The organism is Chloroflexota bacterium (assembly GCA_026713825.1).
Lineage (GTDB): Bacteria > Chloroflexota > Dehalococcoidia > Lucifugimonadales > UBA1127 > UBA1127.
The window spans coordinates 1-90,618 of the sequence record JAPONS010000069.1 but is presented as its reverse complement, the minus strand read 5'-3'; the positions used below and the strand labels follow the sequence as shown (position 1 = coordinate 90,618).

96 protein-coding genes, 1 tRNA gene, 1 other RNA gene, 1 pseudogene and 1 riboswitch are annotated in these 90,618 nt (G+C 67.1%); of the genes and pseudogenes, 57 read left to right on the top strand and 42 right to left on the bottom strand.

The genetic code is table 11. The annotated features are described in order from the left end of the window. From OXC99_08820 to OXC99_08790, 7 genes are all read left to right on the top strand, one after another. Positions 1 to 399: methionine synthase (locus tag OXC99_08820; protein MCY4625085.1), on the top strand; the 399-nt coding region annotated here is incomplete at its 5' end. 84 nt (positions 400 to 483) lie between these two features. Continuing rightward, positions 484 to 897 (top strand): hypothetical protein, encoded by a 414-nt coding sequence (locus OXC99_08815; GenBank protein MCY4625084.1) that lies wholly within the window; start codon positions 484 to 486, stop codon positions 895 to 897. Positions 898 to 959: 62 nt separating this feature from the next. Beyond that, on the top strand, positions 960 to 1,502 hold the full coding sequence (locus OXC99_08810) for a hypothetical protein (protein MCY4625083.1): 543 nt from the start codon (positions 960 to 962) through the stop codon (positions 1,500 to 1,502). Positions 1,503 to 1,670: 168 nt separating this feature from the next. Then, the gene (locus tag OXC99_08805; protein MCY4625082.1) at positions 1,671 to 3,083 is read left to right on the top strand and encodes a hypothetical protein; all 1,413 of its coding nucleotides are present in this window, start codon (positions 1,671 to 1,673) and stop codon (positions 3,081 to 3,083) included. Further along, on the top strand, positions 3,076 to 4,038 hold the full coding sequence (locus OXC99_08800) for an XcyI family restriction endonuclease (GenBank protein MCY4625081.1): 963 nt from the start codon (positions 3,076 to 3,078) through the stop codon (positions 4,036 to 4,038). The genes OXC99_08805 and OXC99_08800 overlap by 8 nt, the downstream gene beginning before the upstream one ends. A gap of 59 nt (positions 4,039 to 4,097) precedes the next feature. Continuing rightward, the gene (locus tag OXC99_08795) at positions 4,098 to 4,751 is read left to right on the top strand and encodes a DUF488 domain-containing protein (protein ID MCY4625080.1); all 654 of its coding nucleotides are present in this window, start codon (positions 4,098 to 4,100) and stop codon (positions 4,749 to 4,751) included. Then, on the top strand, positions 4,748 to 5,185 hold the full coding sequence (locus OXC99_08790) for a DUF488 domain-containing protein (protein MCY4625079.1): 438 nt from the start codon (positions 4,748 to 4,750) through the stop codon (positions 5,183 to 5,185). Before OXC99_08795 ends, OXC99_08790 begins: the two co-directional genes overlap by 4 nt. A gap of 9 nt (positions 5,186 to 5,194) precedes the next feature. Here the strand turns inward: OXC99_08790 and OXC99_08785 are convergent, their stop codons facing one another. The 7 genes from OXC99_08785 to OXC99_08755 all read right to left on the bottom strand — a co-directional run bounded on the left by OXC99_08785 (position 5,195) and on the right by OXC99_08755 (position 11,408). Beyond that, positions 5,195 to 6,319: an ABC transporter ATP-binding protein gene (locus OXC99_08785; GenBank protein MCY4625078.1), complete on the bottom strand. Its 1,125-nt coding sequence runs from the start codon at positions 6,317 to 6,319 to the stop codon at positions 5,195 to 5,197. Then, positions 6,319 to 7,968: an iron ABC transporter permease gene (locus OXC99_08780; protein ID MCY4625077.1), complete on the bottom strand. Its 1,650-nt coding sequence runs from the start codon at positions 7,966 to 7,968 to the stop codon at positions 6,319 to 6,321. Before OXC99_08780 ends, OXC99_08785 begins: the two co-directional genes overlap by 1 nt. Before the next feature lie 25 nt (positions 7,969 to 7,993). Continuing rightward, positions 7,994 to 9,145, bottom strand: coding sequence for a thiamine ABC transporter substrate-binding protein (locus tag OXC99_08775; protein MCY4625076.1), 1,152 nt, complete (start codon positions 9,143 to 9,145; stop codon positions 7,994 to 7,996). Between the two features lie 82 nt (positions 9,146 to 9,227). Further along, positions 9,228 to 9,340, bottom strand: a riboswitch (TPP riboswitch). Positions 9,341 to 9,407: 67 nt separating this feature from the next. Beyond that, positions 9,408 to 9,836: a hypothetical protein gene (locus OXC99_08770; protein ID MCY4625075.1), complete on the bottom strand. Its 429-nt coding sequence runs from the start codon at positions 9,834 to 9,836 to the stop codon at positions 9,408 to 9,410. 4 nt (positions 9,837 to 9,840) lie between these two features. Further along, a complete protein-coding gene (locus OXC99_08765) occupies positions 9,841 to 10,185 on the bottom strand; it encodes a hypothetical protein (GenBank protein ID MCY4625074.1) in 345 nt (114 codons plus the stop codon). A gap of 388 nt (positions 10,186 to 10,573) precedes the next feature. Next, complete coding sequence (locus tag OXC99_08760; protein ID MCY4625073.1) at positions 10,574 to 10,996, bottom strand: PIN domain-containing protein; 423 nt, start codon at positions 10,994 to 10,996, stop codon at positions 10,574 to 10,576. A 7-nt stretch (positions 10,997 to 11,003) separates the two neighbouring features. Continuing rightward, positions 11,004 to 11,408 (bottom strand): hypothetical protein, encoded by a 405-nt coding sequence (locus OXC99_08755; GenBank protein ID MCY4625072.1) that lies wholly within the window; start codon positions 11,406 to 11,408, stop codon positions 11,004 to 11,006. 275 nt (positions 11,409 to 11,683) lie between these two features. On the opposite strand from OXC99_08755, the gene OXC99_08750 reads away from it, so the two are divergent. From OXC99_08750 to OXC99_08740, 3 genes are all read left to right on the top strand, one after another. Further along, the gene (locus OXC99_08750) at positions 11,684 to 12,844 is read left to right on the top strand and encodes an AI-2E family transporter (protein MCY4625071.1); all 1,161 of its coding nucleotides are present in this window, start codon (positions 11,684 to 11,686) and stop codon (positions 12,842 to 12,844) included. A 47-nt stretch (positions 12,845 to 12,891) separates the two neighbouring features. Further along, positions 12,892 to 14,694 (top strand): DNA mismatch repair endonuclease MutL, encoded by a 1,803-nt coding sequence (gene mutL / locus OXC99_08745; protein ID MCY4625070.1) that lies wholly within the window; start codon positions 12,892 to 12,894, stop codon positions 14,692 to 14,694. Between the two features lie 79 nt (positions 14,695 to 14,773). Then, on the top strand, positions 14,774 to 15,565 hold the full coding sequence (locus tag OXC99_08740) for a PEP-CTERM sorting domain-containing protein (GenBank protein ID MCY4625069.1): 792 nt from the start codon (positions 14,774 to 14,776) through the stop codon (positions 15,563 to 15,565). A gap of 3 nt (positions 15,566 to 15,568) precedes the next feature. On the opposite strand, the gene raiA is transcribed toward OXC99_08740, so the two are convergent. The 9 genes from raiA to OXC99_08695 all read right to left on the bottom strand — a co-directional run bounded on the left by raiA (position 15,569) and on the right by OXC99_08695 (position 22,352). Beyond that, positions 15,569 to 16,150 carry a ribosome-associated translation inhibitor RaiA gene (gene raiA / locus OXC99_08735; protein ID MCY4625068.1) on the bottom strand — a complete coding sequence of 194 codons (582 nt, stop codon included), beginning with the start codon at positions 16,148 to 16,150 and terminating at the stop codon, positions 15,569 to 15,571. Between the two features lie 152 nt (positions 16,151 to 16,302). Next, positions 16,303 to 16,947 carry a ComF family protein gene (locus OXC99_08730; GenBank protein ID MCY4625067.1) on the bottom strand — a complete coding sequence of 215 codons (645 nt, stop codon included), beginning with the start codon at positions 16,945 to 16,947 and terminating at the stop codon, positions 16,303 to 16,305. A 91-nt stretch (positions 16,948 to 17,038) separates the two neighbouring features. Continuing rightward, a complete protein-coding gene (locus OXC99_08725; protein MCY4625066.1) occupies positions 17,039 to 17,410 on the bottom strand; it encodes a hypothetical protein in 372 nt (123 codons plus the stop codon). Between the two features lie 116 nt (positions 17,411 to 17,526). Then, positions 17,527 to 17,772 carry a hypothetical protein gene (locus tag OXC99_08720; protein ID MCY4625065.1) on the bottom strand — a complete coding sequence of 82 codons (246 nt, stop codon included), beginning with the start codon at positions 17,770 to 17,772 and terminating at the stop codon, positions 17,527 to 17,529. A gap of 138 nt (positions 17,773 to 17,910) precedes the next feature. Next, a complete protein-coding gene (locus OXC99_08715) occupies positions 17,911 to 18,504 on the bottom strand; it encodes a GNAT family N-acetyltransferase (protein ID MCY4625064.1) in 594 nt (197 codons plus the stop codon). Positions 18,505 to 18,530: 26 nt separating this feature from the next. Continuing rightward, positions 18,531 to 19,607, bottom strand: a complete 1,077-nt coding sequence (locus OXC99_08710; protein ID MCY4625063.1) for an alpha-hydroxy acid oxidase — start codon at positions 19,605 to 19,607, stop codon at positions 18,531 to 18,533. A 29-nt stretch (positions 19,608 to 19,636) separates the two neighbouring features. After that, a complete protein-coding gene (locus tag OXC99_08705; protein MCY4625062.1) occupies positions 19,637 to 20,539 on the bottom strand; it encodes an NAD(P)-dependent oxidoreductase in 903 nt (300 codons plus the stop codon). A gap of 28 nt (positions 20,540 to 20,567) precedes the next feature. Further along, positions 20,568 to 21,470, bottom strand: a complete 903-nt coding sequence (locus OXC99_08700; protein ID MCY4625061.1) for an NAD(P)-dependent oxidoreductase — start codon at positions 21,468 to 21,470, stop codon at positions 20,568 to 20,570. Positions 21,471 to 21,479: 9 nt separating this feature from the next. After that, positions 21,480 to 22,352, bottom strand: a complete 873-nt coding sequence (locus tag OXC99_08695) for a UTP--glucose-1-phosphate uridylyltransferase (GenBank protein ID MCY4625060.1) — start codon at positions 22,350 to 22,352, stop codon at positions 21,480 to 21,482. 173 nt (positions 22,353 to 22,525) lie between these two features. Here OXC99_08695 and OXC99_08690 point away from each other — a divergent pair, with 173 nt between their 5' ends. The 11 genes from OXC99_08690 to OXC99_08640 all read left to right on the top strand — a co-directional run bounded on the left by OXC99_08690 (position 22,526) and on the right by OXC99_08640 (position 32,555). Next, positions 22,526 to 22,747, top strand: coding sequence for a ribbon-helix-helix protein, CopG family (locus OXC99_08690; protein MCY4625059.1), 222 nt, complete (start codon positions 22,526 to 22,528; stop codon positions 22,745 to 22,747). After that, positions 22,725 to 22,979 (top strand): type II toxin-antitoxin system RelE/ParE family toxin, encoded by a 255-nt coding sequence (locus OXC99_08685; GenBank protein ID MCY4625058.1) that lies wholly within the window; start codon positions 22,725 to 22,727, stop codon positions 22,977 to 22,979. The genes OXC99_08690 and OXC99_08685 overlap by 23 nt, the downstream gene beginning before the upstream one ends. Before the next feature lie 208 nt (positions 22,980 to 23,187). After that, entirely contained in the window at positions 23,188 to 24,969 is a 1,782-nt protein-coding gene (locus OXC99_08680) for an ABC transporter substrate-binding protein (protein ID MCY4625057.1), read from the top strand. Positions 24,970 to 25,019: 50 nt separating this feature from the next. Further along, an RNA gene (gene ffs, locus OXC99_08675) (signal recognition particle sRNA large type) lies at positions 25,020 to 25,282 on the top strand. Between the two features lie 49 nt (positions 25,283 to 25,331). Then, a complete protein-coding gene (gene rsmA, locus OXC99_08670) occupies positions 25,332 to 26,219 on the top strand; it encodes a 16S rRNA (adenine(1518)-N(6)/adenine(1519)-N(6))-dimethyltransferase RsmA (GenBank protein MCY4625056.1) in 888 nt (295 codons plus the stop codon). Beyond that, entirely contained in the window at positions 26,207 to 27,073 is an 867-nt protein-coding gene (gene ispE / locus OXC99_08665; GenBank protein ID MCY4625055.1) for a 4-(cytidine 5'-diphospho)-2-C-methyl-D-erythritol kinase, read from the top strand. Before rsmA ends, ispE begins: the two co-directional genes overlap by 13 nt. Further along, positions 27,073 to 27,489, top strand: coding sequence for a hypothetical protein (locus OXC99_08660; GenBank protein ID MCY4625054.1), 417 nt, complete (start codon positions 27,073 to 27,075; stop codon positions 27,487 to 27,489). The genes ispE and OXC99_08660 overlap by 1 nt, the downstream gene beginning before the upstream one ends. 126 nt (positions 27,490 to 27,615) lie before the next feature. Continuing rightward, the gene (locus tag OXC99_08655; protein ID MCY4625053.1) at positions 27,616 to 28,119 is read left to right on the top strand and encodes a GyrI-like domain-containing protein; all 504 of its coding nucleotides are present in this window, start codon (positions 27,616 to 27,618) and stop codon (positions 28,117 to 28,119) included. A gap of 72 nt (positions 28,120 to 28,191) precedes the next feature. After that, positions 28,192 to 29,982, top strand: a complete 1,791-nt coding sequence (aspS, locus tag OXC99_08650) for an aspartate--tRNA ligase (protein MCY4625052.1) — start codon at positions 28,192 to 28,194, stop codon at positions 29,980 to 29,982. 95 nt (positions 29,983 to 30,077) lie between these two features. Further along, positions 30,078 to 31,652 (top strand): excalibur calcium-binding domain-containing protein, encoded by a 1,575-nt coding sequence (locus OXC99_08645; protein MCY4625051.1) that lies wholly within the window; start codon positions 30,078 to 30,080, stop codon positions 31,650 to 31,652. A gap of 6 nt (positions 31,653 to 31,658) precedes the next feature. Then, the gene (locus OXC99_08640; GenBank protein MCY4625050.1) at positions 31,659 to 32,555 is read left to right on the top strand and encodes an alpha/beta hydrolase; all 897 of its coding nucleotides are present in this window, start codon (positions 31,659 to 31,661) and stop codon (positions 32,553 to 32,555) included. Here OXC99_08640 and OXC99_08635 read toward each other — a convergent pair. After that, positions 32,552 to 34,699, bottom strand: a complete 2,148-nt coding sequence (locus tag OXC99_08635; GenBank protein MCY4625049.1) for a hypothetical protein — start codon at positions 34,697 to 34,699, stop codon at positions 32,552 to 32,554. The genes OXC99_08640 and OXC99_08635 overlap by 4 nt on opposite strands. A gap of 110 nt (positions 34,700 to 34,809) precedes the next feature. On the opposite strand from OXC99_08635, the gene OXC99_08630 reads away from it, so the two are divergent. Continuing rightward, a complete protein-coding gene (locus tag OXC99_08630; protein ID MCY4625048.1) occupies positions 34,810 to 37,302 on the top strand; it encodes a Smr/MutS family protein in 2,493 nt (830 codons plus the stop codon). Positions 37,303 to 37,305: 3 nt separating this feature from the next. On the opposite strand, the gene OXC99_08625 is transcribed toward OXC99_08630, so the two are convergent. After that, complete coding sequence (locus OXC99_08625; protein MCY4625047.1) at positions 37,306 to 38,466, bottom strand: Fic family protein; 1,161 nt, start codon at positions 38,464 to 38,466, stop codon at positions 37,306 to 37,308. Between the two features lie 212 nt (positions 38,467 to 38,678). Next, complete coding sequence (locus OXC99_08620; GenBank protein ID MCY4625046.1) at positions 38,679 to 39,062, bottom strand: RidA family protein; 384 nt, start codon at positions 39,060 to 39,062, stop codon at positions 38,679 to 38,681. A gap of 86 nt (positions 39,063 to 39,148) precedes the next feature. Between OXC99_08620 and OXC99_08615 the strand changes: the two genes are divergently transcribed. The 3 genes from OXC99_08615 (at position 39,149) to OXC99_08605 (ending at position 41,191) form a co-directional block, all read left to right on the top strand. Further along, complete coding sequence (locus OXC99_08615) at positions 39,149 to 40,156, top strand: AIR synthase-related protein (protein ID MCY4625045.1); 1,008 nt, start codon at positions 39,149 to 39,151, stop codon at positions 40,154 to 40,156. Further along, the gene (locus tag OXC99_08610) at positions 40,156 to 41,070 is read left to right on the top strand and encodes a DMT family transporter (protein ID MCY4625044.1); all 915 of its coding nucleotides are present in this window, start codon (positions 40,156 to 40,158) and stop codon (positions 41,068 to 41,070) included. Before OXC99_08615 ends, OXC99_08610 begins: the two co-directional genes overlap by 1 nt. A 46-nt stretch (positions 41,071 to 41,116) precedes the next feature. Continuing rightward, a tRNA-Asn gene (locus OXC99_08605) sits at positions 41,117 to 41,191 on the top strand. Positions 41,192 to 41,332: 141 nt separating this feature from the next. Here the strand turns inward: OXC99_08605 and OXC99_08600 are convergent. Further along, entirely contained in the window at positions 41,333 to 41,971 is a 639-nt protein-coding gene (locus OXC99_08600; GenBank protein ID MCY4625043.1) for a VTT domain-containing protein, read from the bottom strand. 130 nt (positions 41,972 to 42,101) lie between these two features. Here OXC99_08600 and OXC99_08595 point away from each other — a divergent pair, with 130 nt between their 5' ends. From OXC99_08595 to OXC99_08560, 8 genes and pseudogenes are all read left to right on the top strand, one after another. Further along, complete coding sequence (locus OXC99_08595; GenBank protein MCY4625042.1) at positions 42,102 to 42,269, top strand: hypothetical protein; 168 nt, start codon at positions 42,102 to 42,104, stop codon at positions 42,267 to 42,269. 112 nt (positions 42,270 to 42,381) lie between these two features. Beyond that, entirely contained in the window at positions 42,382 to 43,284 is a 903-nt protein-coding gene (locus OXC99_08590) for an SDR family NAD(P)-dependent oxidoreductase (GenBank protein ID MCY4625041.1), read from the top strand. Positions 43,285 to 43,334: 50 nt separating this feature from the next. Continuing rightward, a complete protein-coding gene (locus tag OXC99_08585; GenBank protein MCY4625040.1) occupies positions 43,335 to 44,186 on the top strand; it encodes an SDR family NAD(P)-dependent oxidoreductase in 852 nt (283 codons plus the stop codon). Positions 44,187 to 44,799: 613 nt separating this feature from the next. Further along, a complete protein-coding gene (locus OXC99_08580; protein MCY4625039.1) occupies positions 44,800 to 45,177 on the top strand; it encodes a hypothetical protein in 378 nt (125 codons plus the stop codon). Then, positions 45,177 to 45,449, top strand: a complete 273-nt coding sequence (locus OXC99_08575; protein ID MCY4625038.1) for a hypothetical protein — start codon at positions 45,177 to 45,179, stop codon at positions 45,447 to 45,449. The genes OXC99_08580 and OXC99_08575 overlap by 1 nt, the downstream gene beginning before the upstream one ends. Before the next feature lie 418 nt (positions 45,450 to 45,867). After that, entirely contained in the window at positions 45,868 to 46,296 is a 429-nt protein-coding gene (locus tag OXC99_08570; protein ID MCY4625037.1) for a hypothetical protein, read from the top strand. 58 nt (positions 46,297 to 46,354) lie between these two features. Next, positions 46,355 to 47,575, top strand: a complete 1,221-nt coding sequence (locus OXC99_08565) for an NYN domain-containing protein (GenBank protein ID MCY4625036.1) — start codon at positions 46,355 to 46,357, stop codon at positions 47,573 to 47,575. A 132-nt stretch (positions 47,576 to 47,707) separates the two neighbouring features. Then, positions 47,708 to 47,890, top strand: a pseudogene (locus tag OXC99_08560) (type II toxin-antitoxin system HicB family antitoxin). Between the two features lie 147 nt (positions 47,891 to 48,037). On the opposite strand, the gene ileS reads toward OXC99_08560, so the two are convergent. The 19 genes from ileS to OXC99_08465 all read right to left on the bottom strand — a co-directional run bounded on the left by ileS (position 48,038) and on the right by OXC99_08465 (position 65,265). Then, complete coding sequence (gene ileS, locus OXC99_08555; protein ID MCY4625035.1) at positions 48,038 to 51,277, bottom strand: isoleucine--tRNA ligase; 3,240 nt, start codon at positions 51,275 to 51,277, stop codon at positions 48,038 to 48,040. Positions 51,278 to 51,619: 342 nt separating this feature from the next. Continuing rightward, entirely contained in the window at positions 51,620 to 52,522 is a 903-nt protein-coding gene (locus OXC99_08550; protein MCY4625034.1) for a class F sortase, read from the bottom strand. 947 nt (positions 52,523 to 53,469) lie between these two features. Further along, positions 53,470 to 54,078, bottom strand: coding sequence for an RNA 2',3'-cyclic phosphodiesterase (gene thpR / locus OXC99_08545; protein MCY4625033.1), 609 nt, complete (start codon positions 54,076 to 54,078; stop codon positions 53,470 to 53,472). Beyond that, complete coding sequence (locus OXC99_08540; protein ID MCY4625032.1) at positions 54,056 to 54,589, bottom strand: mismatch-specific DNA-glycosylase; 534 nt, start codon at positions 54,587 to 54,589, stop codon at positions 54,056 to 54,058. The genes thpR and OXC99_08540 overlap by 23 nt, the downstream gene beginning before the upstream one ends. A 5-nt stretch (positions 54,590 to 54,594) precedes the next feature. Beyond that, positions 54,595 to 55,440 carry an amidohydrolase family protein gene (locus OXC99_08535; protein MCY4625031.1) on the bottom strand — a complete coding sequence of 282 codons (846 nt, stop codon included), beginning with the start codon at positions 55,438 to 55,440 and terminating at the stop codon, positions 54,595 to 54,597. Positions 55,441 to 55,449: 9 nt separating this feature from the next. After that, positions 55,450 to 55,827 carry a hypothetical protein gene (locus OXC99_08530; protein ID MCY4625030.1) on the bottom strand — a complete coding sequence of 126 codons (378 nt, stop codon included), beginning with the start codon at positions 55,825 to 55,827 and terminating at the stop codon, positions 55,450 to 55,452. A 13-nt stretch (positions 55,828 to 55,840) separates the two neighbouring features. Continuing rightward, entirely contained in the window at positions 55,841 to 56,125 is a 285-nt protein-coding gene (locus OXC99_08525; protein MCY4625029.1) for a type II toxin-antitoxin system prevent-host-death family antitoxin, read from the bottom strand. Positions 56,126 to 56,190: 65 nt separating this feature from the next. Beyond that, positions 56,191 to 56,379: an SEC-C metal-binding domain-containing protein gene (locus OXC99_08520; protein ID MCY4625028.1), complete on the bottom strand. Its 189-nt coding sequence runs from the start codon at positions 56,377 to 56,379 to the stop codon at positions 56,191 to 56,193. After that, positions 56,379 to 57,599 carry a tryptophan synthase subunit beta gene (trpB, locus tag OXC99_08515; protein MCY4625027.1) on the bottom strand — a complete coding sequence of 407 codons (1,221 nt, stop codon included), beginning with the start codon at positions 57,597 to 57,599 and terminating at the stop codon, positions 56,379 to 56,381. The genes OXC99_08520 and trpB overlap by 1 nt, the downstream gene beginning before the upstream one ends. Continuing rightward, on the bottom strand, positions 57,596 to 58,276 hold the full coding sequence (locus tag OXC99_08510) for a phosphoribosylanthranilate isomerase (protein ID MCY4625026.1): 681 nt from the start codon (positions 58,274 to 58,276) through the stop codon (positions 57,596 to 57,598). The genes trpB and OXC99_08510 overlap by 4 nt, the downstream gene beginning before the upstream one ends. Next, positions 58,273 to 59,082 carry an indole-3-glycerol phosphate synthase TrpC gene (trpC, locus tag OXC99_08505; protein MCY4625025.1) on the bottom strand — a complete coding sequence of 270 codons (810 nt, stop codon included), beginning with the start codon at positions 59,080 to 59,082 and terminating at the stop codon, positions 58,273 to 58,275. Before trpC ends, OXC99_08510 begins: the two co-directional genes overlap by 4 nt. Positions 59,083 to 59,102: 20 nt before the next feature. Then, positions 59,103 to 60,113: an anthranilate phosphoribosyltransferase gene (trpD, locus tag OXC99_08500; protein MCY4625024.1), complete on the bottom strand. Its 1,011-nt coding sequence runs from the start codon at positions 60,111 to 60,113 to the stop codon at positions 59,103 to 59,105. Positions 60,114 to 60,154: 41 nt separating this feature from the next. Then, positions 60,155 to 60,529 (bottom strand): PaREP1 family protein, encoded by a 375-nt coding sequence (locus OXC99_08495; GenBank protein ID MCY4625023.1) that lies wholly within the window; start codon positions 60,527 to 60,529, stop codon positions 60,155 to 60,157. A 152-nt stretch (positions 60,530 to 60,681) separates the two neighbouring features. Beyond that, positions 60,682 to 61,245 carry an aminodeoxychorismate/anthranilate synthase component II gene (locus tag OXC99_08490; GenBank protein ID MCY4625022.1) on the bottom strand — a complete coding sequence of 188 codons (564 nt, stop codon included), beginning with the start codon at positions 61,243 to 61,245 and terminating at the stop codon, positions 60,682 to 60,684. Beyond that, on the bottom strand, positions 61,242 to 62,705 hold the full coding sequence (gene trpE, locus OXC99_08485) for an anthranilate synthase component I (protein ID MCY4625021.1): 1,464 nt from the start codon (positions 62,703 to 62,705) through the stop codon (positions 61,242 to 61,244). Before trpE ends, OXC99_08490 begins: the two co-directional genes overlap by 4 nt. Before the next feature lie 39 nt (positions 62,706 to 62,744). Continuing rightward, on the bottom strand, positions 62,745 to 63,800 hold the full coding sequence (gene trpS, locus OXC99_08480) for a tryptophan--tRNA ligase (protein MCY4625020.1): 1,056 nt from the start codon (positions 63,798 to 63,800) through the stop codon (positions 62,745 to 62,747). Between the two features lie 403 nt (positions 63,801 to 64,203). Further along, positions 64,204 to 64,629: a GNAT family N-acetyltransferase gene (locus OXC99_08475; protein ID MCY4625019.1), complete on the bottom strand. Its 426-nt coding sequence runs from the start codon at positions 64,627 to 64,629 to the stop codon at positions 64,204 to 64,206. A 97-nt stretch (positions 64,630 to 64,726) separates the two neighbouring features. After that, on the bottom strand, positions 64,727 to 65,068 hold the full coding sequence (locus OXC99_08470; protein ID MCY4625018.1) for a type II toxin-antitoxin system HicB family antitoxin: 342 nt from the start codon (positions 65,066 to 65,068) through the stop codon (positions 64,727 to 64,729). After that, on the bottom strand, positions 65,065 to 65,265 hold the full coding sequence (locus tag OXC99_08465) for a type II toxin-antitoxin system HicA family toxin (GenBank protein ID MCY4625017.1): 201 nt from the start codon (positions 65,263 to 65,265) through the stop codon (positions 65,065 to 65,067). Before OXC99_08465 ends, OXC99_08470 begins: the two co-directional genes overlap by 4 nt. 242 nt (positions 65,266 to 65,507) lie before the next feature. Here OXC99_08465 and OXC99_08460 point away from each other — a divergent pair, with 242 nt between their 5' ends. The 4 genes from OXC99_08460 to OXC99_08445 all read left to right on the top strand — a co-directional run bounded on the left by OXC99_08460 (position 65,508) and on the right by OXC99_08445 (position 69,196). Next, entirely contained in the window at positions 65,508 to 66,179 is a 672-nt protein-coding gene (locus OXC99_08460; protein MCY4625016.1) for a response regulator transcription factor, read from the top strand. Between the two features lie 175 nt (positions 66,180 to 66,354). After that, positions 66,355 to 67,002 carry an LON peptidase substrate-binding domain-containing protein gene (locus tag OXC99_08455; GenBank protein ID MCY4625015.1) on the top strand — a complete coding sequence of 216 codons (648 nt, stop codon included), beginning with the start codon at positions 66,355 to 66,357 and terminating at the stop codon, positions 67,000 to 67,002. Between the two features lie 311 nt (positions 67,003 to 67,313). Then, positions 67,314 to 68,219: a HindIII family type II restriction endonuclease gene (locus OXC99_08450; GenBank protein ID MCY4625014.1), complete on the top strand. Its 906-nt coding sequence runs from the start codon at positions 67,314 to 67,316 to the stop codon at positions 68,217 to 68,219. 5 nt (positions 68,220 to 68,224) lie between these two features. Further along, on the top strand, positions 68,225 to 69,196 hold the full coding sequence (locus tag OXC99_08445; protein ID MCY4625013.1) for a site-specific DNA-methyltransferase: 972 nt from the start codon (positions 68,225 to 68,227) through the stop codon (positions 69,194 to 69,196). 394 nt (positions 69,197 to 69,590) lie between these two features. Here the strand turns inward: OXC99_08445 and OXC99_08440 are convergent, their stop codons facing one another. Both OXC99_08440 and OXC99_08435 read right to left on the bottom strand, forming a co-directional pair. Next, a complete protein-coding gene (locus tag OXC99_08440) occupies positions 69,591 to 69,923 on the bottom strand; it encodes a TipAS antibiotic-recognition domain-containing protein (protein ID MCY4625012.1) in 333 nt (110 codons plus the stop codon). Positions 69,924 to 69,933: 10 nt separating this feature from the next. Then, positions 69,934 to 71,301, bottom strand: coding sequence for an amidase (locus OXC99_08435; GenBank protein MCY4625011.1), 1,368 nt, complete (start codon positions 71,299 to 71,301; stop codon positions 69,934 to 69,936). Positions 71,302 to 71,408: 107 nt separating this feature from the next. On the opposite strand from OXC99_08435, the gene OXC99_08430 reads away from it, so the two are divergent. Continuing rightward, the gene (locus OXC99_08430) at positions 71,409 to 71,834 is read left to right on the top strand and encodes a PPOX class F420-dependent oxidoreductase (GenBank protein ID MCY4625010.1); all 426 of its coding nucleotides are present in this window, start codon (positions 71,409 to 71,411) and stop codon (positions 71,832 to 71,834) included. Positions 71,835 to 71,891: 57 nt separating this feature from the next. Then, on the top strand, positions 71,892 to 73,151 hold the full coding sequence (locus OXC99_08425) for an MFS transporter (protein MCY4625009.1): 1,260 nt from the start codon (positions 71,892 to 71,894) through the stop codon (positions 73,149 to 73,151). Between the two features lie 86 nt (positions 73,152 to 73,237). Here OXC99_08425 and OXC99_08420 read toward each other — a convergent pair whose 3' ends face one another. Beyond that, a complete protein-coding gene (locus OXC99_08420) occupies positions 73,238 to 73,594 on the bottom strand; it encodes a hypothetical protein (GenBank protein MCY4625008.1) in 357 nt (118 codons plus the stop codon). A gap of 130 nt (positions 73,595 to 73,724) precedes the next feature. Between OXC99_08420 and OXC99_08415 the strand changes: the two genes are divergently transcribed. The 18 genes from OXC99_08415 to lgt all read left to right on the top strand — a co-directional run. Then, positions 73,725 to 74,108 carry an NADH-quinone oxidoreductase subunit A gene (locus OXC99_08415; protein MCY4625007.1) on the top strand — a complete coding sequence of 128 codons (384 nt, stop codon included), beginning with the start codon at positions 73,725 to 73,727 and terminating at the stop codon, positions 74,106 to 74,108. Positions 74,109 to 74,182: 74 nt separating this feature from the next. Next, the gene (locus OXC99_08410) at positions 74,183 to 74,713 is read left to right on the top strand and encodes an NADH-quinone oxidoreductase subunit B (GenBank protein MCY4625006.1); all 531 of its coding nucleotides are present in this window, start codon (positions 74,183 to 74,185) and stop codon (positions 74,711 to 74,713) included. After that, the gene (locus OXC99_08405; GenBank protein ID MCY4625005.1) at positions 74,713 to 75,159 is read left to right on the top strand and encodes an NADH-quinone oxidoreductase subunit C; all 447 of its coding nucleotides are present in this window, start codon (positions 74,713 to 74,715) and stop codon (positions 75,157 to 75,159) included. Before OXC99_08410 ends, OXC99_08405 begins: the two co-directional genes overlap by 1 nt. A gap of 33 nt (positions 75,160 to 75,192) precedes the next feature. Continuing rightward, on the top strand, positions 75,193 to 76,296 hold the full coding sequence (locus OXC99_08400; GenBank protein ID MCY4625004.1) for an NADH-quinone oxidoreductase subunit D: 1,104 nt from the start codon (positions 75,193 to 75,195) through the stop codon (positions 76,294 to 76,296). 18 nt (positions 76,297 to 76,314) lie between these two features. Further along, positions 76,315 to 77,523 (top strand): NADH-quinone oxidoreductase subunit NuoH, encoded by a 1,209-nt coding sequence (gene nuoH / locus OXC99_08395; protein ID MCY4625003.1) that lies wholly within the window; start codon positions 76,315 to 76,317, stop codon positions 77,521 to 77,523. After that, positions 77,523 to 78,086, top strand: a complete 564-nt coding sequence (locus OXC99_08390; GenBank protein MCY4625002.1) for an NADH-quinone oxidoreductase subunit I — start codon at positions 77,523 to 77,525, stop codon at positions 78,084 to 78,086. Before nuoH ends, OXC99_08390 begins: the two co-directional genes overlap by 1 nt. Beyond that, on the top strand, positions 78,083 to 78,628 hold the full coding sequence (locus tag OXC99_08385) for an NADH-quinone oxidoreductase subunit J (protein ID MCY4625001.1): 546 nt from the start codon (positions 78,083 to 78,085) through the stop codon (positions 78,626 to 78,628). The genes OXC99_08390 and OXC99_08385 overlap by 4 nt, the downstream gene beginning before the upstream one ends. Further along, positions 78,625 to 78,960, top strand: coding sequence for an NADH-quinone oxidoreductase subunit NuoK (gene nuoK, locus OXC99_08380; GenBank protein MCY4625000.1), 336 nt, complete (start codon positions 78,625 to 78,627; stop codon positions 78,958 to 78,960). The genes OXC99_08385 and nuoK overlap by 4 nt, the downstream gene beginning before the upstream one ends. Before the next feature lie 34 nt (positions 78,961 to 78,994). Further along, the gene (locus OXC99_08375; protein ID MCY4624999.1) at positions 78,995 to 79,189 is read left to right on the top strand and encodes a hypothetical protein; all 195 of its coding nucleotides are present in this window, start codon (positions 78,995 to 78,997) and stop codon (positions 79,187 to 79,189) included. 1 nt (position 79,190) lies between these two features. Continuing rightward, positions 79,191 to 81,197: an NADH-quinone oxidoreductase subunit L gene (nuoL, locus tag OXC99_08370; protein MCY4624998.1), complete on the top strand. Its 2,007-nt coding sequence runs from the start codon at positions 79,191 to 79,193 to the stop codon at positions 81,195 to 81,197. A gap of 46 nt (positions 81,198 to 81,243) precedes the next feature. Further along, positions 81,244 to 82,722 (top strand): NuoM family protein, encoded by a 1,479-nt coding sequence (locus OXC99_08365; GenBank protein MCY4624997.1) that lies wholly within the window; start codon positions 81,244 to 81,246, stop codon positions 82,720 to 82,722. Then, the gene (locus OXC99_08360) at positions 82,719 to 84,239 is read left to right on the top strand and encodes an NADH-quinone oxidoreductase subunit N (protein ID MCY4624996.1); all 1,521 of its coding nucleotides are present in this window, start codon (positions 82,719 to 82,721) and stop codon (positions 84,237 to 84,239) included. The genes OXC99_08365 and OXC99_08360 overlap by 4 nt, the downstream gene beginning before the upstream one ends. A gap of 98 nt (positions 84,240 to 84,337) precedes the next feature. Beyond that, a complete protein-coding gene (locus OXC99_08355; GenBank protein ID MCY4624995.1) occupies positions 84,338 to 85,198 on the top strand; it encodes an NAD(+)/NADH kinase in 861 nt (286 codons plus the stop codon). A 31-nt stretch (positions 85,199 to 85,229) separates the two neighbouring features. After that, on the top strand, positions 85,230 to 85,775 hold the full coding sequence (locus OXC99_08350) for an NUDIX hydrolase (GenBank protein ID MCY4624994.1): 546 nt from the start codon (positions 85,230 to 85,232) through the stop codon (positions 85,773 to 85,775). Positions 85,776 to 86,267: 492 nt separating this feature from the next. Further along, entirely contained in the window at positions 86,268 to 87,971 is a 1,704-nt protein-coding gene (locus tag OXC99_08345; protein MCY4624993.1) for an FAD-binding protein, read from the top strand. Further along, a complete protein-coding gene (gene sdhB, locus OXC99_08340; GenBank protein ID MCY4624992.1) occupies positions 87,971 to 88,957 on the top strand; it encodes a succinate dehydrogenase iron-sulfur subunit in 987 nt (328 codons plus the stop codon). Before OXC99_08345 ends, sdhB begins: the two co-directional genes overlap by 1 nt. 29 nt (positions 88,958 to 88,986) lie before the next feature. Further along, complete coding sequence (locus OXC99_08335; GenBank protein ID MCY4624991.1) at positions 88,987 to 89,868, top strand: CoB--CoM heterodisulfide reductase iron-sulfur subunit B family protein; 882 nt, start codon at positions 88,987 to 88,989, stop codon at positions 89,866 to 89,868. A 15-nt stretch (positions 89,869 to 89,883) separates the two neighbouring features. Continuing rightward, a partial coding sequence (gene lgt, locus OXC99_08330; protein ID MCY4624990.1) for a prolipoprotein diacylglyceryl transferase occupies positions 89,884 to 90,618 on the top strand: 735 nt, incomplete at its 3' end.

The following is a 90,618-nucleotide window of genomic DNA, read 5'->3' as shown; positions in this document are numbered from 1 at the left end:
TTCGGCTCCCCCCGGGGCAGGGGCAATCAGGGCAGCCGGGGGCTGGCGGAGGGCGGGTACGCCTCGATGGTGGACACGGTGCTGCGGCGGGTGAGCGCCCAGCGGCTGCTGCTGGAGTACGACGGCGCCCGCTCCGGCGGCTTCGAGCCGCTGCGCGGCGTGCCGGACGACAAGGTCGTTGTGCTCGGACTGGTGACGACGAAGTCGGGCGTGTTGGAGCGGCAGGAGGACCTGCTCGCCCGCATCGACGAGGCGGCGCGGCACTTCCCACGCGAGCTGCTCGCGCTGAGCCCGCAGTGCGGCTTCGGCACGTCGTTTGTCGGCAACAACCTCACCATCGACGAGCAGAACGCCAAGCTGCGGCTGGTGGCGGAGACGGCAAAGCGGGCGTGGGGATAGCCAGAAAGACCTGTATTCGCGCACCTGCCTGTGATACAACAAAAGCGATGTTGAAATGTGCGGGATGATAGAGGTGGGATTGCTATGGCAATACTGAACAAGGCGGTGGCGGTCTACCTCATGCTTACGGCGCTGGCCGTCGCCGTGCTCCTGATCATCACGCCGCTCATCCATGACGGGTCCGATAGCTATCCGCTCTGGGAGGTCCTGAACTACTTCATGGTTCCCGGCGTGCTGGCGGTCCTTGTGGCGAACTACCTGTGCAAGCGCCGGCAGGACGCCAGCGACCGGAGCGACCTGGCCGGCAGCCTCGTCTTCTACGGCGCCATCGCGCTGACCATGCTCTTTTTCTGGGAGTGGTTCTGGACCCTGAACCCGAACAGCGAGACGGGCAACGCCGCCATCTCCCACACGGTCTACTTCCCGCTGGTGGACGCGTTGTACACAGTCCTCGCGCTGACGACGGGCCGCGAGCTGTGGCGGGAGTCGGAGGGGTAGGGGGCGAAGACGTCGGGCTCCAACGTTGTCATTGACCAAACTCAATAGGAGGAACCTTCATCATGCTCATGCCCAGACGGGCAGCAGGGCTTGTACTGGCCCTGCTGTTGTTGACCACGGGTGCCTGCGAGATCGAGATCGGCGGATTTGGCGCCAGCGTAGGGCCTGACGCGCCCAGCTACCCCATCACGATGTACCAGGGCGGCGGCGTGTTTGACAGTGGGCAGGTGGAGTTCGACGATGCGAAGGCCGAGGCGCCCTTGGTTGTCTACTACTTCAACGGGCAATGCGAGCAGTGCTTGGGCGAGTTGCGGCTGCTGCAGGCCACGGCTGCGGAGCACGAGGGCAAGCTCACTGTGTTGGCCGTCGACATGGGCCCCGCCACCCGCGAGGGCGACTCCGAGGATGCCCAAAGCCTGCTTGCCGAGTCTGGCGCAACCTTCCCCGCGGGCTACACAGCAGACGCGTCGGTGGCGTCCACCCACGAGATCGATGCAATACCTACCATCGCCTTCTACGAGGACGACGGGCACTACCGCAAGAAGATCGTTGGCGTCCTCACGAGAGACAACCTGCAGGAAAGCGTGGCGGACATTCTCAAGTGAGCGTGAGCCGTGGCGGGCGTCGGGGGGGGTAGGGGTGGTTGACAGCGAGCAACAAGAAATAGAATATATATTCTATTATTGGGCTATCGATAGGCTGAAAGGCGCCTGCAACCGATCATCGCCATCGGCAATAGCGCAGCGCCCGACTATGCAGAATGTAGGTAAGGTATGACCTCGGTTCTAGAAGCGGTTTCGATAGAGTCTCCCAACGGCGGCAGTGCGAATGAGCGCCGTGCGCTGCACCGCCGCTTTCAGGACCGGCTCACCGTTGACCCTTCCCTCGCGCGCAAGGTGGTCTCGTATCAGGGGAACCGGCAGACGCCCGGCTTCCGGTGGTTGAAGTATAAGGAAGGCTTCTCCAGGAAGCTGGTGGGTGACCTCATTGGAGAGTTCCGGCCGGAGGCCGTGCTGGACCCCTTCGCGGGCATAGGCACCGCCCCCTTGGTCGCGGCGGGGCAAGGGCGGGCGGGCACCGGCATAGAGATCCTCCCGCTGGGAATAGAGGTCGCGCGGGGTATCGCCTACGCCGCCAATGGGCTGGACCCCGATGCGTTCGCGCGCATGGCCAAGGCGCTCATTGCACACGTGGAACACGGTGACGATGCGCCGGGTGAATACGGCTTTCGTCACGTCCCCATCACCGAGTCAGCGTTCCCCAAGGAGACGGAGCCGCTGCTGGCCAAAGCACGCCGGTTCGTGGGTTCGGTGGACGATTGGGGTATGCGAACTCTCTTGAACCTCGCGTGCATGAGCGTTTTGGAGGATGTCAGCTACACCCGCAAGGACGGGCAGTATCTGCGTTGGGACTTCCGGTCCGGGCGCGCATTGCGCGCCCACGTGAACAAGGGAGCGATCTTGCCATTCCAATCGGCCCTGGAATCCCGATTGGGCCAAATGCTGGACGACCTTCAAAGCTTGAAGGCGGAATACGGCAAGGGAACGCCGCGATTGCTTTCCGGCTCCTGCCTTGAGTTTCTTCCCACACTGCCGGAAGGTTCCTTCGACATGGTCATCACGTCGCCGCCGTACGCCAACCGCTATGACTACACCCGGACCTATGCCCTAGAACTAGCGTGGCTTGGATTTACACATGAGGACTTCAGCGCACTGCGGCAGAGGATGTTGTCTGCCACGGTGGAGAATAAATCCAAGAGGTCTTGGCTAGAGAGTGCTTATGGTCCCTCTGACTTACTCGGACATGCCATCAATATGTTTGAGAATGAAGGAGCGTTGCAGGAAGTGCTCGCGACACTCAGGGGTTGCGTCCGAGAGCTAAGCAACGCACACGTCATCCGACTGCTGGAAGGATACTTCTTGGAGATGGCCCTTGTTGTGGCGGAATTGGGGCGGGTCGTCAAGCCGGGCGGCACCGTGGTCATGGTCAATGACAATGTCCAGTACCACGGGGAAGAGGTGCCGGTCGACCTTATCTTGTCGGACTACGCTGAACAATGCGGCTTTACTTGCAAGCAGATTTGGGTGTTGCCCCGCGGCAAAGGGAACTCGAGTCAACAGATGGGCCGTTTCGGAAGACGAGAGTTGCGGAAGTGTGTGTACTGGTGGGTGAGGGACAATGACTAACCTGGATGATGCGGTGCGGCGCTCTGCCGTCATGGCTGAGAGAATCAAACAGCGGAGTGATATACAACTGAGAGAGTTGATAGGCACGTTCGCCGCTCCGCTGGACTTTTCCCGCTTGGATGACCTGATGATCAGTCGGGCCGCTTGGGCTCACGTTGCGGCGTCCAGCTTTGATCCTAAGTCCGTGTTCGCCCACCCAGATTTGCTCATTGAACACCCGCGCTTGTCTGAGTATTACCGTGGCATCGCGCTCTTGTCGCAAAAACGGGTCGCGCCATTAGCCGCAAACGTGACGACCTGGGAAGACCCCAACCGAAAAATCAAGGCAAAGGTCAACGCTGAAAGGGCAATGAAGGTTGCCCGCCTGTACAACGCTGTGATCTCTTCCATTATTGAAGGCTCGACCGGCTGGACGCTTGAGAATGGGTACCGGAACATCCTCGCGAACATGGGGATTGGACTCGACGGCACTATCCGCAACCTCATCGGGCAAGACGCCGAGCAGTTGGTCAAGCGGCGCATCAAGGAGTGGTTGGAGACGGAGAAACTCATATTGGGCAGTAACGCTGAGGGAACCCAGTTTCAACTGCCGGATAACTATGCAATGCGCTATGGCTCAGAGCCGGACATTGAGTTTCGGCAGTTGGTCAACGGGCAACCCGTGGTGGTAGCTACCATCGAGATCAAGGGCGGCAAGGATCCTGCCGGGGCCTTGGAACGGCTCGGCGCGGTGCAAAAGAGCTTTGAGGCTACTCCCACCAACTGCGTCAATATGTTGGTTGCGGGGATAGTCACAGCGGAGATGGAGAGACGCTTGGCCGAATTGAAGGTCAACAAGACCTTCATGCTTGATGACCTGTCCGGGAACGGACCCAAGTGGGAAGAGTTTTTGAACGAAGTGTTTCATTACACTATCAGGATTACCTCTTCAAGGATTAGTGTTTCGAGTACGTAAGCCGTAATGGGCCTTTCTCCTCTCATCGCCGCCGTCATTACTCCCGGAGGAGGACCGCCATGGAAGGCGCAACTGAGTTTCCCGTGTTGACCATCGGTCACTCCAATCACGCTTTGGCCGATTTCACGGCTTTGCTGCAAACGCATGGCGTCACCACGGTTGCGGACGTCCGCACCGCGCCGTACAGCCGCTACACCCCCCACTTCAACCACGACGCCCTCCGCGACGCTTTGGAAACCAACAGCATTGACTACGTGTTCCTCGGCGGCGAGCTGGGCGGACGCCCCGCCAACCGCTCTTGCTATGACGAGGCCGGGCGCGTGTTGTATGACCGGGTTGCGGAGACAGACGCCTTTGATGACGGCATTCGCGCCGTCATGCACCTGTCGGAGCAGGGCTGCGTGGCGCTCATGTGCTCGGAGAAGGAGCCCTTGGACTGCCACCGGACACTTCTTTTGGCGCGCGCTCTTGCCGAACGTGGCGTAGCTGTCCGGCACATCCTTGCCGACGGCGGTATCGAAGACCATGAAGCTGCAATGGACCGCCTTGTTGAAGAGGACCGGCGAGAGGGCAGCTTGGGTCTCTATCCTTCCGGTGACATGTTCCGTTCAAGGGCGGACATCGTGGCAGATGCGCTGTCCCGCCGGGTAAGGAAGGTTGCCTACAAGGACAGTGGGGCTGCCTCCTCGCTTGCGATCAGGGAGACCCCGTGAACCTCTACACCATCGGCTTCACCAAGAAGCCCGCCAGCGCGTTCTTTGCGCTGCTGCGGGAGTCCGGCGCTCGGCGGCTCGTCGACGTGCGCCTCAACCCCGGCGGCCAGCTTTCCGGCTTCGCCAAGCAGGACGATCTCGCCTTCTTCCTCCGTGAGCTCTGCGGCATGGACTATGTCCACATGCCCCAGCTCGCCCCAACGCGGCCCATCCTCGACGGGCTCCGTAAAGTCCATCGCCACTGGCCGACGTATGAGCGGGAGTTCCTCGCCCTCATGAGGGAGCGCCGCGTCGCCGAGACGGTCGACCGGGAGGCGCTCGCCAACGCGGTGCTGCTGTGCAGCGAGCACTCGCCGGAGCGCTGCCACCGCCGCCTGGTGGCCGAGCACCTGCAGAGGGCGTGGGGCGACATAGAGGTGGTGCACCTGGAGTAGGGGGACCCCCTACTCCAGCGCGTCTGTCGCCGACACGATGCTCCGCGGCTCCTGTGCGACGATGCGGACGGCGTCATGGGGGAAGGCGACGGCGACGTTGTCGCCCGCCGCGGGGACGCCGTCGCCCGGCTTCAGCAGACAGACGAGGACGCCGCCGCCCACAGTGACGACCAACTCCAGCTCGCCCGCATGGAAGCGGCGGCTCTCCACCTTCCCCTCGAGCAGGTTGCGGCCCGGCGTGTCGCCTGTGTCCGCCGACGCCTGCGCGCCAACCGTGATGCGCCGCTCGTCGATGAAGGCGAGGACGTCGGCCGCGGGGCGGAGCTCGCCGCCGCCCTGCACGCCGCCCGACAGCAGTCCCATGCTGGTCTGCACGTGCGTCACGCCCTCGGTCTGGCCCGCCCGCTGCCCGTAGATCACGTTGCGGATGCCCATGGAACGCGCGACCAGCTCGCTCTGCGGCGCCGTGTAGAGCTCCTCCGGCGTGCCCGCCTGCACCACCTCGCCCTGCTCCATGATGACCATGGTGTCGGCCATGGCGAATGCCTCGTCGCGGTCGTGGGTCACGTAGATGGCCGTCTGCCCCAGCGCCTTCAGGATGCCGCGCACCTGCACCTGCAACGACTCCCGCAGCGCGCGGTCCAGCGCGCCGAGGGGCTCGTCCAGCATGAGCAGCTGCGGCTCCGCCGCCAGCGAGCGGACCAGCGCGACCCGCTGCCGCTCGCCGCCCGAGAGCTCGTGCACCTTGCGCTTCTGGAAGTCGTCCAGCCCAACGAGCCGCAGCAGCGCATTCACCCGCGCTGACACCTGGTCCTGCGCCTGCCCCTGCATCCGCAGGCCGAAGCTGACGTTGCCGGCGACGTCCATGTGCGGGAACAGCGCGAGGTCCTGGAACATGAGGCCGAAGCCACGGTTGCGCGGCGGCACCCGGTTGAGCACGCGCCCATCGAAGGTGATGTCGCCCTCGTCCGGCGACTCCAGCCCGGCGATGAGCCGCAGCATCGTCGTCTTGCCGCACCCGCTCGGGCCCAGCAGGCAGACGATGTCGCCGCGCTCCGCCGTCAGCGAGACGCGCTTCACGGTGAAGCCCTCGCCGTACTGCTTGGAGACGTTGGTGACCTCCAGCAACGCCATCAGAAGCCCCCCGCGCTTCGGTATCGGAACCGCTCAATCGCCGCGAAGACGGCCGCCACCACCAGCATGAGCACCGTGCTCATTGCCAGCGCGCGCCCAAGGTTCTCGGCGCCCGGCTGCGCAATCATCCGGAAGATGGCCACCGGCATCGTCGTCGACTCCGGGCGCACCAGCAACAGCGACGCCCCGAATTCGCCCATCGACACCGCGAATGCGAAGGTCGCTCCCACGATGAGCGCCGGCGTCAGGATGGGCAGCTCGACGTGGAAGAATCCTTGCGCCGGCGACGCCCCCATGACCGACGCCGCCTCCCGCAGGTTCTGCGGCATCCCCCGCATGGCGGGCAGGACGCTGCGTATCACGAAGGGGTAGGCCACCAGCGTGTGCGCGATGATCAGGATGATGGACGTGGCCCGCAGGTCGATGGGGTCACGGTTGAAGGCGACGAGGAAGCCAAAGCCCATGATGACCGCCGACACGCCCAGCGGCATCATCAGCAGGGCGTCGGCGGCGCTCGCCCCGCGGCGGCCCGGTCGGCTGATGTAATACGCAGCCGCCGCGCCTATCGTAAGGGCGATGGCCGTCGCGGCGACGCCAAAGCGCAGCGAGTTGCCGACGATGTTCTGCAGCGGCAGGTAGAAGATGTCGCCCCGGACGTCCTCCAGCAGGCTCCCGAAGTACCGGAGCGAGTAGCCGTCGGCGGTGCTCAGCGCGCGCTCCACCAGCGCCCACAGCGGCGAGAGCACCACCAGCAGCAGCGCCACCAGCGCGACGACGAAGACCACGTCGATGGCGCGCTTGGGCCTGCGGGCTGTCGCCTCCTGCGGGGCAAGGTTCAGCGGCACGGCAGAGCTCGCCTGCAACCGCGTGTACGCCAGCAGGAACAGGTAGGTGAACACCATCTGGATGATGGCCAGCGCCGCCGCCAGTTCGAGCCGCAGCAGCTTGGCCGTCAGCTCGTACACGGCGACCTCCAGCGTGGCGAACTGCGGCCCGCCCAGCACCAGCACGACGCCGAAGGAGGTGAAGCAGAAGGCGAAGGCCAGCGCCGCCGAGGAGGCGATCGCCGGCAGCAGCACCGGCAGGGTGACGTGCCGGAAGGTGCGCACGCGCCCCGCGCCCAGCATCGCCGCGCTCTCCTCAAGCTGCGGCGCGACGTTGCTCCAGAACGCCGAGACGATGCGCACGAAGATGGCGTAGTTGTAGAAGGCGTGGGCCAGCAGGATGATCCAGATGGAGTTGGCCAGCCGGATGGGCGGGTCGTCAAAGGGGAAGACGGCCATCAGCAGCGTGTTCGCCAGCCCCTCGCGGCCCAGCAGCGCGACGAACCCCATCGCGACGACGATGGTCGGCATGATGAAGGGGAGCGTCGACACGGCCTTCAGCAGCGACTTGCCGGGGAAGTCGTGCCGCGCGAAGAGGTAGGCCATCGGCAGCCCCACCGCCAGCGTCAGGGCGGTCGAGGCCGCCGCCTGCCACGTCGTGAACCAGATGCGCCCCAAGTAGTAGGAGTCGCCCAGCAGCGTGCCGAAGCCCGCGAAGCCCCCCTCGCCCTGGATGAAGGCGCGCTCGAATATGGCCCCGAGCGGGTAGATGAAGAAGATCGCCAAGTAGGCGAGCGGGGCAAGCAGCGCAAGCCGTGCGGTCATGGCCGCCCGCCCCGTTCAGCCCCGGCTACCGCAGCATGACTTGCGTCCACGCCTCTATCCACGCTTCCCGCTTCTCGCCGATCTCGGCCGGGCCGATGTCCGCGGGCACCGCCGGCTCCTCCGCGAAGCGCCAGAAGTCCGGCAGCGTCGCGTTCCGGTTCACAGGGTACACGAACATCTTGTCCGGGAAATCCTCCTGGAACTGCAAGTCCAGCGCAAAGTCGATGAACTTGCGGGCAAGGTTGGGGCTGTCGGCGCCCAGCAGCACGCCCATGCCCTCGATCTGGAGGAACACGGAGCGGTCGAGCAGGATGTTCCCCGTGGGCGCGTCATCCAGCGGCGTCTCTGAGAAGAAGAACTCCGCCGCCGGGCTGGTGGCGTAGCTCACCACCAGCGGCTGGTCCCCGCCGTACTTGGTGAAGTTGGTGTAGTAGGCGTCGCTCCAGCCGTCGGTAATCGCCACATCGTTGGCGCGCAGGTCCGCCCAGTAGTCGAGGTAGTCGTAGTCGTCGTCCTCGCCGAAGTACGACACCGTCGCGATGAGGAAGGCGAGCCCGGGCGACGAGGTCGCGGGGTTCTCGACGACCAGACTGCCCTTCCACTGCGACTCGGTCAGCTCCTCCAGGCTTGAGGGCGGCTGCAGTCCCTCGGCCTCGAGGAACGCCTTGTCGTAGTTCAGGTTGACGTAGCCGTAGTCGATGGGCGTGACGTGGAAGGATGGGTCCATGATGAACTGCTCCGGCACGTTGGCGAGGCCGGGCGACTCGTAGGGCACGAAGATGCCCTCGGCGAGCGCGCGGCCGAGGTAGGTGTTGTCGACGCCGTAGAAGAGGTCCGCCGAGGGGTTGCCCTTCTCCAGGATGGCGCGGTTCAGCGCGAGGCCCGTGTCGCCGGCGGGCAGCAGCACGACGGTGGCGTCGTTCGCCGCCTCGAAGGCCGCGATGACGTCCTCGCCGATGTTGAAGCTGTCATGGCTCATGATGACGAGCTCGTTGTTCGCGTCCGGCGGGATGGGCGTCGGCGCGGGCGCCGCGGTGGGTGCGGGCGCAGCCGTCGGCGCGGGCTGGGACACCGGCCTGGTGGGTTCCGTCGGCGTGCCGGCGTCGTCATCGCCGCACGCCGCCATCGCGAGGACCAGCAGCAGCGCCAGGGTCAGGAGCGCCAGATTCCTTGCCATTGCCATCTCCCTCCGCCCCGGCGTCCTCCGGGCGAAGAGCCCGGAAAACAAAAAGAACCGCCCTGTCCGGGCGGTTAAAACGTAAGCAGAAGGGCCACGTCCCTACGCTGGCATTACCCAGATCAGGTTCTCGGGGTCGTCCCAAGCAAACGGGACCTCTCAGCCTGGCCTATCCAAGCTCCCCCCGGGGCGTATGCAGTTGTTAGGGGTCAAGCGTACCGCGAGGGGAGGGGTGTGTCAACGGGGGTGGGGGATGTGGCGACTAGACGTGGACCAACTCTCGCTGTACTCCCTCGGCGATTTCCCGAGGAAATGTCACCTCGTCGTTGTGTGCTGCGGGCGGAATGTGCACGACTGGCTGCCATTCGATGAAGGGCAAGATGCGCGCCCACTCCTTGAGGGCATCGGTCTCGACTGCCTTCTTGAAGTCGGGGATCTCAAAGCCGATGAACTCCAACGTCTCCGGGTCAGCAAGGACAACCAGATGGCCCACGGTGAGCGCCATTCCCTCACGCGGCTCGCCCAGTGTCATGTAGAGGTGGTCACGCTCGCGCTCATACTCGATGAGGATGCCCGCGCGCTCGATCATGCCCGTCATGTCCGCATTCACTTGCAGGAAGCGGGCGGCCAATGCCTCCGCGTCGTCCTTTGCAGACTTCTTCAGCCTGTCAAACGCATGCTCCATGCTCATGTCGTCACCCAATCGCCGGTATCCTTCTAATGCAGAGGGCCTCGTAGTCCCTTATGTCGGACGTGAAGTAGGCGCTCTTGACGTAGTGGGCTCCTCGCTGGTCCGCTTCCTCAATGACGAGAAGCCAGAGCCTTGCCAGCTTGCCTTGTCCGAAGCCCATTCGGTACTTGAATACTACTCCCTGCTCGTCACGGAGCGCAAAATCCGGGTCCTTTACGGTTTCTTGGACCTCCCGCAAACGACCTCTGATCTCCGGCCTCTTCCGTGTGTGGGAACCCCAGTTTGTGTCGTGCAAATAACTCTGTGTGCCTGTGCAAGGGTTGTCAGTGCGCCAGAGTTCTTCTGCCAAAGACCATCTCCTTCCCCTGAAACGCCCCAATGAAGGGGCGTCGGACTGGGATGCCCAGCGGCATTCAGTCTCTCTAGTTGCCTGTGCCAGTCCGATAGTGCTGACTGCCTGAGCGTTACGTGACTTAGGCAGGTGCAGCCTGCTGTGGCGTTACGCACACGCAGACAACGGGTGTGTCACAAAAGGGGCATGTGGTAGCGTCTTTGCCTTCTCCGCCTGTGTCAAGCGCCCGTTATCGGCTTCAATCCTGCCAGAAAGTAGCCAGACCACAGATCGTTGTCAAGCGCTCAGGCCCCCCACCACAATGCCCCCGCAAACGGGTACTCTGTCCCCTGCCCGAACGGCAACCATGCGAGGATAGGGAGCGATGCCATTCAACCTGTGCTCGCTAGCCTCCCACCAACTCTATGCGGTCTCCGTAACGCCGAAAGTCTGCTGTGTTGAACGTGAGGAGCCTGCGCTCTCCACGCGCGAGCATGGTCGCAACGATGTTGGCGTCGTGAATCTGCTGCCCCCCTGCGGGAACCTCTCGGCACAGGGCCACCAGCAGCTCGGTCACCACGGGGCCGTCTTCAAGTATCTCGAAGCTGCCAATCAGCCTGCTCACGTCGTCGAGAGCTTCCTCGCGAGTGATAGCCACCGGCCACGTCTGCGGGCGCGTGACCACCGACAGGTACTCGCGTATCACCTGGCGACTGATCCTGAGCGGTTCAGGGTCTCGAAAAGCGCGTTCCAGGCTCGCCCTGGCCGCGTTGTGGTCCGGCGCGCCGGGGACACGAGACTTTACCAGCACGTTGGTGTCTATGAACATGGCTGGCCTAACCCCTCCCCTCGTAGAGGTCCTCTCTCCTGAGACTCAAGCTTTCCGGCCACACCGCGGTGGGATGGACGGGCCATGCTTCGTCAAGGGGAAGCCTGGGTACCGGCTTGGGATCCGTTCGCCGGAACAGCAGCGTCTCGGCTTCCATATCCACCTCCGCCGCCTCCCATCCGGCGACGCTCCAGGCGAGGGCGTGGCTGTGGCCGCTGCCGCCCCTCTGATTTCCCCACCAGGGCCGGTGCAGCCGTGCGGACGGAGGCAGCTCGAATCCGATGACCGCCTCGACCTCGTTGAAGGAGGTCCTCCACTCCTGGGCCTGAAGACTGCTCAGGTACGTGTACAGCCTCTGGTACTTGCCCCGGACCACCATTGCTCGATACTTGTCCTGGCGGTCTACGACCATGTCGCGTCTCCTTCGTCTCGGGTTGCTCTGGAAAGGGGGCGTCAGGAATATTGTAGTGAGTTAGTGATTATAACGCAAGAAACCTCGGCGGTCTCCGATTGCATTGAGAGCAGGTCCGCGTGACAACCGCAAAACCCCTCGTGAGAGTCTCTGGACCTGTCGCGCCCTCGGCGTACAATGCAACGCGACTCCAGCCTACCCTCACCACAACGCCCCTGCAATCGGGTACCCTGTGCCTGCCCGAACCCCAACGATGCGAGGATAGGGAGCCAGCCATGCCATTTCACCTGTCACGGGAACGCGCGCACCTGGCGGCGTTTGCCGCCGTGCTGCTGCTGGCGCTGGCGTTGGTGTACGTGCTGGGGTCGGTGCTGCTGCCGCTGGGCATCAGCATCGTCATCGCCTACGTGCTGCTGCCGGTGGCCCGGTTCATCGAGCGGCGGCTGCCCTGGCGGCACGGCCGCCCGGGCCTCGCGCGGACCTCCGCCGTCGGGATCATCTTCCTCGCGGCCCTGGCGGTCCTCGTGAGTGTCTTCCTCGCCGTCATCCCCCCGACAGTCGACCAGGGGCGGCAGTTCGCCGAGGGCTTCCCCGAGTTCCTCCAGGGCGCCCGCGTGACGATCGAGGGATGGGTCGAAGAATACGTTGACGTCATCTCCCAGGATGCGCGGGACCAGATCGAGGAGGCGCTGGCGAATGTGGGGGACATCGTCGGCAGCGCTGCCTGGAGCGTGGTCGAGCAGACCCTGGGCATCATCACCGGCTCCTTTGCCTTCATCCTTGCACTGGCGACCGCCCCCGTGCTGGTCTTCTACCTGATGAAGGACGGCGGGGTCATTGTGCAGTCCTTGCGCGCCCCCTTTCCCGCCTCCATGCACCCCTACCTGCGCGACCTGATCGACATGGCGGACCGCACGCTGGGCGGCTACATCCGGGGGCAGCTCACCCTCGGCGTGGTGGTTGGGGCCATCGTGACCATTGGGCTGCTGGCGCTGGACGTCCCGTTTGCCGTGGTGCTGGGCGTCGTCGCGGGCCTCACCGAGCTGGTGCCCATCATCGGCCCGTGGATTGGCGGCGGAGTCGGCGTCCTCGTGACCCTCGCGACGGAGCCGGACAAGGTCGTCTGGGTCATCCTGCTCTACTTGGCTGTCCAGCTCCTGGAAAACACCCTGCTGGTGCCGCGCATCCAGGCCGAGACGCTGAACCTGCACCCCATCGCCGTCATCCTTGTGATCACCATCGGCAGCCACTTCTTCGGGCTGTGGGGCGTCATCCTCGGCCCGCCGCTGACCGCCCTGGGCCGCGATCTCATCGTCTACTTCTGCCGCCAGTGGAATGCCGCGTCGCAGGCCGATGCGCCGCTGCTGGACGCGGCGGGGGCGCCCGTCCTGCATGAGGACGCGCCCGATGAAGGCGAAGCGTCCGGTCAGGACTAGCGCTTCGCGTAGGTAGCCTGCCCTCCCCCCAGTGGTACACTGACGCCATGCCCATCCGAGTGCTGCCCCACGAGGTTGCCGCGCGCATCGCCGCCGGTGAGGTGGTCGAGCGGCCCGCCTCCGCCGTGAAGGAGCTCGTCGAGAACGCCCTCGACGCCGGCGCAACCTCCGTGCGCGTCGAGGTGACGGCGGGCGGCCTCAACGGGGTGCGCGTCGCCGACAACGGCGGCGGCATCCCGGCCGCCGACGTGGCCAGCCTCTTCCAGCGCCACGCCACCAGCAAGCTCACCGACGTCGATGACCTGCAGAGCATCGAGACCCTCGGCTTCCGCGGCGAGGCGCTCTACTCGCTGGCCGCCGTCGCCGAGGTGTCCGTGCTGACGCGCACGCCCGACAGCGACGCCGCCACCTACGTCGAGGCCGCGAACGGGCGCATCCTGCGGCAGGAGCCGCGTGGCGGGCCCGTCGGCACGACGGTCTCCGTCGAAGAGCTCTTCGAGCAGGTGCCGGCCCGAAAGAAGTTCCTGCGGTCGCCCCGCTCGGAGCTGAGCCGCGGCAACGGCGTCATGACCAACTACGCCCTCGCCTACCCCGGCGTGCGCTTCACCCTCGTCGCCGATGGCCGGACGGCCTTCACGTCGCCGGGCAACGGCGAGCTGCGCGAGGCCGCGTCGGCCGTCTACGGCCGCGAGGCCGCGCAGGCGTTCATCGAGGTCGACGCGCCCGCGACGAACGACATCGGCGTGGCGGGCCTCGTCAGCCCGCCGGAGTCGACGCGCGCCAACCGCAGCGGCATCACGCTCTTCGTGAACCGGCGGCCCGTGCAGCACCGCTCGCTCACCTTCGCCGTCACCGAGGCCTACCGCGGGATCCTGCCCGCCGACCGCTTCCCCGTCGCCGTGCTGCTGCTCGACGTGCCGCCGCAGGACGTCGACGTGAACGTCCACCCGACGAAGGCAGAGGTGCGCTTCCGCCGCGAGGGCGACGTGTTCAGCGCGCTGCAGAAGGCCGTGCGCGAGACGGTCATCGCCGTCACGCCGGTGCCGGAGATCGTGTCCGGCACAGTGGGCGCGCCGACAGCGTTCGGGCGTCTAACTACCGCGCCCCGTGAACCCGAGGCGTCGCCGTGGGCGCCGGAAGCGCCCCCACAGGCGCAGTTCGGCCTGCCGAGCATGCCGGAGGCGGACGCGCCGTCGACCGTTACGCTCGCGCCGGACGCGGCGTCAGGCGTAGCCCAGCCGCCGCAACGGGAGCAGGCGCCGGTCTCGATGATGGCCGCGCTGCCCGCGCTGCGGGTGCTGGGCCAGACCCAGGAGACGTACATCGTCGCGGAGGGGCCCGACGGCCTCTACCTCATCGACCAGCACGCGGCGCACGAGTGCGTCGTCTACGAGCGGCTGCGGAACGCCGCGGTCCGCGCCGCGCCGGAGGTGCAGGGGCTGCTGGAGCCGGCGGCCGTCGCCCTCTCGCCGTCGCACGAGGAGACGGTGCACGACCACCCCGGCGAGCTGGCGCAGTACGGCTGGCTGCTGGAACCCTTCGGCGACCGGACATGCCTGCTGCGGGGCGTGCCCGCCGTGCTGGCAAGCCGCGACCCGGCCAAGGCGTTCCTGGACATGCTGGAGGCCGCGGCGGTCGCCGCCGAGTTCTCGACGTGGGAGGACCGCATCGCCGCGACGGTCGCCTGCCACGGTTCCGTCCGCGCAGGGCAGACGCTCAACCGCGAGGAGATGGTCGAGCTGGTGCGCCTGCTCGAGCGCACGCAGCAGCCGCACACCTGCCCCCACGGCCGCCCCACAATGCTCCACCTGAGCGCGGGCAATCTGGACCGGGAATTTGGGAGAAAGTAGAGACGACATGCGATCGATGCATCGAGTCCTCTTGTCAGCCATATTGGTCTCAGCCGCCATACTTCTGGCTGCGGCCATAATGCCGGGAGCCTCGACTGCGCTGGCGCAGGGCGCGAATGAGGCCGAGTTCACGTATCTGTTCGACAGCGATGCCGAGGGGTGGACGGCGGGCTTCGCCGACCTGCCCGTCGACCACGACCAGCAGACTTTCGAGCTCGATTCGGGTCACCGGGCGCTGCCGGACGGGCTCCACCAGAGCAGCGGCATGTTCATGCAGGGCCATAACCGCAGCGACGACCTCTTCATGTACCTGAAGCGGCAGGTGGACGGCCTGCAGCCGAACACCACCTATGACGTGTCGGTGACTATTGACCTGGCAACCAACGTTCAGGCCGGTGTCTTCGGCATCGGCGGGGCTCCCGGCGAGAGCGTCTTCGTGAAGGCGGGCGCGTCGACAGTCGAGCCGACGGCGGCGGAGGGCGACAACCGCCACCTGCGCATGAACATCGACAAGGGGAACCAGAGTCAGGGCGGCGCCGACATGGTGGTCATCGGCAACGTCGCTCACAGCGAGGTTACGGGCAGCGAGTACCGGCTCAAGACTTTGGACAACGCGGGACAGCCCCTCAGCGTCGAGACGGACGGCAACGGCCGCGTCTGGCTCATTGTGGGTACGGACTCCGGCTTCGAGGGACTTACCGCCATCTACTACGCGCGCATCGCCTACACGCTGACCGGTCCCGAGGCTGCTCCTGCCACCGGCGGCGCGTCGCTCCCCGGGTGGGCGATGGCTTACGTGGCGGCAATTGGCGGGCTTGTGGCCGCAATAGGCGTGGTCCTGCTGGTGCGCAGCCGGCGCAGGCGGGCGTAGCCCCTACGCCTCCACCGGCTCGATGAGGCCGTAGTCGCCGTCGTTGCGGCGGTAGAGGACGTTGTGGGCGCCCGTGGCCGCGTTGTGGAAGAGGTAGAAGGCGTGTTCCAGCAGCTCCATCTCCACTACCGCCTCCTCCACGGACATCGGCTTCATGGCGAAGCGCTTGGAGCGCACCACGCGGCCCAGCTCAAACTCCTCCGGCTCGTCCTCGTCGGGCTCGTCGACGGGCGGCGCCTCGAGCTCGCGGATGCTGTGGATGTCGCCGTGGCGATGGGCCGCCTCGCTGCGGTATGCGCGGCTCTTGAAGTGGGCCACCCGCCGGTCGAGGGTGTCGGCGAGGGCGTCGACTGCGGCGTGTACCGTCGCGGCGCGTCGTTGCCCGCGAAGCAGCGTGCCGTTGCACCGCAGCGTCACTTCCACCAGGATGCGGTCCTGCTGCGAGCGCGTTTGCTCCTCAGACACCACAACATGGGCGTCAATCGGCAGGTTGACTCGGCCCTCAATGCGCTCCAGCTTCCTGGTCAGGTAGTCGCGGGTCCCCTGGGAGAGCCGGTGGTTCCTTGCCTGGATCTGCATCTCCATCCGCGCGCCTCCTGTGTGGTGTGGGGTTGGCCGGCGCAACGGCGGGGAGCCGCGCCCGGTCGCCCGGAGCCGCCCTCTGAGAGGGATACCTATTCTATGGACAGATGGCCTCGGTAATCAAGGGAACGGGCAAACCGCGCTTGGGGATATTCCTAGATCTCGCGGGCGAAGGTCAGTCCCCACGTCCGACGAGCGCCGGCCTGCCGCAGCGTCGCCGCGCACGCCTGCAGCGTCGCGCCCGTGGTGGTGACGTCGTCCACGATGACGATCGACTTGCCGATGGCCTCGCGCTGCGCCTTGAACGCCCCCTCGACGTTCGCCTGCCGCTCCTCCCGCGATGCCGACCGCGCCTGCGGGCCCGCGCTCTCGGTGCGCGCCAGCAGCCCCGCGTTGACAGGCGCCTCAAGCCACCGCCCGACCTCGCGCGCCAGCAGCTCGGCCTGGTTGTAGCCGCGCTCGCGCTGTCGCGAGCGATGGAGCGGCACGGGCACGATGACGTCGGGCGAGACGCCGTGCCGCTGGAGGTGCTGCGCCATCGCGGCGCCCATCGGCGCGGCCAGCCCGCGAACGCCGTTGTACTTGAGCCGGTGGACGGCCTTCTGCGCCGCGCCCTTCATCTCGAACGGCGCCAGCACCAGCTGCAGCCCGACGCCGGTTGTGTCGGCGGCCCGCGGCGTCTCGGCGATGCACCGGTCGCACAGGAACGCGCCCTCGCGCCTGCACCCCACGCACTTGCGCGGCAGCAGCAGGTCAAGCGCGGCGTTGGCGACGCGGCGGATGGCGGTCAGGGTTGGCATGGTGGGAGGAATTGTAGCATTGGAGAGGCCGAATCCAGCGAGATAGAACTCATAGAATCCGACAGGCTCACAATGCTGGGTAACATCTTCTTTAGGTTGGCGTACCGCCTGTAGCTGCATCCTCTGTCACAAAGTCTATGTCGGCTTGCGAGGGCACGCGAAAGGAAAACTTAGTCCTTCCGTTCCGATTGGTGATGACAAAGTCACCCTCGTTTATGACATTCATGCCAATGACCATATGCAGGTCCTCCGGCAAGATGCCCTTGATGGCCCGGACCTCATCGATCACGGCGCCACTGGGCAAACGAAGGCTGATGTAGTAGAGCGCAACTTGCTGGGATGTGCCCATTGCATGGCTGACGTCTGTAGCCCCAACCTCCACCAATCCGCAGGCGTCGACGATCGCTTGAGACACCATGCAGATGGTGGCTCCGGTATCCCAGAGGGCGGTGAAGTCGGGCATTGCAGACGGGGTCGTGTACAAGCTAGGAGTGTACGCAGAGACGCCGCATTGCGTCGTCAAGACGTTAAGAAGGTCATCGCCTTCCACGGTGAAGCTGAGGGGACCCTGTCGCGTTGCTATGGGGCCACCACAGGAGAATAGATTGAAACTTTCGTGTCCTTGTCGCCCGGGGACACTCTCTGGATGAGGTATGTGCCAATTGGGTGGGTGTCACGTAGGTCAAGCATCGCCTCGCCCGCGCTATCGTAGTCGCCAAGCACCACGCCATCTTTCAGCGCGATGAAGCGTCCGTCGTACTTAGCCACGAAATCAGCCTGGTAGGCGAGGTAGTTCTGGAATTCCTCTTGGAGCGCCTCACTCACAAATTCCCTCCGGTTGGGTGAGCCATCAAGGGCCAATTCACAGCTTGTTTACGGCAAGTATATCATACCGTCGAACTGTAATTCATCGGCCAATCAAGCGCACAGCACCTTCACGGCGGATGACGGTCAGGGTTGGCATCACCCCAGCTCCTTCTCCATGTGCCACACCTCCGCCGACCTGGCCACCATGCGCACCAGCGTGCCTCCGATTGCCTGCGTCCGCACGTACCCCATGCGCTCGTACAGGCGGATGGCGCCCTCGTTCTCCGAGATTACGCTGAGGGCCATCTTTGGCATCCCCATCGCGCGCCCCCTCGTCTCCGCCGCCTCCAGCAGCAGCGTGCCGATGCCCCTGCCGCGTGCTGACGGCGCAACGGCAAGCTGGTCAACGACCAGCGCGTCCTTCCGCGGCGGCGAGTACAGGACGAGCATGTTGGCGAGGATGAGGACGGCTCGCCACGGCGAGAAGCGCAGGAACAGGGACTTGGGCCGGAAATCGTAGAGCTCCCCGCCGGGCGATTGGAGCCCCAGGATGCCGAGCAACTCGCCGGACGCGGTGGCCGAGAGGCAGGCCGCCGGGTTGACGCCGTCGCGGAACAGCCGGACGAAGTCGTCGGCGTCGCGGAACCCGATGTGCAGCTTCTTCGCGAAGGCCCCGAACAGTATCCGCAGCGCGTCCTCGACGTGCTCGGCCGCGAGACCCTCCGTGATGGTGACGTCTTCCGCGCCCACTAGAACGACACGTCGCCCGGTGGGCTCTACCCTATCCGATCAGACGGCATGTTCACCCACGCGCTCATCTCGTGAGGCGAGGTGACGACGGCGTCCGTCTTGGTGACGAACTCCGGCCCGAGCTCGTCCATCGACGTGACGCCCAGCAGACCCATCGCGCTTCGCATCTCGTCCTCGAGGATCTGCAGCATGTTCACCACGCCGTCGCTGCCCGCCGCCGAGAGCCCCCACGCCTGCAGCTTGCCGATGGCGACGGCCTTCGCGCCCAGCGCAACCGCCTTCAGCACGTCGCTGCCCCGCAGAACGCCGCCGTCGACGATGACCTCGGCGCGGCCGTCCACGGCCTCGACGATCTCCTGCAGCACCTCCATGGAGCCGAGCCCGTGGTCGAGCTGCCGGCCGCCGTGGTTCGACACCCAGATGACGTCCACGCCGTGGTCGACGGCGATCAGTGCGTCCTCCACCGTCGCGATGCCCTTGATCATGAAGGGCAGCCCCGCCAGGTCGCGGATGCGGTCCATCAGGTCCCACGTCAGCGCCGCGCCGTAGTACGGGTCGCGCGGCGCGCGCCGCGTCGGCTGCACCCACCGCTCGACCATCACGCGCTCGCGGCGGCTGTAGTGCTGCACGTCCACCGTGACGCAGAGCGCCTTGTAGTCGGCCTCCACCACGCGCCCGATGATGTCCTCGATCCATGCCCAGTCGCCGTGAACGTAGAGCTGGAACATCTTGGGGTAGTCGACGCAGTTGGCCGTCTCCTCCAGCGTGGGCGCCGTGACTGAGCTCAGCACGTGCATGATGCCGTACTCCGCCGCGGCCCGCGTCGCCGCCACGCCGCCCTCCGGGTCGAAGACCTGCAGCGACCCGACGGGCGCCAGCACCACGGGAATGCGCAGCTTGTGCCCCAGGAACGTCGTCGAGGTGTCGATGCTCGACACGTCGCGCAGCACTCGCGGCCGGAAGGCAAGCCGGTCGAAGGCCAGCCGGTTGCGCCGCAGCGTCGTCTCGGACTCGGACCCGCCGACGAGGTAGTCCCAGACGCCCTGGTGCACGCGCCGCCGCGCGAGTTGGATGATCTCTTCCGTGCTCACAAAATCGGCCATTGCGGTCCTCCTCCGGGGTGTCGTTCGTGTTAGTGGGGCTCCACGTCGGCGCGGATCTCGACGCCGGCGCGCTCCTCCTGCAGCAGCGCAACGGAGCTCGTGTCGAGATTCCCGCGGCCGCTCTTCGACATGTCGTCGTACTCCTTGTACGCCAGCGGGCCGAGCTGCAGCGGCACGCCGAACTGCTCCGCCAGCTCGATCGCCAGACCCAGGTCCTTGCGGACAAGGTCAACCGTGAACGTGGGTGCGAAGTTGCCCTTGAGCAGGGCGGGTGGATACCTCCACTGCATGGACCGGGTGTTGCCCGTGCTGCGGCTCACGGCCTCGAAAAGCGTGCCCGCGTCCACGCCGGCCTTCACGCCGATGGAGAAGGCCTCGGCCAGCAGCGGCTGCAGCGAGAGCGTGATGTAGTTGTTGACCAGCTTGCACACCTGCCCGGCGCCCGCGGGCCCGCAGTAGAAGGGCTTGTCGCCGATGCACCGCAGCACCGGCAGCAGATCCTTGTACAGCGCATTGTCGCCGCCGACCAGCAGCGCGAGCGTGGCTTCCTCGGCGCCGATGGTGCCGCCGCTGACCGGGCAGTCGAGCATGCGGATGCCCTTGGCCGCCAGATCGGCGTGAAGCCGCCGCGTCAGGACGGGCGAGTTCGTCGAGAGGTCGACGTACACCTGCCCGTTCGACGCCCCGGCCGCGATGCCCTCCGGCCCCAGCGCCACCGCCTCGACCTCCACCGGCCCCGGCAGCGAGGTGAACACCACCTCCGACGCCTGCGCCACCTGCTGCGGCGTGTCGCCCCAGTTCGCCCCGGCCTCCAGGAAGGGCGTGGCCGCCTCCCGGCGAATGTCGTGCACGGTCATATTGTGCCCCGCCGCCTGCAGGTGCCGGGTCATGTGCCGTCCCATCGCGCCAAGGCCGATGAATCCTACGTCCACGTTGTTCTCCCTATGGTTTTCTCGGGGGCTACCGCGGCTTGATGTCCGCGCGGATCTCGACGCCCGCGCGCTCCTCCTGCATCAGCGCGACGGAGCCGGTGTCCAGCAGCCCGCGGTCGCGCTCCGCCGACGCCGCGTACTCGCCGAGCGCTATCGGCCCAAACTGCACCGGAACCCCAAAATCCTCGGCGAGCTGCAGCCCCAGCGTCAGGTCCTTGCGGCCCAGGTTCACCGTGAACCCGGGCGCAAAATTGCCCTTGAGGAGCCCGGTCGGGTAGCGGCGCTGCATCGTCTGCGTGTTGCCCGTGCTCCGGACGATGGCCTCGTACAGCGTGCCCGCGTCCACGCCCGCCTTCACGCCGATGGAAAAGGCCTCGGCCAGCAGCGGTTGCACCGAGAGCGAGATGTAGTTGTTGACGAGCTTGCACACCTGCCCCGCGCCGGCGGGCCCGCAGTAGAAGGGCTTGTCGCCGATGCACTGCAGCACCGGCAGCAGCTCCTCGTACAGGTCCTTGTCGCCGCCGACGAGGAGCGCGAGCGTCGCCGCCTCCGCGCCCACCGTGCCGCCGCTCACCGGGCAGTCCAGCATCCGGACGCCCTTCTCGGCGAACTCGGCGTGCAGCCGCCGCGTCAGGACGGGCGAGTTGGTGGAGAGGTCGACGTACACCTGCCCGCTCGACGACCCCGCGATGATGCCGTCCGTTCCCACGGCCACGGACTCGACGTCCGCCGGCCCCGGCAGCGACGTGAACACCACCTCTGCCGCCTGCGCCACCTCTCTTGGTGTTTCGCCCCAGTTCGCGCCGGCTTCCAGGTAGGGCGTCGCCGCCTCGCGCCGGATGTCGTGCACGATCATGGTGTGGCCTGCCGTCTGCAGGTGCCGCGCCATGTGCCGCCCCATCGCTCCAAGGCCGATGAATCCCACGTCCATGCCGTCCCCCTAGGTGTTGTTCAGTTCGTTTTCCAGCCACGCCCGGAAGGCGGGGCCGAGGTCGGGCCGCCGCAGCGCCAGCGACACCGACGCCCGCAGCATTCCCATCGGGTTGCCCGCGTCGTAGCGCGTGCCGGTGAACCGCCGCGCGTACACCGGCTGCTCCTCCAGCAGCAGCGCGATGCCGTCGGTAAGCTGCAGTTCGCCGCCCGCGCCGGGGGTGACCCGCTCCATCGCGCCGAACACCTCCGGCGTAAGCACGTACCGCCCGACGATGCCCAGGTCCGAGGGCGCCTCTGCGGCCGGCGGCTTCTCCACCATGCCGAGCACCCGGATGGCGTCGCCGTCGGCCTCGCCGGGCGCGACGACGCCGTAGCTGCTGATCCGCTCCGGCGGCACCTGCTCGACGGCGATGACCGACGCGTCGTGCGTCGTCGCCGTGTCGAGCAGCTCGCCGATGGCGGGGGCCTCGCCGCCGCCGATGACGTCGTCCGGCAGCATGACGGCGAAGGGTTCGTCGCCGACGGCGTTGCGCGCCGTGTAGACGGCGTGCCCCAGCCCGAGCTGCTGGTGCTGCCGCACAAAGATGAACTCGGCCTCCTCCCGCACCCGCCGCATGGCCGCCGCCAGAGACGTCTCCCCCCTGCGCCCCAGCAGCTCCTCTAGCTGCGGCGCCGGGTCGAAGTAGTTGGCCATCGCGTCCTTGCCCTGTGACGTCACGATGACCATCTGCGACAGCCCGGCGTCCAGCGCCTCCTCCACGATGTAGTGGAGCATCGGCCGGTCGATGAGGGGCAGCAGCTCCTTGGGCACGGCCTTGGACGTCGGCAGCTGCCGGGTCCCAAGCCCCGCCGCCGGAATCACCGCCTTGCGCACGTCCATGGCACGTCCTCTCGATTGCAGCGCATCGCACGTTGAGGGCCGCAGGGATTGTACCACGCCCACATTCGCGGCAACCGAGGGTTGACGGTCAGCCTTTCGCGCATCATGCTAATGCAAGTTGATGTTAGTTAATGTTTATTGATGCACATGACTACACCCTTGGAGGCGACGTTATGACGCAGATCACAGCCCGCGTGCCCGAGGAACTGGCACAGGCTCTGGACGCGGCCGCCGCGCAGCTTCGACGGAGCCGTGCAGAGGTGGTCCGCCAGGCGCTTGAACGCTACTTGGAAGACTTTGACGACCTTGCTGTCGCACTGGAACGCCTCAGCGACCCTGCAGACCCTGTATTGGACTGGGATGAGGTAAAGCGTGGGCTTTTCGGTACAGATTAAGGGAAGCGCGGCCAGGGAACTGGCAGCGCTCCCCAAAGTTGCGCGGACTCGAATAGCTGACGCAATCGACGGCCTCAGTGAGCGCCCATACGCGGGCAGACGGCTCAAAGGCGACCTGCGGGGTCTTCGCCGCATTCGCGTCGGCGGCTACCGCGTCATCTACGAGGTCCAGGATGAAGTGCTTGTTGTCCTCGTCATCCGGGTCGCCCACCGCCGGGAGGCTTACCGCTAAGCCACTCCCCCGCCCACCCCGTCCCGTCGTTCCCGCAACAATGGGAACCTCACCCAACGCGCCCCGGTCAGTCTCAATTCGCCCGGGCTGGTCTCTCTATATTGAAATCCAGTGCGTGACTACTGGTACACTGACTGTTGCGGGTCGAATTGAACGCGTGAAGGGGGACGGCGGAGTGAGGAGAGGCGTAGCGAGCAGATTCCTACTTGTGGCTGCATTGTGCGGCGTGTTGTTGTTCGGTGGTTGCGAGAGCGAGACCCCCGCGCCCGGGACCGAGACGCAGGAGGAGATCGTCGAGCGGTTGCGCCGCAATGCCGACCGGTTCGAGTACGACATCGGCACGTATGGCGGTACGATCACCTACGCCACAATCTCGGAGCCGCTGACCTTCAACCTCGTGCTCGCGAACGACGCGGGCTCGTCAGGCTACCTCGGCTACGTGTTCGAGGGCCTGACCGAGACCTCCTGGCTGAACGACGCCATCGAACCGGCCCTCGCCGAGTCGTGGGAGCGCTCCGATGACGGCCTGGAATGGACGTTCCATCTGCGCCGGGATGTGACCTGGCACGACGGCGAGCCGTTCACGGCCCGCGATGTGGATTTCACCTTCAACCGCATCATCTACAACGACGACATCCCCACGACGGCCCGCGAGGCCTTCACCTTCAACTACATCGACGATGCGACGGGCGAGTGGACGGAGGGGCGGATGACCGTCGCCGCGCTGGACGACTACACCGTGCGGTTCGTGCTGCCCGTCCCATTTGCGCCGTACCTCCGCTCGATGGGCTACGCTATCTACCCGGAGCACGTGCTCGGCCCGCACGTCGATGCAGGCACGTTCGAGGAGGTCTGGGACATCGACACGGACCCGTCGGAAGTAATCGGCACCGGTCCCTTCACCATCGCCAGCTACACACCCAAGGAACGGCTTACGCTCAACCGAAACCCGGCCTACTGGATGCAGGACAGGGACGGCAACAGCCTCCCCTACCTGGACGAGATCGTCTACCTCATCGTCGAGGAGCTTGAGCAGGAACTGGCGCTCTTCCAGGAGGGCATTGCGGATGCACACGGGGTGCTGGGCGAGGAGTATCCCACGATCGAGCCCCTCCAGGAGGACGGCAACTTCACCGTCTACGCGCGCGGCCCCGGCTTCGGCACCACGTTCCTCACGTTCAACGTGCATCCGGGCATGAATCCGGACGGCGAGGCCTACGTGCGTTCCGAGGCGCGGGCTTGGTTTGAGAATCAGGAGTTCCGGCAGGCCGTCGCGCACAGCGTGGACAAGGACGCCATCATTGAGGAAGCCCTCGGCGGCCTCGGCTACCCGCAGTGGTCGTCCATCAGCCCCGCGACGGGGGACTTCCACAACCCCGAGACTCGGCGGTACGCGTACGACCTCGACGCGGCGAACGACCTGCTCGACGGCCTCGGCTGGGTCGACTCGGACGGAGACGGCGTCCGCGAGGACGGCGCGGGGGTGCCAATCTCCTTCACGATGGTGACCAACGAGGGCAACACCGTTCGTGAGCACGCTTCAAGCATTATCCAGCAGGGAATGCAGGCCATCGGTCTTGGCGTCGACCTGCAGCTTATCGACTTCGGTGAACTGGTCGGGCAGCTGACGGCGACCTATGACTGGGAGGCGGTCGTCATCGGCTTCACCGGCGGCTCGGACCCGTACGGCGGCATCACCTTTTGGCACAGCGACGCCGACTTCCACCTCTGGTACCCCAACCAGCCCGAACCCGCGACATCGTGGGAGGCGGAGATCGATGACCTGTACACCTCGGCCAGCCAGGAACTCGACCACGACGAGCGGGTGCGGCTGTACCACCGGGCGCAGGAGATCGCGGCGGAGCAGGTCCCGGTCATTTACACCGCGCTCTCGGAGCGGCTGAGTGCGGTGCGAAACGTCTTCGGCAACGTCACGCCCACGCTCTACGGGCTGTGGGACGACCGCTACGTCTACCGTACGGACAGCTAGCGCCGCTCCCCATTTGACACCCCTACCCTGCCGCCATACGATTGAATTGGCCGTGCTAGATGGGGAGCTGGCGGTGCCTTGTACCCGCAATCCGCCACAGCGGGGTCGAATTCCTCCCCAAGGTCTGGCCTTGCGGCCTCTGCCCGTTCAGAGCGGCGTTGAGGGCCGGGACCCGCGCGACGGACGCCCGTGAACTCCGCCAGGCCCGGAAGGGAGCAACGGTAAGCGGAAACGCCGGGCGCCGCGGGCCAACCTGGCCTGAGCCGCGAAGGCTGGTACGCCGAGGGGTCCACGATCGACGGGAGGTGCACGGTCTTCCACCGATATTCCTTGCCCGCCGCCATGTGGCCGTGGGAGCAGCCATGAGCTTTCTCGCACAGGCACGCGCCGAGACCCGCGCCGCCGCCGCATCGCAGACCGCCGCCGGGCGACTGCTCGGCGGCATGGGCCTGCAGCCCCGCAAGGGCCTCGGCCAGCACTTCCTCGTCTCGCCCAGCGTCCTCGAGCGCATCGCCGGCGCCGCCGGCATCGCCCCGGGCGACACCGTCGCCGAGGCCGGGCCCGACCTCGGCGCGCTGACGGAGGCGCTCGCCCGGCGCGCCGGCCGCGTCATCGCCCTGGAGATCGACGCCGCCCTCTGCGAGGCCCTCCAGGCGCACTTCGCCGGCCACCCCCACGTGCAGGTCATCCACGCCGACGCCCTCGATGCCCCCCTCGACGCCCTCGTGCCCGCCGGCGAGCCCTACAAGATGGTCGCCAACCTCCCCTACTACGCCGCCACCGCCATCATCCGCCGCTTCCTGGAGGCCGCGCACAAGCCGAGCGTTGTCGTCGCGACGGTGCAGCGCGAGGTCGCGCAGGGCATGGCCGCGCCGGAGGGCAAGCGCGGCCTGCTAGGCGTCGCGACGCAGTTCTATGGCAGCCCGCGCATCGTGACCCTCGTGCGCCCCGGCTCGTTCCACCCGCCGCCCAAGGTCACGTCGGCCGTCGTCCGCATCGACGTCCACCCGTCACCGCCCGTCGCCGTGCCGTCGGAGGACGCCTTCTTCGCGCTGGTCCGCGCCGGGTTCGCCGCGCCGAGGAAGCAGCTCCGCGGCGGCCTCGCCCACGCACTGCGGCTGCCGTCGGCGGAGGTCGAGCGCGCGCTCACAGCATGCGGTGTCGACCCGACGCGGCGAGCTGAAACGCTGTCGATGCCCGAGTGGGCGGCTCTGTGCCGCGCCGGAGTGGAGGCCGGATGGAGCCTTTGAGCCGGCGGGCCTACGCCAAGCTCAACCTCGGCCTAGAGGTCGTGGGCCGCCGTGACGACGGCTACCACGACCTGGTCACCGTCTTTCAGACCGTCAGCCTCTACGACCAGATCACCGCCTCCCCCGCCGCCGGCCTGTCCATCCGCTGCAAGAACCCCGCGCTGACCGGCCGCCGCAACCTCGTCTGGCAGGCTGCTGAGCTCCTGCGCGAGGGGTCCGGTTCCGAGCAGGGCGCGACGATCGGTCTCGTGAAGGCGATCCCCGTCTCCGCGGGCCTCGGCGGCGGCAGCAGCGACGCCGCGTCCGCGCTGGCGCTGCTCGATCGGCTGTGGGAGTTGGACTGGCCGGAGGAACGGCTTGCCGAGGCCGCCGGCCTCCTCGGCTCCGACGTCCCCTTCTTCCTGCGCGGCGGCGCCGCCCTCGCCCGTGGCCGCGGCGAGCTGCTGCAGCCCTTGCCCACGCCCCCTGGCCAGTGGTTCCTGCTGCTGATGCCCAACATCCGCATGGCCGGCAAGACCCCTGCCCTCTACCGCCGTCTGCGGCCCGCCGACTTCTCCGACGGCTCGGCGACGGAGGCCCTCGCCGAGTCGCTGCGGGACGCCGCTCCGCTGGAAGAGGCAAGCATGGTCAACGCCTTCGAGCGCGCCGCCTCCGAGACGTTTCAGGGGTTGGGGCGCTTCCGCAACGCGCTTGAACACGCGGCAGGCCACCCCGCCCACCTCTCCGGCAGCGGCCCCAGCCTCTTCGCTCGCGTCAATAGCAACGCCGACGGCGTCGAGGGACTGAAGGAGCTGCGGACCCTGGGCTTCAACGCGGCCCTCGTCCGGGCCGTCGACGGCGGGGAGCAGCCGTGATGCACCCGATACTCGCGGGCGTCATCAGCGGCGCCATCATGGGCCTCGGCTTCGACGTGCTCACCATCATGGCGATGCGGCGCCTCCGCGGCGACGACGCCCCGCGGTGGCTGCAGGCCGCCCTCAACCAGCAGAGCTTCTTCAAGCTGGTCGCGCCCATGGCCCTCTTCACGCACTCGGCGTGGACGCTCGCGGGCCTCATCGCCGGCGCCGTCTACTGGCTCCTCCACGGCGAGGACACCACGGGAGGCCTCGGCAGCCCTTTCCTCTGGTACACCCTTTTCGTACTCGCCCTCGGAGCCGTCTACTTCCTCGCGACGGCGGCGGCCGGCGGCCGCATCCGCGGCTGGATGCTCCCCTCACCCGTGCTCTTCGCCGTCACCTTCGGCTGGCTGCTGCCGAACTTGGCGGGGTAGGCGGGTGTGGACACGAGAGGGTGCTCGCCTGACAATGGTAGTGAGCACTTCACCTATGGATTGTCCGTCTTCTGCGGTCTGATCCAACGTCGGGTGTATTCCCATTTCAGGCGCACGATGTGAGCTATGGAAACACCGGAAATCCGCCAATTGGACGCCTTCACCGTTGTTGGTCTGGATGCTGCATTCTTCGGAATTGAGTCAGCCAAGGCCAACAACTTTGAGGTCATACCACCGCTATGGGACCGTTTCCATACCCGCTGCGACGAGGTGCCGAACAGAGCGGATGCAAGCATGTATGGGGTTATCGTCCCGCCGGCAGGTGGTGGGAACGGCAAAACTGACGAGATTCGCTACGTCGCTGGGGTGGCGGTCTCAGAGGTTGGTTCGCTGCCGGACGGCATGGTGCGTTACGACCTCCCGGCGTGTGATTACGCAGTGTTCGAGCACAGGGGCCCAATCGGTAACCTGGGGATGACCCTCGACTATGCATTTCGAAATTGGTTGCCGAATTCAGGCTACCGTTGGAGCGGGATTGAACTCGAACGCTATGACCATCGTTATTCTTCAGACACCTCTGACTTATCGATAATGGAGTTCTGGGTCGGAATCGCGCTCAAAGAAGGGTAGACTCGGCTTCGAGCGAGGAACCGCGTTATCGCGTCGCCGCTTGCCGCCAATACCAACCAGAAGGGAGCCCTCATGCTCAAGGACAGGGACTGCGGGTCGTTGCGGGCCGCCGACGCCGGCAGCAGTGTCGCGCTGGCAGGCTGGGTCGATCGCCGCCGTGACCACGGCGGGCTGATCTTCCTCGACCTCCGCGACCGCAGCGGCGTCGTGCAGGTCGTCATCAACCCCGAGTCCATTGAGTCGCCCTACGAGGACGCCGAGCGCGTCCGCGGCGAGTGGGTCCTGCGCATCGAGGGCGAGGTCTCCCCGCGCCCGGCCGGCACCGTCAACACCAACCTCGCAACTGGCGAGGTCGAGGTTGCCGTCCGCACGTTGGCCGTGCTCAACGCCTCCTCGCCGCCGCCCTTCTACATCAACGAGGACAGCGACGTCGACGAGCAGCTCCGCATGCGCCACCGCCACCTGTACCTGCGCCGCCGCCGCATGCAGAACAACCTCATCCTGCGCCACCGCATCGTCAAGCACATCCGCGACTTCCTTGACGAGCGCGACTTCCTGGAGATTGAGACACCCATCCTCATCAAGAGCACCCCGGAGGGCGCCCGCGACTACCTCGTCCCCAGCCGCGTGCACCCGGGTAGCTTCTACGCCCTGCCGCAGTCGCCGCAGCAGCTCAAGCAGCTCCTCATGGTCGCCGGCTTCGAGCGCTACTTCCAGATCGCCCGCTGCTTCCGTGACGAGGACCTCCGCGCCGACCGCCAGCCGGAGTTCACCCAGCTCGACCTCGAGATGAGCTTCGTGGAGCGCGAGGACATCCTCGATCTCATCGAGGAGCTGTACGCGACCATGGCCGCCAAGCTGGTGCCGCGCAAGACCGTGCAGCGACCCTTCCCGCGCCTCTCCCACGCCGCCGCCATGGACCGCTACGGCAGCGACAAGCCCGACCTCCGCTTCGGCCTGGAGCTGCGTGACGTGGCTGAGACCGTCCTGAAGAGCGACTTCCAAGTCTTCCGCACCGCCCTCGCCGAGGGCGGCCTCGTCAAGGGCTTTGCCGCGCCGGGGCTGGCCTCGCTGCCGCGGCGGCAGGTCGACGAGCTGACGGAGCTCGCACGCAGCCGTGGCGCGAGGGGCCTCGTCACCATCGCCCTCGACGGCGACTGGACGGACCCCGGCGACCTGCAGCCCGAACAGGTGCGCTCGCAGGTGTCGCGCTTCTTCCCCGTCGAGCTCATGCGCGAGCTCGCCCGGACGCTCGGCGCAAAGGGTGGCGACATGATGCTGCTGGTCGGCGGCCCGAAGCAGGTAGTCTACAGCGCCCTCGGCGAGCTGCGCACGGAGGTGGCCCGCCGCTGCGAACTCGCCGACCCGGACGTGCTCGCCTACGCCTTCGTCGTCGACTTCCCCCTCTTCGGCTGGGACGACGAGGGCGAGCGGTGGGACTCGGTGCACCACCCGTTCACGTCGGCCAATCCGGAGGACGCGCCGCTGCTGGACACCGACCCCGGCGCCGCCAGCGCGCAGGCGTACGACCTGGTCTGCAACGGCTACGAGATGGGCGGCGGCAGCATCCGCATCCACACCCGCGAGATGCAGGAGAAGGTCTTCGGGCTGCTGGGGTTCTCAAAGGAGAGCATGACCGAGCGGTTCGGGCACCTGCTCTCCGCGCTGGAGTCGGGCGCGCCGCCCCACGGCGGCATCGCCATGGGCATCGACCGCGTCGCCATGCTCCTCGCCGGCGAGGACAACCTGCGAGAGGTCATCGCCTTCCCCAAGACCCAGACAGCCTCAGACCTCCTCTTCAACGCCCCCTCAGAGGTCGAGCAGTCCCAGCTCGACGACCTGCACCTGCGCGTGACGGAGTAGCGGCTGCGCCGTCACCCGGGTGAATGGCCAAAGGGCTCGCAATGCAGGGCCTTTGCGCTGCGTTTTCGCGCCTTTACGTCCGTATAATCGACTGCATGACCCTTGCACGTCGCGTCCTCCTCGTTGCCCTGCTGCTCTCTGCGGCAGCGTGCGGCGACCTCCTTGACAGCGTCGCGCCATCCCCCGCGACGCCCATCCCCGTCGACCTCTCCCTCACCATCGCGGAGCCGCCGGACGACCTGCCGCCCTACGACCGGGACGAGTGGCCCCATTGGGTTGACGACGATGGCGATTGCCAGGACACGCGGCAGGAGGTGCTCGTCGCGGAGAGCAGGGATCGGGTGACCTACCGCGATGACCGCCGGTGCAGCGTTGAGGCCGGCCGATGGCTGGACCCGTACACCGGCGCCACCTACACGGACCCCCGCGATCTGGACATCGACCACCTGGTGCCCCTTGCCAATGCGCACCGCTCCGGCGGCTGGGCGTGGTCAGCGGAGCGCAAGAGGCAGTTCGCCAACAGCCTCGGCGATGACGCGCACCTCATCGCCGTCACCGCCTTGGTCAACCGCGAGAAGGGCGCGAAAGGCCCGGAGGAGTGGCGGCCGCCGGACGAGGCGTACTGGTGTGAGTACGCCTCGTCTTGGGCGGGGGTAAAGCAGACGTGGGGCCTGACGGCAACCCATGCCGAGACCATCGCCCTGCAGGATATGCTGAAGACGTGCGATGGCGTCGTTGAATTCGAGGCCGCCGGCGAGGCGCTCGTAGCCCAGCCCGCCGCGCCCCAGCCTATTCGCGCGTACGCCTCCTGTGACGAGGCCGCCGCTGCCGGGGAGCCGCGCGTGAAGGGCGGGGTGGGCGAGGGATGGGGCTTCCCCGCGTCCCTGTTGCCCAACAACCGCGACGGCGACGGTGACGGCGTCGTGTGCGAGGTCGTGCTGGCCGCGAGCGCGCAACCCACGGCCATGCCGTTGCCCACCGCGACGTCCACGTTCGTGCCCTCCGCAACGCCTGCGCCGGTCAGGGTATACACGACCTGCGACCAGGCCGCCGCCGCGGGAGAGGAGCGCGTGCAGGGCTACATTGGCCCCGGGGTGGGCTTCTCCGCCGCAAGCGTACCCTCCGCCCGCGATGGCGACGGTGACGGCATCGTGTGCGAGGTGGACGCTCCAGCGACTGCCACCCCTCAGTCAGCCCCTGCGCCCGCCGACGCCACCGCCACCCCGACGCCCGCGGCGTCCACCCCGGCTCCCACCGCAACATCAACTGCGGCCACCAGCCCGTCGCCAACAGCCGCGGCCACCCCAGCGCCCTCCACCGCCCGCACATACGCCTCGTGCGATGAGGCCGAGGCCGCGGGGGAGGAGCGCGTGCAGGGCAGCATCGGCGAGGGATGGGGCTTCCCCGCGGAGATCGTGCCCGGCGCCCGTGACGGCGACGGTGACGGCGTCGTGTGCGAGGCGCGACGCCCCGCGTCGTCCTCCGGCTCGCCTGACCCAACGCCCACCGTTGCGCCCGGCAGCGATGGCACCTATGCTTCCTGCGACGACGCGGAGGCTGCCGGTGAGCCGCGCCTGCAGGGGTCGAGCGGCCCCGGCAGGGGGTTCCCGGCGGAGCTCGTGCCCGGCGCCCGCGACGGAGACGGCGATGGCGTCGTATGTGAGGAGTAGTGCGCTATGGTGAACATCCAGGACGGCAAGACGATAACCGTGCCCGTCGGCGACGGCAGCATCGAGTATTTCTACTATGAGCTCGGCGACCCGGCGGGAGAGCCCGTCGTCTTCATGCACACGGGCGGCGCGGGCGTCTCCGCCTACCAGTGCTGGCGCCTGAACCTGGACGCCGTCGCGGAGGCGGGCTACCGCGTCCTCGCGCCGGACTCGCCCGGCTTTGGGCGCACCTCGCCGGGCAACGCAGTGGAGGGCATGGCTGCGTTCCTCGACGCCCACGGCATTGACCGGGCGCACCTTGCCGGCAACTCCGGCGGCGGCATGGCGGCCACCAACTTCTCTGCCCGCTACCCGGACCGCGTGCGCAGCCTGACCCTCAGCGGCGGCGAGCCGCGGGTGGACACGGAGGCGACGAAGCCCATCGTCCCGCTGCTCGGCCAGACGGCCCGCATGAACTTCGCCCGCGCCATGCTCACAAAGCCGCAGCTGACCTACGAGGACATGCGCAACGCCACCGCAGACTTCTTCTACGACCGCGACCACTCTGAGATCGACGCCACGGCGCAGCTCCGCCTCGACTCCCTTTCAGACCCGGACCTGCTGCAGCGCGTGATCGACGAGGCCATCGGGCAGATCAGCCGGGGCCGGGCCGCCACGTCGGACGAGGTCTACGCCGCCATCACCGCGCCCACCTACCTCCTTCACGGCCGCGACGAGCCCTACTTCTACAGCGAAGAGGACCAGCCCATCCTCATCGACGCGGCCATCAAGGTGGTCTTCGCCATCAGGGATTGCCGCTGCACGCTGATTCCCTTCTGCGGCCACTGGCCCCAACTGGAGAAGGCGGAGGAGTACAACCGGCTGCTGCTGGGCTTCCTTGGCGAGGTGTCGCGGCGCGGCTAGACAGGCCGGTTCTCGTCAGGCGCTTGAGGCTCTTCAGGCTCGCTATCATCGGCCGGTGGAGCGTCGCCAGTAGAGGCATCGCCTTCCTGCGGCCCGCTCTCCTCGCCGGACGGTGCGCCATCAGGTGATGCTTCCGGCTCCTCAGGACTGTCTTCGCTGGCCGGTGGAGCATCGCCCTCCTGCGGCCCGCTGTCCTCTGTGGGTTCCTCGTCGACCGGCGGCGCTTTCTCCTGAGGCGCGGGGGGTGGCGGCCGCCCCGGAGCGCCGCCCTCTGGAGTCGGCGCTTGCCGCGGTTTCTGGCGGGCCCAGACGACGCCGCCCGCGACGGCCGCGGCGCCCAGCAGCGCCAGGAGCAGCGCCTGTAGCCGCATGCCGCCGATTACGCGGCCGATGCCCCGGTCCACAACCCCTAGCAGCTTGGCCGACAGCAGGGCTTCCACCCGTTCATCGCCCTGGGTCTGCGCCGCTTCAGCAGCAGCCTCCGCCTGGGCGTCGGACACCACGCCGCCCAGGCCGGCCGCGATAAAGGTGACCAGGAGTGCGCCCAGCGCCGCCGCCAGGAGGGCGCTGCCCCCCAAGCCGAGCTTCACCGGCCACCTTCGCCCGCCCAGGAGTCCCGCTCCGGCGACCAGTCCCAGCGACAGCGCCAGCAGCAGGGGCCCCACGATCCGCAGGCTGTTCACCCCGTCACGCGCCAGATCAAAGGCGTCCAGAGATTCCTCAGCATCGGCCGAGTCCGGGTCCGCAATGGCCTCCCGCAGGTCCTCCTCCGTCCACGTCCAGCCCTCACTGAACCCCTCGCGCACCGTGTCCAGGGCATCCACCAGGCCGGAGTCCTGCCCCGCCAGCGCATCCCGCAGGTCTTCCTCAGAGACGGTCCAGCCGTCGCGCATGGCTTCGCGCACCTCGGCAATGAGGTCCGAATCCTCCCCGCCCTGGGTTGCTTCAGTGAGGTCCTCATGCGTGAAGGTGACCTCGCCGGGTGCCATATCGTGGACGGCCGCGCTCAACAATGCGTCAACGTCAACGCCCGCGTCCCTGAGGAAGCCGTCGGCGGTGACGCCCGGTTGGCTGCACAGGCCCACGGGGTTGCCCCGGGCCAGCGCGAGCGCCTGGGCCGGGGTGCATGGCGGCGCGGCTTCCAGGCGGTCCGCGTAGGTCTTCTTCACCGCCTCAGTCAGCGCCAGAATGGAGGCCTCAGTGCGCTCCCGCAATGAAATCCGTAGCGCAAATCCGTCGCTCCTGCCGGAGATGTAGGGTACAGCGGCGTCCACAAGCCGCCGGGACTCGACGGCCAGCCACTCATCCGTAATTGCCGATTCGATGGCCGCCCGGATCTCCTCCCGGGAGACCACAACGTCAAAGGGCAGGGCCACGTCCTCGGTCACGTTCTCGTCCAGCGCGGGATCCAGCGCCTCCTGCCGCACGTAGCCCGAGAGGTCGGCCCGGTCCAGGATGGCGGTCATCTCCTCCTCCAGCGGCGCGGCGCGGTCGGAGAAATCGAAGGTGAAGCTGAAGGAGTCGCTGCGGCCCGTGAGGTAGGCCGCCAGGGCCTTGGCCGCTCCCGTCTGCTGCGACCGCACGTATTCAGGCGTCACCACCCGCTCCAAGGAGACGAGAGCCTCATCGGAGGTGAGCTGGATGCCCAAAGGCAGGTCTTGGCTGTCCAGGCGATTCTGGACAGTCTCCGGCGCCCTCTCCTCCAGGAGCCACTGGTGCAGGTCCACCCGGTCTATGAGGGCGATGATGGCGGCCTCGACTGCTTCTGCCCGTTCGTCGGGGCTGATGGTGAGGGTGAAGGAGTCGGACTGGCCCAGCAGGTACGGCCCGAGGCTGTCGATGGCCCCCTCCGTCTGTTGTTGCAGCCAATCGGGCGGCAGCGCGTCTCTGATGCTTGTCACTACAAAATCAGCGTCCAACTTGAACGCCGGCGCGACCCCATCGGCGTTGTGCAACCCCTCCTCTACGGCGACGGGAAGAAGCTCGTCGTAGAGGAAGTTGTAGATGTCGGCCTCGCGCAGCTGCTCTTTGTAGAAGTCAGAGGAAAGGACCGTGCCGCAGGCCTGTGACGTGAGTAAGGCCAGTATAAGCATGGGCGCCAGCGCCAGCGCCAGCGCCAAGGCAATGACCCGCCTGATGACCATACGCTCCCCTAAGCGAATGACTGACAGAACGCCGAATGATAGCTAAGGCCTCCGGGCTTGTCAAACAGGTCCGGCTTTGGCCTCGTGTACAATTGTCACTGGGAGGGACTGTGGAGACCGCACCTGCAGACGCTTTGGACGGCGGCACGGCGGACGCTTTGCGCTCACGCTCGCTGGAGCTGCTGGAGTTCCCGGCGGTGCTGGAGCAGCTCGCCTCGAATACCGGCTTCATGCTAGGCCGCCGCGAGGCCCTCGCCCTCACGCCCTCCTCCGACCCCGGCGCCGTCGCCGAGCGGCAGCGCGAGACCGCGGAGGCCCGCCTCTTCCTCGAGGTGGGCGGCAGCATGGAGTTCGGCGAGGCCGGCGACGTCTCCGTCGAGGCGCAGCGGGCCGCCAAGGGCGGCGTCCTCACCGGGCTGGAGCTGCGCGCCGTCGCCGAGACGCTGCGCGCCGGCCGCCTCGCGCGGAACGCCTTCCTCCGTCACGACCGGGACTGCCCCGCCCTCGCCTCGCTGGCGCGCAACATCCCAGACATGGACGCCCGCGAGACGGCCATCTTCCGCGCCATCGGCGTCGACGGGCAGGTCGAGGACGCGGCGTCGCCCGCGCTGCGGGAGATCCGCTCCCAGGCGCGCATCGCCTACGGGCGGCTGGAGGATACGCTGCAGCGCCTCGTCCGCTCCGACCGCACCCGGCGCGTCCTGCAGGAGCCGCTGGTGACCGAGCGCAACGGCCGCCTTGTCGTGCCCGTGCGCGTGGAGATGCGCAGCCGCATGCCCGGCCTCGTCCACGACGTCTCCGGCAGCGGCGAGACCATCTTCGTCGAGCCCCTCGCCGCCGTGTCCCTCGGCAACCAGTGGCGCGAGCTGAAGCTGGCCGAGACCCGAGAGGAGGAGCGCGTCCTCCGCGAGCTCTCCCTCTCCATCGGCGACTACGCCGACGAGGTCGAGCTGACGCAGTCGTTGCTGGCCCGCCTCGACGCCACGCTCGCGAGGGGGCGATACGCCCTCGCGCTCCGTGCCAACCCGGCGGCGACGGCGGACGAGGGCCTGCAGGACGTGCGCCTCGTCGGCGCGCGGCACCCGCTGCTCAAGGGCCGTGTCGTGCCCCTGTCGCTCGACCTCGGCCACGTCGCGCCCGAGGTCGGGGAGGACGCCCCGAGGCGCATCCTGCTCATCACCGGGCCCAACGGCGGCGGCAAGACCGTCGCGCTCAAGACCCTCGGCCTCATGGCGCTCATGCACCAGGCCGGGCTGCAGACGCCCGCCGAGCCCGGCACCGTGCTCCCCATCTTCGACGGCGTCTACGCGGACATCGGCGATCAGCAGAGCATCGCGCAGTCGCTCTCCACCTTCACCTCGCACATGACCAGCGTGCGGGGCATCCTCTCGCAGGCCACGTCGCGCTCGCTTGCCCTCATGGACGAGCTCGGTTCCAGCACCGACCCCGAGGAGGGCGCCGCCCTCGCCGAGGCTGTCTTGCAGAGCCTCTTGGAGATAGACGTCACCACCATCGCCACCACCCACCTCCGCCGCGTCGCCGCCTTCGTGCAGGAGACGCCCGGCATGGTGAACGCCAGCGTAGAGCTGGACCCGGAGACCTTCGCGCCGACCTACGGCCTGACCGTCGGGCTGCCGGGCCGCAGCTACGCGTTGACCATCGCGGAGCGCGTCGGCCTCCCCCACGGCGTCGTCGAGCGGGCGGAGGCGATGCTCTCGCCCGAGCACCGCCGCGTCGAGGAGCTGCTGGCCGAGGTCGTCGAGGAGCGCCAGGCCGCTGCCGACGTGCGCGCCGAGGGCGAGGCCGCCCTCGCCGAGGCGCAGGAGCTCCGGCGGCAAGCGGAGGCCGAGCTTGAGCGGCTGCGGGAGCTGCGCGTCGAGCAGATGGAGACCGCCCGCCACGACCTGCAGGCGCAGGCGGACGACCTCATGGGGCGGCTGAAGGCGGCGGAGCAGGCGCTCCTGAACACGCCCGCCGCGCCGCAGCAGGAGGCACTCGCCGAGGTGCAACAGGCCGTGGCGTCCGTGCAGAGCGTGCGTCGAGGGCTCCGCGCCCCGCGATGGCGCCCCAAGCGCGAGGACCGCGCCGAGTGGCTCCACAGCCTCGGCCCCGGCGACACCGTCCGCGTCCGCGGCTTCCCGGGCCCCGCGCAGGTCATGGCCGCCCCCGACGACCGCGGCATGCTGGAGGTCGCCGTCGGCGTGCTGCGCGCGCAGGTGCCCCTCGACCACGTCCTCCACCGCGACCCGGCCGCCGCGCAAGCCGCCGAATCGACGCGCAAGCGCTACACCCGAAAGTCGCAGCCCATGCCCTCGACTGAGCCCAACGGCGAGTCGCCCGCCGTCAGCGCCCTGCAGCAGCTCCCGGCGGCGCAGCTCGACCTGCGTGGCATGCGCGTCGACGAGGCCCTCGACCGCCTCCCGCCCTTCCTCGACCGCGCGCTGCAAGACGGCCACGCCCGCGTCCGCGTCGTGCACGGCATGGGCACCGGCGCCCTCCGCGCCGCCGTCCGGGAGTGGCTCCAGTCCTCGAGCATGGTAAGCCGCTGGTCCCCCACCGAGGGCCGTACCGCAGACGGCGCCACAGACGTGGACCTGGCGTAGGCGTTAGGCGGTCTCGAACAGGTCCATGTAACGCTTATAGGCGAAGACCCTGTTTCGAGCTTGCCCAGTTATCTCCTCTAGAATGCCGCATTCCACCATGCGCGACACGAGCTGGTTGGCGCCGGCGTAGGACGTACCCGTCAGTTCCTGGATCCGGGACACGTTCACATAGGGTTCTCCGTACAGCCGCTCAAGCACGCGGAGTCCGTTTGCGGCGGCCCTGCCGAATGCGTTTGACACCGCCGCCCTGTCGTCCTCGCGTAGAGATTGAATGCGCCGGACCGTGTCGGCGGCTTCTCCGGCAACTTCCACGATCCCCTGAAGAAAGAAGCGGAGCCACCCCTCCCAGTCGCCCGTGTCTCTCACTGCCTGCAGCAGGTCATAGTACCGCTGCCGGTTGCGGGCAAAGTAGTGCGAGAGGTAGAGGGTCGGCTTGTGGAGAATTCCCCGTTCTGTCAGGAGAAAGGTGATGAGCAGCCGGCCAAGCCGCCCGTTGCCGTCAAGGAAGGGGTGTATGGTTTCAAACTGCGCGTGGGCGAGGCCGATGCGGATGAGCAAGGGCAGGTCGTCCTCGGCGTGCAGGAAACGCTCCAGGTCGCCGAGGGCGTTCAGCACAAGGTCTGGCGGCGGCGGCACGAAGGCGGCGTTCCGAATGCTGGCCCCCTGCGGGCCGACCCAGTTCTGCGATGTCCGTAGCTCGCCGGGCGTGAGGTGCGACCCCCGGACGCCTTGGAGCAGCCGGCGGTGGATATTGCGCAAGAGGCGCACGGAAACCGGCAGCGTTTCGAGCTGCTGCAGCCCAAGCTCCATTGCGCCGATGTAGTTGACCACTTCGGCCGCGTCGACGGGCCTGGCCGGGGCAAAGAGCTGTCCCTGCACGGCGAGCACGTCCTGCAGCGAGCTCTGCGTTCCTTCGATTTGGCTGGAAAGCAGCGCTTCTTTGCGAATGTACATGAAGACAAAGACATCGGGGTCCGGCAGGGTGAGTGCTGCGCCGTCCAGCCGGCCCAGAGCCAGGTCGGCCTGCGAGAGCACGCCCTGAAGCGATACCGCGTCCAGCGGTAGGTCGGGCGGCAGCGTCCTGGGGATGAACGCCGCGTAGCCTGTCGGCTGCCGGACGTACGTTCCGGCGCGCCCGGTGGCATCCTGTGGCTGCTGAGTCATCACGCATCCGGTTGCGGCGAGTGGCGCCGCCAGTATTAAACTCTGCGTTTAGTATAGAGGCAAAACGCCCCCATACACAACGCTGCGTTTAATATAGACCCCGAACCCGCTCCATATTAAACGCTGCGTTTAACATGGAGGTGCCCCGCCGCCATACGCAACGCTGCGTTGCACATGGCGAGCCGCTCCCCGCGAAGCCGTTGACGCGCCCCCTACCCCACGTACGCGATCGCCTCTATCTCAATCAGAAACTCCGGCCGCGCCAGCCGCGAGATCACCAGCAGCGTCGACGCCGGCGGCTCCGTCTCGAAGTAGCGCAGCCGCGCCGCCCGCGTCGATGCGATGCAGTCCTCGTTCACCACGTACGTCGTCGTCTTCACGACGTCCCTGAACGTCGCGCCGGCGTGGGCGAGCGCCGTCTGCATGTTCTGGTACACCTGCTCCGCCTGCGCCTCCGCGTCGCCCTCGCCGACAACCGAGCCGTCGGGCGCGACGGAGACCTGCCCCGCGATGTAGACCGTGTCCCCGGCCTTCACCACGTGCGAGTAGCCGGTGGGCGTGTGCATGCCTTCCGGGTTGGCGTGTGTCTTGGGCATAGCGTTCCTCCAATATGCGATGTGCTTGACGCTGGTATTATAGCCGCAGACGACTCGGCCCACGCAGACACACTTTCGGAGGCAAGGTGGACGTAGGCAAACTCCCGGCGGACGTCCTCGCGAAGCTGTTGTCCGGCACGGCGCAGCCCGACCCGCGTGTGCTGCAGGGCCCCGGCGTCGGCGCTGACGCGGCCGTCATCGAGCTCGGCGACCGCCTCCTCATCGCCAAGGCCGACCCCGTCACCTTTGCGACCGACCGCATCGGCTGGTACGCCGTGCAGGTGAACGCCAACGACGTCGCCTGCATGGGCGGCACGCCGCGCTGGTTCCTTGCGACCGTCCTGCTCCCCGAGGGCGCGCCCGAGAGCCTTGCCATCGCCATCCACGAGCAGATCACGCAAGCCTGCGACGCCCTCGACGTGACGCTGGTGGGCGGGCACACGGAGATTACCTACGGCCTGACGCGCCCCATCGTGTCCGGCCAGATGCTGGGCGAGGCCACCCGCGACACCGTCGTCTGGCCCGGCGGCGCCCGCCCCGGCGACGCTCTCATCCTCACGCAGGGCATCGCCATAGAGGGCACCTCCGTCCTCGCGCACGAGGCCGCGGACGCCCTCCTCGCCGCTGGCCTCTCGCAGGCCGAGGTCTCGGCGGCCGCCGCCCTCCTTGACGCGCCGGGCATCAGCGTCGTCCGCGCCGCGCAGGCCGCCGCGCGGGCGGGTGGGACGGCCATGCACGACCCGACGGAGGGCGGCCTCGCGACGGGCCTCGCGGAGCTCGCGGCCGCCGCCAAGGCCGGGTTGGAGGTGGACGAATCAGCCGTCCGCGTCCTGCCGGAGACGAGCGCCGTGTGCCGCGCCCTTGGCCTCGACCCGCTGGCGCTGCTCGCCTCCGGCTCGCTGCTCGCCGCCGCCGCGCCCGAGCGCACCGACGCCGTCCTCGCCGCCCTCGCTGCCGAGGGCATCCCCGCGACGGTCATCGGCCGTGTGACCGAGGCGTCGGCCGGACTGCGGCTGCGCACGTCGAACGGCGTCCGCGAGCTGCCCGGCTTCCCCCGTGACGAGCTGGCCCGCTACATGGCTCAGGCCTCCTGATGCGCCGCCGGATCCGGCTCGGTGGCCAACCGCCGCCGTTTGTGGTCTACGGCGGCTTGGCGCTGGGGGTATCCGCCGTCTCCTCCGCGGCCGTCATCATCCGTCTCGCCGACGCGCCGTCGTTGACCATCGCCGCGTACCGGCTCGCGCTGGCGGCGATCGTCGTCGTCCCCCTCGGCCTGGCGTTCGAGTGGGGCGCGCTGTGGTCGCTGACGCGACGGCAGTGGGGCCTCGTCCTCGCGGCGGCGGTCTGCCTCGCCGCCCACTTCGCCTTCTGGATCGCCTCGCTGGAGCACACCTCCGTCGCGAGCTCCGTTGTCATCGTCACGTCGAACCCCGTCATGGTAGCCATTGGCGCCTCCCTCTTCCTCCGAGAGCGGAGCTCGCCGCGCGTGCTCGCGGGCATCGCCGTCGCGGTCGCCGGCGTCGTCGTCATCGCGGTGGGCGACTGGGATCTCGGCGACCGGCGGCTCTTCGGCGACTTCCTCGCCTTCCTTGGCGCCGTCGCCGTTGCCGGCTACTACATCGCGGGCCGCAGCCTCCGCGAGCGCCTCAGCATCCTGGGCTACATCGCGCCCGTCTACGGCGCGGCGGCCGTCATCCTCGTCGCGGCCGCCCTCGCGACGGGCTCGCGGCTCACAGGCTTCGACGTCGAGGTCTACGGCTGGCTCATGCTGCTGGCGCTGCTGCCGCAGCTCGTCGGCCACTCGTCGCTCAACTGGTCGCTCGGCTACCTCCCCGCGACCCTCGTCGCCACGGCCGTCATGGCCGAGCCCGTCGGCGCGAGCCTGCTGGCGTGGGCCGTCCTCGACGAGGCGCCCCCCGTCGCGAGCGTGGCCGGCGGAGCGCTGGTGCTCGTGGGCGTCTTCACCACCCTCACCGGAGGCCGTGCGCGGTTGAAGGCGGAGACGTAGGGGTGCTAGAATGACGATTGGGCCGCCCCTCGCGGTCCGTTGCAATTCCCCGGTAGCTCAGTGGTAGAGCGATCGGCTGTTAACCGATTGGTCGTAGGTTCGAGTCCTACCCGGGGAGCCACACGCAACCTTGCCTCTTCATCTTCCATCGCTTGGGCCTCAGGCGGGCTGGCAAGACGCCCCCATATGGTCAACACATGCAACTCTATTGAGACCTGAATGAGTCCAGCGAGACCTGCATGATTCGTCTCCGGCCCGGGCGTCACCCCAGCCCGACGAGCCAGTCGATCCCCGACCGGCACGCATACACCACGGCCACGTACTTCACCAGCTTCCCCGCCAGCACGTAGAAAAGGAACCGCCTGACAGAGTACCCCAGGGACCCCGCGGCTATCCCCGCCACGTCGAACACCGGGTTCGGCACCACCGACAGCACGAACAGCGGCAGCCCGCCGTACCGCCGCACCCATCCGTGGATCCGCGCGTAGTGCCGCGAGCGTTCCAGCAGCGACCTTCCCGTGTACCCCGCAAGGTACCCGCTCAGCTCGCCCACCGACGACCCAACGCCGCCCGCCATCCCGAGCAGGAACGGGTTCAGCGCCGCCTGCTCGGCGGACGCACCGCAGACCACCGCCAGCCCCGGCACCGGAATCAGCACCGTCGCCGAGCCGATCAGGTTGATCACCAGCGCGCCCGCGTACCCGGCGTTCTGCACGTCGAGCCGCCCCGTCGCCCACAGGAACGTGCCGATCGCCATCGTCGCCCCGGCGGCCACCAGGATGGCGACGCGCGTGGCTGCCTCGTTGGCGGCCAGCCAGTCCGCCAACGCCGACCGCCGCCCCCGCGGTGCGTCACCATCCGGCGTCGTCGCCTCGAGGTCCTGATTATGCTCGTCTGCCATGACGGGATTATTCAGTGCCGGCCCCAGTAACGCAAACGCGGGTTGCAGCTCTACTGGACTGGATGGTGCGTTGATTCTATGATGCTCAACCGTAACCATAGATGACGATGTGCTCGCGGTGGCCCGAGCGTTGGCTGAGCAGCAGGGAATCAGCCTCGGCAGAGCCCTCTCGGAGTTGGCCGGGAGTGGCTTTCGGAGCGGGCGGCAGTCCAGGCGCCCCGGAGTCTTCGACGTGGACCCGGACGCAGGGCCCATCACCAGTGAAGGCGTCTATCGCGCCATGCGAGACTTCCCCTAGCTCCCCCGTCCCTTGACGCGCCGCACCCCGTCATGTAGCTTCCCGGTGAGCCAAACCGCAACCCATGGCCGCGCCGTCTCAAAGGCGCGGCAATTTCGTGTGGAGGAACATCGTGGGCAAGTTGGACGGACAGTGCGTCATCGTCACCGGCGCCAGCCGAGGCATCGGTGAGGCCATCGCCAAGACCCTCGCCGCCGAGGGCGGCCGCATCCTCTGCGTGGCCCGCACCCTCAGCGAGGGCAGTCACGACATGACCACCTACATGCGTGACCAGGGCCGACCCGGCGAGGCGGAAACCCCATTTCCCGGCTCCCTCGAGGGCACCGTCGCCGCCATCCGCGAGGCCGGCGGCGAGGCCACTGCGTTGGCCGCCGACCTCGCCGACCCCGACGAGTGCCGCCGCGTCGTCGATGAGGCCCGCCGCATCTACGGCCCCGTCGACGTCCTCGTCAACAACGCCGCCCTCGCCGTCTTCCTTCCCGTTGCGGAGTTCCCCTATGACAGTTGGCTCCGCAGCTTCCAGATCATCGTCCACGCATCCTTCGTCCTGAGCCAGTGCGTGCTGGAGGACATGGTTCCCCGCAAGCGCGGCGCCATCGTCAACATTTCCTCCAGCGCCGCCAGGGGCCCGGGCAGCGCACCCTACGCGCCGCCTTCCCCCGACGCGCCCGCCGTCACCGGCTACGGCGCCGCCAAGGCCGCCCTCGAACGCTTCACCCAGGGCCTCGCCCTCGAAGTCCGCGACGACAACATCGCCGTATCGGCCCTCTCCCCCTCCATCATCGTCCCCACCGCCGGCGCGGTCTTCCACAAGGGCGTCCGCTACATCGGCGACGAGAACGGCGAGCCGCCGGAGTTGATGGCCCAATCCGTCCTCCTCCTCGCCACGAAGCCCGCCGGGAAGATGAACGGCATGGTCACCTACAGCCAGAAGATCCTCCTGGAGCACGGCGTCATAGAAAAGGGCGTAGGTATGGGCGTAGACCGCCCCGGCAGCGGCTACAGCCAGATCTAGCCCGCGCCGCTCGACACGCGACGGGCGGCGCTTCTGCGTGGAGGCACATCGTGGGCAAGTTGGACGGAAAGAGCGTCATCGTCACCGGCGCCAGCAGGGGCATCGGTGAAGCCATCGCCAAATGCGTCGCCGCCGAGGGCGGCCGCATCCTCTGCGTGGCCCGGACCCTGACCGAGGGCAGCCACCCGTTTCCGGGTTCGCTGGAGAGCACTGTCTCAGCCATCCGCCAGGCGGGCGGCGAGGCCACCGCGCTGCCCGCCGACCTCACGGACCCTGCCGAGTGCCGCCGCGTGGTGGACGAGGCCCGCCGCATTTACGGCCCCGTCGATGTCCTCGTAAACAATGCGGCCCTTGCGGTCCTCCAGCACGTCCACAAATTCCCATACAGCAGATGGCTCCGCAGCTTTCAGATCATGGTGCATGCGCCCTTCGTCCTCAGCCAGGCCGTGCTGGCGGACATGGTCCCGCGCAAGAGCGGCGCTATCGTCAATATTTCCTCAGGCTCGGCCGTCGGACCGGGAAGCGCTCCGTACCCTCAGCAGTCCGTAAACCTGCCTGGTTTCGCCGGCTACGGCGCCGCCAAGGCCGCCCTCGAGCGGTTCACCCAAGGGCTTGCGGAGGAGGTCAAAGATGACAACATCGCCGTGACCTCCCTTGCTCCCTCCATCTTCGTCTCCACGGCCGGCGCGGTCTTCCACCGCGGCGCACGCTACATTGGAGACGAGAACGGGGAGCCGCCGGAGTGGATGGCCCGGGCTACGCTGCTGCTGGCTACGGAACCGCCGGAGAAGGTCAACGGCACGGTCACCTACAGCCAGAAGCTCCTCCTGGAGTACGGGGTGATAGAGCAGGGCGCCGGCTGGGGTGCCGAGCGACCCGGCAGCGGCTTCAGCCGGATCTAACAGCCCCGTCGCCAGCCCAGCGCGAAGGCCTAACCCCTCATCGTCATTCCTGCGAAGCATGCCCCGTACCCCGATACGGGGGCAGGAATCCAGAGGGTGGGGCGGGTGAGGCGCCCCCGCCCGCTCGTAGGGGCGATTCGCGAATCGCCCGTCCCGCCGATAGGCGGGAACACCCCTTGCGGCGGAAACTCCCTCGTACCGTGCCCGGCTCACCGCCATTGCGGCCCCACTGCACATCAACGCCAGGTCAGAATCGCAGGAGCAGAGGAGACACCAGAGCCCTCGCTCCCTCCAGCCTTTGTCACTCACCTATACACGCCAAACGCGTTTGTGCATCATCAATGCTGTTCTGTGATCATCAACTTGTCTTGACCGCACCCGAAGCGACTCTGCAGCCAGACCTAGGGCAAGCAGCATGGCGGCATGCCCGTGCGCTACTAGTGAGTAACCCGGCGAGTCTGCGAAGATGCATGTGATCCACCCTCTCGGTCAGTCCATCTGCTCCAAAGACAACCTGATGAGGTCATCTCACAGGCTTGCTGTAGCCGACTCTTGGGAGAGGGACTGGACAAGTGCTATACTTTACATAGAGCACACATCAGGGGACCAAGCTATGGATTCTAGAGTTGTCGTGAGCCTTACGTGCCGGTTGTACTACCATGAAGATCGAGACTACTTCGCAGCTCGCTGCCACGAGCTGGGCATGTCCGCCTATGGTAAGACGCAGGACGAGGCCGTCGACAGCTTGAAGCGTCACTTCAACGTCGCCATCCGGGCTTACCGGGAGCACGGCAAGCTGGAGAGCATCCTTCGGAACTCAGGCGTTGCATGGTGGTGGGAAGACGACTACCCGGACAACTTCCCCGCTTATGAAGACACGGGAGTCACTTCGACAACGCCACTATCAGTTTTGGATGGCGGCGTTCACGGGCATGTATTGGCGGGCGGCAGGGAAGGGGACGACGAGCGAATCTTGGCGTTTGCCGCCTGATGCCCGAGTACGTCACCCGTACCATTCTCTTGACCGCCATGAGCCGGTTGGGTTTTCGCCCCAGTGCATTTGACCAATTGACGATAACGTTCCTGCGTCCCAATGACGGGGCCATAGTGGTGCTGTCCGCTACTCCGGGCGGTGACTTCCATGTAAATGACGTAGCCGAAGACCTCGACACGAGTCTTGCCCATCAGGACCGGCTGGACCCCATTGGTGATCAGTTCAAAGCCCTCCTCATTGCCATGTGGTCCGAAGGAAAAGACAGGTGAGTCTCTTGGGGTAACGAGATACTTGCCCACTTAAGCTGAGGTTCTCGAAGGAGTGAACGGTACTCCCAGCGCAAATGCGTGTTCCTCCCCCCTGCCACAACCCCCTTGCCCGAGCGCCCCGCCTCTCGCTACCCTTTGCGCATGGACAGTGCACTGCACAACATGAGTCTCGCGCATCCAACATGGACTTTGAGTTCTTAAAACAGCTATGAATTGTCTTGGAAAACAATCCGTATCCAAAACTGGCAATTCCAGATACACATTGATTCTCGGATAAGGCATTTCGTTGATTCGCTCCCGCCTCTGGCATTGGGTATGCACGGCTGGCCGGAAATGCGCCGCCTGAATAAACCCCCATTGGCGAGTGGAGTACAATACCCTTGAGCGGCCGCGTCAGGCCGCCGGAAGGGACCCGGCAATGGTCTACGCAGACCCCACAACGGCGGACATCCCCGCCCTGGCAGACTACGTCGCCCGGTGGCTGGACGGCCTGCGTGACTGGTGCCCCCGCTGCCAGGGCACCGGCCGCGAGGACTTCCGCGACCCCTACAGCCCCAACGGCTCCTGCCCCCGCTGCCTCGGCAAGCTCTGGGTTTCCGTCATCGACGTCGAGCGCCTCCTCGAGGCCATCGCCCTCGTCGGCCCCCTGCAGGTCGAGGTCACCTACCCCGGCCGCGGCGCCCGCGCCTGCCTCCTCCGACTGCACGGCGAACGCATGCACGGCGACCACCGCGGCGAGGACGACTCCACCGTCGGCGCCGTCTACCGGGCCGCGGCATCCCTCGTCACCACCCTGCTGAACGAGGGTATCATCAAGGAGCAGCCCTTCGACGATACCGGCCATTAGCCGCGGCTGATGGCCCCAGACACTAGCCGGGCAATATGAGAGAGAGTAACGTATTAGCATGAGTGAGTCGCAGATAGCGGTCCTGATCGATTACGAGAACGTGGGCCTCGGCGCCGTCCAGGGGTTGTTCGACCAGCTCTCGGACCTCGGGCGCATCATCGTCAAGCGCGCCTACGCCGACTGGTCCTCCGGCGCCCGCCAGCGCGACCAGCTCCTCGAGCTCGGCATCGAGGCCGTCCACCACTTCCACGCCGCACGCGTGGCCAAGAACTCCAGCGACATCTCCCTCGCCATCGACGCTGTCGACCTCCTCTACCGCTCCCCCGTCGACACTTTCGTCATCGTGTCCGCCGACAGCGACTTCGTCACCCTCGTCAGCAAGCTGCGCTCCGCCGGCAAGACCGTCATCGGCGCAGGCCGACGCGACGTCGTCTCCACGACGCTCGTCCGCGCCTGCGACCGCTACATCTACCTCGGCACCGAGCCCAAGACCGCCCCCGCCGACTCCCGCTCCCTCGACGCCCTCGTCCAGCGCGCCATCGACGCCTCCGCCGACGACGAGGGCAAGGTGGCGGGCTCGCGCTTGCACCAGACCATGACCCGCATTGACCCCAGCTTTGATTTCCGCTCCATGGGCTACCGTACCTTCACGCAGTTCCTGGATGCGTCCCCCGTCGTGAAGGTCACCCGCGCCCGCGGCTCCGACGACATCAGCATCAGCCTCAAGCCGACGGGCATGGCGCGATTGCCGGGCATCGGGAAGGTGCTCGCGGGCAAGTCGAGGAGTCAGCAATCGACCGCCACGGCGGCCCCGCCCGTCGAGCCCGTGCAGGCCGCGCCGCCTCCGCCCGTCCGGACGCCCGCCCCGTCGCGGCCAAGGCCCGCGCGCTCAACGCCGAGGCCGTCAGCCGCCGCCCCGCAGCCCGCCCCCGCAGTCCAGCGGCAGGCTCCTCCCGTCGTGACCGCGGCGCCGGAACCCCCGCCGACCCCGTCGGCAACGCCACCTGCACCGGTCGTCACGACCAACGGCGGCTGGGAGTCGGAGATCCACGAGCGGTGGTCGCAGCGCGTCGACAAGGACACCGGCGTGCTCAACGGAACCCGCGCCGCCGGCGAGGCTGCACGCATCCTCGGCGCGCCCAAGCTCAGCGCCTCGCGCTTCAAGACGCTGCAGAAGCTCCTCGCCTCCAGCCCCTACCTCGCGGCGAGGTGGGAGCGTGAGGGCAACTCGCTGCACGACAAGGCCAACGCCGCCGTCGTCGGCGCGGACTCCCGCTAGGCCTGCATGCCCAAGGTCAGGGAGGCCATTCGTGTTGTTGAACGCGATGGCTGGCATCATGTACGGACAACAGGCAGCCACCGGCACTTGGCGGCGCATACTGAAACAGGCGGGGCTTGAAGGGAGGGAACGATGAAGCGCAGCTATGCGGTAGTGTTCGAGCGTTCTCCCAACAACTATGCCGCCTATGCGCCCGACGTTCCCGGCTGCATCGCCACGGCCAGCACATGGGACGAGATGCAGGTGATGATCAGAGAGGCGCTGGCCTTTCACTTTCAGGGCTTGGCCGAGAAAGGGGAACCCATCCCGGAGCCAGGCATGTCGCTCTGTGAGGCGATGGCCTACCACAGCGCGGAGCTTTTGGCCGCCGGAGAGGGAGACCAGGCCGTGGAAACCACGTTCGGCATGGTGGATGTGGAATTTGAAGCTCCTGCTCCGACTCCCGCCTGACCCCGAAGAGTCTTAGGCCCGCCTGACGCCGACCGTCAGCTCCATCCCCTCGATCTTGAGCGTCTCCGAGTAGCCGCCGCCCGGCGTGCCGGACGCACCCGGCGCGCCCGCCGCCGCCTCGACGGCCAGCGTCTCGCCCCGGACGTAGTCGCCCAGCGGCCCCTCGCCCAGCAGCGCCTGCAGCTCGCTGGCGCCCTCGTGCGTGATGACGATGCGGTCCGAGATGTCCAGCCCCGCCGCCCGGCGCATGTTCTGGATGTTGTGCACCAGCTCCCGCGCCAGCCCCTCCTGCCGCAGCTCCGGCGTGATCACCGTGTTCACGCCCACGAAGTAGCCGCCCTCCAGCGACCCCGCCACGACCCCGTCGGTGGCGGGCGCAACCTCCAGGTCCTCGCTCGTCACCTCGAAGCCGCCGATGGCCGCCGTCTCGCCCGCCAGCATCCGGCCCGCGATCGCCGCCTTGTCGGCCTCCTCGAAGGCCCGCCGCAGCTCCGGCAGCCGGTCCGTGTACTTCGGCCCGACGACGGACCCGTTGAGCCGCACCGAGAGCAGCCTCGCCACCTCCGCCGCGTCGATGGTGCGCACGGCCTTCACGTTCAGCTCGTCCCGCACCTGGTCCGCCAGCCGCTCCAGCGCCTCGGCCTCGCCCTGCGACCGCGTCATCACCACCGCCTCCGAAAGCGGCTGCCGCACCTTGACGCGGCTCTTGCTCCGTGCGGCGCGGCCCATGCTGACGACGCGCATCACCACCTGCACGGCCTCCGCTAGCTCGTGGTCGATGAGCGCCTCGTCGGACTCAGGGAACGCGGCGAGGTGGACGCTGTCCGGCGCCTCCGGGTCCGCCGACGCCACCAGGTTCTGGTACATCTCCTCCGCCACAAACGGCGTCAGCGGCGCCAGCAGCTTGCTCAACGTCACCAGGCACGTGTACAGCGTCTGGTACGCCGAGCGCTTGTCGCCGTCATTCTCGCTCTTCCAGAACCGCCGCCGGCTGCGCCGCACGTACCACGTCGACAGCTCCTCGACGAACGCCTCGATCTTGCGCCCCGCGTCCGTCGGGTTGTAGCCGTCCATCTCGTCCGTCACGTCCGCCACGAGCTGGTTCAGCTCCGACAGCGCCCACCGGTCCAGTTCCGCCGTCGGTTGTACCGCCGCCGCCGCCATCGGGTCGAAGCCGTCCAGCCGCGCGTAGGTCACGAAGAAGCTGTACGTGTTCCACAGCGTCAGCAGGAACCGCCGCACCGACTCCTCCACGAGGTCTTGCGAGAACCGCCGCGAGTTCCCGGGCGGCGCCGCCGTCAGCAGGTACCACCGGACCGCGTCGGCCCCGTGCGCGTTGATGACCGCCCACGGCTCCACGATGTTCCCCTTGGTCTTGCTCATCTTCTCGCCCTCGCCGTCCAGGATGAGGCCGAGGCAGATGACGTTGCGGTAGCTCGGCTGGTTGCGCAGCAGCACCGACAGCGCGTGCAGGCTGTAGAACCAGCCCCGCGTCTGGTCGACGCCCTCGCAGATGTAGTCCGCCGGGAAGCGGCCGTCGCTGAACAGCTCCGGCGAGCCCTTGGGGAAGTGGAACTGCGCGTACGGCATCGCCCCCGAGTCGAACCAGCAGTCCAGCACCTCGGGCGTCCGCCGCGCCTCACTGCCGCACTCCGCGCACGTGACCACGACGCTGTCGATGTACGGCCGGTGCAGGTCGAGCCCGTCCGGATTGAGCACGCCCCGCGTCTCCGCCGTGGCCCGCTCCCTCAGCGTGTCCAGGTCGCCGAAGCACTCGTCGTGCCCGCACTGCTCGCACCGCCAGATGGGGATCGGCGTGCCCCAGTACCGCTCGCGGGAGATGGCCCAGTCCACGTTGTTGCGCAGCCACTCGCCGAAGCGCCCCTCCTGGAAGTGGCCCGGATACCAGTTGATCTCCCGGTTCATGGCCACCATCTCGTCCTTGTGCGCCGTCGTGCGGATGTACCAGGACGGCTTGGCGTAGTACAGCAGCGGCGTGTCGCACCGCCAGCAGAAGGGGTAGGTGTGCGTCATCGTGCCGCCGCGGTACAGCAGCCCGCGACGCTCCAGGTCCGCGATGATGGCGCTGTCCGCCTCCTTGACGAAGGTGCCGCCCCCCGGAAAGCCCTCCGCCAGCACGCCCAGCATGTCCACCGAGTGGTGCGTCGGCAGCCCGAACGTGCGCCCGAGTTCGTAGTCCTCCGCCCCGTAGGCGGGCGCCGTGTGCACGATGCCCGTGCCGTCGTCCACGCCGACGTAGTCCGCCGGCAGCACGCGGTGCGGGAACGGCGAGCCGTCGTCTTCCGTGGCGTTCGCGAAGGGCGGCGAGTACCGCAGCCCCTGCAGCTCGCTGCCCTTGAACGATGTCTCCTCCGTCCAGCCCTCGCCCAGCACGTCCTCGATGCGTGCGCGGACCAGCAGCGCCCGCTCCCCGCCGTTCGGCGACCGCAGCAGCGCGTAGTCCTCGTCCGGCGCGACCGCCAGCGCCATGTTCGCCGTCAGCGTCCACGGTGTCGTCGTCCACGCCAGCGCCGACGGCACAGGGCCGTCCCAGCCTGCCTCGCTCCACCCCATCCGCCGCGCGGCGTCGAGCGCCTCGTCCTGCTCGGCATCGAGCGGGAAGCGCACGTAGATGGACGGGTCCGGCGTGTCCTCCTTGTACCCCAGCGAGACCTCGTGCGAGCTGAGTGACGTCACGCAGCGGGGGCAGTGAGGCGTCACCCGGTAGCCCGAGTACACCAGCCCCCGGTCCCACAGCTCCTTGATGATCCACCATCCCGTCTGGATGTAGCCGTTGTGGAAGGTCACATACGGGTCGTCGAGGTCGATCCAGAACCCGACGCGCTCCGTCAGGTCCTCCCACTCGCCCTTGTAGCGCTGCACGCTCTCGCGGCACAGCGCGTTGAACTTGTCGATGCCGTAGTTCTCGATCTCCCACTTGGAGGTGAAGCCCAGCTCTTTCTCGACCTCCAGCTCCACCGGCAGCCCGTGCGTGTCCCACCCGCCCTTGCGGAAGGGCCGGTAGCCGCGCATCGTCTTGTACCGCGGGATGACGTCCTTGAACACCCGCGCCAGCACGTGGTGCATGCCCGGCGTGCCGTTGGTCGTCGGCGGCCCCTCGTAGAGCATGAAGAGCGGCTGCCCCTCCCTTTCCGACCACGTGCGGCGAAAGACGTCGCGGTCCCGCCAGAACTGGAGCGTTCGGTCCTCCAACTCCGGAAAGTTCACCTTGCTGGATACCGGCTGAAACATGCTTCACTCCCCGCCGGGCCTTCCCGGCCCACAAAAAAGCCCGTCCCTCAAAAGGGACGGGTCTCGTTGCCCGCGGTACCACCCTTATTCCAACACCGCAGCCCTGTGCGGCGCTGGCGCTTGTAGGGCGCCATCACGCCCCCGCCCGAGATAACGGTGGGCTTCCGGTGCGGCCTAGCAGGTGTGGATCTCTACACCCGTTCGGGGCACGGCTCGGGAGGGATTTTCGCTGGGCGCCCGCCTGTCCGCTTCCACCGTCCCGGACTCGCTGGAGGGGGTGACACCAGGTACTCGTCTCCGTCACTGCCTTTCAGTCATGCTAGCAGTGCCCCGCCGAGGGCGTCAAGAAAGTGGCCGCTTCAGCCGCGCCCCCACCAGCTCCGCCGTCACCACCACCCGCTCGTCGTAGATGAACCGCGGCCATGAGCAGACCAGCGTCGCGGTGCGGCCGTCGGAGCCCCAGAAGTTCACCTGCTCCTTGGGGAGGATGCGGAACTCCGTGGCCTGGTACAGGAAGCTGCCGTCGTCGCTGTCGACGATGACGTAGACCGGCTCGCCGGATCGAAGGTAGTCATGGAGCTTGGGAAGGTCGCGGAAGACGGCGCCCTCGTCCTTGAGCGGGCTCTCCAGGTGCCCGAACAGCCAGGTGTTGCCCAGCTCGCCGGGAGTGGTGTGCCCCGGGATGATGCCGACCTCGTAGATCGGCGATTCGTATTTGAGGTGCCCCTCGTCCGTCGTGAGGATGCCAAGCTCGATCGTCCTGGATTCGAGCCCGATGACGGGGATGCGGACGAGGGTGGCCGGCGCCAGCCCCGACTCCGGCAGGTCCAGCTCCGAGACCGGCAGAAATCCCGACGTGAACTCCGGCGCGCCCCGCTCCTTGGCCCAGAGGGGATTTGTCCAGTCCTGCGGGGCCGCGTCCCAGCCCCCATAGACCTCGCCGAGGGTTGCGGCGGAGGGTGCGGGGCCGGTGTCTTGCAGCGGCGTGGTGGTGACCGGCTGAGTCTGCGCGGGAACTGCGGGCACATCGGTCGGCGGCGTGATCAGTTGCTGCAGTTCCTCCTGAGAGGGCAGCGTCGGCTCCGTGGTGATGACCACCACCGGCTCGTATCGCTCGTCGATGTAGGCCTGGTAGCCGAAGAAGCCGCCCGCGACCGCCAGGAGCAGCGCGCCGCCGCCAAGCATCGCGAGTCCCACCCGCCTGCCGCCCGGTATGCCCAGCGACCTACCCTCGTGCGCTGCCAATGGAGTCACCCCGCAAGCTCATAGCGTCCATGTATCGAGCATACCACGCTCCGGGCGCTGCGGGACGCAGTCGCCCGTCGCCCCGTTTTACCCGGCCTTCTGCCGGAGGCGTACGCTGTGCAACGTTTCGTACCGCGCGCCCGAAGGCGTGAGCGTGCTCTGGATGAGGTGGGTGGCGGCGACGGCGCAGGCCCCTCGTGGTCTGCCGTCCCTGCCACTTGAACGTCCACGGAGGCAACTGGCAACCGCGCCCACAACTTAGTTGGTAGTGTCCCAACGGTGGTAGAATCAACACGCTCCGTCCCCCACAATTCAGGAGGCAAGCGTGCAGCGACCTAGTCAACAACTGGTTACAATCGGCACCCTCCTCGTGATGCTTGGCCTCACACTCACTTTCGTCGGCTGTGATAGCCGGTCAGACCGTGACCGTCCAGAGAGCTCCGAAAGGTGGAACCAAGACATGGCCATGATAGCCACAGAGTACGCCAAGCTCCCCCCCCCTGCCCCTACGGTACGGTAATAACAACACCCCCTTCGCTACCTATGACAGGACAGAACACGGGGTACGTTTGGTTCTGTCTTATGACAAGGCCGTAAACGCCTTCAAAGGCACCATTGAGAACACCACGGATAACACGCTGTACGCGATCGAAGTTTCGACCATAGTCTGGCGCGGAGAACACGGCACCACCCTTGACCCTCAGGACGCACATGACCTCGCACCCGGTCAGGTCACAGAGGTCACTGTTCCGGCAGACAACCAACCCTTCGAGTCGTGGACTGCACTGCTAAGCATTGTCTACTGACTCTTACAAATACCACCACAACCCTAGGCACTACGACTCTGTAACGACACTGGAGAGCCGAATGCGGTGAAAGCCGCACATCCGGTTTGGAGGGGGCCGACGGAAAAGTGCTCCGGTAACACGGGGTAACTCGCCGGCGGCCTACCCTACTCTTTGGCGGAGATGGACTGTGTGCAGCGTCTGGTAGGTGGGCCCGGTTTGGGAAAGCGTGCTCTTGATCAGGTGCAGCGCGTCGACCGTGAACCTGCCGTCCACGTCGGCACGAATAGCGGCCAGCGCCTGTGCCGCGCGGTCCCGGTCGTTGACAGTTGCGCTGTCGCGCAGCCGCGCGATGGTGAGGTGCGGCGTGAACGCGCGTCGCTCCCGCGCGAACCCCAGCGTCGCGCACGCCTCGTCCACACGCCGCGCAAGCCCCGCGAGGGACTCGGTGTCGCCCGCTATCCCCGCCCACAGCGCCCGCGGCGCGCGCTCGTCCGGGAACGCGCCAACGCCCTGCAACGCGAGCTCGAATGGCGCGACGCCCTCGCCCCCAGCGGTCAACGCCTCGGAAAGTGACGGCACGAGGCCGGTGTCCACATTCCCCAGAAACTTCAGCGTGACGTGCACGCCCTCCGGCGCAACGGTGCGCACGCCCCGAAGATCGGCGTCGCGGAGCCTGCCGATCGCCCTCGCGAGAACCTCCCGCACCTCGGGCGGCAGCGCCACCGCCACGAAGAGCCGGAGCTGCTCAGGCCGGTTTGAGCTGGTCACGCAACTCCCTCAGCCGCGCGTACCACGCGGTCAGGTCCTCCAGGCTGAAGCTGGCGTTGGCCGGGCTTGGGTTGGGCGTCACAAAGACGACTGACTCTCCGATGCGCCACTCCTGCAGTCCCAGCGCCACCCGCTCCCGGCTCCCGTCGCCGTGCCGCCGGTACTGCGACGCCGCCATTACGCCGTGGAAGCTGACGATGCGCGGCGACGCCCCCAGCAGCCGCTCGCGAAGCTCGGCCGCCCCCGCGCGAAAGTCCGCCGCCGTCAGCGCGCCCGCCCCCGGCGTCGGCCGCTTTACCACGTCCGTCATGCCGATGCCGAAGTCGAGCATCCGATGGTCCGTCTCGGGCCCCAGCGATTCCGGCGTGAGCCCCGCCGCGTTGAAGGCGCGCCAGAATCGGTTCCGCGGGTTCGCGAAGTAGCGCCCCGTCTGCGCCGAGGGTATCGACGGGTTCAGCCCCACCAGCACGATGTCGAGCCCCGGCCGCAGGTAGTCGGGCAGCGTCTCCATCGCCGTCAGCCGCCCAGCCCAAAGAGCCCGGCCGCGTTCCCGCCCAGGATAAGCGCCTGCTCCTCATCCGACAGTCCGCTCTCCCGCACCTGCGCCAGCAGCCGGGCGTGCTTGATGAGCGGGAAGTCCGTCCCGAACAGCATCCGCTCCGCCCCGAGCGCTCGGGCAACGTTCGCAAAGACGTCCGGCGCGTACAGGAACGGCGACGCCGCCGAGTCGAAGTAGGCGTCGGCGAGGGCCGCCTTGACCTCCGGCATAAGCGCGTAGAACGGCAGCCCGCCGCCCCAGTGCGCCGCGATAATCGGCTGCCCCGGAAACGCCTCGATGAACCGCAGCGCCTTCTCGGGCGTCACCGTGCCCTTGCCCGCGTAGCTGTGCCCCACCGGCTCCGACGCATGCGTCAGCACTGGCATCCCCAGCCGCCTCGCGAGCGCCATCAACGGCCCCATGAGCGAGACGTCGTCGATGCTGAACCCCTGCGTGTCCGGGTGCAGCTCCCCGACGCCCGCGAGCCCCGCCTCCGCGCACCGCTCCACCTCGGCAAGCGCGTCGTCGCCCCACGCGGGGTTCACCGACCCGAAGGCCAGCAGCCGCCCGCCGCTTCGCGCCACGCATTCCGCCAGGTAGTCGTTCGCCTCCCGCGCAACGCCGGGGTCCGTCCACCCGATCCCCACCGCCACCGCCGCGTCGACGCCCGCCTCATCCATAGCAACCAGCAGGTCGTCCACACTGGCCAGCACGGCCTGTGGGTTCGAATACAGCTCGCGGAAGGTCGCGTCGCGACGCGCAATCTCCTCCCGCCGCTCGCGAAACGACGGCGGGTAAACGTGTACGTGTGAGTCAATGATCATGGCGCCATGCTACCAGAGGGTCTCCACGTTTGGAGACGCGGCTAGAAGGCGATCCACCGTGATCAGCACGGCTTCATGCACAACGGCTTCAGCGGCGATGAGCCTGTCGTGAATGTCGGGGATTTCCGGGAAAGCGCCCAGCAATGCGAGTTGCTCTCCGCCGGTGTCCTTCAAGATCATCCCAAATGCGGTCAGATCCAGTAGAAACTCAGCGGGCACAACGGGGTCGCGCATCTTTACTGAGAGGAAATACAACTCAGCCACGACTATGGCCGGAACGATGATGGTCGCTTCTCCCGCAGCAGCCTGACGAAAGACACTTGCGGCATTGGCGGAAAGGCGGGCATCAGCCTTCAAATACCACCACAGGGCGTGGGTGTCGGTCACATAGACCGGCGGACTACTTGGCATCGTCGCCCGGGATGTCCTCAAATTTCTCTTTCCAGGCGTCGTTCATTTCCGCCCTGAAGCGTTGGATTTGTTCAAGTGACAGGTCGGGCAGGTGGGCGTACTTCTTCTGCAGCGGCGTCAACGGGGTTCCCGCCCCAGGTGCGATGGGCGCCAACCGCGCGCACGGCTTCCCCCGGCGCGTGATGATGACCTCCTCGCCCTCTGCGAGGCTGTCGAGAATCTGCCCGGCCTTGGCCTTGAGTTCGCGGATGCTGTAAGTCGTCATGGCGTCCATCCAGGGGTGGAGTGGGTGACTCCATTGTAGCTGCCCGCGTGAGGGCGGGACAAGGAGCCCTCCCCCTACCCCCCGTGGCAGCGTTTGTACTTCTTGCCGCTGCCGCACGGGCACGACTCGTTGCGGCCCACCTTGCGGCCCTGCGTCATGTCCTGGAAACGGCGGTCGTCGGCGCGCCGGGCCTCGCACTGCGCGCACGTACACTCCAGCGGGTGGTCGCTGTACCAGCTCGTCCGCTCCTTGCCGATGACCATCACGCCGCTCCTTCCGGCCCGCCGCGTTCGTCCATGATGCGGATAACCTCCTGCAGGTCCTTGTCCCCGCGGCCGCTCAGGTTCACGACGATGACCTTGCCCGCCCCAGCCTGCGGCGCGAGCTTCGCCACGTATGCCAGCGCATGCGACGGCTCCAGCGCCGGGATGATGCCCTCCGTCCGCGACAGCAGCCCGAAGGCCTCCAGCGCCTCGTCGTCCGTCGCCGAGACGTACGTCGCCCGTCCGATGTCCTTCAGGTACGAGTGCTCCGGCCCGACGCCCGGGTAGTCGAGGCCCGCCGACACGCTGTGCGTCTCCATCACCTGCCCGGCCTCGTCCTGCATCAGGTACGAGTGCGACCCGTGCAGCACGCCCGGCCTGCCCCCCGAGAGCGGCGCCGCGTGCCTGCCCGTCTCCAGCCCAAGCCCCCCGGCCTCGACGCCCACGAGCGCCACCTCCTCGTCCGCGATGAAGGGGTGAAAGAGCCCGATGGCGTTGCTCCCGCCGCCCACGCACGCGACGGCGTAGTCGGGCAGCCGCCCCTCCGCGGCGATGACCTGCGCCCGCGCCTCGCGTCCCACGACGCTCTGGAAGTCCCGCACCATCATCGGGTACGGGTGCGGCCCCACGACGCTCCCCAGCAGGTAGAAGGTGGTGCGCACGTTGGTGACCCAGTCCCGCATGCACTCGTTGATCGCGTCCTTCAGCGTCCGCGACCCGCTGTCGACCGGCTCCACCCGCGCGCCGAGTAGCTTCATCCGGTAGACGTTCGGCTGCTGCCGCCGAATGTCCTCCGTGCCCATGTAGACCACGCACTCCATGCCCAGCAGCGCGCACACCGTCGCCGTTGCGACGCCGTGCTGTCCCGCGCCCGTCTCCGCGATGATCCGCTGCTTGCCCATGCGCTTGGCCAGCAGCGCCTGCCCCACCGCGTGGTTGATCTTGTGCGCGCCCGTGTGCGCCAGGTCCTCGCGCTTCAGGTAGATGCGCGCCCCGCCGAAGTGCGCCGTCAGGTTGGCCGCGAAGGTCAACGGCGTCGGCCTCCCGACGTACGTGGACAGCAGCCCCGTCAGCTCCGCCTGAAAGCCCGCGTCTTCCCGCGCCTCCTCGTAGCCGATGCGCAGGTCCTCGACCGCCGCCATCAGCGTCTCCGGCACAAAGCGCCCGCCGAAGTCGCCGAACCGCCCCTGTTCGTTGGGCAGCCGTTGCTCGCTGGTCATAGAGCGGCTCCTTGTCTGGCCGCCGCCACGAAGCGGCGAATCTTGGCGATGTCCTTGACCCCCTCGGTCTCGACGCCGCTCGAGACGTCAACGCCCCACGGCGCCACCTCGTCGATGGCCGCCCCGACGTTCTCCGGCGTCAGCCCCCCCGCGAGAATGAACCGGTGGCCGAGAGCGGCCATTTCCCGCGCGATGCTCCAGTCGAACGTCAGTCCCATCCCGCCCGGCTGCACCGGCGACTGCCGGTCGAGCAGCGCCATGTGTCCCGCGTCGTTGATGGAGTGCAACCGCGCTTCCACCGTCTCCACGGCCGCGTACTCGTCGTCGGTATCCCCGGATGCGGGCGTGGGCACGTGCACGACCTTGATGACCAATGGCTCCACCCGCGCCCAGTACTCTGGCCCCTCGCTGCCGCAGAGCTGCACAAGGTCCAGCCCCACCAGCTTGGCAACGGCGTTCACGTGCTCGACGGGCTGGTCCGCGAAGAGTCCCACAAGCCTCGGCCCCTGGTGCTGCTCCCGAAACGCCGAAGCCAGCGCGGCGCCCGTTTCCGGCGGCACGTAGCGGCGCACCGTCGGCAGGAAGTTCAGGCCCACCAGGTCCGCGCCCGCCTCCGCTGCCGCGGCCATGTGCTCCACGTCGCGCAGTCCGCAGATCTTCACCACCGTCATACTCATGACGCCCCCTGCGCGGGGACAGCAACCCCGAGCAGCTCGCGGATCTTCGCCCCCGGCTCCGGCTGCGTCACGATGGCCTCGCCCACCAGCGCCGCGTGCGCTCCGAGGTCGCGAAGCCGCTCCATGTCCCCCCGGTCGCGAATGCCGCTCTCACTGACCAGCGCCGCGCCTGAAGGCGCCTTCGACGCGAGGCGCCCCGTTACGGCGAGGTCCGTCTTGAACGTGCGCAGGTCGCGGTTGTTGATCCCGATGACTTCCGCTCCAGCATCCGCCGCGACAGCCATCTCAGTTTCGTCATGCACCTCCACGAGGCACTGAATGCCCACCTCCCGCGCCGCGCCCAGCAACTCGCCGAGCTGCGCCGCCGACAGCACCGCCACGATGAGCAGTGCGGCGTCGGCCCCATAGGCGCGCGCCTCGTAGAGCTGGTACGGGTGCGTCAGGAAGTCCTTGCGCAGCACCGGCACACCGGTCGCGGCTACAGCGTCCTTCACCTGCTGCAGGTGCTCCAGCGTCCCCTCGAAGTGCGCGTCCGTCAGGCACGAGACCGCGCCCGCGCCGCTCGCCGCGTACGTCGACGCCAGCCACGCCGGGTCGAAGTCCGCCCGCAGCAGCCCGGCCGACGGCGACGCCTTCTTGACCTCTGCGATGAGCCGGATGTCGTCGCCCGTCAGCGCCGCCGCGAAGGGCACAGCCGCCGGCGCATCCGCCATGCGCCGCTCCAGCTCGGCCAGCGGCGTCTCGGCCATGGCCCGCTCCAGCGACTCCCGCTTCGCCTCGACGATTTTGTCCAGAATCGTTGCCATACCTGCAATGCTCCCGGGCGCTAGGCGCTCTGGCTGACCTCCGCCATCTTCCTCAGCGTTTCCAGCGCCGCCTTGCTCGAAAGCACCCGCCGCGCCGCTGCCACGCCCTCCTTCAGGTCCGGTACGGTACCCGCGACCAGCATGCCCGCCCCCGCGCTCAGCGCGACGGCCCGGTGCAGCGGCCCAAGCTCGCCGCCCAGCACCCGTTGCATCGTCTCCGCGTTTTCCTCCGCGACGCCGCCCTTAAGGTCGTCCGGCGAGCATGGCTCCAGCGCCACGTCCTCGGGACGCACCTCGTAGGCGGTCACCGCGCCGTCCTTCGCCTCCCACACCTGCGACGGCCCGGTCAGCGTCAGTTCGTCCGCGCCGTCGGAGCCGTGGACCACCATAGCCCGCGTCGTCCCAAGCTGCAGAAACGCCTCCGCCATCCGCTGCCCGAACGACGGGTCCGCGATGCCGACGACCAGTGCGTCGGCGAAGGCCGGGTTGGTCAGCGGTCCGAGAATGTTGAACACCGTGCGAATGCCGAGTTCCCGGCGCGGCGCCGCCGCGTGGCGCATGGCAGGATGGAACGCGGGCGCGAACATGAACCCCATGCCCGCCTCCTCCACGCATTGCGCGACGCCCTCCGGCGTCTGCTCCAGCTTGACCCCGCAGGCCTCCAGCACGTCCGCAGCCCCCGCCGAGCTCGACGCCGCGCGGTTCCCGTGCTTCGCCACCTTCACCCCCGACGCCGCCAGCGTCAGCGCCGCGGCCGTCGAGATGTTGAAGGTGTTGAGCCCATCGCCGCCCGTGCCCACCACGTCGACCACCGGCCCCGGCACGTTGACGCGCAGCACGTTCGCCCGCATCACGCGCGCCATCCCCGCGATCTCGTCGGAGGTCTCGCCCTTCAGCCGCAGCGCCGTCACAAACGCGCCAATCTGCGCCGGCGTCGCCGTGCCTGACATGATCTCTTCCATGCAGCCAGACGCCTCCTCGGAGGACAGCGACCGCCCCTCGATCAATGCGCCAATGGCTTCTCGAATCATGACCAACTCCAACGGAAACTCGGACGTCGGGGTTGAAAGCCCTACTCCAACTGCCCCTCCACCTTGTTCACGAATTCAACAACATGCGACAGGTGGTAGGCGGCCTGCCTCGACGATAGCTCGCCCTCATAGAAATTGACATGCAGCAGGTTAGCCTCTGAGAACAACACCGAGAGTGAGTCGTCGTCAGTCTCGTCCACTAATCGGCGAACAATGTTGAACAGGTGCCGGTGGCTGTCGTGCTCCCAGCCGCGAGCGTCTGCGATGGCCTTGACGATCTGTGCGGCCGCCCCCCAGCCCTTTTCGGCGGCCTGATACAGGTCGCCATGTGCTAGTTCATCTTCCGCCTGAGCGAGAAAGACTCGGCTTTGATTCTTGTATGGAGTCTCGACCAACAGGATTCCTCCAATCGCCATTGCGCTTGCCGCGCGGCTATTGCTCCTCCAGCAGCGCCTCCACCCTTTCCACAAAGCTGGCTGCTTGCTCCAGGCACAATCTGATTTGGTCCGCCGGCAAACCCCCCGGAACGTAGTTGACCTCCAATTGGAGAGTGCCGTCTCAGCCTAGCCTACATTGCCAGGAAGTTCCTGAGAAGGTCTTTGCCCACGACCGTCATGATCGACTCCGGGTGGAACTGCACCCCGTGCACCGGGTGCTCCTTGTGCCGTAGCCCCATGATGCGCCCCGAGTCCGTCCACGCCGTCACCTCCAGGCTCTCCGGCAGGTCCTCCGGGAACACCACCAGTGAGTGGTACCGGATCGCGTCGAAGGGCGTCGGCAACCCCTCGAGCACCCCTGCGCCCGTGTGGTGGATGGCCGACGTCTTGCCGTGCACGATCTCCCCCGCGCCGCCGACCGTCCCGCCGTACACCTCGCCGATGCACTGGTGCCCCAGGCACACGCCCAGCACGGGCGTCGTCGGCCCCAGCTGCTCGATCGCCTCCATCGAGACCCCCGCCTCCTTCGGCGTGCACGGCCCCGGCGAGACCACCAGCTTGTCCGGCTTCATCGCCGCGATCTCGTCCACCGTGACCTGGTCGTTGCGCTCCACGTGCACATCCGCGCCAAGCTCGCACAGGTACTGGTAGAGGTTGTAGGTAAAGCTGTCGTAGTTGTCGAGCAGCAGAATCATGACTGTTCCTCCGCAAGGCTGATGGCGCTCAGCAGCGCTCCCGCCTTCTGCAACGTCTCTTGAAATTCGGACTCCGGCTCGCTGTCGTAGACGATGCCGCCGCCCGCTTGGATATACGCGACGCCATCCTTCAGCACCATCGTGCGGATGGTGATGGCCGTGTCCATGTTGCCCGAGAAGCTGAAGTACCCGACGGCCCCGCCGTACGCGCCGCGCGCCTCGCCCTCCAGCTCCGCGATGATCTCCATCGCCCGCACCTTGGGCGCCCCCGACAACGTCCCGGCCGGCAGGCACGACCGCAGCGCGTCGTAGATGGTGCGGTCCGGCCGAAGCTGCCCGTGCACCTCAGACTCCAGGTGCATGACGTGCGAGTACTTGACGACCCGCATCAGGTCGTGCACCTCCACCGTGCCCGGAATGGCGACGCGGCCCACGTCGTTGCGCCCCAGGTCCACGAGCATGATGTGCTCGGCCCGCTCCTTCTCGTTGTTTTGCAGCTCCCTCGCCAGCGCCTCGTCCTCCTCCACCGTGCGGCCGCGGCGGCGCGTGCCCGCCAGCGGGAAGTTCAGCACCCGCCCGTCCTCGACGCGCACCAGCAGCTCCGGCGACGCCCCGATGATGTGGAAGTCGTCCAGCTCCAGCAGGTACATGTACGGCGACGGGTTCGTGCCCCGCAGCGCGCGGTACAGGTCGAGAGGAGATGACTCCGTCGGCCGCTCCAGCCTCTGCGACGGCACCACCTGGATGATGTCCCCCGCGATGATGTAGTCCCGCGACTGCCGTACGATCTCGTCGTACTCCTCGTAGCTGCGGTTCGACGAGTACGTCCGCCGCTCCCGCTGCTCGGCCCCCTCTTCCCGAGAGCCGTTGCGCTTGGGCCGCTTGAGCGGCCGGTCCAGCCGCTTCACCAGCCGGTCGATGCGCTTGGTCGCCTTCGCGTACGCCGCGTCGACGTTGTCCCCGCGGATGTGCGCGTGGCTAACCACCTGGATCTTCTGCCGCAGGTGGTCGAAGACCAGCAGCGTGTCCGCCAGCATGAACGTCGACTCGGGCAGCCCCAGCGGGTTGCTGGCTGGCGGCGGCACCCGCGGCTCGAAGTAGTGGACGGCGTCGTACGCCAAGAACCCCACGTGCCCGCCGTGAAAGCGCGGCAGCCCGGGGATGGTCACCACCTTGAACCGCCCAAGCGCGCTCTCGACCAGCCGCAGCGGGTCCACCTCGCCGTTCTTTTCCCCCGGCCCCGTGCGGATGACCTTCGACGGCTCCGTCCCGATGAAGCTGTACCGCGCCAGCCGCTCCCCGCCCTCGATGCTCTCGAGCAGGAACGAGTACGGTTTGCGGGCCACCTTCATGTAGGCGGTGACTGGTGTTTCAAGGTCCGCGCTGATCTCCCGGTACACCGGGACGAGGTTCCCCTCTTTCGCCAGCTCCCGGACCTGTTCCAGTGTTGGTGTATACATGTCTGACAGTCCCTTCTGACTGGAATGTCGCGTAGATTGCTATCGTTTGGGCAGGATCAGCCCCATGCGTTCCTTGACCTCGTCGAGCTTCGGCCCGGCAACCGACTCCGCGCGCTCCGCGCCGACCTCCAGCAGCCGGTCGAGCGCCCCCACGTCCTGCATCAGCGCCTCGTACCGCTCCCGGATGGGCGTCAGCGCCTCGATGACCACCTCCGCGACGCGTCCCTTCAGGTCGCCGTACCCCCTCGCCGACGCAAACTCGGCCTCCACCGACGCCTCGTCCATGCCGGTGATCACCTTGTAGATGCCCAGCAGGTTGTTGACCCCGGCCTTCTCCGGCTCGTCCGAGAACCGGATCTCGTTGCCGTTGTCGGTCACCGCTCGCTTGAACGTCCGCTCGATCTCCTTCGGGTCGTCGAGCATCCGCACCGCGTGCCCCCGGATGTGCGCATAGCTCTTCGACATCTTCACCGTCGGGTCGTTCAGCCCCATGACGCGCCCGCCGATCTCCGGAATGACCCCCGCCGGCACCACGAACGTGTCGCCGTAGGTGCGGTTGAACCGCTGCGCGATGTCCCGCGCCAGCTCCACGTGCTGCCGCTGGTCCTCGCCGACGGGCACCTCGTGCGCGTCGTACAGCACGATGTCGCCTGCCATCAGCACCGGGTAGTCCAGCAGCCCGGTGGAAATCGTCTCCTGGTTCTCCGCCTTCGACTTGTACTGCGTCATCCGCTCCAGCCAGCCGATGGGCGTCACGCAGTTGAGCAGCCAGCACGCCTCCGCGTGCGCCGTCACGTGGCTCTGCACGAAGATCGTGCACTTCTCCGGGTCGAGCCCCGCCGCGAACAGCATCGCCGCCAGCGACCGCGTCTGGTGGCGCAGCTCCTCCGGCTCCTGCGGCACCGTCAGCGCGTGCAGGTCCACGATGCAGAAGTAGTTCTCCTTCTCCTCCTGCCTGTCGACCCACCCCTTGATCGCGCCGATGTAGTTCCCGAGCTGCACGTCGCCGCTCGGCTGTATGCCGCTAAACACCGTCCGCACCCCCTCGACCCGGCCCCGCCCTGTCGTCCCCCGAACGCCTTCCTGCGTAGTCATCTCCGGCCCTCGCTCTCCTCTTGACCCCGGCTTGCGACACCCAATAAAAAAACCCCGCTCCCATCAAGGGGCGGGGTCACTCCGCGGTGCCACCCTTGTTCACGGACTCTCGGTTTCAGGAAAGTCCGCAATCTCGAAAACGGTGCGCCTCCCATGGGATGACGGCTTACCCGCTGGGCGTTTGATCGGCGCCCACCCGGCGGCAGCGTTCACGGGGCTTTCGCCCTGCAAGCCGGCCCATTCGTCCCCTGCGCCAGCGCCGGTTTCCACCGTGCCCGGCTCTCTGTGGCCTCGCTGGGGGAGTACTCTTCCTGCCCGCCGCCTCTATTCCGATGTTGCATCAAGTCTAGGAGGGCTCAGAGGGTGCTGTCAAGAACGGGCATCCGAGGGCCGCGCTACCTGCCTACCCGCTCAGGCGTAGCTTGAACAGCTCGGCCGTACGCTCGAACCCGATGCCCTCGTAGAAGGCCGCCGCCCGCCGGGTCGGCACCGTCACCTCCACGGAATTGCCCTCCCGAGCTTGCTCGACAACAGCCTCCACCAGCCCCCTGCCAATGCCCTGTCCCCGCTGCGACTCGACCACGTACAGCTCCAAGATCTCGGTGATCACTCCATTGGCAAAGAGCGTGGGCACGTCGCAAGCGTAGACGTAGCCCTGAATGCCGTCGTCATCCTCAGCAACGAGGAGATGCGCAGCCGGCGAGGCGGTCAGCATGGGGTAAGTGTCGTCGAATGCAGCGCGGGAGGGCCGGTAGCTGGTCGCGAGCTGCAATAGCAAGCCGAAGACTGCTTTAGCATCTGCGGCCGTCGCCGGACGGATAGTGTCCATAGTTCCTCCGCTCGCTCCAATATCGTGGGAGGGCATTCAGGAGGAAACGGGCGGACTTGGACCCCACAGCGCGTAATCTCGGCCCTGAGGGCCGCCATCACCCGCCGGCCGCAGCGGGCACGCTGACCTCCACGTCCACCGTCCCGAACGTTGTCGTCAGTGTGGGCGGCGCATCGGCAAACGTGCTCAGGATCTCCTCCGCGTGCTCCGTCAGCGAGGCGCTGTGGTAGGCCATCGCCTCCTCGACCGACATGCGGGGCGCCGGAAGCGCCTCGCCCTGTTCCACCATCTCCTCTACGAATATGGCGATCGCTTCACGGACTGCCTCCTGGATGGCCGGCCATGTGTCCGCCGTGCTCATACACCCCGGCAGGTCCGGCGGGTAGGCGGAATAGTTGTTGGGCGTTTCCTCGAACACCACCGCGTAGGTGAGCTTCATCGCCTTCCCTCCCGGAGTCCTGCCTGCCGGAGGATGTTCAACCACGTCCCTTTGTCGACGTCATCCCCCGGATGTCCCGGTATGACTACGATGCCGGGCTTTACCGGAAGGTGGTATATGGGGTGATTCCCTCTTGTCCGAACATAGTACCATCCATCCTGTTCCACTATGCGGATGGCCTCACGTGTCTTGGGCATGATTCGCGCTCTCGCTTGGGGGCGTTTTCAAGTACACATCCTGCCGTCGGCATACGCCCTCTCTTTGTGGCCCCGCGCGTGTCGAGACTCACTGTGCCAAAATAACGGCCTACAGACTGAATTGCCCGCCCAAACAGCCCGAAACGCGCAAACTCACCGCTCCTCGCACACAAACCTCTACGAAAAGCGTCGCCACCATGCTATACTATCGTCTCCAATCGAGTGTGTAGGGGTAGCGATACGTGCCTTCTGTCTTGATGATGAGCCGCGACGGCAGGGCCGCGGAAACGCTCATGCTGGCGTTTCCGCGCGGTGACTTCACCACGTCCGCCTCCTCGGACCCCGCCTGCCTCGACGCCCTCCCCGTCGAGCAGACCCCCGACGTCGTCCTCCTCGACGCCGTCGGCTTCTCCCGCACCGAGGCCGACGAGGCCGTCCAGCTCTGCCGCCGCCTCCGCCTCCCCGTCGTCGCCCTCGTCACCGAGCGCGAGCTCGAGGACTACGACATCGCCCGCGGCGCCGACGACTTTGCCCTCAAGCCGCCCAACCCCACCGAGCTCACCCTCCGCGTTACCCAGCTCCTCCGCCGCCTCCGCGGCCGCGAGGGCTCCGAGACCATCCACAGCGATGACCTCGTCATCGACCAGTCCCGCTATGAGGTCACCGTCTCCGGCTACCGCGTCCTGCTGACGTTCAAGGAGTACGAGCTCCTCCGCCTGCTCGCCCTCAACCCCGGCCGCGTCTTCTCCCGAGAGGAGCTCCTCTCCCGCGTCTGGGGCTACGAGTACTTCGGCGGCACCCGCACCGTCGACGTCCACGTCCGCCGCCTCCGCAGCAAGGTCGAGGACGCCAACCACACCTTCATCGAGACCGTCTGGAACGTCGGCTACCGCTTCCGCACGCCGTCCCAGTAGCGCCCCCGCTCGCCCTGAGCCCTGCCGAAGGGTCCCCACCCCCCTACCCCCCTCATACCGGCGAATGCCGGTATCCAGAAACCTCGCGCCCAACGGTCCCCGCCCTGTCCCCTCCCCCCTGTGGCGCACCCGCCCCCTTGCGCGTACACTGGGGTCAACCTGAAGGCGGGGCGACATGGCCAACGAGATCCGCGACATCCCTCTCTTCCCCCTGGGCACCGTGCTCTTCCCGGGCATGCAGCTGCCCCTGCAGCTCTTCGAGCCCCGCTACCTCCAGATGTTCCAGGACATCTCCCACGCCGACTCCTGCTTCGGCGTCGTCCTCATCAAGGAGGGCGTCGAGGTCGGCGCGCCCGCCGTCCCCTTCGACATCGGCACCATCGCCCGCGTCGTCCAGCACGAGAACACCGACGACGGCCGCATCGTCCTCATGTCCGTCGGCCAGCAGCGCTTCCGCTCCATCCAGGTGCTCCAGCAGCTCCCCTACATGACCGCCCGCATCGAGCTCCTCCCCCCCGACGACGCCGGCGCGACCCAGGCGGGCCCCCTCGTCAAGGAGAAGTTCCTCGAGTACGCCCGCCTCGTCGCCGGCATGGCCAACGAGTGGGTCCGTGACGTCCCCTTCCCCGACGCCCCCGCAGACCTCGCCTACCTTGTGGCCCGCAACCTGGAAGTCAGCATGCCCGTCAAGCAGGGCCTCCTGGAAATGGACACCGCCGAAGAATGCCTGCAAGCCGAGGTGGAGATCCTGGAAATGGTCACCGAGCACCTCCGCCGCCGCGTCCGCCAGGAAGGCCCCTCCCAACGCTTCAGCGCCAACTAGGGATTTTGCCGAAGGCGGCTTGTTTGTAGTGCTCTTCCAGTGGTTCCTTCGTCAGAGTCAGGACGAAGCAAAACGTAGGGGTGTGCAAGCTGGCGCGTGTCCATGCCGTTGCGTATACTTGCGCTAATTGGTCGGGGCGGTATGTCAAACGAGATTCAGGTCTCCCAATCTTGCCTCTTGGCACCGTCCTCTTCCCGCGCGTAGGCCAGCCTCTACGCTAATGGGTCAGGATTCAAAGTACACCGGATTTCTTAGCCTCGCATATACGTCTGGCAGCTCCTATATTAGGGATTGTTTGAATGACTACAACAATGATTGCCCCATCCGAGAGAGATCGGCGTTCACGATGGATTCAAGAGATTGGTGGCCTTAGCAACGATTTTGCGACGGGCGCAGCATGGATAGAGCAGTCACTATCTGAAGAGCTCCGGCGAGAAGGCACCGCACCATTACTTAGTCACTTACGACTCTGCGGTGCAATCCCTGAAGTCTATGCCCACGATAGTACTCAGGAAAAGTTGTACTCGAAGTACACGGACGTGGTAATTCACCAAGCCTATTCCACAATTGGCCTCACGAGTTCTGTCCTACGGGAACGCGCCGACGTTGCCGATGTAGAGTGTGCATGTCCAGACTATAGTTTTGTCGCTGACGCGAAAGCATTTCGCCTTAGTCGTACTGCTAAGAACCAAAAGGACTTCAAAATACAGGCAATGGACAATTGGAAGCACGGTCTCCCCTTTGCTATGGTGGTTTGCCCTGTATATCAACTGCCGAGGAGGAGCAGTCAGATATATCAGCAAGCTGTTGCTAGGTCAGTGTGCATCTTCACGTACACGCATCTTGCAGTGTTGGTTAGGTATGCTGAGATTAAGGGGCAAGAGAGAGCGATGAGCATCTTGCACAATGTCTTTAAGGCAGTTGAAGCCTTGAATCCTTCTAAAGAGGCTTTGTCCTATTGGCGGTCGGTCAATGAGACGATTCTAGAAGCTGATCTCAATATCTCACCCTTGTGGCGAGAAGAGAAGGTCGCTTCGGTGGAATCCGTTGGAATTGCAAAAGAAGAAGCGCTGACATATCTGGCAAGCGAACGCAACCGAATCATGCTCCTTTCGAGAGATGAGGCTATTCAGGAAGTCATCCAGAGGAGTAACCTTGATAACCGAATTCGTGCGGTTCAGTCTGTTTCTGACAACGGTCTGATGGAGATCGGCTAAAAGGTATGAACGACGCTTATCTGGACCGGATACTCCTAGCAGATTGCCGAGACCATCTCCCTCTGCTTGCAGATTTCAGCATTGAACTTTTGCTTTCGGACATCCCGTATGGAATAAATTTGGACAATTGGGATGTCATCCACAACAATACGAACTCGGCTTTGCTCGGACAATCCCCTGCGCAGGTGGGCAAGTCTGGTTTCAAGCGAAGAGGAAAACCCATAAACGGATGGTCCCAAGCAGATAGGCAAATGGGGAGCGAGTACGAGCAATGGTGTAGGTCGTGGGCGGAATTGGTATGGCCTAAGCTGAAAGATGGTGCCTCGATATTCGTCTTCGGTGCACGTCGAACAATCCACCATGTGGTCAACGCTTTTGAAGACAACGGAATGTTATTGAAGGACATCCTGATATGGAAGAAAATATCAGCTCATCACCGGGCGCAGCGAGTCAGTATAGTTTTTGAGCGGCGGGGTATGAAGGACGCCGCAGAATCATGGAAGGGATGGCGTCTTGGTAACCTGGCGCCAGTTTATGAGCCGATCGCCTGGTTAGTGAAACCTTACCGCGTGGGGGGGACAATCGCCGACAACGTTCTGGAACAGGGTGTGGGTGCCATCAACGTGGAGGCATGCGAGGAAAGCGGAGCTAGTGCCACAAATCTGCTTGAATTCGGATTTGGGAGGGATGAACGGCGGATTCATGAAGCGCAGAAACCCCTGAAACTTGTTGAATTCCTTATCAAACTAACTACTAGGGAAAACCAAACGGTGCTTGATCCCTTTATGGGAAGCGGCACTACTGCCGTTGCAGCCGCGCGCCTCAATCGTCACTTCATTGGCTTTGAAATAGACCCTAGATTCCATGCAGAGGCTACTGATCGCCTTGCCTATGAAACTGAATCAGAGCCTTCTCCTAGGCAAAGGCAGGGTCAAGGGAAGCTGTTCGAGAAGTCTGCAAGAGATTACAAAGGGTAAGGCAAATACCAATCCGTATAGGTGTACTACCTCCCACCCTGACACAACCCCATTGCCCCCAAGCCGCCCCGTCCGCTACCGTCACCCCATGAGCGCCACGACCACGCACACCAGCACGCCCACCCGCCCTGCCCCGGGCCGCTTGCGGCCAGGACGCGAGCATCAAAGGCTCTTCTCGCAGGGAAGGAGTCGTGTTGTAGCTGAAATGTGCCGTGTTGGCTACAAAGCAAAGCAGGGAGAGTGCCCCCGGAAAAAAGGAAAAAATTTGAGTTGTAGCTGGAATGCGACACTTCCCATACAAAACAAAGGGGAAACAACCTCCCCCGCAGCTACGGGAGATCCAGCACGAATGTCAAACGAATGGTCTGGGGCCCGCCCCTGCGCCGCTCGCCCCCTACGCCTGCCTCGCCCGCTCGATGAAGGCGATATCCTCCGGCCGCGGCGCGCCGTCCACGTCCGCGAACGCCCCCGCGTCGTAGTTGCGTTGGATGGCCTCGGGGAGCCCGGGCTTGGCGGCGAAGTGGGCCATCGTCCGCGCCGTCAGCGCGTCCCATCGCTCGACGAGCCCCTTCGCCTCTGCCGACGCCGGGTCGAGCTCGTAGGAGGCCCGCACCTCGGCCAGCAGCGACGTCCACCCGGCCTCCACCGCCGCGATTTCCTCGTCGGGCGTCTCCCGGCGCAGCTCCTCGAACTGCGCCATCTGCTCCGGCGTGTAGTGCTTCTCCACCCTCGAGCCCCTACCGGGGGTCTATCGGCGTCAGCCGCACGCCGAGGACGCGCTCGCACCACGCCGCGGCGGTCAGCAGCCGCTCCTCCTGGAACATCCCCGCCGCGAGCTGCACGCCCAGCGGCATCCCGTTCTCGGCCAGCCCCGTCGGGATGTTGATGGCCGGGCAGCCCAGCCACGTCCACGGCGCCTGGAAGTACGTCGGCCCCGTCGTCGAACGGTCCCGCGGCGCCGGGCCGGGCGTCCCCGGGCTCAGCAGCACGTCATACTCGCCGTAGACGTCCGCCATGCCCGCCCGCAGCTCACGCCGCGCGTCCAGCGCCACGATGTAGTCCAGCGGCGACCGCGCCAGCGCGTCCCGGATCCGGCTCCGGATGTTGGGGCCGTAGTCCTCCGGGTTCCGCTCGTACCACTCCCGGTGGAACACCGCCGCCTCCGTCCACACCACCGCGCCGATGTCCTCCGGGCTCCGGTTGAACAGCTCCGGCAGCGTCGCCTCCTCGACGGTCGCGCCCGCCGCCGCCAGCTTCTGTGCGACGTCGTCCGTCTGCCGCCGGATCTCCTCGTCGGCCCGCTCGTAGAAGAACTGCCGCACCAGCCCGATGCGCGGCGGCCGGCCCTGTCGCAGTGAGGCGGCGTGGTACGCGCCCACCATCTGGCACGCCCCCATCGGGTCCTTGGGGTCGTACCCCGCGATGGCGTCCAGCACTAGCCCCGCGTCCTCCACCGTGCGCACCATGATGCCCACCGTGTCCGTCGAGAAGCTGACCGGCACCAGCCCGTACGCGCTGATGCGCCCGTGCGTCGGCTTCAGCCCGACGATGCCGGTATAGATCGACGGCCGAAGCGTCGACCCCACCGTCTGCGACCCCGTTGCGACGGCGACCATCCCCGCGGCCACCGCCGCCCCCGAGCCGCTGCTCGAGCCCCCCGGCGTATGCTCCCGGTCCCACGGGTTGTACGTGATCGAGGGATCCCCGTCTGCGAACTCCGTCGTCACCGTCTTCCCCAGCACGATGGCCCCCGCCTCCCGGAACTTCGCGACCGAGTGGGCGTCATACTCCGGCACGAAGTCCGCCATCAGCGGCGACCCCGCCGTCGTCAGCAGCCCGCCCGTGTAGAAGATGTCCTTCAGCCCCACGGGCACGCCGTGCAGCGGCCCCCGCGGCCCGGCGCGCTCCAGCTCCTCGGCCGACGCCTGCGCCGCGGCGAGCGCCCCGTCCCGGTCGACGGTCACCCACGCCTTCAGCGCCGGCTCGTATGCGTCGATGCGCGCCAGCAGCGCCTCCACCAGCTCCACCGGCGAGAGGCGTCCCTCGCGGATGGCTGCGGCGGCCTGGGCGGCGGACAGTTCGTGCGGCTTGGCTTGCGTCGTCATGGCTTGCGCTCCTGCTGCAGGGTTGGTCAAGTCGGCGCCATGCTATCATGGCGTCCACGACTGCGCATCGCAGCCGCCAGAACGCACCGCGCAGGGGGGAAGCAGGCATGCCCGAAATGTCACAGGCGGAGATCGAAAAGTTCCTCGAGGCCCCGCGCATCGCCCACCTCGTCACCCTGCGGCCCGACGGCTCGCCCCACGTCGCGCCCGTCTGGTACGAGTACGCCAACGGCGACTTCCTTGTCTGGACCAGCCGCCAGTTCAGGAAGTTCAAGAACATTGAGGGCGACCCTCGCGTCGCCCTCTCCATCGCCAGCGAGGACCAGCCCTACACCTACGTTGTCGCCCACGGCGAGGTCACCGTAACCGACACCGACATCTGGGGCATCGGCCTCTCCATCGCCACCCGCTACGAGGGCGCCGAAGGAGCAGTCACCTTCCTGGAGCGCTACTACGAGGAGGGCCAGAGCGTCGTCCTGCGTCTCACGCCGAGCCGCACCATGACCTGGAGCGACGGCGGCGAGGATGCCTAACCGGGGCCATCGGGCAGAAGCGTCGGCCGCAACCCCAGTCCCTCACGAGGCCGCGCCTTGAGTCCAAACGGAGACGCCCCGGCGCCCAGGCCGCGCCGCCGCCCGCTATCCCGCCGGCTTGGGGCCGTCCGGGCGCTGTCCTACCCGGACTTCCGCGTCCTGACCGCCTCCGGCATCATCGCCGGCGCAACCTACGCCGGCGAGAACGTCGCCCTCGGCTGGGTAGTCCTGGAGGCCACCGACTCGCCCTTCATGGTGGGGCTCGCCATCGGCCTCCGCCACACGCCGAGGCTCCTGCTCGGCGTCCCCCTCGGCGCCCTCGCCGACCGCTTCCCGCGGAGGCCGCAGCTTGCCATCTTCGGGACCGCCCTGACGGTGGTGGCGCTGGCCATCGCGACGCTCTTCTGGCTGGACGCCCTCGATCTCTGGGCCCTTCTCGCGCTCAACGTCGCCCTCGGCACGGGCTGGACCGCCGTGCAGGCCCTCCGCCAGAGCATGACCTACGACATCGTCGGCGCGAGGGACATGGTGAGCGGGCTCGCCTTCATGAACCTCGGCCAGCGGCTCGGCGCGGTGTTGGGTGGTTTGGGGGTCGGCGCCGTCCTCGCCGCCACGGACTCTGCGACGACCTATGGCGTCATCGTGATCGCCCACGTCGTCACCGTCGTCGCGGCCCTCTTCATCAGGGCGGAGGGGCGCTCGGCCAGGATCGCCACGGAGTCCGTGGTGCGGAACCTGCTGGACTTCATCCCGGAGCTGACCCGCAACGGGTCCCTCGCCATGCTCGTCCTGCTGACCGCCGGCGTCGAGGTCCTCGGCTTCTCCGTCCTGTCGCTGCAGCCTACCATCGCCCGCGACGTCCTCGGCCTCGAAGCGGACGGCCTCGGCCTCATCCAGTCCGTTGGCGCGATGGGCGGCGCGGTCACCGTCGTCCTGTTGGCGCTCGCGGGCGGCACCCGCCGGAGGGGGGTGCTCTTCCTGGCCTTCCTGCTGGTGTTCGGCGGGGGCCTTGTGCTGCTGAGCCAGTCGGAGACCCTGGCGATGGTGCTGGCGGTCATGCTCGTGGTGAACGCCGCCATGGCCGTCTCCGACGTGCTCTCGCAGGGCCTGATGCAGGCGGTGGTCCCCAACCAGGCGAGGGGAAGGGCCGCCGGGGCGTGGCAGATGGCCATCGGCTTCGGCCCCATAGGCAACGTCCACGCCGGCGCCCTCGCCGCCTTCGCGGGCGTCTCCGTCACCCTCCTGGCCAACGGCGGAGCCCTCTTCGCCCTGGCGCTGCTGGCAATGCTCGCTGTGCCGCGGCTGCGAAGGCTGTAGGAGCCAATCTTGGGTCAAGGGGCACGGCGCACGATCGCAAGGGCGGCTTGCCCTGCTGGCCGGCAATGTTCGGAGAAGGGAGGGTCTTAGTACAGAATGGGAGTTACGGGGACCAGTCTCTGGTTGACGGGGTCCACGGCTAGCCGCAGCCCCTCAAGGGTATAGGCGCCCAGCAATGGGGGCACGCCGTCCTCGCCAAAGATGACAAGGGTGATCTCGCTTTGGCCGTCGATTGTGGCCCAAGCGCGGCCGATGTTCATGTCAACGCGCCGACCGTCCGCAAATTCAAACGTACTGATGTAGGCAGGCTCTATTCCCAACTCACTGAGGAGGTTGCCTGGCAGCATGGAATAGGCGGCGCCCGTGTCCACCGTGGCTTCTATGTCCACAGCGTTCTGGCCGTCCAGACTGGCGAACCGCACCGGAGAGGAAAAGGTGCCCACTGGCAACTCCCAAATAAAGTACTGCTATTTTAGTCCACCGCCCGCGGGTCTGTCGCCGCCTCTTCCAACTGCCCCGCAGTTTGTGGTATTTTTCACCCTTCTATGCTATCCTCAGCCCGAAGGACGGGGTATGCTGGACGACTACTACCGCCAGTACGGATTGGTGCTCCTGCTGATGGGGGCTGCGTTCGCGGTGCCCCTCAGCATGTTCCTCTTTTCCCGCATGGCCCAGATCATCCGCATCCGCCCCAACAAGCCCACCAAGGTCAAGTCTGACATCTACGAGTGCGGCATGGAGACCATCGGCGGGCGGTGGGTGCAGTTCAACTTCCGCTACTACCTCTTCGCCCTGCTATTCCTCATCTTCGACGTGACCGCCATCTTCATCTACCCATGGGCCATCACCCTCCGATCACTCGGCGGCGGCGCGCTCCTGGTGATGTTCGCCTTCTTGGCCATCCTCGGCGTCGGCTGGGCCTACGCGTGGCGGAAGGGGGCGTTCGAGTGGAGATAAACCTCGGCGGCGCCGGACCCCTCCGCGACAACACCTGGGCGCTCGACCGCGTCGAGGGCGACGCCGTCTCCGCCATGAAGGCCTCCCACACCGCTCCCTACCCGGAACCCCTCATCGACGTCCCGGACGAGCTCCAGCGCAACGTCCTCGTCACCGCCCTGGACGAGCTCATCAACTGGGGCCGCCGCTCGACGGTCTGGCCGCTGAGTTTCGGCCTCGCCTGCTGCGCCTTTGAGATGATGGCCAGCGCCATGTCGCGCTGGGACATCGCTCGCTTCGGCATGGAGGTCTTCCGCGCGACGCCCCGGCAGGCCGACCTGATGATCGTCGCGGGTACCGTGACGTGGAAGATGGCGCCCGCCATCGAGCGGATCTACGAGCAGATGGCGGAGCCCAAGTGGGTCATTTCCATGGGGGCCTGCGCCACCAGCGGCGGTCCCTACTACGAGTCCTACAGCGTGACGCCAGGCGTTAACCGGGTCATCCCGGTGGACGTGTACGTGCCCGGATGTCCGCCTCGCCCCGACGCCCTGCTGTACGGGGTGATGCAGCTCCACGACAAGATCCGGCAGTACAGCCTGGCGCACCGCCCCGCTGGTTCCTGATGACAAGGGCGCTGCAGACTGCGGAGCTTGTCGAACGCCTCCAGGGCGTCGCTGCCGAAGCCGTGACCGTCGCTGCGGAGGGCGAGGTCCGCGTCGCGCCCGAGTCGCTCGTCGCAGTCTGCCGTTTCCTGAAGGAGGAGCCGGAGTTCGCCATGGACTACCTCTCCTCCATCACCGGCGTCGACTACTTGGACTTCTTCGAGGTGGTCTACCACCTCACCTCGCTCACGCACAATCACAGCCTGGTCCTCAAGACCACCCTGCACGGCCGCGACGATGTTTCAGCCCCCTCGCTGACCGAGGTCTGGGAGGCGGCCGACCTGCAGGAGCGCGAGGTCTGGGACCTGATGGGTGTCCGCTTTACCGGCCACCCCAACCTCAAGCGCGTGCTCACGTGGGAAGGCTTCCCCGGGCACCCGCTGCGCAAGGACCACCTGGGCGGCTAGCCGCCCCGCGATAGAAGACGAGAGGGAGACGCAGTGAACCTGCCCTCAGAGCAGATAACGATAAACCTCGGCCCGCAGCATCCGAGCACCCACGGCGTATTCCGCCTCCGGGTGACGCTGGACGGCGAGGTTATCACGGACGTCGAGCCTATCTTCGGCTACCTGCACCGCGGCACCGAGAAGCTGGCCGAGGAGCGCACCTACACCCAGATCGTCACCCTGACCGACCGCCTCGACTACACCTCCTCCATGATCAACAACCAGGCCTACGTCCTCGCCGTCGAGAAGCTGGCGGGCGTGACCGTCCCACCGCGCGGCCAGTACCTGCGCGTGCTCACGGCCGAGCTTCAGCGCATCGCCAGCCACCTGATGGGCGTCGGCTTCTTCCTGCAGGACCTCGGTGCGTCGGGCACACCGCTCATGTACTGCTTCCGAGAGCGTGAGCGCATCCTTGACCTCTTCGAGATGCTATGCGGCGCGCGCGTCACCGTGAGCTACATGCGGCCCGGCGGCGTCTTCCAGGAGCCGCCGCCCGAGTTCTGGCCCGCCGTGCGCCACCTGCTGGACACGACGCCCGACGCCATCGCCGAGCTGGAGCGCCTCATCTCCGAGAACGAGATCGTGCTGGCGCGCTCCAAGGGCGTGGGCGTGCTCACGAAGGAGAAGGCCATCGACTGTGCGATCAGCGGCCCCAATCTACGGGCCAGCGGCGTCGCCTGGGACCTGCGCAAGGCCGACCCCTACGACGTCTACGCTGACATGGATTTCGCCGTGCCCGTCGGGTCCAACGGCGACAGCTACGACCGCTTCCTGGTGCGCGTGATGGAGGTGCACCAGAGCATCCGCATCGCGGAGCAGTGCTACCGCGACATGCCCGGCGGCCCCGTCCGCTCGGAGCTGCCCTTCTTCTTCCGGCCGCCGCCCGGCGACGCCTACGCTCACGTCGAGGCCTCCAAGGGCGAGCTCGGCTTCTACCTGGTCAGCGACGGCGGTATCGCCCCCTACCGGTGCAAGATACGCTCGCCATCCTTCATCAACCTGACGGTGCTGGCCGAGATGCTGCTGGGGTGGAAGGTGGCGGACCTGATGGTGATCTTCGGCAGCCTTGACGTGAACATGGGAGAGGTCGACCGCTAGCGGTCGGCGGAGCGGAGCATGGACTCACCCTTCGACAGGAACGGGCTCTACTCCGGGCTGTATGGCTTCTTCGCGGAGCTGACGCCCGACGGCTTCGGCTGGCTGGCGTACCTGCTGGCCGGCGCCATCATCGTCTTCATCGTCGTGAACGGAGTGATGCTGCTGACTGCCTTCGAGACCTACATGGAGCGCCGCGTGCTGGGCCGCTTCCAGACGCGCCTCGGGCCCAACCGCGTCGGCCCCTTTGGACTGCTGCAGCCGTTCGCGGACGTGCTCAAGCTCATCATGAAGGAAGACCTGCGCCCCGCCATGGCGGACCGGCTCACATTCTTCCTCGCGCCGGTGATCATGGTGGGGGCCATCCTGCTCGTAGCCGCCGTCGTGCCCTTCGGCCCGAACACGTTCCTCGCCGACCTGAACATCGGCGTGCTCTTCATCGTCGGCATCCCCACCATCGCGACGGTGGCGATGTTCCTCGGCGGCTGGGGCTCCGGCAACCGCTTTGCGCTCTTGGGCGCGGCCCGCGCCGTCGCCATGCTCATCAGCTACGAAGTGCCGATGATCGTCTCCCTTGCGGGCGTGCTCCTGCTCGCGGGCAGCATGTCCCTCGTCGACGTTGTCGAGGCGCAACGGCTCCCGTTCATTGTCCTGCAGCCGCTCGGCTTCTTCGTCTTCCTCGTCGCCGCCTCCGCCGAGATGAACCGCTCGCCCTTCGACCTGATGGAGGCGGAGTCCGAGCTGACGGCTGGCTTCCACACGGAATTCAGCGGCATCCGCTTCGGCCTCCTGCAGCTCGCGGAGTTCGGCGAGCTGGTCATCATCTCGGCCGTCCTCGCCGTCATCTTCGTAAGCGGGTGGCAGAACCCCTTCGTCTCGCCCGACTACGCGCAGTGGCTGCCCGGGCAGGTCTGGTTCCTCCTGAAGCTCGTCTTCTTCCTCCTCCTGTTCACGTGGATCCGCGCGACGCTGCCTCGCATGCGCGTCGACCAGGTGATGGCCTTCGCGTGGAAAGCGCTCTTCCCGTTGGCTATCATCAATACGCTGGTTACGGCCGTCCTCGTGGTGGCGTGGCCGGAGCCCGAGTACGGCCAGCTGTGGCTCATAGCGGCAATCAACTGGGCCGTCGCAATCGCCTGCCTCGTGCTGTTCAGCCGCTTCCTCGAGCGGCACCGCGAGCGGCCGACGGCGTCCGTGCAACTGGTGGAAATCCCGGCGGAGGCTTCCTGATGCCATACGGACTGGGAATCGCAAAGGGCATGATGGTGACGCTGCGCAACCTGGTGCGCAAGCCGGTCACCGTGCAGTACCCCGAGCAGCGCGTCGCGCAGCACCACCGCTTCCGAGGCGAGGACTTCGTGTGGTACGAGGAGCGGTGCACGGGCTGCGCGAGCTGCGCCAAGTACTGCCCCCAGGGCATCATCAAGATCGTGACCGCCCCAAGCGGCGAGATGACGCAGGAGGGCGAGAAATACAAGCTAGAGGTCTTCGATATCGAGATCGCGCGGTGCATGTTCTGCGGCCTCTGCGTGGAGGCCTGCCCCTACGACGCCCTGCACATGGGCAGCGGCTTCGAGCGGGCGCGGCCAAGGCAGTCCGACCTCGTCATCTCCGTCGACGAGCTGAAGGCGTCGGCCAAGAAGCCGAGCACGTGGTTCCGTCCGCAGCTCCAGGACCGCGGCTATGATCCGTTCCAGCCCGGCGACGACGTCTCGTGGCAGGACGCCGGCCGCGAAAAGTCCGTCGCGCCGACGTACGAGGAAATGCTGCAACGGTGGGTGCAGGGACGATGACGGAAGGCATCGCCGGATCCGGCATCTTCACCGCCATCTGGTGGGCGCTCGCCGTCCTGACGGTGGCGTGCGCGGTGCTGGTGGTGCGGCTGCAGGACCTGGTGAAGGCGGCGATGGCCCTCATCGGCTCCTTCCTGGGCATCGCGGCTCTCTTCGTCATGCTGAACGCCGAGTTCCTCGCTATCGTGCAGGTGCTGGTCTACGCCGGGGCCGTTTCCATCTTGTTGATATTCGGCATCATGATGATCCGCGACACCCAGCGCGGTAGCCCCTCGAACAGCCTGGCGGTACCCGCAGGTCTCCTGTGCGCGGCCATGCTGGGCATCATCGTCTTTGTCGTGTTGGACACGCGGTGGGACCTGCTGGGCGACGCCGCGCTGACCGCCGCCGTCGCCGAGGGTGCGGAGGGCGTCTACAGCGACAGCCCGCCCGCCATCGGCGGCCTGTTGCTGCGCGAGTTCATCCTGCCGCTTGAGGCCGCCGCGCTGCTGCTGACCGCGACGCTGGTGGGCGCAATCGCGCTGGTGAGGGGTGACCGGTGATAGGCCTCGACCACTTCCTCGTCCTCTCCGGCGTGCTGTTCAGTATCGGGCTGTACGGGGCGCTGACGCGGCGGAACGCCATCGCAGTGCTGATGTCGGTGGAGCTGCTGTTCAACGCGGTGAACGTGGCCGTCGTGGCCATGGCCCGCTACACCACGCCCGTCGCGCTTGCGGCCGAGCGGCTGGAGACGTTGCTGACGGGGCAGGTGTTCGCGCTGTTCATCGTGACGGTGGCCGCGGCGGAGGTCGCGCTGGGGCTGGCCATCGTCATCATGATGTACCGCAACACGGGGTCCGTCTACGTTGACGAAGCAAGCTCCATGCGGCGCTAACGCCGGGGGGCCAAGGGAGCAGGTAAAGGCAGAGATGTGGGTTGAGTTCAAGCGGGCGCCAAGCCTGATGATGGCCGAGATGTGGAAGGACACCTTCGAGTCCGAGGGTCTCCCGAGCCACATCCTGCCCGTCGACGGCGTGCTCGCGTGGAGCGAGACCGCCGCCTTCATCGTCTACGTCCCCAAGGGCCGCGAGCACGTCGCGGAAGAAATTCTGAGGAAGCTCTAGCATGACCGAATCCGCAGCCTGGGCCATTCTCTTCCTCCCGCTGGCTGCTTTTCTGTTGAACGGCCTTGTTATCCGGCCCTTCCTCAACCGGTGGGCCGAGCTGGCCGGTTACGTCACGATCGCGGCCATTGGCGGGTCTTTCCTGCTGTCGCTGTGGGCGCTGCAGCAGGTGGTAGCGGGTCATGGCGAGATCGGCTGGGCGTCGCATGAGTGGGTGACTGTCGGGAGCCTGAAGGTGCATGTCGGCATCCTGATGGACCCGCTGACGGCCATCATGCTCGTGGTCGTCACCGGCGTCAGCCTCGCCGTGCAGGTCTACTCCGTCGGCTACATGCACGGCGACAGAGGCTACGTCCGCTACTACGCCTACATGTCCCTCTTCACCGCCTCCATGGTGGGGCTGGTGCTGGCGAGCAGCGTCCTGCAGATGTTCGTCTTCTGGGAGCTGGTGGGCCTGTCGTCCTACCTGCTCATTGGGTTCTGGTACCACCGGCCCTCGGCGGCGCGGGCTGCGGTCAAGGCCTTCGTGGTGACGCGCCTCGGCGACCTGGGCTTCCTCATCGCCATCCTGTACCTCTTCTTCCACCAGGGCGCCTTCGACGGGGCGGGGCTGAACGCGCTGGAGGTGCGCGACGTCTACACCGCCGTGGGTGCGGGACTGCTCGGCTCGACGGCGGTGACGTGGCTGGCGGTCGGCTTCTTCGCCGGGGCCGTGGGCAAGTCGGCGCAGTTCCCGCTGCACGTGTGGCTTCCCGACGCGATGGAGGGCCCGACGCCCGTCAGCGCCCTCATCCACGCCGCGACGATGGTCGCCGCGGGCGTATTCCTCGTCGCCCGCATGTTCCCCGTCTTCGAGGCATCGGACGCGGCGATGAATCTGGTCGCCATCACCGGCGGCGTGACCGCCGTGCTTGCCGCGACCATGGCCATCACGGCCAACGACATCAAGCGCGTCGTCGCCTACTCCACCATCAGCCAGCTTGGCTACATGATGTTGGCGCTAGGCGTGGGGGCATACGGCGCGGCCATGTTCCATCTGTTCAACCACGCCTTCTTCAAGGCGCTGCTCTTCCTTGGGGCGGGCAGCGTCAACCACGCCGCCGGCACCTTCGACATGCGCTGGATGGGCGGGTTGCGGCGCGTGCAGCCTTGGACGTACGCCCTCTTCCTCGTCGGCGCGCTGAGCCTCGCGGGCGTCTTCCCGCTGGCCGGATTCTGGAGCAAGGACGAGATCCTCGCGGAGGCCTTCCACGAGGGCAGCGGCGTCGCGCTGCTGGTGTTCCTGCTGGCGCTGGCCGCGGCGTTCATGACGGCCTTCTACATCTTCCGCGCCCCCTTCCTGACCTTCCACGGCACGTACCGGGGCGGCGTCGAGCGCAAGGCCAACGACGCGGCCAACCCCGACACCGAGACGATGCTCGCGGCGGACGAGGCCGAGTGGGTCGCGGCCCACGACACGCACCACGCGGGGGAATCGCCGTGGAGCATGGTCGTGCCGATGGCCGCGCTTGGCGTGCTGGCCGTCGCGTCGGGCTTCGTCGCCAACGCGCCGTTCGCGTTGCCGGGCATTGCCGCGCACTGGTTCAGCGAGTTCCTCTTCCCGCCGGGCGGACACGGCGAGGCGCCTAAAGTCGAGCTGTGGGTGGCCGCGCTGTCGATGGTCCTTGCGCTGGCGGGCATCGGGTTGGCGTGGCTGGTGTACGGCGCACGGTCCATCGCGCCCGAGAAGCTCACCATCCGGCCCCTCTACCTGCTGACGGTGCGCAAGTACTACCTGGACGACCTGTACGAGCGCTTCCTGACGGGAAAGGTCTTCTACGACCTCGGCGTCGGTTGTCTGGACTGGTTCGACCGGGTCATTGTGGACGGGGTCGCCGACAACGTTGCCTGGGTCAGCCGGAGCGTCGGTCGGGGATTGGGCGCGCTGCAGACGGGGCAGGTGCAGGTCTACGGCTTCCTCTTCGTGTTTGGCGCGGGCGTCATTCTGCTGGTGTACCTGTTGAGGTGATGCGAGACGTGGCAACGGGCATGAAAACGCTGAGGAAGAGGGCCGCATGCTGCTGACGGCGACGGTCTTCCTGCCGCTTGCGGGCGCCGCAGTGGTCCTCCTTTTGCTGGGGGACAACGCGCGGCGGGTGCGGCTCTTTGCCGCCGCTGTGGGCATTGTCGACTTCGTGCTGGCTCTGGCCGTGTTCTTGCAGTACGACCGCGACGACGGCGGCTTCCAGCTTACGGCCAAGCTCGCGTCGTGGATACCGCAGCTCGACATCCAGTACCACCTCGCCGTTGACGGGCTGAGCGCGCCGCTGGTGCTGCTGACGGGTCTTCTGGGGCTCGCGGCCATCTACAGCTCGTGGAGCATCGACAAGCGCCACCGCGAGTACTTCGCGTGGCTGCTGACGCTGCAGGCGGCGGTGATGGGCGTCTTTACGGCGCAGGACTTCGTCCTCTTCTTCATCTTCTGGGAGCTCGAGCTCATCCCCATGTTCTTCCTCATCTCCATCTGGGGCAGCGGGCGCAAAGAGCACTCGGCAATGAAGTTCCTGCTCTTCACCTTCACCGGCAGCGCCTTCATGCTCGTCGGCCTCCTCGCGGTGTACTTCTCGACGGGCACCTTCGACATGACGAGGCTCGTCGGGATGGACCTGAATGACCTGCTGCTGCCGAGCCAGCTTGTCTTCGCCTTCTTCTTCATCGCATTCGCGGTGAAGCTGCCCGTCTGGCCGGTGCATACGTGGCTGCCCGACGCCCATACGGACGCGCCAACGGCCGTGAGCGTCATGCTGGCCGGCGTGCTGCTAAAGATGGGCGGCTACGGCTTCATCCGCGTCAACGTCTCGATGTTCCCGGACGTCGCCTCCGCCGCTGCGACGGCGCTCGCGGTGCTGGCCGTCATCAGCATCCTGTACGGGGCGATGGTGACGTTCAGGCAGAGCGACCTGAAGCGGCTTGTGGCCAACAGCAGCATCAGCCATATGGGCTTCGTGCTGCTAGGCGTCTCGTCTGTGGGCGCTGCCGCCGAGCACCTGTCGCCCGTCGGGCTGACGGGAGCCGCGATGCAGCTCTTCAGCCATGGCGTGGTCACCGGCCTCCTCTTCGTGATGGTGGGCGTCGTCTACGACAAGGCACACACGCGGCATATCCCTGACCTGGGCGGGCTCGCGGGCAAGATGCCTTTCGCGGCCGTCGCCTTCCTCGTGGCAGGGCTCGCGTCCCTCGGTCTGCCTGCGACGAGCGGGTTCGCCGCCGAGATCATGGTATTCCTCGGCACGTTCCCCGCCCACGGCGTGCTCACCGGCCTCGCGACGGTGGGCGTGCTGATGGCGGCCGGCTACGTGCTCTGGACTCTGCAACGCAGCCTCTTCGGGCCGCGCCGGGAGCGCTGGGACCACCTGACCGACGTCTCCGCCGTCGAGGCCGTCGCCCCGGTGCTGCTGATGGCGGCGATCATGGCCGTCGGCCTCTACCCCGCGCTGCTCTCCGACGTCTTCGCGACGGGCATTAATGAGGTCCTGCCGAGGTTTACGCCATGAGCGGGTCTGACCTCTACCTCCTCTCGCCCGAACTGTGCGTCGCGGCCGGTGCGCTGCTGGCGCTGGTGGCGGGCATGGCGAACGCCAACCGAGCCGTCGTCACGGCGGTGGGCCTCCTGGGCCTCGTAGCGGCGCTGGTCTTCACCGGGCTGCTGTGGGCCGAGCTGGACGGCCGCGTCGACCTCTGCTCCGCGCTCGAGGGGGACCGCGGCACGGCTGTCTACGGCGCGCTGGCCATCGACCGATTCGCCCTCTTCTTCAAGGGGCTGATCGGCGTCTCGGCGGCGCTGGTGCTGCTGGCGTCCCACGCCTACACGCAGCGCTTCGCCGAGCGGAGCGCCGAGTTCACCGCGCTCGTGCTTTTTGCCGCCGTGGGCATGATGCTGCTGGCCGGGGGCCGCGAGCTCATCACGCTCTACGTCGCGCTGGAGCTGTCGACCCTGCCGCTGGTGGCGCTGGCGGCCTTCTCCGGCGGGCAGCGTGCCTCCGAGGCTGGCCTGAAGTACCTGGTGCTGGGCGCCGTCGCGTCGGCGATCCTGCTCTACGGCATGGCGCTCACCTTTGGCTACACGGGCACGACGGTGCTCGAAGGCATGGCCCTTTCCGTCGGCGACGCCGCGCTCGACGGCTCGCGGCCCTTCGGCGTGCAGGTGCTCGTGCTTGGCGTCGTGCTCATGGTGGCGGGCTTCGGCTTCAAGGTGGCCGCCGTGCCCTTCCACGGCTGGATCCCGGACGTCTACGAGGGCGCGCCGACGCCCATCACGGCATTCCTGTCTGTCGCGAGCAAGGCGGCGGGCTTTGCCGTGGTCATGCGGGTCTTCTTCACCGCCTTCGAGCCGCTGGAGGTGGACTGGGCGCTGCTCTTTGCGGGCATCGCGGCGGCGTCGATGACCTTTGGCAACCTGGCGGCCATCGCGCAGGCCAACATCAAGCGGATGCTGGCCTACAGCACCATAGCTCACGCGGGCTACCTGCTGGTGGGCCTCGCCGCAGTCGCCTCACGCACGGTCGATGGCATCACCATCGGCCCCGAGACTGTGCTCTTCTACCTTGGCGGGTACGCCGTAACCAACCTCGCCGCCTTCTTCGCGGTCATCGCCATCGCCGACCGCACCAACAACGAGAGCATCGCGAGCTTCTCCGGCATGGGGCGGCGCGCGCCGTGGATGGCCGCCGCGCTGACGGTCGCGCTGCTGTCGCTCACCGGCATCCCGCCAACGGTCGGGTTCATGGCCAAGCTGTTTGTGTTCGGCGCTGCCGTGAAGGCCGACCTGGCATGGCTTGTCGCGCTGGGCGCCGTGAACAGCGTTGTGTCCGCCTACTACTATCTCCGCGTCGTGCGGATCATGTACCTGGGCGACCCTGCCGCGGACGAAACGTCCGATGGCGAACGGCCCGTCCGCGCCATCCCGCTCGACCTCTCCGTGGCCGTCACGGCGGTGGCAGTCGTCGCGCTGGGCCTATACCCGCAGCCGCTGTTCCGCGCGGCGCAGCGGGCCGTCGAGGGACTCTTCTAGGCGCGCCGCCCGCCTACAGACCTCGCCTGCCGTATAATGGAAGCCAGCATCCCCTCGTCGACGGGCCTTGGCCGCCACGCGGGGCTCAGGAGCGGACCTTGGACAGCCGCATCGGCGTCATCTACAGCCCCTGGGTTGAGGAAGCGGCCCCCATGGCCGACGCCCTCGCGGACGAGCTGCGCGACGGCTTCGAGCCGTGGGTCTGCTCCGTGCTGGACCTGGAGGAGCACGAGGAGCAGGCTCGCGACTGCGGCATCTTCGTCACCGTGGGCGGCGACGGCACCATCCTGCGCGCCGTCCGGCTCGCCGCACCCGCCGCCATCCCCATCGTCGGCGTGAACCTGGGCCGCGTGGGCTACATGGCCGAGTTGGAGGCCGAGGAGGCACGGGAGCGCATCGCCTCCTACGCCTGCGGTGAGGGCTGGGTGGAGGAGCGCACCATGCTGGAGGCGCAGATCCTCCCGCCCGGCCACACCGGCGACGGCCTGCCGAGCTACACCGGCCTCAACGACGCCGTTGTGAGCCGCGTGAAGCCCTCGCGCATGGTGTACGTCGCCGTGCGCGTCGACGGCTACCCGCTGGCCTACTACGCCGCCGACGCCATCATCGTCGCGACGGCGACTGGGAGCACCGGCTACGCCCTGGCGGCGGGCGGCCCCATACTCTACGCCGACGCCTCGTCGCTCATCGTGCAGCCCGTCGCGCCGCAGCTGGCGGACGATGCGGCGGTGGTGCTGCACCCCGGCGCCGTCGTCGAGATCGAGGTGGAGGCGGACCAGGACGCCATGGTGAGCGTCGACGGCTACCTTGACTTGGACATCCACCCGGGCGGCGTGATCCGCGTGCAGGAGAGCGCCCACCGGACGCGCTTCCTGCGGCAGGGGCGCAAGAACCGGCTGCCCTCGGCGCTGTCGCGACGGCTGAGCTCGGTGCGCCGAGTGCGGTCGGGGGACGAGTAGCGGGCAACGCCCCTAGCGGAAGGAGAGACGTGTGCCGGGTGAAGAGCTTATCAGGAGCGAGCAGGTGTACGAGGGCCGTATCATGAATGTGCGGCGCGACACCATCCGCGTGAACAAGGCCACCGGGCCCGTTGAGACTGTGCGGGATGTCGTGAACACCCGGGACGCCGTGACCCTGGTGCCCGTGGACCCTGACGGCAACGTGCTGCTGGTGCGGCAATACCGATGGGCGGCGGCTACCGCGCTCCTTGAGGCGCCGGCGGGCATGATGGAGCCGGGAGAGGATCCCGAGAATACCGCCCGCCGGGAGCTCCGTGAGGAAACGGGCCACGCTGCGGACTCGATCATTCACTTGGGCGGCTTCTGGATGGCGCCCGGGTACTCGACGGAGTACATGCATGCCTACCTCGCGACGGGCCTGCGGCCGGACCCACTCCCGGCCGACGAGGACGAGGACCTGGAGCTGGTCGCCGTGCCGTGGGACGACATCCCGCGGCTCATCCGGGAGAGGGCGATCCTCGACGCCAAGAGCATCGCAGCGTTGCAGATGGCGTACTTCCTGCACGGGAAGGCGTAGGGCCGCCCCTACGATGGCCCGCGGCGGAGGGCGACGACGGGGATCACCCCTAGGGCCGCGTCCCCTACCACCTCTGGATCCCGGCTTTCGCGGGAAGAGGTTGGGGGGCCCGCCGTCACGCTCAGGACAGGCTTCGGGTGAACGGAGGGTGGGCGACCGTTGGACGCGGGGTTCTTGGATACCCGCATTGGCTGGTATGAGGGTGCAGGGGGCCCAGTAACGGAGGGTGTTCCCGCTAGCGCGGGACGGGCGATTCGCGAATCGCCCCTACGATGGGTGCGGGAGTGAGCGGCGTAGACCGCCGCTTTCGCGCACGCATACGCGATTGTCACGCATATTTGTATCTGCTATAGTACGCGTTGCTCAGGGAGGCCTGCAGGGTTTTGGTCTGCGCGCTGCCCCGGGGAGTCGGCGAAGGCCGCTTTATACCGCTGGAATCGCAACGCCCCACTCTCTTCGCTGTGTCCGTGTGGGGCGAAAAGGGGTTGGGCATTGTACTCACATGATGTGCTGGTGCTCGGCGCGGGGTTGGCCGGGATGCGCGCGGCGTTGGAGGCCGCCCGGTCTGGCGCCAACGTTGCCATGCTCTCCAAGGTCTATCCCGTCCGCAGCCACTCGAACGCCGCGCAGGGCGGCATCAATGCAGCCCTGACCGACCGCGGCGACGACTGGCACGAGCACGCCTACGACACGGTCAAGGGGAGCGACTTCCTCGGCGACCAGGACGCCATCGAGGTCATGTGCCGCGAGGCGGGGCAGGAGCTCATCAACCTGGAGCACATGGGCGTCATCTTCAACCGCGACGACGAGGGCCGCCTCGGCACGCGGGCCTTCGGTGGGCAGCGGCGGGCGCGCACCTTCTTCGTCGCCGACATAACCGGGCAGGCCATCCTGCACGTGATGTACGAGCAAATCCTCAAGTACAACGTCCGCGTCTACGACGAGTGGTACGCGACGACGCTCATCACCGACCACGGCCGCTGTGGCGGGGTCGTCGCGATGGAGATGCGCACGGGCGAGGTCCACGCAATACGCGCCAAGGCCGTCATCCTCGCGACGGGCGGGCTCGGGCGGGTTTTCGAGCCGTCGACCAACGCGCTGATCTGCACGGGAGACGGCATGTCGCTGGCGTACCGCGCCGGCGCGCCGTTGATGGACATGGAGATGGTGCAGTACCACCCGACCACGCTGAAGGGGTCGGGGGTGCTGCTGAGCGAGGGGGCCCGCGGCGAGGGCGCGTACCTCATCAACAGCCGCGGCGAGCGGTTCATGGAGCGCTACGCTCCCAACATGATGGAGCTGGCCTCGCGCGACGTGGTCTCGCGGGCCGAGATCACGGAGATCAACGAGGGCAACGACATCGACGGGTGTGTGCTGCTCGACTGCCGCCACCTGGGCAGGGCGAAGATCATGGAGCGGCTGATGTACATCCACGAGGTCGCGATGGACCTCGTAGGGGTGGACATCACCAAGGATCCGGTGCCCATCCGCCCGGGTGTCCACTACCAGATGGGCGGCATCAAGACGGACGTCGACGGGCGCTGCTGGGACCCGAGCGGCGGCTGGAAAGGCGTCGAGGGGCTCTTCGCGGCGGGCGAGACGGCCTGCGTGAGCGTCCACGGGGGCAACCGGCTGGGCGCGAACTCGCTGCTCGACACGGTCATCTTCGGCCGGCGCAGCGCGGAGGCGGCGATGGACTACGCCAGCGCCAACAACCACCTCGAGTTCTCCGAGGACAACTGGGTCGGCGGCGAGAAGGCGACGATGCAGGCGCTGCTGGACAACAGCGGCGGCGATCTGGTCGCCAAGGTGCGGCTGGACATGGCGACGGCCATGGACGAGGGGCTCGGCGTGTACCGCACGGAAGAAGGCATGCAGCGGGCGCTGGACGCCGTCCGCGGCATGAAGGACCGGTTCAAGAACGTCATCGTACAGGACAAGGGCAAGGCGTTCAACACCAACCTGATCTTCGCGCTGGAGCTTGGGTGCATGCTGGACTGCGCGGAGGCGATTGCGGTGGGCGGGATCGATCGCAAGGAGAGCCGCGGGGCGCACAGCCGCCTCGACTACGCGGCCCGCGACGACGAGAACTGGATGAAGCACATCCTGCTGTACCAGGGGCCCGGCGACCAGGTCACGAAGGAGTACGTTCCCATTGTGATCACCCAGTGGCAGCCTGAAGAGAGGAAATACTAATGCAGGCAAAGGTGAGCGTCCGGCGCTTCAACCCGGACGAGGAGCAGCCCAAGCCCTACGACCAGCAGTACGATATCGAGGTGGAGGAGCACTTCACGGTTCTCGACGCGCTGATCAAGGTGCGGGAGGAGGTCGACGGGTCGCTGGCGCTGCGGTGCTCGTGCCGGGCGGCCATCTGCGGCTCGTGCGCCATGCGCGTGAACGGCCACGCGGTGCTCGCGTGCAAGGCGCGCGTGTCGCAACACCTTTCGGACGACGGCGAGGTGCGGGTGGAGCCGGCGGGCAACCAGCCGGTCATCAAGGACCTGGTGGTGGACCTGGAGCCGTTCTGGAACAAGGTCCGCGCCGTCGAGCCGTACCTGCAGCCGTCGCTGCCGGAGCCGGAGGCCGAGTACCTGGCCCCCAACGAGGTCATGCTGCACCTGGTCGACGTGATGGGTTGCATCATGTGCGGTGCGTGCGTGTCGGACTGCACGGTGCTGGAGGTGGACCCGAACTTCCTCGGCCCGGCGGCGCTCGCCAAGGCGTACCGCTTCGTGGCGGACACGCGCGACGAGGAGGACAGCAAGCGGCTGGGGCTGTACAACGGGTACGGCGGCATCTGGGACTGCACCCGGTGCGGCGAATGCGTGGCGGCGTGCCCCAAGGGCGTCGCGCCGATGGACCGCATCATGGCGCTGCGGGAGAAGGCCATCGAGTCCGGGACGCCGCCGGGCGGCTATGACGGCGCCGCGTACGGCTACCGGCACGCGGAGGCCTTCGAGGAGATCGTCTCCCACAAGGGCCGGCTGGAAGAGACGATGCTGGTGGTGAAGACGTTGGGGATGTTCAACCTCCCCAAGATGCTTGGGATGCTGCCGGTGGGCCTGAACGCGATGTTCCACCGCAAGATGCCCTCGCCCTTCGCGCCCACCGTTCCCGGCGTCAACCAGATACGCCGTTTGGCGGCCCGTATCAAGATGAACAAGGATGGAGCGGCCCGTTAGGCGCGCTCCACAACTCCAAGGAGGTTACGGTGCGATACGCGTTCTTTCCCGGATGCGTCTCAAGAGGGGGCGCCCCAGAGCTGTACCAGTCGACGATTGCCGTCGCGGGGCGGATCGGCATCGAGCTGGAGGAGATCGAGGGCTGGTCCTGCACGGGCGCGGGGGCGCTGCAGGAGAGCAACCCGCTGCTGGGCGATACGCTGAACGCGCGCAACTTCGCGCTGGCGCAGCGGATGGGGCTGTCCATCATGACCATCTGCAGCACCTGTCAGGGCGTCATGGCGCAGGCCAGGGTGCGGCTGGAGGACGAGGAGTACCGGGCGCAGATCAACGAGCTGCTGGCCGAGGAGGACCTGGAGTACACGGGCGGCATCCAGGTCAAGCACATGCTGTGGATCATGGTGGAGGACATCGGCCTCGACCACATCAAATCGCTGGCCGTGAAGTCGCTGGACGGCGTGTTCCTGGCGCCCTTCTACGGCTGCTATATCGTGCGGCCCTCGGCGGCGCTGGAGTACGACGCATACCCGCAGCGCAAGATTGCGCTGGAGCTCGTCATCGAGGCGCTCGGGGCGACGGCCGTGGACAACGACGGCAAGACGCGGTGTTGCGGCTTCCCCATCCTCACGATCAACGAGCGGAACTCGCTGGCGATGGTCGCCAAGCACACGGGCGAGGCGCAGGACCTGGGCGCCGACGCGATGGTGACGCCGTGCCCGCTGTGCCACCTGAACTTGGACGGCTTCCAGTCCAAGGCGGCCAGGCAGGTGGGACGGCAGATTAACGTGCCTATCCTGCACCTGCCGCAGCTCATCGGCGCGGCGCTGGGGCTGGACGGGCCGGCGCTGGGGCTGAACCGCCACATCGTCTCGTCCTTCGACGTTGCCCTCAAGATGGGCCTCCGGGTCTAGGCCGGCAGGAGAAGCATGATAGAGGTTGGGCTGGACCCCAATATCTTTGAAGCCGGCGGGATCATCCTCAGCTGGCACGGGCTGTTCAGCGTCATTGCCGTGGCCGTTGCGGTGCTGATGGTCGCCAGGACCGCGCCCCGGCACGGGATCTCCGTGGACGACGTCTACTCCGTGGCGGTATGGGGGATCATCGGCGGCGTCATTGGCGCCCGGCTGCTCCACATCGTCGACAAGCTGGACTATTACACCGCGAACCCGCTGGACATCTTCGCCATCTGGACCGGCGGGATTGCGGTGTGGGGCGGTGTGCTGGGCGGCTTCGCCGCGGGCTGGATCTACGCGTCCCGCGCGGGCATCGTGCGGGGCAGGCTGGCCGACATCACCGCGCCGTGGCTGCTGCTCGCCATGGCCATCGGCCGCATCGGCGACATCATCAACGGCGAGCACCTGGCGAAGCCGACGTCGCTGCCGTGGGGCATCGAGTGGACGCACCCCGGCAGCTTGTCCTTCGGGCTGGGGCCGACCCACCCGGCGGTGGTGTACGAGATGATGCTGGACCTGGCGGTGGTGGCGCTGGCGATCTGGGTGTTGCCGAAGATCCTGCGCCCGGACGGCATGGTGTTCGCCGCGTCGCTGCTGCTGTACGCCTTTGGGCGCATCTTTGTCCTCATGTTCCACGACTACGAGTCCTGGCTCTTCGGCATGAGCGAGGCGCAGGCGGTGTCGGTGGCGGTGGTGCTGGTGACCGTG

What these genes read in the sequence shown, in the direction of transcription:
- OXC99_08815 (MCY4625084.1), top strand. Translation starts at nt 484, where the DNA reads ATGGCAATACTGAACAAGGCGGTGGCGGTCTACCTCATGCTTACGGCG.
- OXC99_08810 (MCY4625083.1), top strand. Translation starts at nt 960, where the DNA reads ATGCTCATGCCCAGACGGGCAGCAGGGCTTGTACTGGCCCTGCTGTTG.
- OXC99_08805 (MCY4625082.1), top strand. Translation starts at nt 1,671, where the DNA reads ATGACCTCGGTTCTAGAAGCGGTTTCGATAGAGTCTCCCAACGGCGGC.
- OXC99_08800 (MCY4625081.1), top strand. Translation starts at nt 3,076, where the DNA reads ATGACTAACCTGGATGATGCGGTGCGGCGCTCTGCCGTCATGGCTGAG.
- OXC99_08795 (MCY4625080.1), top strand. Translation starts at nt 4,098, where the DNA reads ATGGAAGGCGCAACTGAGTTTCCCGTGTTGACCATCGGTCACTCCAAT.
- OXC99_08785 (MCY4625078.1), bottom strand. Translation starts at nt 6,319, where the DNA reads ATGGCGTTGCTGGAGGTCACCAACGTCTCCAAGCAGTACGGCGAGGGC.
- OXC99_08780 (MCY4625077.1), bottom strand. Translation starts at nt 7,968, where the DNA reads ATGACCGCACGGCTTGCGCTGCTTGCCCCGCTCGCCTACTTGGCGATC.
- OXC99_08775 (MCY4625076.1), bottom strand. Translation starts at nt 9,145, where the DNA reads ATGGCAAGGAATCTGGCGCTCCTGACCCTGGCGCTGCTGCTGGTCCTC.
- OXC99_08770 (MCY4625075.1), bottom strand. Translation starts at nt 9,836, where the DNA reads ATGAGCATGGAGCATGCGTTTGACAGGCTGAAGAAGTCTGCAAAGGAC.
- OXC99_08760 (MCY4625073.1), bottom strand. Translation starts at nt 10,996, where the DNA reads ATGTTCATAGACACCAACGTGCTGGTAAAGTCTCGTGTCCCCGGCGCG.
- OXC99_08755 (MCY4625072.1), bottom strand. Translation starts at nt 11,408, where the DNA reads ATGGTCGTAGACCGCCAGGACAAGTATCGAGCAATGGTGGTCCGGGGC.
- OXC99_08750 (MCY4625071.1), top strand. Translation starts at nt 11,684, where the DNA reads ATGCCATTTCACCTGTCACGGGAACGCGCGCACCTGGCGGCGTTTGCC.
- mutL (MCY4625070.1), top strand. Translation starts at nt 12,892, where the DNA reads ATGCCCATCCGAGTGCTGCCCCACGAGGTTGCCGCGCGCATCGCCGCC.
- OXC99_08740 (MCY4625069.1), top strand. Translation starts at nt 14,774, where the DNA reads ATGCCGGGAGCCTCGACTGCGCTGGCGCAGGGCGCGAATGAGGCCGAG.
- raiA (MCY4625068.1), bottom strand. Translation starts at nt 16,150, where the DNA reads ATGGAGATGCAGATCCAGGCAAGGAACCACCGGCTCTCCCAGGGGACC.
- OXC99_08730 (MCY4625067.1), bottom strand. Translation starts at nt 16,947, where the DNA reads ATGCCAACCCTGACCGCCATCCGCCGCGTCGCCAACGCCGCGCTTGAC.
- OXC99_08725 (MCY4625066.1), bottom strand. Translation starts at nt 17,410, where the DNA reads ATGCCCGACTTCACCGCCCTCTGGGATACCGGAGCCACCATCTGCATG.
- OXC99_08710 (MCY4625063.1), bottom strand. Translation starts at nt 19,607, where the DNA reads ATGGCCGATTTTGTGAGCACGGAAGAGATCATCCAACTCGCGCGGCGG.
- OXC99_08700 (MCY4625061.1), bottom strand. Translation starts at nt 21,470, where the DNA reads ATGGACGTGGGATTCATCGGCCTTGGAGCGATGGGGCGGCACATGGCG.
- OXC99_08695 (MCY4625060.1), bottom strand. Translation starts at nt 22,352, where the DNA reads ATGGACGTGCGCAAGGCGGTGATTCCGGCGGCGGGGCTTGGGACCCGG.
- OXC99_08690 (MCY4625059.1), top strand. Translation starts at nt 22,526, where the DNA reads ATGACGCAGATCACAGCCCGCGTGCCCGAGGAACTGGCACAGGCTCTG.
- rsmA (MCY4625056.1), top strand. Translation starts at nt 25,332, where the DNA reads ATGAGCTTTCTCGCACAGGCACGCGCCGAGACCCGCGCCGCCGCCGCA.
- ispE (MCY4625055.1), top strand. Translation starts at nt 26,207, where the DNA reads ATGGAGCCTTTGAGCCGGCGGGCCTACGCCAAGCTCAACCTCGGCCTA.
- OXC99_08660 (MCY4625054.1), top strand. Translation starts at nt 27,073, where the DNA reads ATGCACCCGATACTCGCGGGCGTCATCAGCGGCGCCATCATGGGCCTC.
- OXC99_08655 (MCY4625053.1), top strand. Translation starts at nt 27,616, where the DNA reads ATGGAAACACCGGAAATCCGCCAATTGGACGCCTTCACCGTTGTTGGT.
- aspS (MCY4625052.1), top strand. Translation starts at nt 28,192, where the DNA reads ATGCTCAAGGACAGGGACTGCGGGTCGTTGCGGGCCGCCGACGCCGGC.
- OXC99_08645 (MCY4625051.1), top strand. Translation starts at nt 30,078, where the DNA reads ATGACCCTTGCACGTCGCGTCCTCCTCGTTGCCCTGCTGCTCTCTGCG.
- OXC99_08640 (MCY4625050.1), top strand. Translation starts at nt 31,659, where the DNA reads ATGGTGAACATCCAGGACGGCAAGACGATAACCGTGCCCGTCGGCGAC.
- OXC99_08635 (MCY4625049.1), bottom strand. Translation starts at nt 34,699, where the DNA reads ATGGTCATCAGGCGGGTCATTGCCTTGGCGCTGGCGCTGGCGCTGGCG.
- OXC99_08625 (MCY4625047.1), bottom strand. Translation starts at nt 38,466, where the DNA reads ATGACTCAGCAGCCACAGGATGCCACCGGGCGCGCCGGAACGTACGTC.
- OXC99_08620 (MCY4625046.1), bottom strand. Translation starts at nt 39,062, where the DNA reads ATGCCCAAGACACACGCCAACCCGGAAGGCATGCACACGCCCACCGGC.
- OXC99_08610 (MCY4625044.1), top strand. Translation starts at nt 40,156, where the DNA reads ATGCGCCGCCGGATCCGGCTCGGTGGCCAACCGCCGCCGTTTGTGGTC.
- OXC99_08600 (MCY4625043.1), bottom strand. Translation starts at nt 41,971, where the DNA reads ATGGCAGACGAGCATAATCAGGACCTCGAGGCGACGACGCCGGATGGT.
- OXC99_08580 (MCY4625039.1), top strand. Translation starts at nt 44,800, where the DNA reads ATGGATTCTAGAGTTGTCGTGAGCCTTACGTGCCGGTTGTACTACCAT.
- OXC99_08575 (MCY4625038.1), top strand. Translation starts at nt 45,177, where the DNA reads ATGCCCGAGTACGTCACCCGTACCATTCTCTTGACCGCCATGAGCCGG.
- OXC99_08570 (MCY4625037.1), top strand. Translation starts at nt 45,868, where the DNA reads ATGGTCTACGCAGACCCCACAACGGCGGACATCCCCGCCCTGGCAGAC.
- OXC99_08565 (MCY4625036.1), top strand. Translation starts at nt 46,355, where the DNA reads ATGAGTGAGTCGCAGATAGCGGTCCTGATCGATTACGAGAACGTGGGC.
- ileS (MCY4625035.1), bottom strand. Translation starts at nt 51,277, where the DNA reads ATGTTTCAGCCGGTATCCAGCAAGGTGAACTTTCCGGAGTTGGAGGAC.
- OXC99_08540 (MCY4625032.1), bottom strand. Translation starts at nt 54,589, where the DNA reads ATGGAGACGCTGCCCGACTACCTGCGGCCGGGGCTCGACATCGTGCTG.
- OXC99_08535 (MCY4625031.1), bottom strand. Translation starts at nt 55,440, where the DNA reads ATGATCATTGACTCACACGTACACGTTTACCCGCCGTCGTTTCGCGAG.
- OXC99_08525 (MCY4625029.1), bottom strand. Translation starts at nt 56,125, where the DNA reads ATGGACGCCATGACGACTTACAGCATCCGCGAACTCAAGGCCAAGGCC.
- OXC99_08520 (MCY4625028.1), bottom strand. Translation starts at nt 56,379, where the DNA reads ATGGTCATCGGCAAGGAGCGGACGAGCTGGTACAGCGACCACCCGCTG.
- trpB (MCY4625027.1), bottom strand. Translation starts at nt 57,599, where the DNA reads ATGACCAGCGAGCAACGGCTGCCCAACGAACAGGGGCGGTTCGGCGAC.
- OXC99_08510 (MCY4625026.1), bottom strand. Translation starts at nt 58,276, where the DNA reads ATGAGTATGACGGTGGTGAAGATCTGCGGACTGCGCGACGTGGAGCAC.
- trpC (MCY4625025.1), bottom strand. Translation starts at nt 59,082, where the DNA reads ATGGCAACGATTCTGGACAAAATCGTCGAGGCGAAGCGGGAGTCGCTG.
- trpD (MCY4625024.1), bottom strand. Translation starts at nt 60,113, where the DNA reads ATGATTCGAGAAGCCATTGGCGCATTGATCGAGGGGCGGTCGCTGTCC.
- OXC99_08495 (MCY4625023.1), bottom strand. Translation starts at nt 60,529, where the DNA reads ATGGCGATTGGAGGAATCCTGTTGGTCGAGACTCCATACAAGAATCAA.
- OXC99_08490 (MCY4625022.1), bottom strand. Translation starts at nt 61,245, where the DNA reads ATGATTCTGCTGCTCGACAACTACGACAGCTTTACCTACAACCTCTAC.
- trpE (MCY4625021.1), bottom strand. Translation starts at nt 62,705, where the DNA reads ATGTATACACCAACACTGGAACAGGTCCGGGAGCTGGCGAAAGAGGGG.
- trpS (MCY4625020.1), bottom strand. Translation starts at nt 63,800, where the DNA reads ATGACTACGCAGGAAGGCGTTCGGGGGACGACAGGGCGGGGCCGGGTC.
- OXC99_08475 (MCY4625019.1), bottom strand. Translation starts at nt 64,629, where the DNA reads ATGGACACTATCCGTCCGGCGACGGCCGCAGATGCTAAAGCAGTCTTC.
- OXC99_08470 (MCY4625018.1), bottom strand. Translation starts at nt 65,068, where the DNA reads ATGAAGCTCACCTACGCGGTGGTGTTCGAGGAAACGCCCAACAACTAT.
- OXC99_08465 (MCY4625017.1), bottom strand. Translation starts at nt 65,265, where the DNA reads ATGCCCAAGACACGTGAGGCCATCCGCATAGTGGAACAGGATGGATGG.
- OXC99_08455 (MCY4625015.1), top strand. Translation starts at nt 66,355, where the DNA reads ATGGCCAACGAGATCCGCGACATCCCTCTCTTCCCCCTGGGCACCGTG.
- OXC99_08450 (MCY4625014.1), top strand. Translation starts at nt 67,314, where the DNA reads ATGATTGCCCCATCCGAGAGAGATCGGCGTTCACGATGGATTCAAGAG.
- OXC99_08445 (MCY4625013.1), top strand. Translation starts at nt 68,225, where the DNA reads ATGAACGACGCTTATCTGGACCGGATACTCCTAGCAGATTGCCGAGAC.
- OXC99_08435 (MCY4625011.1), bottom strand. Translation starts at nt 71,301, where the DNA reads ATGACGACGCAAGCCAAGCCGCACGAACTGTCCGCCGCCCAGGCCGCC.
- OXC99_08430 (MCY4625010.1), top strand. Translation starts at nt 71,409, where the DNA reads ATGCCCGAAATGTCACAGGCGGAGATCGAAAAGTTCCTCGAGGCCCCG.
- OXC99_08415 (MCY4625007.1), top strand. Translation starts at nt 73,725, where the DNA reads ATGCTGGACGACTACTACCGCCAGTACGGATTGGTGCTCCTGCTGATG.
- OXC99_08410 (MCY4625006.1), top strand. Translation starts at nt 74,183, where the DNA reads ATGAAGGCCTCCCACACCGCTCCCTACCCGGAACCCCTCATCGACGTC.
- OXC99_08405 (MCY4625005.1), top strand. Translation starts at nt 74,713, where the DNA reads ATGACAAGGGCGCTGCAGACTGCGGAGCTTGTCGAACGCCTCCAGGGC.
- nuoH (MCY4625003.1), top strand. Translation starts at nt 76,315, where the DNA reads ATGGACTCACCCTTCGACAGGAACGGGCTCTACTCCGGGCTGTATGGC.
- OXC99_08390 (MCY4625002.1), top strand. Translation starts at nt 77,523, where the DNA reads ATGCCATACGGACTGGGAATCGCAAAGGGCATGATGGTGACGCTGCGC.
- OXC99_08385 (MCY4625001.1), top strand. Translation starts at nt 78,083, where the DNA reads ATGACGGAAGGCATCGCCGGATCCGGCATCTTCACCGCCATCTGGTGG.
- OXC99_08375 (MCY4624999.1), top strand. Translation starts at nt 78,995, where the DNA reads ATGTGGGTTGAGTTCAAGCGGGCGCCAAGCCTGATGATGGCCGAGATG.
- nuoL (MCY4624998.1), top strand. Translation starts at nt 79,191, where the DNA reads ATGACCGAATCCGCAGCCTGGGCCATTCTCTTCCTCCCGCTGGCTGCT.
- OXC99_08365 (MCY4624997.1), top strand. Translation starts at nt 81,244, where the DNA reads ATGCTGCTGACGGCGACGGTCTTCCTGCCGCTTGCGGGCGCCGCAGTG.
- OXC99_08360 (MCY4624996.1), top strand. Translation starts at nt 82,719, where the DNA reads ATGAGCGGGTCTGACCTCTACCTCCTCTCGCCCGAACTGTGCGTCGCG.
- sdhB (MCY4624992.1), top strand. Translation starts at nt 87,971, where the DNA reads ATGCAGGCAAAGGTGAGCGTCCGGCGCTTCAACCCGGACGAGGAGCAG.